The sequence below is a fragment of the Paraburkholderia phenazinium genome, from assembly GCF_900142845.1.
In the GTDB taxonomy this organism is placed as follows: Bacteria; Pseudomonadota; Gammaproteobacteria; order Burkholderiales; family Burkholderiaceae; genus Paraburkholderia; species Paraburkholderia phenazinium_A.
Window position 1 is genome coordinate 287289 of sequence record NZ_FSRU01000002.1, and the last position, 115343, is coordinate 402631.

Consider the following 115343-nt stretch of genomic DNA (forward strand, 5'->3'; position numbering starts at 1 on the left):
CGAGCCGCGCGGCACCAGATGCGTTTCCAGCAGCGCGTAAAGGTCGTTGGGCGGCGGCTGGTCGAGCCATTCCTGGCTGTAGCGGGCGGCGTCCTTCGAATAGGCGTCGAGCGTCGCGGAGTCGTAGCGGGAGGTCATACACCAGGTCCTCGGTAAAGAAAGCGTGTGCGATCGCACGGCAAAACGGGCTGCCGGCTCGCCGTCCGGCGCGGCTCAAGCACCCCGCGTCCCCGCAGTGTAGCGGGGTTTGCCCTGGTCGTGACGGCGAAACCCACGGCAGCGCGCGCCGCGCGGTCTATCGAAAAAGCGACCCGAAACATGCTAAATCGCGGCGCGCAGAGCTGTCGCACGCAGCCCTTACAAACGCATATCACCCGCTAAAACAGGGGTCTCGCGCCGTCAGCCGGCGGAATCGTCCAATGCTGCGTTGCAACACGCCGCCGGTCGCCTGTTTGAGCAAATCATTTTCGCTTGCGAGTATCCGCGCCATGCCTGCCGGATGGCCTGCAACGGTCGCGTGAAGCGTGCGCGGCCCGCCCCCTTGCAAACCTGGATGGAGACAAACGTGTTCCTTTACGGCTTTGGTCCGGTGCTGCTCGCCGGTACGATCCAGACCATCGAGCTGTCGGTGCTGTCGCTAGCGGCCGCGGTCCTGCTCGGGCTGGCCGGTGCGGCGGCGAAGCTCTCGCTGAACCGGCCGCTGCGCATGCTCGGCACGGCCTATACGACGCTGATCCGCTCGGTGCCCGATCTCGTGCTGATGCTGCTGCTGTTCTACAGCATCCAGATCGCGGTCAACAACCTGACCGACGCGCTGAATCTGCCGCAGTTCGACATCGATCCGTTCGTGGCCGGCGTGATCACGCTCGGCTTCATTTACGGCGCGTACTTCACCGAAACGTTTCGCGGCGCTTTCCTCGCGGTGCCGCGCGGCCAGCTCGAAGCGGGCGCCGCCTACGGCATGAGCGGGGCGCGCGTGTTCACCCGCATCCTGTTTCCGCAGATGATGCGTTTCGCGCTGCCGGGCATCGGCAACAACTGGCAGGTGCTGGTGAAGGCTACCGCGCTGGTGTCGATCATCGGTCTCGCCGACGTCGTCAAGGCGGCCCAGGACGCCGGCAAGAGCACCTTCAACATGTTTTTCTTCATCCTGATCGCCGCGCTGATCTACCTCGCCATCACGACGATGTCGAACCTCGTGCTGATCTGGCTGGAGAAGCGCTATTCGATTGGCGTACGGCACGCGGAGCTTTGAGAAGACCATGATCGAAATCCTTTCCCAATTCGGCCGGGCCTTCCTTTACTGGGACGGTCAGCGTCTCTCCGGCCTCGCGGTGACCTTGTGGCTGCTGGTGGCGTCGATCGGCATTGGCTTTGTGTGCGCGATTCCGCTGGCGGTGGCGCGCGTGTCGAAGAAACGCTGGCTGTCGATGCCGGTGCGTTTCTACACCTACGTGTTTCGCGGCACGCCGCTGTACGTGCAATTGCTGCTGATCTATACCGGCATGTACAGCCTCGAGTTCGTGCGCTCGCATCAGGTGCTCGACGCGTTCTTCCGCAGCGGTTTCCATTGCGCTATTCTCGCGTTCGCGCTGAACACCTGCGCCTATACGACCGAGATTTTCGCCGGGGCGATCCGTTCGACCTCGCATGGTGAAGTGGAGGCGGCCCGCGCTTACGGGATGAGCTGGTTCACCATGTATCGCCGCATCATCCTGCCGTCGGCCTTGCGCCGTGCCCTGCCGTTGTACAGTAACGAAGTGATCCTGATGCTGCACGCCACCACCGTGGCCTTCACGGCGACCGTGCCGGACATCCTGAAGGTGGCGCGCGACGCCAATTCGGCCACCTACGACTCGTTCAGCGCGTTCGGCATCGCGGCGCTGATCTATCTTGTTGTATCGTTCGCGCTGGTGGCGCTGTTCCGGCGCGCCGAGCGGCACTGGCTGGCGTATCTGGCCGCGCGGCCGCATTGAGCGGCGCGGTCCTGCTGCGGTTCACCCCGTCGTCCCCGTCACCGTGGCGACACGACGGTCTGCATTCACCTTGGGAGAGCCACTTGCTCCACACGACTCAAACTGAAGCCTGCAAGCTCGCCGTGCAGGACATCCACAAGCGCTATGGCGATAACGAAGTGCTCAAGGGCGTGTCGCTGAACGCCAACAAGGGCGACGTGATCAGCATCATCGGCGCGAGCGGGTCGGGCAAGAGCACGTTCCTGCGCTGCATCAACTTTCTGGAACGGCCGAACGCCGGGCAGATCGTCGTGGATGGCGAAGCGGTGCGCACCAGGGCAGACCGTCAGGGCAACCTCGAAGTGGCCGACCACAAGCAGTTGCAGCGCATTCGCACGAAGCTCGCGATGGTGTTCCAGCACTTCAACTTGTGGGCGCACATGAACGTGATCGAGAACATCGTCGAGGCGCCGATTCATGTGCTCGGCCTGTCGCGCCGCGAAGCCGAAGAGCGGGCCCGCGAATATCTCGAGAAGGTCGGTCTCGCGCCGCGCCTGGAGAAGCAGTATCCGTCGCATCTCTCGGGCGGCCAGCAGCAGCGCGTGGCGATCGCCCGTGCGCTGGCCATGAATCCGGACGTGATGCTGTTCGACGAACCCACCTCGGCGCTCGACCCGGAACTGGTCGGCGAAGTGCTGAAGGTGATGCAGAAGCTCGCCGAGGAAGGCCGCACGATGATCGTCGTCACCCACGAAATGGGTTTCGCGCGCAACGTGTCGAATCATGTGATGTTCCTGCATCAGGGGCGTACCGAGGAAGAGGGCGTGCCCGCCGAGGTGCTCAGCGCGCCGCGCAGCGAACGTCTCAAGCAGTTCCTCTCCGGCAGCCTCAAGTAACGCGTTCGCCGCCGCCCCGCATGGCACGCCACTGATGGCCCGCACGCCCAGTCCGACCCGCACCGCCCAGGTAGCCATCGTCGCATTGCCGCCGGTGTCGATGTCGGGCGTCGGGCCGATTGTCGATGCGCTCAATCTCGCCAATGAGATCGACGGCCGCGCGCTGTACCGCTGGCAGGTGTGCTCGTGGGACGGCCGGCCCGTGCAACTGGCGGGCGGCGCGCAATGGCCCGCGGATGCCGCGTTCGGCGACGCCATTGCGTGCGACTGGCTGATCGTCGTCAGCGAGCGCTTCCAGCAGTTTGCCGACTACCGGCTGTTCCTCGCGAGCCTTTCGCGGGTCGGTCAGCGCACGCCGCTCGTCACCGGCATCCACCATGGGGTCTGGTGGCTCGCGATGGCGGGGCAACTGTCCGGCTATCGCGTGAGCGTCAACTGGGAAACCTACCAGCAGTTCTCCGAGCAGTTCGAACGCTCGATCGTCACCCAGCAGATCTTCGAAATCGACCGCGATCGCGCCACCTGTGCGGGCGGCCAGGCGACCGTCGACTTCATGCTGGCGATGATCGCGCGCGACCACGGTCCAGAACTGGCCGACCGCATCGCCGATACGCTCGGCGTCGGCGTGCTGCGCGCCGGCGAAGAGCGTCAGCGGATTCCGTTCGTCACCGCGCCGGGCGAGCGCCATCCACGCCTGAACGACGCGTTGCTGCTGATGGAAGCGAATATCGAAGACCCGCTGACCAGCGACGAAATCGCCGGTCTGGTCGGCGTGTCGCGGCGCCAGCTCGAGCGGCTGTTTCGCCAGTATCTCGGCTCGATGCCGTCGAAGTACTACCTGGGGCTGCGGCTCTCGAAGGCGCGCACGCAACTGCAGCGCACCAGCAAATCCGTGGTGCAGATCAGTCTGGCGTGCGGGTTCTCGTCGGCGGCGCACTTTTCTAACGCTTATCGCGAGCGTTTTGGTGTGACGCCGCGCGAGGACCGCCGCAACTGGATCGAAAAACAGACCGGCGCGACCGGCGGCGCGGCGAGCGAGCCGCGCCCGGCCGCGTTGATCGAACGCCCCGATGAAACGGAGCGCTAGCCGCCTGCGGCGCCGGCTACGGCCGCCCGCGGCGACAAGCCCGATAGAACCCGTCGCGTATGCGCAAGACGTTTCGCGCGGGGTTTCCTAAACTAACGGTACTACCTGTTACCTGTAACGAGGACTTGCCATGAACGACCACGACCTGACTGTGACACGCCAGACCTTCGACGAAGTGATGGTGCCGGTGTTCTCGCCCGCCGCCTTCGTGCCGGACCGCGGTCTCGGGTCGCGCGTCTGGGATACGCAGGGCCGCGACTATATCGACTTCGCCGGCGGCATCGCCGTCACGGCGCTCGGCCATGCTCACCCCGAACTGCTGAAGGTGCTGGCCGAGCAGGGAGGCAAGCTGTGGCACATCGGTAACGGTTACACCAACGAACCGGTGCTGCGCCTCGCCAAACGCCTCGAAGCGCTGACCTTCGCCGACCGCGCGTTCTTTGCCAACTCCGGCGCCGAAGCCAACGAAGCCGCGCTGAAGCTGGCGCGCCGCGTCGCCTTCGACCGTCATGGCGTCGAGAAGGACGAAATCATCTCGTTCACGCAGTCGTTCCACGGCCGCACGTTCTTTACCGTGAGCGTCGGCGGCCAGCCGAAGTACTCGGAAGGCTTCGGCCCGGTGCCGCAAGGCATCGTGCACCTGCCGTACAACGATATCGAAGCGGCCCGCAAGGCGATCGGCGCGAAAACCTGTGCCGTGATCGTGGAGCCGATCCAGGGCGAAGGCGGCGTGATTCCGGCGGACCCGGCCTTCCTCAAGGCGCTGCGCGAAGCCTGCGACCAGCACGGCGCACTGCTCATTTTTGACGAGGTACAAACGGGTGTGGGCCGCAGCGGCTATTTCTACGCGTACGAGGACACGGGCGTGACGCCGGACATCCTGACTACCGCGAAGGCGCTCGGCAACGGTTTCCCGATCGGCGCCATGCTGACCACCGAGGCGCTCGCGGCGCACTTCAAGGTGGGCGTGCACGGCACCACGTACGGCGGCAATCCGCTCGGCGCCGCCATCGCGGAGAAGGTGGTCGAACTGATCAGCGATCCGAAGCTGCTCGAAGGCGTGCGTTCGCGCAGCGTTGCGCTGAAGGACCATCTTGCGGAGCTCAACGAGCGCTTCGGCATCTTCAAGGAAGTGCGCGGCAAGGGGCTGTTGATCGGCGCGGAGTTGACCGATGCGTTCAAGGGCCGTGCGAAGGATTTCGTCACTGCCGCCGGACAACATGGCGTGATCATGCTGATGGCCGGTCCGGACGTGGTGCGCTTCGTGCCCTCGCTGATCATGCCGCTCGACGATATGAACGAAGGCTTCGCGCGACTCGCGAAGGCGATCGAAGCGGTGGTCGGCGCCACGGCTGACGCGCCGGCACGCTGATGCGCGGCGAGCGGCGTGCTGTGCCCGGCGAACAGCGCGCCGCATCACGCCGCGTAGGTATCAATGCTTGCTTCACCGCTTGAACCCTCACTCACCACTGGAACGACGATGCTCTTCGTACGCCCCGGCCGCCTCGCCGATCTCGATGCGCTCGAACACATGGCGCGCACGGCTCAACCCGTGCTGCACTCGCTGCCGCATGACCGCCGTGCCCTCGAAGCGCGCGTCGCGCTGTCGGAAGATTCGTTTCGCGCGGAAGTCGATTTCCCGGGCGAGGAGTTCTATCTGTTCGTGCTCGAAGACAGCGAGACCGGCAAGTTGCTGGGCACCGCGAGCATCGTCGCGGCCGCCGGTTACTCGGAACCGTTCTACGCGTTTCGCAACGACGCGCTGATTCATGCCTCGCGCGAGCTGCATGTGAACCGCAAGATTCACGCGCTGACCATGTCGCACGAACTCACCGGCAAGAGCCGGCTGGCCGGTTTCTATATCGACCCGTCGCTGCGTGGCGACGCCGCCGCGCATCTGATGTCGCGCGCTCGCATGATGTATATCGCCGCGAATCGCAAGCGCTTCACCTCCGAGGTGTTCTCGCTGCTGCTGGGCGTGACGGACGACGAGGGCGTGTCGCCGTTCTGGGAAGCGGTGGGCCGCAAGTTTTTCGGCCGCAACTTTGCCGACATCGAAATCGAATCGGGCGGCCGCAGCCGCACCTTTATCGCCGAAGTGATGCCGAGCTATCCGGTCTACGTACCGCTGCTGCCGGAGTCGGCGCAGCGCGTGCTGGGCGAGCCGGATGAAAAGGCCTTGCTCGCGTATGAGATCCACCTCGAAGAAGGCTTCGAGACGGACCGCTTCGTCGATATCTTCGATGCGGGTCCGGTGCTGACGGCGCAGATCGACCGCAGCGCCTGTGTCACGCGCAACGAAACGCGTGCGGTGCATGAGGCCGGCGGCGCCCAGCTTGGCGCCACTTATCTGATCGCCAGCAACCGCACGGGCGAGTTCCGCTGCGTGCTGGCCGATCTGCCTGCTGAGAAGAAGGGCGGCGCACCCTTGCCGCACGCCGTGCGCGCGGCGCTCGGCGTGCAGGACGGCGACGCGGTGCGCTGCGTGCCGCTGCATCGGCAGGAAGCACAGCCGGATGACCTTTCGGGAGAAGCACAATGATCGTCGTTCGCGTCGTGCAGACGGGCGATGTGGACGCGCTCGTCGCGCTCGCTCAGGAGACCGGTCCCGGTCTCACCACCTTCAAGCCGGATCGCGATGCGCTCGCGGCGCGCGTCGCGCGCTCGCGCCGCACGATGGAAGACCAGGCCGAGCCGCATGAAGCCGGCTATTTCTTCGTGATGGAAGATACGGCAACCGGCGACGTGGCGGGCGTGTGCGGCATTGAAACCGCGGTGGGCCTGGAGCAGCCGTTCTACAACTATCGCGTGAGCACGGTCGTGCATGCGAGCCAGGACCTCGGCATCTGGACACGGATGCGCGCGCTCAACATTTCGCACGATCTGACCGGCTATGCCGAAGTGTGCTCGCTGTTCCTGAGCCCGCGCTATCGCACGAGCGGGGTGGGCGGTCTGCTGTCGCGCTCGCGTTTCATGTTCCTCGCGCAGTTCCGCGAGCGGTTTCCGCAGCGCCTGTGTGCGGAGTTGCGCGGCCACTTCGATGCCAACGGCACCTCGCCGTTCTGGCGCGCGGTCGGCTCGCATTTCTACCAGATCGATTTCAACGCCGCGGATTATCTGAGCTCGCATGGCCGCAAGGCCTTCCTCGCCGAGCTGATGCCGCGCTATCCGGTCTATGTCGAACTGTTGCCGCAGGAGGCGCAGGACTGCGTGGGCCTCACGCACAACGACACGATTCCCGCGCGCCGCATGCTCGAATCCGAAGGACTGCGCTACGAGAACCACGTCGATATCTTCGATGCGGGTCCGGTGCTGGAATGCCATATCGCCGACTTGCGCACGGTGCGCGAGAGCGTGGTGGTGCCGGTCGAGATCCTCGCGCCGGGCGCCGCGCCCGCGCCGCAGGATGGGCCGAAGTCGCTGGTGTCGAATACTTCGCTGGGCGATTTCCGCGTCGGCGCCGCCGCGGGCGTGCCGCAGGACGGCGTGTTCCGTCTGACGGTCGAAGAAGCCGCGGCACTCGACGTGAAGGCAGGCGACCCGGTGCGGGTGCTGCCGTTGAAACACAAACAAGGATGATCATGACCGAGCTTTTCATCGACGGCGAATGGGCCGCCGGCACAGGACACGTATTCGCCTCGCGCAACCCCGGTACGGGCGCGACGGTATGGGAAGGTCATAGCGCCTCCGCGGACGACGTCGACCGCGCCGTGCGCAGCGCGCGCCGTGCGTTTGCAATGTGGTCGGCGTTGAGCCTCGATGAGCGCTGCGGGATCGTGCGCCGCTTCGCCGCGCTGCTGACCGAGCGCAAGGAAGCGCTGGCCGAAGCGATCGGCCGCGAAACCGGCAAGCCGCTCTGGGAAGCGCGCACGGAAGTCGCGTCGATGGCGGCCAAGGTCGAGATTTCGATTCAGGCCTACAACGAGCGCACCGGCGAAAAGCGTGCGCCGATGGCCGACGGCACGGCGGTATTGCGGCATCGTCCGCATGGTGTGGTGGCCGTGTTCGGGCCGTACAACTTCCCGGGCCATCTGCCGAACGGGCACATCGTGCCGGCGCTGATTGCGGGCAACGCGGTCGTGTTCAAGCCGTCGGAACTGGCGCCCGGCGTGGCGCGTGCGACCGTCGAAGTGTGGCGCGAAGCCGGCTTGCCGGCGGGCGTGCTGAACCTCGTGCAAGGCGAGAAGGACACCGGCATTGCGTTGGCGAATCATCGCCAGATCGACGGTCTGTTCTTCACCGGCAGTTCGGACACCGGCACGCTGCTGCACAAGCAGTTCGGCGGCCGTCCGGAGATCGTGCTGGCGCTGGAGATGGGCGGCAACAATCCGCTCGTCATCGGACCGGTGGCGGATCTCGATGCCGCCGTGCATCACACGATTCAGTCGGCGTTTCTGTCGGCGGGGCAGCGCTGCACCTGCGCACGCCGTATTTTCGTGCCGAACGACGCGTTCGGCGACCGCTTTATTGAGCGCCTCGCGGAGGTGACCTCACGTATCGCGGTGGGCGAATACAACGCCGAACCGCAGCCGTTCATGGGCGCGGTGATCTCGGCGCGTGCCGCGCAACGCCTCGTTCAGGCGCAGGCGCAGTTGCTCGAAGCCGGTGCGAAGTCGCTGTTGACGATGGAGCAGCGCGACCCGCAACTCGGCTTTGTGACGCCGGCCATTCTCGACGTCACCGGCCTGCAGGATCTGCCCGACGAAGAGCACTTCGGGCCGCTGGCGCAGATCGTCCGTTATGCTAACTTTAACGACGCCATCGAGCGCGCCAACGACACCGAATTCGGCCTGTCCGCCGGCCTGCTCGCCGACGACGAAACGCTGTGGACGCATTTCCAGCGCGCGATTCGCGCCGGCATCGTCAACTGGAACCGGCCGACCAACGGCGCGTCGTCCGCGGCGCCGTTCGGCGGCACGGGACGCTCGGGCAACAACCGTCCGAGCGCGTATTACGCAGCCGACTACTGCGCGTATCCGATGGCCTCCGTCGAAAGCGCGCAACTGCAAATGCCCGCGAGCGTGTCGCCGGGCCTTCATTTCTGAGGATCGACGATGCAAGCCACTGAAGCCAATTTCGACGGGCTCGTCGGCCCGACGCACAACTACGCCGGCCTGTCGTTCGGCAACGTCGCGTCGCAGAACAACGAGAAGTCCGTCGCCAATCCGAAGGCCGCTGCGAAGCAGGGGCTGCGCAAGATGAAGCAGCTTGCCGACCTCGGTTTTCATCAGGGCGTGCTGCCGCCGCAGGAGCGGCCGTCGATGCGTCTGTTGCGCGAGCTCGGCTTTTCCGGCGACGACGCCACGGTTATCGCACGGGTCGCGAGGGATGCGCCCGAACTGCTCGCCGCAGCCAGTTCCGCCTCGGCGATGTGGACCGCGAATGCGGCCACGGTCAGCCCCTCCGCCGACACGCACGACGGCCGCGTGCATTTCACGCCAGCCAATCTGTGCAGCAAGCTGCACCGCGCGATCGAACACGAATCGACGCGCGGCACGCTGCGCGCGATCTTCGCGGACCGCGACCGTTTCGCCGTGCATGAAGCGCTGCCCGGCACGCCGGCGCTCGGCGACGAAGGCGCGGCCAATCACACGCGCTTCTGCGCGGAATATGGCGCACGTGGCGTGGAATTCTTCGTTTACGGCCGCAGCGAATATCGTCGCGGACCGGAGCCGAAGCGCTTTCCGGCGCGGCAGACCTTCGAGGCGAGCCGCGCGGTGGCGCAGCGTCATGGTCTTGCTGAAGCAACTACGGTCTACGCGCAGCAAAATCCCGACGTGATCGACGCAGGCGTGTTCCACAACGACGTGATCGCGGTCGGCAATCGCAACACGCTGTTTTGCCATGAACTCGCGTTCGTCGAGCAGAAAGCGGTGTACGACGATCTGCGCGCGAAGCTCACCCAGCTCGATGCGAAGTTCGACGTGATCGAAGTGCCGGACGCGCAAGTGAGCGTGTCGGATGCCGTCACGTCGTATCTGTTCAACAGCCAGTTGCTGACGCGTCCCGACGGCAAGCAGGTGCTGGTGGTGCCGCAGGAATGCCGCGAGAACGCGCGCGTCGCCGCGTATCTGGATAGCCTGACCTCGCGTAGCGGCCCGATCGACGACGTGCTGGTGTTCGATCTGCGCGAGAGCATGAAGAATGGCGGCGGCCCGGCGTGCCTGCGTCTGCGGGTGGTGCTGAGCGAGGCGGAACGCGCCGCGGTGACGCCTGGCGTATGGATCAACGACGCGCTGTTCGGCCACCTCGATGCATGGATCGAAAAGCACTACCGCGATCGTCTCGCGCCAGCCGACCTGACCGATCCGAGCCTGCTGCGCGAATCGCGCACGGCGCTCGACGAACTGACGCAGATTCTCGGCCTGGGTTCGCTCTATGACTTCCAGCGCTGAGGCCGGCATGAGCGCGCTACTGAGCGATTTTCTCGCGTATACGCTGGCCGGCACGCGTCCGGTAGAAGGTGACGCGCACGGCGTCTGCGACAACGGCGTGCGGTGGACGTGGCTGGACGACGGCATCCTGCAACTCGAACCGGCTGCGGCTGCAGCGGCGGACGTGCGCAGCGTGCTCGCTTCGGCCGGCGTGCACGGCGATGAAACCGCGCCGATCGAATTGCTCTCGCGACTGGTGCGCGATATCGCAGCAGGGCAGGCGACGCTGGTCTGCCGTCTGCTGGTGATCCTCGGCAACGTCGAGGCGATGCGCGGCGCGTGCCGCTATCTCGACGACGACCTGAACCGCCTCTTCAGCGGCCGGCATGCCCAGGTGCCGCACAGTCACGAAGCGCCGCGTGCGGTGGCCCTGGAACGCGCGGCGACGCAGTTCTTCGCCGGCAGCTCGTATGCGCCCGGCGCGCGCTGGCATATCGACATGCATACGGCCATCCGTGCGTCGGTGTTCGAGCAGTTCGCGCTGCTGCCGCATACCGGTGCGCCGCTGTCGCGCGCGATGTTCGAATGGTTGCGCGATGCCTCCATTGCCGCCGTGCTGCTGCACACCACGAAAGGCAACACGTATTCGCATTTCACCGCGCATGCGTGTGGCGCTGAGGCCTGCACGCTCGAACTTGGTAAGGTGCGGCCGTTCGGCCAGAACGATCTGACGCGTTTCGCGGGGACGGACAAGGCGCTGCGTCACCTGCTGGCGGGTGTCGAAGGCGATGCGGCGGCGCCGCTGCCGCGCGTGTTCACCGTGATCGACCAGATCACCAAGCAAAGCGACGCCTTCGAAATGCTGATCGCCGCGGACGTGGCGAATTTCACGCCGTACGAGCAGGGCACCTTGCTTGCACGCGATGGCGAGTACCGATATGCCGTGCGTCATGCGCAAGAGCGCATCGTGTTTCCGAATCCCACCGTGAAGCCTGGCTTGCGCGCCGGTTTGCTGGTGGTGGAGACGACCGAGGAAACGCTGGCCGCGCTTGCCTGAGCTTGCCTGAGCGAGCCGCGTCCACCCGCCGACCCTGTACAATCCCGCCCTCGCGGCGGCTGCGCTGCACCACGTCGGCCGCGTGAGTTTGAATCGCAGCTTCGGCGCTGCAGTCATGCAGCGCAGATTCAACTCTGTTTGATTTCATACCAGTAGAAGAGGAAGACACCGAATGAAAATGAATTGGCGAAACATGGCCGCGCTGGCAGTTTTTGCGTCGGCAACCGCAGCAGCAGGCAGCGCATCGGCAGCCGACATCAAGGAAATCCGCTTTGGCGTCGAAGCGTCCTATGCTCCGTTCGAATCGAAGACGCCGGCCGGTGAACTGCAAGGCTTCGACATCGATATCGGCAATGCGGTGTGCGCCAAGCTCAAGGCGAAATGCGTGTGGGTCGAGAACTCGTTCGACGGCCTGATCCCCGCGTTGCAGGCCCGCAAGTTCAACGCGATCAACTCGGACATGACCATCACCGAGCAGCGCCGCGAAGCGATCGACTTCACCGATCCGATTTACACGATCCCCAACCAGATGATCGCGAAGAAGGGCAGCGGCCTGCTGCCGACGCCGGCATCGCTGAAGGGCAAGCACGTGGGCGTGCTGCAAGGCACGATCCAGGAGACCTACGCCAAGGCTATCTGGGCGCCGGCCGGTGTCGACGTCGTGCCGTATCAGACGCAGGACCAGATCTACGCCGACCTGGCCTCGGGTCGTCTGGATGCCGCGTTCCAGGACGCTGAAGCCGCGTCGAAGGGCTTCCTGACCCGTCCGCAAGGTGCGGGCTTCGAATTCGCCGGCCCACCGGTCAGCGACGCGAAGCTGCTGGGCGGCGGCGTCGGCTTTGGTATCCGCAAGGGTGACAAGGCGCTGAAGGACGCGCTCAACGAGGCGCTCAAGGAGCTGAAGGCGGACGGTACGATCGACCGCTTTGCGGCGAAGTACTTCAGCGTCAAGGTCGTGCTGAAGTAACGATGCAGGCATTACGCGTCACGAGGTGACCCGCTTGCAAGGCGGCGCGCGTATGCGCCGCTCACAAGCTGCAGGATGGATCGAAGCCGGCCGCTGATGCGGCCGGTTTCGTTTGCGGCGGCAGCGGATGGGCACGTCGGCCGCTGCTTTTGATGTGTCCGCGTTTTGCGGATTCAGACTACTTCAGATAATCGAACGCGACTTCACCAAGGCCGAGCGTCAAATCCGCGAGCAGGTGGCGGGCTTCGACAATCTCGAGTACCGGCAATTCGGCAACCGGCGCCAGCGCATGGGGCGAAAGTTGCAGCGAGGCGGGGCCGGTCCATGCGCCCTTGAGGTCGATATCCTGCAGGTAATAGCGGACCAGTTCGCAGACGCGCGGCGAACCGTCGACGTGCGGCACGACCTTCAGCAGGAAGTTCGGCGCTTCCAGACGCTTCTTCTGCTGCACGAGATCGAGCTGGCGATGCTTGTAGCCCATCGTGCCGGTGGCGATGCGCACGGGACCGTAGTCGAGCGTGCCGACCAGCGTGTCGGTATGCACTTCGAGTACCGGCTTGGCCAGCTTCTTCGGAAAGCCCCACAGTTCGCGGCCGCCGGCGATGGGCGGATGGTCGTCGAGATACATGGCCAGCGTATAGCTGCCGGCGACACCGTTGTAGGAGACCGGAATCACCTGGCCGCTCTCCGTGTAGTCGCCGAAGCCGGTCGAATCGGGCATGCGGATGAATTCGTAATGCACTAGCGGCTCGCCCACCTGCAGCGGCTCGGGCACAACGGCGCGCAGTTTGTCCGGGTCGGTGCGGTAGGTGATGATCAGAAATTCGCGGTTGATGAACCGGTAGGGGCCGATCGGGAACGCCGGGCTCGTAATCGGCATGGCGAAGGCATTGGACAGCACGCTTTTGACATCCATGGTTTTTCCTTGGTGGTTAAACGCGGGTTGGAACGCTTCTGACTTCTGCACTGCACAAGAGTATCGTCGATTCGCCGCTTGCCGGCAGCGTCGAATTGAGAATTGAATATTTTTGGAAAATGACGGCTTGTCACGCCTGAGCCCAGCGGCCTGCGCTAAAATTGTCAAACGTCGTAAAGCGGCGTCGTACGGCGTTTGCAGCCGTGTTCCGGGTCTAATTTCGGACGCGATCACGCCGCATGCCAGAACAGAAAACAGCAGTGAGCGCAGGGCGCTTATCGGGGGAGTGGAATGACCAGCAACGAAGTCGACGATCCTAACCGGGGCGGCGCGACATCCGGCGGGACGGACGGCGTACCAGTCAAGGCCTGTTTCGCCCGTCAGCCGATTCTCGATCGGGACGGCATGCTGTGCGGCTTCGAACTCAAGCTGCATTGCGTGCCTGAAGCGCCGGCAGGCGAGGGCGCGGCCCATGCGCCGGCCAGGCCTGCGGACGCGAACGCGAATACCGCCGAGGCGCCGCAACCAGGCGCCGCCGTCGTGCTTTCGTTGACGCAGTCGGTGGTCCGCGCACTGCTGAATTCAGGTGTGCGCGGCGCGCTGGCCGGTCACCCCGGTTATCTGGACGTGAGCCGCGAGATGCTGTTCGACGACGCGCTCGAACTCGTGCCGGCCGAGCGCTTCATGTTCGAAATCCAGCCCGATATCGAAGTGGACGATGCCCTGATTGCGCGCATCGTCGTGCTGCACGCGCGGCGTTACCGCTTCGTGCTCGACGCCGTGGTCATCCCCAACGACACCTTCGCCCGTCTGCTGCCGTATGCCGAGGGCGTGAAGATCGATTTCCCGCAGATCTCGCGGGCCTTGCTGCCGAAGCTCGCCACCGTGCTGAAGTCGGCGGGCAAGTTGCTGATTGCGGCGGGCATCGACATCCAAACGGATTTCGAAACCGCGCTCAATCTGGGCTTCGACAAGTTTCAGGGTTATTTCTTTGCCCGTGCTCACACCGCGACGCTGCGGCGCGTGAGTGCGCCGCGTCACGCGTTGCTGAACCTGCTGCAGTTGCTGGCCGGCGACCCGACGGTCGCGCAACTCGAAGCCGAACTGAAGCTGAACCCGGTGCTGGTGATGCACCTGATGAAGCTGGCCAATTCGAGCGGCCTCGCGGTCGGCCACAAGGTGACGACGCTGCGCGAGGCGATCAACGCGACCGGCACGAACCGGATTGCCCGCTGGACGCAACTGCTGCTGTATGCGGACGGCCGCAAGGTCGCGCTGGAAGACGATCCCTTGCTGCAACTGGCCGCCACTCGCGCGCGCTTCATGGAACTGGCCGTGCTGCGCCTGCCGGAAGCCGGCCGCGACGAAGCCGATGCGGCATTCCTGACCGGGGTGTTTTCGTTCGTGGATGCGGTGTTCGGCGGTTCGCTGGAAAACACGCTCAACGTGCTGACCTTGTCGAAGCCGATCCAGGCGGCGATCCTGCACCGCGAAGGTGTGCTGGGCTTGCTGTTGTCCGCCGTGGATGCGCTCGAGCGCGGGGCGTGGACGGAGATCGAAGCCGCATGCGTGCGGCTCGCGCCGTTGACGGTGAGCGAAGTCGCGGAGCTTGGGCTGGCCGCGGCGGCGTGGGCAGGCGTTGCAGATCGCAGCGCCGAGGCAAAAGGCTTGGAGCGTATCGAGGATTAACCCGGGAGGATTAATCTCGGAGGACTGACCCGGAGGATTCGCTCCGGCAGTCCAGCGAAGGGGGCCGCGTCCGGGTTTCGGTGCGCGGCGCTGCAGTCCGGTGGTGACCGGGCTGCTTACCCCTTCACAGCATCTCCATCTCCTGCATCGGCGCGTGGGAAAAAAAACGCCCTAACTCCCGCGCCAGTTCATTCAAGGCCGCCATCTCTCCCTGCGAAATCCGCCGCGCCTCGTCGGCCTGGCACCAGTCGCCATACAGCAGCGCGACGGTCGACTGATTTTCGCCCATCACCGGCAGCAGCACGAACGAACGGGTATCGGCGAAGCTGCGCCGGAACCACTCCGGCAGGCGCGCCACCATCTTCGGGTCGCGGGCATTTTCTATAAAGATGCCCACCGAGTTGGCAATGGCGAGATGAAACACGTCGGGCTCGAACGCCGTATTGAACGACAGACCCGGCAACGCAGCCTCGATCTTCGGACCGAAGCCCATGCGCGCCTTGAACATGCCGCTGCTGTGCCGCACGAACATCACGGTGCGCGCGAAGCCGAGACCCGCATGCACCGTTTCGGACGCGAGCGCGAGCGCGGCCGAGAGCGCACTATCGGATTTCAGCGCGCGCAGATCTTCGACGCCCGCGCTGATGCGCGCCTCGGGGTCGAGCGCTTCGCGGGCGATCGCATCGGCGTTGGCGCGCAGCTCGACAATCTCGCGCATCACGCCTTCGCCGTCTTCTTCGCGGGCGAGCGCGACGCTCATCTCCACCAGCACGTCCGGGTCGGTGTTCAGGGCCCGGCCGTAGCGGAGCGCGAGCTCGGCGATGCGCGCCTCGCGCTGCCAGTCGGGCATGTTCGGCGTGGTCAGGACGCTCGCGACGTCGGTGGAGTAGTTGGTGATGGCGCGCAGCCACAGCACCTGCTTCGGCTCGTCGGTGTCATGCGGGTCGAACTCGCCCATGCCGGCGCGGATCATCTCCGGCAGGCGCCAGCGTACCGCGGCTTCCGCGCCGATCTCGTCGAAGGTGACGCCGAGCACGGCGGCGCAGGCCTCCGCTTCGTCGACATTGGTTTCGATCTGGCGGCGGATCTGATCCCATTCGGTGTCGAGATAGAACACCACCAGCAGCTTGCCGATCTGCCGCATCAGCGTGCAGACCACCGCTTCTTCGCCGGCGCGCAGGTCGCCGCGCTCGGTGAGCTTGCGGGCCACACAGCCCGACAGCAGGGTGCGGTTCAGTTCGAGCTTCGCGTCGATCCGGCGCGGCACGCTGTGATGGAAGTGATCAACGATCTTCAGGCCGACCACGAGGTGACCGACCGCGTCCATGCCGAGCACCATCAGGGCGCGCGACACGGTGGTGATATTGCCGCCGAAGGCCATGTACATCGCCGAGTTGGCGAGGCGCAGCACCTTCTGGGTCAACGCAAAATCCGACAGCACGACCTGCACGAGACCCGAGAAGTCGAGATCGTCGTTGTTCATTGCAGCCATGGTTGTGCGCAGCGATTGCGACAGCATGGGGAAATCGCCGCGCTCGCTCATTCGAGACCAGAGCCTGTCGAGCACCGCTGCCTTTACCATGTGAATCCCGCTAAAGCCATACCTGTTCCAGTGAGTGGCAGACCGGCGCGAAGCCGGTGTGCGATGCGCAAACGCCTGTTCTGCCGGGGCTGCATCAGGCCGCTTCGTGCAGATGCAAGGTGCGCGCCTCGAAGCGCTGCGCCAGTTCCTCGGATGGCAACGCCTTGCAGACGAGCCAGCCCTGAATATGATCGCATCCCATCTCGGTCAGGAGCGTGCGCTGTGCTTCGGTTTCCACGCCTTCCGCGACCAGTTCCAGGTCGAGTGTCTGCGCAAGACCGACGACCGCGCTAACGATTGCCTGATCGTTCCGGGAGGTTAGCAGATTCTCGACAAAACTCCGGTCGATCTTCAGCTTGGCGAGCGGGAATCGTTGCAGGTACGCGAGACTCGAGTAGCCGGTGCCGAAGTCGTCGACCGCAAACCGGATGCCCATGGCGGTCAGGTCTTCGAGCAGCCCCTTGGCATGCGCCGGGTCGTGCATCAGCAGGCTTTCGGTGATCTCGAACACGAGGCGGCGCGGGTCGATCCCGGTCAGCGCGATCGCTTCGTGCACGCTGTCCTTGAAACGCGGGTCGCGGAACTGCTGCGGCGACACGTTGACCGCGACGTACTGGAGCTTGATGCCGCGGGCGTCCCACTGGATCAACTGCATGCAGGCGATCTTGAGCACCCAGTTGCCGAGGTAGTTGATGAGGCCGACGGACTCCGCGAGCGGAATGAACATTGACGGCGGCACCAGTCCATGCACCGGATGCAGCCAGCGGATCAGCGCCTCGACTCCCACCACGCCGTGGCTCTGGCTGCTGGTGATGGGCTGGAAGTGCAGCGAGAACTCGCCGTTGCGCACGCCGTCGTAGAGGTCGGCTTCCAGCTTCAGGCGTTCGGCGTCGGCCGGGTTGTCGTCCGGCACGTAGAACGCCAGCGTGTTGCCGCCGGCCGCCTTGGCCTGCAGCAGGGCATGGTCGGCCCAGCGCAGCAGGTGATTGTCGCGCGCGGCGGTGTCGTTGGCGTGATGCACGTCGGGATAGAGCGCAATGCCGATGCTCGCCGACAGGTGCACCTGCTGGCCCTTGAACACGTACGGTTGCTGGATCGCGGTGAGCAGGCGCCGGGCCAGCGCTTCGGCGGCGGCGACAGCGTCGGTGCGGCTCGCCGCCGCCGGCACCAGGATGGCGAACTCGTCGCTCGCCACCCGGGCGATCTTTTCGCCCTGGGTCGCGGTATTGGACAGCCGGCGCGCCGTGTCGCGCAGCATCTCGTCGCCGGCGTCGTAGCCGAGCGCGCGGTTCACGCGCTGGTAATCGTCGATGTCGAGCAGCAGCAGGGCGGCGGGCGTACCGTGCGCGTCGGCTTGCTGCTGGGCGTCGAGCAGGGCCGGCACCAGCGCGGACTGATTGGCGAGGCCCGTCAGGCGGTCGTGATGCAGCGCGTGCGTGAGGCGCTCTTCGGTGGCGCGCCAGGCGGAGACGTCGAAGCCGGCAATTGCGAAGCCTTCGATGCCGTTATGGCTGCTGCGCACGACGCGCAACTCGACGGTGACCGGGTAGGTCAGCGACTTGATCAGGTCGAGCGTGGTTTTTTCGACGCCGCCGGTGGCCGACGCGCGGGCCAGCAGCGTGTCGAGGCGTTCGATGTCGGCGGGGGCGACCAGGTCGTGCAGGGTGATGGTTTGCAAATATTCGCGGTGGTAGCCGATAAAGCGCAGGCTCGCCTCGGACACGTAGAGGAAGTGCAACTCCCGGTCGACGTGGGCCAGCAGGTCGACCGCACCGACGGCCTGCTCGAGGGGCGAGCGGCTGGCGCTCGGCTGGGGTAAGCCGTCCGCGCGGCGGCCTAACGCACGGACCCGGTCAATGACCGTGCGCAAGGAGCCCCGGCGGGGCGCGGTGATCCTGTTCGCTTCCATGTTTCTCGCTGGCAACCTGTGTTCGTCTGCAGGCGGTACGGCTCACTTCCGCCGGCCCGGCACGGATGGCCGGGAGGTATGAAGCCGCCTATCAGAACGAGATAACGACCTATTTGGCAAAATCTTTAGCGGTTACTGCAAAAGTTACGGTAAAAAAACTCAATGTAATGATTGACGCTTCCGGTGCCCGACCGATGCCTTGCGGATTCAGTTAAAGTGGCGCGGTTGGCTGTCCGTTATTGATAGCAAGCCTGACCTCGAAGCGGCCGTGGCAAACCGCGTCCGTTGAGCAGCCTTTCTGAATTCATGCACCGATGAGCCATGTCTGATCCGTTCTCTGCCCGGTCCAAGCCCGGGCACGTCAAGGTGCTTGCACAATCCGCCCAGGACGCTCAGGTGGCGGCTGAGGCGCCTTTTGTCTATCTGGGACGCCAGCCGATTCTCGACCGCAGCGGCGCGCTGAACGCCTACGAACTGCTGTTCCGCGCCGGTGCGCACAACTATGCCGAAGTCAGCGACGATGCGCAGGCGACCGCTCAGGTGGTGGCGCGCACGATCGGCGGGATCGGCGTTTCGGCGGTGCTTGGCCATCACCGCGGCTATGTGAACATCGGCCGCGACCTGTTGTTCGACGACATCGTGCACCTGATGTCGCCCGAGCGCTTCGTGCTCGAAATTCTCGAGACGGTCAGTTTCGATGCGCAACTCGTGCGGCGGCTCGGCGAGCTGCGCCGTGCCGGCTTCCAGGTGGCGCTCGACGACGTCAGCGAACTGACGGAGGGATTACGCTCCGTGCTGCCGCATACCGATATCGTCAAGATCGATTTTCTGGTGACACCCCGCGAGGCCCTGCCGAAGCTGGCCGCTGCGGTGCGCGCCGAGGGCAAGACGCTGATTGCCGAGAAGGTCGAGACGCGGGAAGACTTTGCGCTGGCGCGCGATCTCGGCTTCCATCTGTTCCAGGGATACTTCTTCGCTCGCCCGCAGGTGCTGACCGCGCCGCGCAACCGCTCGTCGCGCCAGGCGCTGCTGCGCCTGCTGGCGTTGCTTGCCAGCGACGCCGGCATTATCGAGCTCGAGGCGGAGTTGAAGCTCAACCCGAACGTCGTGGTGCAGTTGCTGCGTCTCGTCAATTCGAGCGCGTTCGGTCTCGGGCGCAATATCGCCTCGCTGCGCGAAGCGATTATCGCCACTGGCACGCGGCAGATTGCGCGCTGGGCCCAACTGCTGCTCTATGCGGACGGCGGCGACCTGCCGTGGCGCTCCGATCCGCTCGTGCAACTGGCCGGCACCCGCTCGCGTTTCATGGAACTGGCGGCGCGCTGGCTGCGTCCGTCGGACGAGGACTTTGCGGACGCCGCGTTCATGACCGGGATTTTTTCGCTGGTGCACGTGGTGCTGGGGACGACGCCTGCCGAGGCGCTCGACAAGCTGGGGTTGGCGTCGCAGATCCGCGATGCGATCGTCGAGCATAGTGGGGCGCTGGGCGCGCTGCTGAAGATCGCCTCGGCCGCCGACGAGCGTGCCGACTCGGCGTCGCTTGCTACCGCCATGGAGGCGCCGGACGGTTTCGAGGCACTGACGCCCGAGGTGCTGGCGGAGTTGAACCTGTCCGCGGCGGCGTGGTTCGGCGCGCATGCGGGGATGGAGTAGCGGGCCCCTTACGCGGCCGTGCTCCGGCCGCTTCCCTTGATATGCATTGCATGACGACACGCATGCGCCAGCAGTACGCCATACCGGCGTTCATGCCACTGGCCGGGGCCTGGTTGCGGGATGACCCAGCGTGCTTTGTCGGGACGTGGTCCAATAGCGGATGAGTCATGGCTCGACGTGTCAGCGGGAGGCACGCGGGGGCATGACTTCATTCATTGCACGGACCAACGTGCGTCAACGCCTGGAGGAGCTTGAGATGAAACGAAAGTTTATGCCGGTATTGCTGGCGACCGTATTGTCGGCGGGGTTTGCGCTGCATTCACTGACGGCGTCTGCGACGCTCAAGCCTGGCGACACGGCACCGGATTTTACGACTCAGGCATCGCTCGGCGGCAAGACTTACACCTATACGCTGGCGGACGAATTGAAGAAGGGGCCGGTGGTGCTGTACTTCTACCCGGCGGCCTTCACGAAGGGTTGCACGATCGAGGCTCATGAGTTCGCGGATGCGGTGGACGAATACAAGAAGTACGGCGCGACGGTGATTGGGGTGTCGCACGACAACATTGACACGTTGACGAAGTTTTCGGTTAGCGAATGCCGCAGCAAGTTCCCGGTCGCGGCCGATGCGGATGCCAAGGTGATTGGCGCCTACGACGCGGGGATGCCGATGCACAATTCGATGGCGAACCGGGTGTCGTATGTGATTGCGCCGGACGGCAAGATCATTTACGAGTACACGAGTTTGTCGCCGGACAAGCACGTTGAGAACACGCTGGAGGCGGTGAAGCAGTGGGCGGCCACGCATAAGGCGCAGTGAGGGCGGGGGTGATTGATGCCTTGCGGGCGGCTGGATGGTTGTCTTGCGTTTTTGGTGCTACCGCGCTGGGTGTGCTGGTTACTGGATGATGCAATAGTTTCTTGCTGATGATCCCGCGGACACGCCGTGCTACGCTGATGGCCGGTTTGTTTTGCGGGGTGATTCGAGATGCCTATCGTTGTGGGTCTGGCGGTGCTCGGCGGGCTGATTTATGGCGCGGTGTGGTCGTTTGATGCGTTGTCGGCGCAATTTGGTTTGGGTGTGGCGGTGGTGGCTGCGGTGGTGGTGGCTGCTTTAGTGGCGGCGGCGGTTGTTTATTGGCTGCGGCGCCGGCGCGAGGTGGCGGCGAATATTCATGACGGGGATTGGACGCATGAATTGAAGGCTGAATGGGGTGGGGTCCGGCTGGCTGCCGGGAAGAGGTTGTGTAGCGTGGATGTTCATGGTGTGCGCGGCGATTATATTTTTGCTGATATTCAGGGGGCTGACGTTGAGGCTGCCGATCAGGGGTTTCAGCTTGTTCTGAAGGTTCGGGATGCTAAGTGTCCTGTCTGGATGCTGCCCATGCGGGGTCAAAGCGAAGCCCAGCAGTGGAAGAGGATCTTTGCGTTGGCTGTTGAGCAGAGGCTTTGATGTTTTTTTGCCTGCGGCGCCTTGGTTTTGGCTGTTTTCTTCGGGTGTTGGCCTTTCCTTGCATTCTTATCGGTCTATTAGCTTCGCCCCTGTGCGGGGCGGCACTTACTTTCTTTGCCGCCGCAAAGAAAGTAAGCAAAGAAAGCGGGCTCACACCGCCAGCGTTTAGTGAGCCATCCCGGTCTGCCACCGGGAACGGCCCAAGACGAGACGTGCCGTCGCGCCACGCGCGCTGGTGACAAGGCCGTCATCCGTTCCAGCGTTGCGCTGCGCGCCCCGCCGCGGGGCATAACTCCTTTTGCAGATTGCATAGGCATTCTAACTATTGAGATTTGTTTGCGCACCCGCTTTCCCATGCAGACCCGACCGCGACGCACGTAGTGCGGAGTGGGGTGGATGAGCGCTGTGTCACGAACGGTGGAAACGCGGGGGCAGGTCTCGTCTTGGGCCGTTTCCGGTAGCAGACCGGGATGGCTCACTACTGTCTAGCGGTTGCAGCCCGCTTTCTTTGCCTACTTTCTTTGCGGCGGCAAAGAAAGTAGGTGCCGCCCCGCACAGGGGCGAAGCTAATAGACCACTAAGAATACAAGGAGAGGCCAACACCCGAAGAAAACAGCCAAAAACAAGGCGCCGCAGGCAAAAACCAGCAAGAGCTAAACAGCCAGAAGCCGCCTGCAAGGCAAAAAAAAGCCGTCACCGATTCCCTTGAACCCCACCCCGACCACCGGAGCCCCGCCGCCGCCCCTCCCACCTAACGCGAATACGATCCATATAAAGATAAACAACCGGCGTGGTATAGAGCGTAAGCATTTGACTAACAATGAGCCCACCGACAATGGCGATCCCCAAAGGCGCCCGCAACTCAGCCCCATCCCCATTCCCAAACGCCAACGGCAGCGCCCCAAGCAGCGCAGCACAAGTGGTCATCATGATCGGCCGAAACCGCAACAAACAGGCCTGATGAATCGCATCATAAGAAGACAACCCTTGACGAGAAGCTTCAATAGCAAAATCAATCATCATGATCGCGTTCTTCTTGACGATGCCAATCAGCAAAATCACCGCAATCAACGCAATAATGCTGAACTCCGTCTGAAACAGCAGTAACGCCAGCAACGCCCCCACCCCCGCCGAAGGCAACGTCGACAAAATCGTCAACGGATGGATATAGCTCTCATACAGTATCCCCAGCACGATATACACCGCCGCCAACGCCGCCAGAATCAAGAGCGGCATGTCCGACAAGGACTGCTGGAACGCCTGCGCCGTCCCCTGGAAACTGCCGTGGATCGTCCCCGGCATGCCGATCTCCGCCATCGTGTCGTAGATCGCCTGGGTCGCGTCCGACAACGATTTGCCCGGCGGCAAGTTGAACGAGATCGTCGAGGCCACGAACTGGCTCTGGTGATTCACCGATAACGGCGTACTCCCCGGACCAAAACTCGCAATCGCCGACAACGGAATCATCGTCTCCTTCGACGTCGACACCGCCGCCCCCGACGACGCACTCGATTTGCCGCTCGCCGCAAGCGAATTGATCGCCAGGTTGCGCGCCGAATCCGACGCAATCGCCGCCGCGCTCGATGCCGTCGTGCCCGCCGTGCCGCCGCCCAATGCGCTCGTGCTGCTGGTGTTGGCCACCGGCGCAGTCACCGTGCCCGCCGTCGCGTTGGTGGTCTGCGCGCCGCTCGCGCTGCCCCCCGATGTACTGACGTAGATCTGCTTCAGCATGTCCGGGCTTTGCCAGTACTTCGGCGCCACTTCCATCACCACGTGGTACTGGTTCAGCGGGTTGTAAATCGTCGACACCTGACGCTGGCCGAACGCGTCGTACAGCGTGTTGTCGATCTGCGCCGGCTCGATGTTCAGCCGCGCCGCACTCGCGCGGTCGATCGTCACCATCGATTCGAGGCCGCCTTGCTGTTGGTCGGAATTCACGTCCGCCAGTTCGGGACGCGCCTGCAACGCCTCGGTGAGTTTCGGGCCCCACGTGTACAGGTCGGTCGTCGAATCCGCCAGCAGCGTGAACTGATACTGCGCGTTCGATTGCCGTCCCCCCACGCGGATGTCCTGCACAGCCTGCAGGAAGGTGCGCACGCCCGCCACCTCGGAGAGCGGTCCGCGCAATTGCTGGATCACCTGGTCTGCCGAGACGCGCCGTCCGGGCTTCGGCTTCAACTGCACGAACATGAAGCCGGAGTTGGTCTGCCGTCCGCCGGTGTAGCCCACCGCGCCTTCCACGGCCGGGTTCTCGCCGACGATCTTCATCATCTCGGCGAATTTGCCCTTCATCGCCTGGAAGGAGGTGGACTGGTCCGCCTGAATGCCGCCGACGAGGCGGCCGGTGTCCTGCTGCGGAAAGAAGCCCTTCGGGATGATTACGTAGAGCCACACGTTCAGCCCGATCGTGGCAAGCAGCACCAGCAGGATCAGCAGCGGATGCCGCAGCGACCAGCCGAGTGTGTGTTCGTAGCCGCGCTGCATCGACTGGAAGCCCCGTTCGAGCCAGCGCGCGAAACGTCCTTCTTCTTCACGCTCATGCGGCTCGTTGAGCAGGCGCGAGCACATCATCGGCGTAAGCGTCAGCGACACCAGCAGCGAAACCGCAATCGCGAGCGACAGCGTCAGCGCAAATTCGCGGAACAGCCGCCCGACGATGCCGCCCATCAGCAGAATCGGCAAGAACACCGCCACCAGCGAGATGCTGATCGAGACCACCGTAAAGCCGACTTCGCGCGCGCCGCGAAACGCCGCTTCTCTGCGCGGTACGCCGTTCTCGATATGCCGCGAGATGTTTTCGAGCACCACGATCGCGTCGTCGACCACGAAGCCGGTCGCAATCGTCAGCGCCATCAGCGACAGGTTATCGATCGAAAAACCCATCAGGTACATCGCGCCGAACGTACCGATGATCGAGATCGGTACCGCCACGCTCGGAATCAGCGTCGCTCGCCAGTTGCGCAGGAACAGGAACACCACCATCACGACCAGCGCCACTGCGATCATCAGCGTGTGCTCGGTGTCCTTCAGCGAGGCGCGGATCGTGGTGGAGCGGTCGACCGTCGGCGTCACCTCGACGTCCGCCGGCAGCGAGGCCTTGAGTTGCGGCAGCATCGCCTTGACGCGGTCGATCGTTTCGATGATGTTCGCCCCCGGTTGGCGGGACAGGATCACCAGCACCGAATGCTTGCCGCTGTACAGGCCGAGGTTGCGCAGGTCCTCAACCGAGTCGACCACCTCCGACACATCCGACAGATGCACGGCCGCGCCGTTGCGGTAGGCAATAATCAGGTCCTTGTACTGCGATGCCTTGCTCGCCTGATCGTTGGTGTAGAGCTGCACATGGTTCGGGCCGAATTCGATCGAGCCTTTCGGGCTGTTCGCATTCGCCGCGGCCAGCGCCGCCCGCACGTCTTCGAGTCCGATACCGTAGTGGAACAGCATCTGCGGTTCCAGTTCCACGCGCACCGCCGGATTGGCCGAACCGCTGACGTCCACTTCGCCGATGCCGTCCACCTGCGAGAGCGATTGCTGCAACACGGTGGCGGCGGAGTCGTACAACTGCCCGGCCGTCAGCGTGTTGGAGGTCAAGGCGAGAATCAGGATCGGCGCGTCGGCCGGGTTCACCTTGTGGTACGTCGGATTGCTGCGCAGGCTCGCGGGCAGGTCGGCGCGGGCCGCGTTGATGGCGGCCTGCACGTCGCGCGCGGCGCCGTCGATGTCGCGGTTCAGCCCGAATTGCAACGTGATGCGCGTCGAGCCCACCGAGCTCTGCGAGGTCATTTCGGTGACGTCGGCAATCGAGCCCAGGTGCCGTTCGAGCGGGCTCGCCACGCTGGTGGCGACCGTCTCCGGACTCGCCCCCGGCAGGCTGGCCTGCACCGAGATGGTCGGGAAGTCGACCTGCGGCAGCGGCGCGACCGGCAGCTTCGTGAAGGCGAACACGCCGGACAGCGCAATGCCCACCGCCAGCAGCGTGGTGGCGACCGGCCGGGCAATAAACGGACGCGACAGGTTCATCGCTTAGTTCCCCGCGTCGGTGGCGGGCGGCGGGGCGTTGCGGCCGCCTTCGTCATGCGGGTCGTGATGAAAACGCGCCCGCACGCGCCGCGCCAGCGAGTCGAACGCGAGGTAGATCACCGGCGTGGTGAACAGCGTCAGCAACTGGCTCACGATCAGGCCGCCCGCAATCGCAATGCCGAGCGGCCGGCGCAGTTCCGAACCCGCGCCGGTGCCGAGCATCAGCGGCAGGGCGCCGAGCAGGGCCGCCATGGTGGTCATCAGGATCGGCCGGAAGCGCAGCAGGCACGCCTGGTAAATCGCCTCGCGCGGCGGCTTGCCCTGTTCGCGTTCGGCCTCGAGCGCGAAGTCGATCATCATGATGGCGTTCTTCTTCACGATACCGATCAGCAACACGATGCCGATGATGCCGATGATGTCGAGGTCGTGCCCGGTGATCAGCAACGCGAGCAATGCGCCGACGCCGGCCGAGGGCAGCGTCGAGAGAATCGTGATGGGGTGGATGAAGCTCTCGTAGAGTACGCCGAGCACGATATACATGGTGACGATCGCGGCGAGGATCAGGAACAGTTCGTTCGCGAGCGACGCCTGAAACGCCAGCGCCGCGCCCTGGAAGCGCGTCTGGAACGAGGCCGGCAAGCCGATGTCCTTTTCCGCCTGATTGATCGCCTTGACGGCCGCACCGAGCGACGAACCCGGCGCCAGGTTGAACGACACCGTGGTAGCGGGAAACTGGCTCAGGTGGGTCACCAGCAACGGTGCCGGCTGTTCGACGAACTTCGCGATCGACGACAGCGGCACCTGGCCGCCCGTCGAGGTGGAAGAGGGCAGGTAGATCGCGTTCAACGACTCTGTGTAGTGCTGGACCTGCGGCTGCGCTTCGAGAATCACGCGGTACTGGTTCGACTGCGTGAAGATGGTCGAGACGATGCGTTGGCCGAAGGCGTCGTACAGTGCGTTGTCGACGGTGGCCGGCGTGATGCCGTAGCGCGACGCGCTGGCGCGGTCGATTTCCACATAGACCGACTGGCCGTTCTCCTGCAGATCTGTCGCGACGTCGGCGAGTTCAGGGGCCTGCTTGAGCCGCTCGACCAGCTTCGGCACCCAGGTCGCGAACTCGGCGATGTTCGGATCGGTCAGCATGAACTGATACTGCGTCGGGCTGACCGTCGCGTCGATGGTCAGGTCCTGCACCGGTTGCATGTACAACGAGGCGCCCGGAATGTGCGCCACATCCTTCTGCAACTGGCGGATCACGTCGCTCGCGGTGTGGCTGCGGTCGTCGCGCGGCTTCAGGTTGATCAGCATCCGCCCGCTGTTCAGCGTGATGTTGTTGCCGTCCACGCCGATAAACGAGGTCAGGCTCTCCACATCAGGATTCTTCAGGATCTGCGCGGCCAGTTCCTGCTGGCGCTCCGCCATCGATTCGTACGACACCGACTGCGGCGCCTGGGTGATGGCCTGGATCACGCCGGTGTCCTGCACCGGAAAGAAGCCCTTCGGAATGAACACGTACAGCACGCCGGTCAGCACCAGCGTGAGCACGGCGACAAACAGCGTCGAGCGCTGGCGGTCCAGCACCCAGGTCAGCGCGACGGCGTAGCGCGCGATGATGTAGTCGATGAAGGCGTGCGCTTTGGTCTCGAAGCGATGCGCTTCCTTTGGCGGCGTGTGGCGCAGCAGTTTGGCGCACATCATCGGCACGAGCGTGAGCGACACCACCGCCGAAATCACGATGGTCACGGCCAGCGTGATCGCGAATTCGTGGAACAGGCGGCCCACCACGTCGCCCATGAACAGCAGCGGAATCAGCACGGCGATCAGCGACACCGTCAGCGAGATGATGGTAAAGCCGATCTGTTTCGAGCCCTTGAGCGCCGCTTCGAGCGCCGACTCGCCCTCTTCGACATAGCGCGCGATGTTCTCGATCATCACGATGGCGTCGTCGACCACGAAGCCGGTGGCGATGGTGAGCGCCATCAGCGAGAGGTTGTCGAGCGAAAAGCCGCACAGATACATCACGGCCAGCGTGCCGATCAGCGAGAGCGGCACCGACAGGCTCGGGATGATGGTGGCGTAGACGTTGGCGAGGAACAGGTACATCACCAGCACCACCAGCACCACCGACATCAGCAGTTCGAACTGCACGTCGCGCACCGAGGCGCGGATCGTGGTGGTCCGGTCGGTGACGATCCGCACGTTCAGCGCGGCGGGCAGCGAGGCCTGCAGTTGCGGCAGCAGCGCCTTGATGCTGTCCACCACCTGGATCACGTTCGCCCCCGGCTGGCGCTGCACGTTCAGGATGATGGCCGGTGTTCCGTCGACCCATGCGCCGAGCTTGGTGTTCTCCGCGCCCTGCACGATGGTGGCGACGTCCGTCAGCATCACCGGCCGGCCGTTCTTGTAAGCGATGACCGCGCTCTTGTAGGCGTTGGCGTCGGTCAGCTGATCGTTCGCGTTGATCGTGTAGGCGCGCGTCGGTCCGTCGAAATTGCCTTTCGGCGTATTGACGTTGAGGTTCGAAATGGTGGTGCGCAGGTCGTCGAGATTCAGACCGTACGCCGCCAACGCACGCGGATTAGCCTGAATTCGCACAGCCGGACGCTGGCCGCCTGACAGACTCACCAGACCGACGCCGGCCACCTGCGAAATCTTCTGCGCGAGACGTGTGTCGGCCAGGTCCTGCACCTGTGTCAACGGCATGGTCTGCGAGGTGAGGGCGAGCGTGATGATCGGCGCGTCGGCCGGGTTGACCTTGGCGTAGATCGGCGGCGCGGGCAGATCCGACGGCAGCAGGTTGCCGGCGGCGTTAATCGCGGCCTGGACTTCCTGTTCGGCGATGTCGAGCGGCAGGTCGAGGCTGAACTGCAGCGTGATGATCGACGAGCCCGCCGAGCTTTGCGACGACATCTGGTTCAGCGACGGCATCTGCCCGAACTGCCGTTCGAGCGGCGCCGTGACCGACGAGGTCATCACGTCCGGGCTCGCGCCCGGATAGAAGGTCTGCACCTGGATGGTCGGGTAGTCGACTTCCGGCAGCGCCGAAAGCGGCAGGAAGCGCAGCGCGACCAGCCCGACCAGCATGATTGCCGCCATCAGCAGGGCAGTGCCGACCGGGCGCAGAATAAAGGCGCGGGATGGATTCATGCGGGTTCAGTCAGCCTTTATTCCGAAGCTTGCGCCGGGTGTTTGTGATGATGCGCATGCGCGCCGGACGCGCCCCATGCACCCCACGCGCCCGATGCGCCGTGCGGACCGGAAGCGCCGCGTGCTCCCGAAGCGCCGCGCGGACGGTCCGCCGGAATCGTGATCTTCGCGCCTTCCTTCAGACGGTCGGAGCCGTCGATTACCACCCGCTCGCCAGGCTGCAGGCCGGTGGCGATGCTGGTGCGTTCGCCGTCCACGGGGCCGATCTTGACCGGCCGCACGGTGACCGTGCTGTCGTCCTTCACCACGTACACGAACTGGCCCATCGAGCCGTTCAGCACGGCGGAGGTCGGCACGATCACGGCGTCGTGAATCGTATCCACCAGCAGCCGCGCGTTGACGAACTGGTTGGGGAACAGCAGGCTGTCGTCGTTGTTGAACATGGCGCGCAGCTTGAGCGTGCCGGTGGTGGTGTCGATCTGGTTGTCGAGCGTCTCGAGCGTGCCGCCCGCGAGCGAGGTGGTGTTGCTGCGGTCGTACGCCGTCACCGACAGCTTCGCGCCCGCTTGCACCTGCTTCATGATTTGCGGCAGGCTGTCTTCGGAGACGGTGAAGATCACGCTGATGGGCTGCAATTGCGTGATCACGACAAGCCCGTTGGTCAGGCTGGGCGTGACGTAGTTGCCGGGGTCGACCTGGCGCAGACCCACGCGGCCCGATACGGGCGCGGTGATGCGCGCGTAGATCAGGTCGAGCTTGTAGGTGTCGATGTTGGCCTGATCCGACTTCACGGTGCCGATGTACTGTTGCACCAGCGACGCTTGCGTGTCCACCTGCTGACTCGCGATCGAATCCTGGGCGAGCAGCGTCTGATAACGCTTCAGGTCGAGGCGGGCGGTTTGCAGCAGCGCCTGGTCGCGCGCCAGCGCGCCCTCGGCGTTTTCAAGCGAGATCTGATACGGGCGCGGGTCGATCTGCGCGAGCAGGTCGCCCTTCTTGACCATCTGGCCTTCCTGGAACGCGACCGTTTGCAGCGTGCCGCTCAACTGCGTCTGCACGGTGACGGTGGCAAGCGGCGTGACCGTGCCGAGTGCGGTCAGCACGACCGGCATGTCGCCTTGCGTCGCGGTGGCGACGTGCACCGGCTGCGCCAGGTTGGCGAACGCGCCAGGGCCGCCGCGGCCGTGGCGGCCGCCGCCCTCGCTCTGCGCCGCCGCGCCGCCGGCCGGGCCGCCCCATGGATGCCAGCGCCACACCACAATGCCCGCGACGACCAGCGCGGCGACGATCAGTCCGATAGTGCGCCCCCGATGCCGTTTGCCGCCGCTCTTTGTCTGGCTGGTCCCGGCGGTGGACGGCTGGTGCGCCGGGGCGGGTGTGCGAGAAGTTTCCGAATGCTGTTGTTGTTCGTCCATCGATTCGATCAGGTAACGGGCGTGGAGTTAGGCAGGTGTGCGAAATGCAACACGTTGGACAGCGCGGATCGGCCACAGCAAGCTGGACGAAAGCATGATCGTACGTCCCTGGCTTCCTTACCGTCCAGTGATGTATTTTTCTGTTGGTTACGCGCGTTACACCGCGCGGACCGCTGCGTGCCGCACGTGGCGGCGCGTGCCGGCAGCGGTCCGGCGGGTCCTCGTGGAATGGGCCGCGCAGCCGCTCAATTGTCCAGCCGCCGTCCTGGCGTGCCGCCAATTTCGAGGGCAATGTTGGCGATGCATTCGAGCAGCAGCGGCGCCGCGCGCGTCATCAGCCAGTCGCGTGGGCACTGGTGGGCGGAGCCGCCGCAATTGACCGCATAGCGCTCGCCGGATGGGCCGATGAAACCGGCCGCGATCGCGTTCAGCCCGTCGTGCCACTCGCCGGTGGCAATCGCGAAGCCATGGGCGGCGGTTTCCTGCAGCGCCTGGCCGAGCCGGTTGCTAATTTGCCCCCAGTCGTCGCCTTCGGCAGCCTGCAGCCCAAGCAGCAGTTTTTGACGCTCGGGCTCTGACAGCACGGCCAGATAGGCGCGGCCGACAGCGGTGCGGCTCAGGTTCATCCGCGACCCGATGTCGAGCCGCGACACCAGCACGGCCGAGCGCGGCTTGATGGCGTCGATGACCACCATGTCGAGCCGGTCGCGCACGGCCAGATGCACGGACAGCGAGGTGCGTTCGGCGAGATCGATCAGGAACGGCCGCGAGCGCGCGCGAATATCGAAGTTGCGCAGAAATCCGTTGCTCAATTCCAGCACGGACGAAGTCAGCACGAAACGTTCGCTGTCCGGCAGGCGAAACAGAAACCCGGCGCTGACAAGCGTCGCAGTGATGCGCGACACGGTCGGTTTCGGAATGCCCGTGAGCTCGGTCAGTTCGCGGTTGCTGAGCGGGGAATCGGCTGCCGCGATACAGCGCAGCACGGTCAGGCCGCGCGCGAGCGCCGTAACTTCGTCTCCTGAGCCGTCTTTTTCCTTGACGGGATCGGTGCCGCGGGGGAGCATGGATTCGTGGGTCATCTCATTATTGTGAAACTTTGTTTCATTTTACACATTTGTGCTGTGCCGCCGAACCGGAAGCGGCAGTGCCGAACTTGCACCATAATGACGCATGCTGGCCCTATTTGATATGACGATTCATTGTAATAGAAGGGTGCCGCCGACAGTGCCCGGCTGCATTAGATTTTGCTTGACTTAGTCAGCATAACCGTAAAAAATGGAATCACATTTCGAAAGGTAGGCTTGCGTGTGAGTTCGGCACGGTAGCCTCAGCCTCGCCCGACATGCTCTACAGCCCGGGCCAGCAAGGCGCCAACGGCAATTCACGCGTGTGGCGCTGTCAGGCGACGCTTTCGAATCCCCTCTCTCAGGTTCTAGCACGGCCCTCGGAATGGCTAGAACTTTTTAAGGCGTCACGGTCACGTGACGCCTTTTTTTTCGTCCGTGAACTAGATATTGGCGGATGAGAAGGAGAGGGCGCGCGGCGTGGCGCCGCAATATCTCTTTATTTAATGCGTATTGAATCGACTCGTATTGCGCGATTGCGGCAAGCGGAATGAAACAGGGTGATGCGTCTATCTAGCGTGTCACGAGCGATACGGTCGCGATTCCCAGCACCGTCATCACCAGCGACGTGGACACGTGAATGGCAATTTCGCCGGCGGCCCAACCGAAACGACCTTCCTGCAAGCGCTGGACGACTTCGGCGGAGAAGGTCGAAAAGGTGGACAGGCCGCCCATCAGCCCGGTGATGACGAAGAGCCGCCACTCGGGGGCCAGCTCGGGCAAGCGGGCAAAGAACGCCACGGCGACGCCGATGACATAACCGGCAATCACGTTGGCGGCGAGGGTGCCGAGCGGCAGGGCGGGGAAGACCCCGTTCAGACGGATACCGAGAAACCAGCGGAACAGTGAACCCAGTGCACCGCCGATACCCACTGCGACAATAGATAAATACATGGAAGGACGCCTGGCAAGGTCGACAAACCGGGGTGAGCGCAGACACGGCGTATCCGCAATCATCCGGGCATGCAGGCATCATCAGCCCTGTCTGGGCGGTTAAAGGAGAATGCCATCTCCAGCAGGCGATTTTATCATCACACAAGCATGTGGGGACAGGTGACAGACCGAGCGTACGGGCGCAGTTAATGCGCCGTGCATGGTGCATGTCGTGGCGACCGGCGCGAGCGGCGCGGTCCCATGCCGCCGGGCGGGCGGCCATGCTGACGGCCTTTGTCATCCAGGGCAAACGCCGACATAATGTGCTGTCCCCTGCGCGGCCTGCCGGGCTCCCGAACTCCTTCGCGTACGCATGAGACTGACAACCAAAGGGCTGTTGCTGATCGCGATTCCTGCCGTGTTCGAGCTCGCCCTCCTGTCGGGGCTGGTCAAGGCACAGGTGGATGCCGCGCAGGCCGAGCGCTGGCAGGCCCACAGCGAGGACGTGCTGCGCCAGACCACGGCGATTCTGGAGCCGGTGCTGCTCGACTCGGTGCGTCTGCGCGGCGCGGTGCTCAGCAATAGCGCAGATGTCACGACGCCCGTCGCGCTATGGATGGACATCGACCGGCGCATCGACCAGTTGGCCGATCTCGTGGCCGACAATCCACCGCAGGTGGAGCGCGCGGTGCAGATCCGTCAATCGGTGCAGGCGTACCGGCAATGGTCGGACCGTGTGCAGGACCTGTTGCATTCGGGGCGCCGGCGCGACGTCATCGAACGGTTCAGCGAACTGGCCACGACCGACGTGCTCGACCGTTTCCGCGCCCAGATCACCGCGTTCCAGAACGAGGAGCGGCTCATCGACACCCAGCGTTCGACCGAGGCCGAGGCCGCGCGCGAGCGGCAGCAGGTGCTGGTGGTGGCCGCCGTGTTTGGCTCGCTGCTGTTCGTCGCGCTGGCCGTGTGGCTGTTCACGCGCGGCGTGCGCGGGCGGCTCGCGCTGCTCTCCGACAACGCCGGGCGGCTCGCCAGCAATGAACCGCTCGCGCCGATCGACCACGGCTCGGACGAAATCGCCCGGCTCGATCAGACGCTGCACGAGACGAGCCGGCGCCTGCTCGAGGCGGAGCGCATCCAGGCCCGTTTCCAGGCCGATCTGGCGCGCCGCGCCAATGAATTGACCGCCATCAACGAGACGCTGCGTCAGCAGACCCAGGAAAACGAGATGTTTATCTACAGCGTGTCGCACGATCTGCGCGCGCCGCTCGTCAACCTGCAGGGCTTCTCGAAGGAACTGATTCATGCCTGCGACGACCTGCGCAAAGCGGTCCGGCTGTCGTCGCTGACGCCCGAGCGGCGGCAGCATATCGAGCAACTGGTGGACGAGGATATCGGCGAGGCGCTGCATTACCTGCAGACCGCGGTGCTGCGTGCGTCGCACATCATCGACGCGTTGTTGCGGCTCTCGCGCGTCGGCCGCGTCGAGTACCGGCGTCAGCAGGTGCATGTGCGCGACATCGTCCAGCGTGTGGTCGATGCGATGCAGGTATCGATCCGGGCGCGCCGGGCACGCGTGGTAGTCCACGATCTGCCCTCGGTGTGGGGCGATCCGACCGCGCTCGAACAGGTGTTCGCGAATCTGGTGGGCAATGCGATCAACTACCTCGATGCGTCGCGCGATGGACGCGTCGAAGTCGGGACGACGCCGGCGCCGCCCGGCGTCCACTCGTTACGTATTTTCTATGTGAAAGACAACGGGCTCGGGATTCCGGCTGTCGCCATACCGCGTCTGTTCAACGCGTTTCAGCGCTTGCACGGCAACGTCGCAACCGGCGAGGGGATCGGACTGGCGCTGGTGCGTCGCGTGGTGGAGCGGCATGGCGGCCGCGTGTGGGCGGAGTCGACCGAAGGGGTCGGCACGACCTTCTATTTCACGTTGCCGGAGGCGGAGATTCGTGTGCCGCGCGAAGAGCCCGAGATGCTGGCGCTGGGCGCGCCGGGACTTAGTACGCGGTGAAGATGCGGCGTGGCTTCAGCAGTTTGCTGGCGCGAATCGACCAGTAGCAGCCGAACGCCATCAGGATGGCCGCGCCCAGGATCACGATGTGCGGTGCGGGGCGCATGCCCAGCAGGCCGTCGAGCGCGAACAGTCCGCGTACCAGGATCAGCAGGGCAGCCCAGAGTGAGAACGCAGCCTGCACGAGCAGGCGGGTGCCGGTGAAGCGGCGCGCGCGGTTCTCGAGCGACCAGCGGGCCGGGGCGCGGCCGCAGAAGAAAGCGATCGCCATGAGTGCGATCACGAGGACGACGATCCAGTCTGTCAGTTCCATCGAAAGGGGCTCCAAAGTCAACCGTCGACTATAGGAAGGCCGTTCGCGATGAACTATCGGACTAGTCTCAAATGCAGTTGGGTATGAGCCGGCACATCTCAATGCAATCCGCGCGCAAGGGTGCCGGTTGCAGGCCTTGTTCTCGCGCGGGAAATGCTGCGGAAGGGATGAGGCGTCGGGCGCCTGAGCGGCGACCCGACGTGTGGGGAAATCTCAGAGTTCGATGCGCGTGCCGAGCAGCACGAGGAATTGCCGCAGCCACTCGGGATGGGCCGGCCATGCGGGCGCGGTGACAAAGTTGGCGTCGGTGATGGCCGCGTCGACCGGGATGTCGGCGTACTCGCCGCCCGCGAGCTTCACTTCCGGCGCGCAAGCCGGATAAGCGGAAATGCGCTTGCCGCGGATCACGTCGGCGGCGGCCAGCAGTTGGGCCGCATGGCAGATCGCAGCGATCGGCTTACGCTGTTCCGCGAACTGGCGCACGATGTCGATCACTCTCTGGTTCAGGCGCAGATACTCCGGAGCACGGCCGCCTGCGATCGCCAGCGCATCGTATTGGCCGGGGTCCACGTCGTCGAAGGTGGCGTTCAGGGTGAACTGGTGGCCAGGCTTCTCGGTGTAGGTCTGGTCGCCCTCGAAGTCGTGAATGGCCGTCTTGATGCGCTCGCCGGCCGACTTGCCGGGACACACCGCGTCGACCACATGGCCGATCGCCTGCAGTGCCTGAAACGGCACCATTGTTTCGTAATCCTCGGCGAAATCGCCGGTCAGGAACAGAATCTTCTTTGCTGCCATCGCATGCCTCCAGTTGAACTGCGGAACACATCGAACGTTCAGCGAGTCTACTCCAACGTGTTTGACAGTACAGCGACGAACGGCGCGTCGAGCGCCGGCGTTTGGCCTTGCACGCAGCGTCTCCCGCACGGGCGTCTGCCTGCCCGAAGTGCAGGGTGAGCAGCGCCAGGGCGTATCATGAGTTCGTTGCCGTATAGGGAAGCCGCTTGCTGCGGCTCAGATTCCAAAATGATTTCATTCAACCACCGTCCCCTCGTTCGCCGTGTTGCCTTGGCTGGGGTCCTGCTCGGCGCGCTGGCCGCGTGCCAGAAAAACGACGCCTCCGCGGGCCAGCTGGCCGGCAAGATGGATGACGCTGCGCAACAGGCCGGGCAGTCGCTCAACCAGGCCGCGAGCTATGTCGGCCAGCAGGTCGACGCGGCGAAACAGAACATCGATTCGGCGGCTTCCGCGCCGACCATCACCATCGATCCGTCGGCGCTCGCCTCCAGCGCGCAAGCCAATCTGCAGAGCGCGGCGAGCGAGAGCAGCGCGGAGCTCAACAAGGCGGCGTCGCTGACCGGCGCAGGCCTGCAAAACGCGGGACGCAAGCTGCAGCAGTGGTCCGATACCACGGCGGCTTCGTCGGCATCCGCTGCGTCGAGCGATAGCGACAGCAGCAGCGACGCACAAAAGCAGATGGACAAATGACGCCGCAGGTTCGAGCGGTGGATGTGCATGCGAGGCACGGCGGAGCCGCGGTTGGCTGCGCCGGTTTGACAGCGCGGTTAAATGTAATTACTATGGTTACACATTGTCGTCGCCGGACAGGTGCGTTTTGAATACGAGTAGCCGGTTTGCCTTTGCGGTCCACGTGCTGGCGTTGTTGTCGCTGCAGGATGGCCTGCCGCTTTCGTCGGACATGATTGCAGGCAGCGTGAACACAAATCCCGCGCTGATCCGCCGTCTGCTGACGATGCTCGCGGACGCCGGACTCACTACGTCGCAACTCGGCGCGGGCGGCGGCGCGCTGCTGGCGCGGCCGCCCGACGAGATCACGCTGCTGGAGGTGTACCGCGCCGTCGACGATGCGCAACTGTTCGCGCTGCATCGCGAGGAACCGAATCCGGCTTGCATGGTGGGGCGCAATATCCAGGTCGTGCTGCGCGGCATCATCGATGAGGCGCAGCAGGCCATGGAGGCGTCGCTCGCAGGCCGTACGCTGGCGGATGCCACCGCTGACCTGGTCAAGGCCGAGCGCCAGCGCGAACGCAAGCGGCGGCCGGCGGGATAGGGCGGCGCTGTGCGGCGGCTGGAGGTTCAAGCAGGACAGGCAGGGACGTGCAGATACAAGCGGGGGGCCAAGCCCCTCTTTTTTCGGCGTTATATGTAATCAACGTGGTTACATATAAGCCAATCACAGGAGCATACAGAAATGAGCAAGGCATTGAAGATCGCATTGTTTGGCGCAACGGGCGTAATCGGTTCGCGGATTGCGGCGGAAGCGGCGCGTCGCGGCCATCAGGTGACGGCACTGGCGCGTAATCCCGCGCGCGTGCCGACGGACGTCGCCAACCTCAAGGCAGCGCAGGCCGATCTGCTCGACGCCGCCAGCGTCGCCGCAGCGGTGCGCGGCCATGACGTGGTGGCGAGCGCCTATGCGCCGCCGCGCGACGACGCGGCTGTCGTCGTGACCGCGACCCGCGCGCTGGTGGAGGGTGTGCGTGCGGCGGGCCTGAAGCGTCTCGTGGTGGTGGGTGGGGCGGGCTCGCTGGAAGTGGCACCCGGCAAGCAACTGGTCGACACGGAAGGCTTTCCGGACGCCTATAAGCCGGTGGCGCTGGCCCACCGCGACGCGCTGACGTTTTACCGCACGCTAAACGATCTCGACTGGACGTTTTTCGCCCCTGCGGCGCTGATCGCCCCCGGCGAGCGGACCGGCGTCTTCCGCACGGGCAGCGACACGCTGCTGGCGGACGCCAGCGGCAATAGCCGCATTTCGGCTGAAGACTACGCGATCGCGTTTGTCGACGAGCTGGAGCAGGGCCGTTTCATCCGCAAGATCGCGACGGTCGCTTACTGATCCCAGCCGGCCGCGCAAGCGTCCTAACATTCCGTTACGCATACACCTGCGCGGCCTGTGGCAAGTGCGGCTACACTTGGCGTCTCCCGTTTTGTCACGGATTGCCATGAAGTCATGCCAAAAACGGTGTGAGTCCGGGGCTGCGCCGTTCACCGGCGGGCAACGGGCGTTTCGCACTGCCTTTTATTTTTTCCGTCATCTGTCTTCCGACCCCCGGCGCAGCCGTGCCGCGGGCCTGCGGCCGTCGGCGCAGGCTGCGCCGCTGTGTGCGTGGCTGATCGTGGTGGCCGTGCTGGCGTGCCTTTTCGCGGCGCCGAAGCCCGCCCACGCGGCCGGCGCGACGCCGGTGATTCCGGCATTGCAGAGCCTGATCAACAGCGCGACGGCAACGCCCGCGTCCGATGCCGCCTCGGCGGCCGAAGCGGCCTCCGCGCCGTCGCCGGCGAGCCAGGCCGAGCTTGCGCGCTCGCTCGACAGTGTGATCTCGACGCTCGACAACGATCGCCAGCGCACGGCGCTCGTCGCCCAGCTCAAGAAGCTGCGCGACGTCAGCCGCACGGTCGCGCCGGCGCCGCCTGCGCAGCCGAGTCCCGGTTTGCTGGGTGCGATCGCGTCGGGAATCGCTTCGTTCGAGTCCGGCGTGCATCAGGGTCGCACGCCGCTGCGTTATTGGGCCGGGCGTTTCAACGCGGCCGGCAACGAGTTGTTCACCATCGTCACGAGCCAGGGGCCGCAGAGTTTCGGCAAGATCCTGCTCGACATGGTGGCGATGCTGGCCGGCTGGGGCGCATGCGCATGGGTCTTGATCTATGTGCAGCGCCGGCTGCACGAACGCTACCACGTGGTGTTCGAACTCAAGCCGAATCCGACGAGCGGTGAGCTGCTGATCTTCGCGCTGCGGCGGGCCAGTCCATGGATCGTCGCGTTTCTGGCCGCGCTGGTATTCGCGCGGGCCATGCCCGATGCGCTCGGCCGCACGCTGGGGATGGTGGTCGCCTATGCGATCGTCGCCGGCGCGGTGTTTTCCGCGATCTGTCTCATCATGTTTTCGCTGTTCGGCTCGGGGCATCGGCGCGTCGCGGTGCGCGTGCTGCTCGAACATGCGCGCCGGCTGCTGTTTGCGATCGGCGTGTGCGCCGCGTTGGGCGATGCGGCGGTGAACTACGATGTCGCGCATCAGCTCGGGCCGAATCTGGCCGAACTGGTGTCGACGGCGGCGAATATGGTTGCCGCCGTCCTGACCGCGTATTTCGCGCTGGCGTTTCGCCGGCCCGTGGCGCACCTGATCCGCAACCGGACCTACGACGCGCGCCACGACCATAAGGCCGCAACCGATGCCTTCGACGTGCTCGCCTCGCTCTGGCATGTGCCGGTGCTGCTGCTGGCCAGCGCCTCGGTGATTGCCACGATCGGCGGTTCGGGTTCGAACGAGAACGTGCTGCAGATCTCCGTGGTGACCGCGCTGTTTCTGGTGCTGGCGTTCTTCCTGTCGGCCATCGTGTTGCGCGTGACGCGGCCGCGCGATATCCGCAGGCATCGCCGCTCGCCTTACCTGCGCAGACTGCTGCAATTCGTGGGGACGCTGGCGACGCTGTTCATCTGGCTGGCGTTTTTCGAACTGGCGGCGCGGCTGTGGGGCGTGTCGCTTGCGAGCGTGATCGAGGAGAACGTCGCGGCGCGCGGGATCGCCCATGCGGTCATGGCGATTCTTGCCACCTGGTTCATTGCCTGGCTGCTGTGGATTCTGATCGACACTGCGATCAGGGAAGCGCTCACGCCGAGCGGTTCACGCAGCAAATCGCGTAACGCCAGCACGCGCGCGCGCACCATGTTGCCGCTCGTGCGCAATGCGCTGTTCGTGACGCTGGTGACGGTTGCGGGCATCGTGACCGCGGCGAACCTCGGCATCAACGTGACGCCGCTGCTGGCGGGCGCGGGTGTGATCGGTCTTGCGATCGGCTTCGGCGCGCAGTCGCTCGTCACCGACCTGATCACGGGCCTGTTCATCATCATCGAGGACACCATCTCGGTGGGCGACTGGATCGACGTCGACGGCGGCCATGCGGGCACGGTCGAGCATCTGTCGATTCGCACGGTGCGGCTGCGCGACGGCCAGGGCGCGATCCACGCCATTCCGTTTTCGCAGATCAAGATCGTGAAAAACCTGTCGCGCGATTTTGCCTACGCGGTGTTCGAAGTGCGTATGGGCTTTTCCGCCGACGTCGATCAGGTCACCCAACTGATTCGCGAGGTAGGTGCGGATCTGATGGCCGACTTCCGCTACCGGCGCGAAATGCTGGGCCCGATCGAAGTGTGGGGACTCGACCGCTTCGATCCAAACTGGATGGTCGTGAAAGGGCAGATCAAGACGCGGCCGCTGCAGCAATGGAGCGTGGCGCGTGCGTTTAACCTGCGTCTGAAGCGCAAGATGGACGAAGCCGGTATCGAGATTCCGGTGCCGCAAATGCGCATCTACACCTCGTCGAAGGATAGCGAGGGGCAGCCGCTGCCGGACGATGAATTGCCGATGCATGCGCGTGTCTCGGAGCATGGCGACGTGCCGCATGGCGGGGCTGGCGGCGCTCGCACAGGCGGTTTGGCAATGGCGGCCCGCGACGTTTCTCACGAGCCGCGGCCGGCGCCGCCCTCGACGGGTCCCGCGCCGGTCGCGCCGCAGATTCCTACTGCCGGTGAGGCGGGGAAAAGCTAGGCGCGCAAAAACCAGGCACGCCTCTACGGTCTCAGGCGACGGCCGGTTCCGCGAGGGCCGGTGCGCGATCGACGACGCCGAGCAGGTCGTTCACGTGCGTGGCGATCTGCGAACCTTCGACGCCGTAAATATGGAGCGAGACGGCCGGTGCGTCGCTCGCGTTGCCGAGCCGATGGATGCCGCGACGCCCGGCGCGCACGAACGACACGGCGCCGCTCGCGCGCGGATGCGAGCGTGTCTCGGTCGCAAGCTGCTGCGCCTCGTTCCAGTCATACACCGTTTCCGACAAGGTGCCGTCCAGCACCACGTAGCCGCACCACGTCTGATGGGCGTGTACCGGGCTCGCTTGACCCGGCATCCAGACCAGCGCGGCGATGGCATAGCGGCCGTGCGGATCGGCGGCCAGCAGGTGGCGACGGTACGAGTCTGTTGAGCCCTCGCGTTGCGCCGGTGCGAGGAGCGCCGGATCGGCGGCCGCTGTGGCGAGCGCCGTCCTGATGGCGAGTGCGAAGGCTGCATGTTGCGATGGGTCGACGGTGTCCGCGAATTGGTCGAAGGCGGCGTCCAGCGCGTCGCACAGGCGTGCGATCGGCTGGCTCGCGCACTTTGGCGCGGCCGCTGACGCAGGCGAGGTGTGCACGGCTTCATTTCCGTGCAGCACGGAAGCGTGTGGGGGCGTGGAGCGGTCGGCAGCAGGCTGGGAAATATCGTGGCTCATGAGGGCGGCGCAGGCGCTGGGATTCGGTTATCGGACAGGAATATTTATACCGGTTTGCGTGGAGAAAGAGTTTTCATATAATTCCCCTTGATTGGGCAAAAGTAGAATAATTTTCTGTCTGGGGGTGGATATGGGAATGGATATCATCGACCGCAAGCTGCTGGAACTGCTTCAGGAAGACGCGACCATGCCGATCGCCGAACTCGCGCAGCGGGTCAACCTGTCGCAGACGCCATGCTGGAAGCGCCTGCAGCGGCTCAAGGAAACTGGAGTAATCCGCGCTCAGGTGGCGCTATGCGACCCGCGCAAGCTCGGCGTTGGCACGACGGTGTTCGTCGCGGTGCGGACCAATCAGCATACGGAGGCGTGGGCGGCTACGTTCACGCGTGCCGTGCAGGATATTCCGGAGGTGGTGGAGGTGTATCGGATGAGTGGCGAGACGGATTACCTGCTGCGGGTGGTGGTCTCGGATATCGATGACTACGATCGGGTCTATAAGTTGTTGATCGCTGCCGTGCCGTTGTATGACGTGAGCTCGAGTTTTGCAATGGAGCAGATCAAGTATTCGACGGCGTTGCCGGTACGGTATCAGCGGTAGTTTATTGTTGTATGGGCTTCCGCTGAATCGGCATGCGACCTGCAGAAGTCGACCCACAAGGGTCCCTCAGCTTTCTCGATAACGGGCGTCGCTAATGGGGCGGCTGTCGAAAACACCCTGTTGTAGTCTCAGTGCGTCATGCGCAACCTGCACCGACAGGTAGCGCTAGCGACCACGGCGCGGTACGAACAATCAAAGCGCGTTGTCATAAACTGCGGGTACGTGGCTCGCTTTCAGCTTTTCATAGTGCGTGGTGACAAAATCCGTGAAATAGATGGCACTGTAAATCACTGAAATGGTTTGCCTCGTCATAGTGCTCTTTATATCGTCAATCAGACTCAGTGCATCTTCGATTCTATTGGATATCTTTTTCATTTCCTTGACGATCATTTCGCGATATTTTTCAATGTTTATTTCATTTGCCAGGCGTTTATTTTCCTCGGCTGACTTTTTTTGACTCTCATAATCAGAAAGCATCTCCAGCATGATGCACAGATCCTTTGTTCCCTCAACATCCTCTAACTCTTTGCTCGCCTCAAGGAGTTTTTGTGCCCTGTATTCAGAAACAGCAGTCTCCGAGATGGGCTGCCTTAGTTTTTCCAATTCAAGCTGGAGTTGAGTGATTTCTTGCTCGTTCTGCAAAATGGCCTGTTGCTCTTGCTCACCCAGTAAACACGAAAACTGCACGCTGTCCGTCTTGGTGGGCTGAGGCATCTCAATCGAGATAAAAGGATCTGTTACAAAGCCGACCTTTGCGTCGACGGCGAGCACGCCCAGATCGCGGAAATGCTTGACGACATGAAAAATGTTGAGAACGCCTGGGCGAAAATGCCCGCTGTGCGCGTGTATCAGTTTGACCTTGCCGCCGACGATCATGATTTCACCTGCGCCTTTGGCGAACTTCCCGACAAACGAGGAGTGTGCGACCAGATCGGTCTTGTTCAAGTGGTTGAATAGATAAATCTTGCTTTGCACGGAGATCACAAACGCGGCAATGGCCACCTTGTCGTGTGCACTAAATGTGGTTGTCGATTCCAGAATTTTTCCACCGATAGAAGATTTTATCTGGCCACTGTCGATGACATATTCGCACTGCAGCAAATCCATCGCTGCGAACCTTTTTGTGCCCTGTGCGATGTCGGAGCGCAGGTTGCCACGAGTAATGGCCAGCAGTTGCCCATCTTCGATCGGCCCTTTAAGAGCACGCGCTGCCTTGATAAAAAACTCCTTGCCCATCGCTTGCCTCGCTGATACGCGTTCGTGGTAAAAAATGTAACCCACCGGTCTTAATGCAAGTGATCGAGCGCGCTCTCATCCGCTTACAACCCGATAATGAAATCGCTCTCGCTAAGGTCTTCCATCCTATCCAGTTTGCATGGCAGCGGGATGGCGGGGCGACAATCGGATCGATCGTGGGCACGACGCACAATGGCTTCTGATACACACTGCCGTAGTCAGTGTTGTGATACCTGATCAAACCCAATGCATTGTAGGAGGTATTATTTGTCTTTGGTTGCAATCTCACCCGACGGTCCAGTACGAGATGAGCGTTATCGGCTACGAGTTTTGAGAAGCGCCCCGCATCCTGCTTGAACCATTCCAATTTCAAAAGAGCCGGACTTATGCAAGTACGAAAGCGATGGCTTTCCCGCGCGGGCATGGCTGCCTTGGTGCTGACGCTGACGGGGTGCGGCTGCTGGCCGCTTGAGGAGACTTCGCGTTACGAATCCGAGTGGAAGTCCCAGACCGTCGCGGCGGTGTTCAAGGATGCGGACCGGGAAGCCAACGCGTGCGTCGACGTCCTTTACACGCAACATCTGAAGGACGCCGTTTCGGCTTGCAAAAGCGGAGAGTATGAAAAAATTCGCAACCGCATCACCGGGGAGCCCGTCAAGATCGGACTCGCGAAGGCGTCCTGCGCAGAGGCGCAAGACGAACTGGATCATGGAATTTCCCCCAAAATCGACCAACGGATTTTTAATCTGAATCCGTTCCCGGACGAGATCTCTTCATGCATGACCCAGAAGGGATTCAAACTCGAACAGGTCGAGAAAAAGCAGTGCTACGTCAAAATAATGTGACCTGTCGACAGGTCTGTTGTGTCAGCGCGCCACGCGTTTCGAGCGCGTCGCACGTGTCGATTCGGTTGGCGTTTTCAGGGCGACACTGGTTCGACAGCGGATGGAGAAGGGCGGGCGAGTGCGTCTGGATGCGCCTCGCAGAATCGGCGCGCAATCGGCAGAAGTCGACCCCAAGCAGGCACTCGAACCGGTGATGCCTCGATGTCAGCTTCGGAAATGCAACGGACATCCGAACAGTCGAGCCCTTTGGTAAGAAGTGGCAGCGCTGCCGTTTTCGCCTTTGTGTTGGCGGTGCATGTCTACTCCGGTTCTTGGGCAGGATTTCCTTCGATCTGCGGCAAACCACTGAAACGACTGACAGGATGCACCGTTGGTGGGACCAGTCGGGTCCCAATCTAGCTTTCGCTCCGACCAAAAGCTGAAACGGATAGTAGTTTACTTGCGTTCAAGCTTCGCGAAAAATTGTCGATAACAAAGAATGACAAACTGCGTCTAAGGTCTGACGGCTTTATTTGACTCACTCCTTGGCCTCCCCGTCGGGATTCTGCGCGGGGCGCGGTTCTGAACAAGTCGTTGAAACAACAAATCGAGAGCGCGTTCAAAGCAATGCATAAAAATTATTTCGGTAGCGAGCGAAAGAATCATCTTGAATGGCTGAGCAACGACTGGCGCATCAAGGGTCCCAACGTGTGCTTTTTGGAAGGGTTTCCTGGCGTAGGGAAGTCTGATCTCGTGGCGGAGGTAGTGACGGCTTTCGAATCCACATCCGAATGGACCGTCGTCACGTATGAAATACCCGATCGCCCGTCGATCCTAATAGTCGACGTTTGGCTGGATATCGCAGATCAACTGGCACATCAGAATCGCCCGAAAATGCAGGAAGTGATGCTCGGCGAGGACGAGGGAAATCCGGCGTTTGCCATCGAAAAAGCCTTGAACCGCAATGTGCTGATAGTGCTTGACGAGGCTCAAAGATTATTTGACCCAGATTCGGGCCGACCCGTTGATCAACTGGCCGGCATCTTGGCCTTTTTGAAGACTCGACCAAATCTCCCCGGAAGGCTACTTCTCTTGAGTGATCGCTTGGTGGAGCGCGAGCGCTGGTCAGAGTCATTCGCCATTCGCACGCTGAACGCGCTGCAGCCTTCTGAAGCCGCAGCCCTTCTTGACGACCGGCTTGCTGTCAATGCGGTCGACGACGTTCCAAATGAGCGCAAAAACGACCTGCTTCGCGTTCTGGGATATAACCCCCGCGCAATCGAAACGCTCGTCGCAAGCCTTCTATATGAACCGTTGGACGAAATCGTTGGTAGTGATCCCGGCGTATGGGAAACTCAAGATCGGGATGTATCGCCTGAGTTCTTGGCAAAACTCGAACGCCAGCTATTAGAACGCACACTTGCGCACCTAGACGAACTTCATCTCAAGCGCCTTACGATGTTGGCAGCGCATCGAAGCGGTTTTGACCAAGCGGCATTTGAGGCGGTTTGCGGAGGTACGAGAAAAGAGTGGCGCGAATTACGGAATGCGCTCATCACACGCTTTTTTGTGAGACATACCAAATCCTACTATTCATTGCATCCGGTTGTTCGTGAAATAAGTGTTGCGCGTTTGAAAGACAACCCTGCCGAATTTATACAGGCGCATTCAAAGGCGTCTGACTATCACCTTCGGCATTTCCATGCTCGGTCGATCGTCCTACAAGGTCAGCGTCTGAGCACATCTTATGCGGAGCTACGATACCATCTCTTCCAATCTCAGCGGGAAGGTGAGCTGAGAGACATAGCATTGCGCGTAGCGGATCATATTGGACGAGAGTTTACGCAGGGCTCCCCAATTCCCTCTAACGCAGACGAACTCAATGAACGCATTAGTTTGCTGAAAGCAATACTTAGCTATGGCGGTTCCCATTGGCTGGAGCACTACGTGTCGCGAATGCTTCTAGCAAGGGGTTACCCAGGTGATGTGCAACTCGCCCTCGAGCATGCAGAAAAGTCGCTCGTCATTCGCGCTCCTGCTGAGTATTGGGTTCTGGCCGCTAGGTTACAGGAAACTCAAATCACGCTTGAGAAGGCAATTAAAACTATTCTTCAGGCTAGCGAGGTCGTCGATAGGAATTCAAACAGATCGACGTTGTATCTGTTTGGCGCGGAACTTCTCGTGAAGAATAACGAAATTGATGAGGCGATTAAGTTTTTGCGTCAAGGGTTGTTAGACGTCCCGCCAGAAAAAGCACTTTCTAGTCTATATATTCTTGCAGCCGATATTATCGCGGAGTATCGAGACGTTGATGTGGCTGTAGCTTTACTCCACGAGGGTTTGAGGGTTGTCCCGGCGGACAAGGATCTGTCATCTATATATCACCGATATTGCGAGCTGATTCACCAAACGAAAGACGTTAAAGGTGCGATTGTTGCGTTGGATCAGGGACTCTCGATAGTTCCTGCTGACAAAGGACTATCGTCCCTTTTCTTGCTCAAAGCGGAGTTTCTCGGGGGTTTAGGGAAGCCGGAGATGGCGCTAGACTCCCTTAAGGTTGGGATTGGCAAAATTGCTCCTGGGAAGGGGCTAGATTTGTTGTACGGCCGAGCGTCAGAACTTCTGTGCGAACTTGGTCGCAAGGAGGATGCGGTCGCGATGTTGCGCGAAGCGGTCGAACGCCTTCGCGCGGACCAAGGAGGAGTCGCTTTGAGACAGTCCTTGGCCCGGCTAGAAGCTCTCATGATGGCTACTCCTGTAAGGGCGAACTCTGGTGCTGCACGTATTGAGCCGGACCTATTGGACAGAACTTTGCCAACGGCATTGGTAATGGCGACCGAATGGTTTTCGCTGCACGGAGGAATTTCGACCTTCAACCGTAATTTATGCATCAAACTAGCCCACAACGGCATCAACGTAATTTGCGCGGTCCCGAAGGCGTCCCGAGAAGAAATCGAGGCTGCGGCCCTGGACGGTATTTACCTACTGCAGTCGCCTGCGGCGCAGAGCGCCGATCCTTTAAACGGAATGTACCGGCGACTATCAGTGCCGATCGATCCCGATTTTGTCATTGGTCATGGGAGGATCACCGGACACGTTGCCCAAGCGCAAGTTGAAGATAACTTCCCGTCGGCCGCACGGGTTCACTTCGTTCATATGGCACCTGGCGAGATCGAATGGTTCAAAGGGAAGGCAGACGCCGCTATGGTTGCCGAATCGCGCGAGCGGGAGGAACTGGAGCTGGCTTCCTCGGCGAAAGTCGTTGCGGCTGTCGGACCCAGACTGTTTCGCGAGGTTGGAAATTTACTGGAATCCAAATCGGTTAAGCCTGCCCTTATCGAGTTCAACCCTAGTTGCATAGCACCGGCTGAGCCTCGCACTCGCCCGCCCCACCTCCACTGCCTGTTGCTCGGGCGGGCAGAGGACTTGGAATTGAAAGGGCTGGACATTGCAGCACTCGCCATGGCGCGCGTCGCGTCCGGAGCGACGGTTGCGTTCGAAAGTCGGCCGGAACTGATAGTAAGGGGTGCGCCCGCCGGGACCGGCCAAGTGCTTCAGCAGAGGCTTAAGAGCCTGACCGAAGGGCTAGAGCTTTCGGTTCGCGTTCGCGAATACAGCAGTAGTCAGGACGATATTCAAGCGGATCTGCGACGCGCATCTATCCTTTTGATGCCATCCCGGAGAGAGGGTTTCGGCCTTGTCGCACTCGAAGCGCTTACCCTTGGAACGCCGATCCTTGTTAGTGACCAAAGCGGCATTGCAGAATTGATTACGCGATATGTTTCTCCCGCGGAGGCTAGCGGAATTATTGTGCCGACTCCGGAGGCGGTGTCATCCGCTGCATCCACTTGGGCCCGGGCTATCGAGTTTCAACTTGCGGACCGAGATGCATCGTTTAATCGGGCATGGCGCCTCAGTACACGACTTATGCAAGAAGACGGATGGTCGAAATCAGTTCGTGGTCTGTTGAGTAGACTCGGTGTAGAGGATTGTTCGTTGGTGTGAGCGCGCTGGCGGTGGTGTGCGTCACTGGCGCACACTTATCGTTACCTCGTCGGACCTGAATTTACGGCTCAACAGGAATACGCATAACGGGACTTCTGAACCTTCAACAAGTGCGACCGCATACACGCATTTCGGCGGGGAAGAAAAGCGGCCTTTAGTTGCCTCCCCATCGCCTGCACCTGACCATCGGGAACATGGCCGTATTGCGCGCTAGTACGTCCGTCTGGTTTCGAAGTGATCCGGCCGCTCAAACGGCAAGATTCACCATTCGCCGAACGGCGGGTCGTGGCCGATTGCAGCCAAATGGGGCATCACCCTCGCGAGGTGCCGAGGCGCCATGGAGGTGCCCTATGCGCAGGTCCGATCCCATGAACTTGATCTGAAAGGAAATTCTGGTGGAATCGAGCGGATCAATTATTCGACGGCGTTGCTGGTGCGGTATCAGAGCCAGCCATTGATCTCATGGAGAACGCCTTATCCGGCGGCTATAGGGCCAAACACCCAGGCATCGACAGCATAGCGACCCCACATCGCTTTCCGCGCGACCGCAACCCTCGCGGCAAAACTTCATCGCGCTCCTCGCCCACGCGCCGGGTGCCGCGCCCGCGCCAAGGCGCTCTGAAGCCTGCCAATCCGTTTGCGAACGTCCTGAGCGCCATCGAACAACAGAGGTTCGAGATGATCGCTGAGGAGTTGGGTCAGGCCGTGATACCCGGACACCACCGGAAACGGAGACGCTCTGACCTGGCGTTTCTTGGCCAGTTGATCAATGACCTCAATAACACGGTTGCGTTGCAGTACATAGTAATCCTCAGCGACAGAATGACGGGCGCTCCCAGCCGCACCGTGAAGCACGAAATACTTCATGAGTTCGGGCGACGTCAAGGTCTCGATCGCCCGCCATGCCCGGCGGGCAGCCGCTTCGCCATTCCTCGACGGTATCGTCAGCAAGGCGCCGCCAAGCGGCGATAACGGCACCACGTCGCTCGAGAACGTCGGGTGCAATTGAAGCCCAACGCGCCCCCCCTTTTGCCACAGTGCATGACTGTCGAGCATGCCGTAGCGATTCGACCAGTGATAGCACATCGCAGCCTTTCCCGAGCCGAAGATCTGCGCATTGCGCGTCCAGTGCAAGCTGCGAAGCGGGGCAGGCGACCATGGAACCAGCGCGCGAAGGTACTCGATGACCTGCCTGCCTGCTTCGCTCTCGACCTGCAGAACTCCATCGTCGAAATCGACGCCTCCCTGCGCGCCGAGAATCTGCAGGAACGATTCTGCGAGCGGCAAACCGGGTGCTGCATTCCACGCGATACCTGCGCGGTCCTGACTCGGCCGTTGCAGTCGGGCTGCGCAACGCAGCACATCGTCGAAGCTCCGAGGGGGAGCGAGCCCTTCAGCCTCGAACAGATCTTGCCGGTACCAGAGAAAGTCGACGGTGGGCTGCAGCGGGATGGCGTACAACCGTCCTTCAGACCAACCGGCCTGCCACACCGCATCATAAAAGTCCGAGCCCGAGAAGCTGCTTTCGGCCTGCAAGGTTTGCAGCTCAAGCAAGCGCCCGTTTTCGCACCGTTCTGCGAGCCACGGGAATGGAATCGCCGCGAGCAGCGGTGCCGTGGCTTCGACCGGCGAAGGGTCCGTGAGCACCTTGTCGAGCGCGGTACGGTAGGTGTCCTGAGGAAAGGCCATGATACGCATGCGATGCCCGAGGAATCGTTCGATGTCGGACCGGTTGCGTTTGAGGATGTCGAACACCGGATCTTCATAAGCGACAAGCGTCAACTCGACGGAATCGTTGAAGCCGTCTGTTGCCGGACGTGGCCACGGAATACCCGAATCCCCGGCAAATCTCCCGGCATCGAAGCGGTCAACCGAGTCGTCGCGACTTGCGCCCACAATCATCTTCACCGTCTGTTCGGTGATTCTGTCCAGGCGATCGAGCAACGCTGCAGTCGGGACGACGACAGCCCGATTGCCGGAACCCAATACGCCGCGAAACTCAAGCAAGCCTTTTGCCTTCAGCGCAAACACAATGCGACGCGCGCTGGTGCGCGGCAACCCGGACAGATCGGCAAGCGAGGTGATCGTCATGGGCCGGTCGCGCAGATGATTCTGCAAGAGGGGCGCGAGGACTGGCCAGATGGCCTGCGCTTCGCCGCCGAGTTCGGTGCGCAGTATATCCGCCACCTTGTCGATTGCCGCGATGGCCGCGAGCCGGTCGTACGCAAGCATGTGGGTCTCCTCCTGGCAGGGAATTTTCGTTGTAAATATATGATAACAATGAAAATAACCAGAATGGACATTTCTTTCGCATCCACCCGGAGAGCCTTGTCATAGGATGCAGGCACGGACCCGTTTGCACACGGGCCGACTACATAATCAGATGGCAACCATCTTGAATGGGACTGGAGTCAGCGCCAAAGCGCCAGCGCCGGTCGACACAGGAGACAAGCATGAAAGGAGTGGCACGCCTCATCGCCGTCTTGGCGACAGTCGTATTCAGCTTAAGCGCTGTCGCACAGGGAGTCCGGTTTGTCGTCGTATCCCACGCGCCCGATGCCGATCCGTTCTGGAACGTCGTGAAGAACGGCATCGCCGATGCGCAAACAGACTTCGCCGTCTCGGTCGACTATCGCAACCCGCCGAATGGCGACCTCGCCGACATGGTTCATCTGCTCCAACAGGCCGCTGCCCGCAACTATGACGGCGTGGCCACCACGATCGCCGACATGGATGTCGTGCGTGCCCCTGTCAAGACCATCGTGGCAAAGGGTATCCCCGTCATCACCTACAACTCCGGCACCGCGCAGCAGAGCAAGGAACTGGGCGCGCTGCTGCACGTCGGCCAGCCGGAGTATGTGGCAGGCAAGGAGGCCGGCGAACGCGCCAAAGCCGCCGGGGTCAAGAGCTTCCTGTGCGTGAATAACAACGTGACCAACCCGTCTTCTTTTGACCGCTGCCGCGGTTTCGCCGAAGCCATCGGTGCCGATTTCAAGAAGTCCACGCTCGATTCCGGCAACGACCCCATCCAGGTAGAAAACAAGGTCTTTGCAGCGCTGCACGCGCACCCGGACACGCAGGCCGTGTTGGCGCTGGGCCCGACGTCGGCCGTCCCTGCGCTGAGGGCGGTCGCCAAACTCGGCCTGACGGGCAAGATATTCTTCGCCACCTTCGACCTCACACCGGAGATCAGCAAAGGCATCGAGGCCGGTACGGTAGCGTTCGCCATCGATCAGCAGCCCTACTTGCAGGGCTACATCCCGGTCGCACTGCTGGCGCTCATGAAACAGGACAAAACGTCTGATATTCACAAGGCCATCGCGGCGCTGCAAGGCAACCAGCAGTTTCAGCAGCGTATCAGGACTTATGGCCTCACGCCGCGCTTCGGCCCGAACAGAGTGGACACCGGACCGGGCTTTGTGACGCGGGACAACGTTGCGCTCGTCGAAAAGTACGCCGGACAGTACCGCTGAAGCCGGCCCCGCCGTCGCGCAGGAATTCACGTGAGCTTGCGTAGCACTATCCCAGACATTACCCATCAGAGGTTCACCATGTTTCAACTGGCTGTATGCGCTGAAATGGTTTTTCGCCATCTCCCTTTTACCGAACGCGTGAGAAAGATCGCCGAACTCGGATTCCACGTGGAGATATGGGACTGGACGAAACACGATATCGCGGCGCTACAGGAGACGGGTGCATCGTTCTCCTCGATGACCGGATATATCGAAGGCGATCTGATTACGGAAAGTGGAACTCAGGCGCTGATCCAGACCGCCGGGCAATCCATCGAGGTGGCGAAGCGGCTACGCTGTCCTCGTTTGAACCTGCATGGAACGGGCCTTGACGGCAACGGCATGCCCGTCAGGCCGACCCCTGTTGTGACGGGTGCGATGTGGCTTGCCGCGCAGCGTACGCTAAGGCAGGTAGCGGAACTTGGGCGTCGCGCGGATGTGGCTTTTTGCCTCGAAAACCTCAACGCGGAAGTCGACCATCCTGGTGTCCCTTTCGCAAAAGCGGCCGACACGTTGGCACTGGTGAAGGCGGTCGACAGCCCGCATCTGCGCCTCAATCTCGACCTGTATCACGCCCAGATTGGCGAGGGCAACCTGATCGAACTGGTCCGCAGCGCGCTTCCTTTTGTTGGCGAAATCCAGGTTGCCGATGTTCCGGGGCGCTGCGAACCGGGTACGGGAGAGATCAATTACCCGGCCGTTGCGAGAGCGCTGGCAAAAGCCGGATATCGTGGTGTGGTCGCCATGGAGGCGTGGGCTAGCGGCGACGACGAAGTCGCATTGCACCGCTTCCGGGAGGCTTTCACGATCTAGGCCGCAAAGGCATTCAAGGCTGTCAAAGCGATGGGAATTGAGCTCGAAACAGATTCAGGCGGCTTTTTCCAAATATATCGCAGTCCATATCAACTATGAGCCATCAAGGGCGACTTGATTGCTTATGAAACTTCGTATGAAAGGCGCTCTAACATGTTAAATATTGCCCTTCTGGGTGCAGGCCGGATCGGTCAGGTCCACGCCAGGTCGATCTCTGCCAATCCCGACTGCACGCTGGTGGCCGTGACCGATGTCGCCGCAGAGGCGGCACACAACCTTGCCGCCCGTTTTCAGGCCAAGGTCCGTTCCGTTGACGATATCCTCGCCGACGCTGCGATCGACGCGGTACTGATCGCCACTTCGACGGACACGCATTCCGACCTTATCGAACGCGCAACGGCGGCAGGAAAGGCGGTGCTGTGCGAGAAACCGGTGGATCTCGCGCTCGAGCGCGCGCTGGCATGTCAGGCCAAGGTGGCGAGGACAGGCAAGCCGGTCATGATCGGCTTCAATCGCCGCTTCGACCCAAATTTTGCCGCGCTGAAGGCGGCCGTCGACAGCGGGGAGATTGGTAAAGCCGAGCTGCTGGCCATTACCTCCTTCGATCCGGCGCCTCCCCCCGTTTCCTACATCAAGGTATCGGGCGGCTTGTTCCGCGACATGATGATTCACGACTTCGACATCGCCTGCTGGATCATGGGCGGGGCACCATCGAAGGTAACGGCGACGGCCTCGTCGCTTGTCGACTCTGAGATCGGCGCGGCGGGAGACGTGGACACCGCTGTGGTGACCCTCTCGTGGGCCGACGGTCGCATCGCCGTGGTGAAGAATTCCCGCCGGGCGGGGTATGGGTACGATCAGCGTATCGAGCTTCTCGGCTCCGAAGGTCTTCTTTCGGCGAAGAATGAACTGGAGAACACGATCGAGAAGATTACCCGCGAAGGCACCCGATCCGCGAAACCCGTCTATTTCTTCCTCGAGCGATACATGCGCGCGTACGAGGCGGAATGGGCCGCGTTCGTCCACGCCATCAAGACAAGTACGCCCGTGCCTGTGACGCTTGCAGACGGGATAGCGGCGCTTGCCTGCGCCGAGGCGGCAACACGCTCCGTGCGGACCGGCGAGACGGTGGCGCTCAGGCCTGAAATGCCTGGGGGCCTGTGATGCACGAGGCGGGTTGATCAGCGGAGTGTGCAGACGCGGGCGGCACTGGAATAAACCGGTGTGCGTCGGCGTTTACCCATGATGCAACCACGTCCCGTGGCGGCGAGCCTCTAGTCGGAGGATGCCTGCGGCCAATCATCATGGACAACCTGCTTCGCGCCGGGAGTACCTGCAGCAGCTTGCTCGTGCGTCCCGGCTTCGTTGCGGCCGCGGCCGCTGTGCTCCTGCTGCTGTGCCTGCTCATCTCAAGGGGCGCGCTTGCGCAGTCGGCCACAGCCGGCCCGCTTGCGCCGGCTGTGGCCGATGCCTCGGTGGCATGCACTCACGCCGCCACGCCGGATTCCGCGAGCACGGACATCGAGCAGTTCCGCGGCCTTACGCCTGACCAACAGGCCACGTCATTGCGCATGCGGATCGAAAACCACTCGCTGCTGTCCCTATCCGACGCCCAGATCCTGTCCCTGATGGACGCCATGAAGCCGGAGGCCTTTGTCGAGTACGCACGGTCCGACATGGTGCTCGACAACGCCTATGAGTACGGCATGTTCCGGCAGGAGCGCGTCGCCGGCAGATGGTCCGACCGACCGGATCACATGCTGATCCGCTACCAGGACAATCCGCGCAAGGTCTACGCAAAATGGCTGCCTGACGGACCCCATGCGGGGCAGGAGATTCTGTACGACGAAACCACAGACCCGGACAGCGTCTATGGCCACGTGGGCGGGCTGCTGCGTCTGGTGTCCGGCAAGGTTGCCGTCGACGGCCCGTTCGCGCGCGCCCAGTCGCGCCATAGCGTGCGCGATCTGGGTCTGCAGTTCATCGCGCGTACCGTCGATCATGACGCGAGCAGCTTTCGTGAAGAAGGCCTGACGGCCAGGCCTACCCGTATCGAACTCATCAATGTTCAGGGGGCGCGCTTGCTGGCCTGGACGTGGGTTGCGCCGTCGGGGCCGCCGGCGCACTACGCGCAGCGCGTGCGACTGCTGTTCGATCTTCAGCACCCCTGGCCCGTTGGCGAAGTCGCGTGGGACGAGCGCGGCAGGCTAGTGGAGCGCATCCGTTTCGAAGCGGTCGTGCCGCGCCACTGGAACGGCTCCACCTTCGATCCGCGCAACCCAGACTATGGCTTCCACTGACGCTGACGCTGCCACCCACGCCCACGCGACATGAACCCCGAGGTGATCAAAGCGAACGCTCGATCGCCTGACCAAGCAGTTCCAGCCCCAGGTCGATCTCCTCCTCGCGGACGGTCAACGGCGGGGCGATCCGGAAGACCCCGCCCATCCCCGGCAACTGCACGATGTTCATGCTGAGTCCCAGCTTCATGCACTCGCGGGTGATCTTCGAGCCGAGGCCGTCCGCCGGTTCCTTCGTGCGCCGGTCCTTGACGATCTCCATGCCGAGAAGCAGTCCGCGTCCGCGAATGTCGCCGATGCACTCGAAGCGCTCCATCAGATCGAGCAGGCCGCGTCTAAGCCGTTCGCCCATCACGTTCGCACGCGCCACCAGCCCCTCGCGCTCGACCACATCCAGCACCCGCAGGCCGACGGCGGCGGGCAGCGGATCGGACACGTGGGTCGTATAGAACAGATAACCCAGTTCATGAGCGCGCTCCTCGATCTGCGCGGAGGTGACGACGGCCGCGAGCGGCAGGCCGGCGCCCAGCGTCTTTGAGAGGGTGAGGATATCGGGCGTGACGCCGTCGTGCTGACAGGCGAACATCGTGCCGGTACGCCCGACGCCGGTTTGCGCTTCATCGAGGATCAGCAGCATGCCGCGCTCTTCGCATTTGCGCTTCAGCGCGGCCATGTAGCCTGGCGGCAGTTCGATGATGCCGCCGGAACTGAGGATCGGCTCGGCGATGAACGCCGCGAGATTGCCGCTGGACTGGCGGTCGATGAGATCGAAGGCGTAGTCCAGTTCCGCCAGGTAATCGTAGGTGCCGTTGCGCTCGAACCGCGGCCGGTACAGGAACGGGGCAGGGATCGCGAACGAGCCGACGGCAGCCGGCCCGACGCCCTTGCGGCCGGCGCTATAGGTCGCGGAGGCGGCCGCCCCGGTCATGCCGTGCCAGGACTGCGCAAAACCCACGATTTCGTATTTGCCGGTGACCAGCTTCGCCATGCGTATGGCGGCCTCGTTCGACTCCGCGCCGGTACTGAGCAGCAGCGCCCGGTCGAGCCCGTCGGGCGTGATGTCGGCAAGGCGCGTGGCCAGGTCCACCACGGGGCGCGACAGCATCCCGCTGAAGAGGTGGTCGAGCTTGCCGGCGTATTCGTTGATAACCGCCACGATCTCCGGATGGCTGTGGCCCAGCACCGCGCTCATCTGTCCCGAGGTGAAGTCCAGGATCGCGCGGCCGTCCGCGTCGTAGACGAAGCTGCCTTGGGCACGCTCGATGATCATCGGCTCGAAGGTGCCGCCGTAGCGGATCAGGTGCTGCCTGGCGTTGCGCCAGAAAGTTGCATCGTCGTTCCGGGACATCTTGCTTCTCCTTGGCTGCTAGCGGGAATGACTTGCAGTCTAGAGGGCTCTCTGGTTTCATAGAAACGAATAGTTCTTATGGAAGCTAGAAGCGAGCCTAATACCTTGAGCCTTTCACTCGAAATCGATCTGCTGCGTTCGTTTGTCGTCATTGCCGAAGTCCGGGCGCTGAGCCGGGCGGCCAACCGGATTGGCCGGACCCAGTCGGCGCTGAGTCAGCAGATGAAGCGCCTCGAAGAAATCGTCGATCAGCCGCTGTTCCAGCGCACGGGTCGTGGGGTGGTGCTGACGAATCCCGGCGAACGTCTGCTGATTCACGCGCAACGCATTCTGCGGCTGCACGACGAGGCGATGGCCGATCTGTCCGGTAAAGGCTTGTCGGGGACGATCCGCTTCGGCTGCCCGGACGACTACGCCGCCGTGTTCCTGCCGCAGTTGCTGCGGCAGTTCTCGGGCCAGCACCCGCAAGCGCTGGTGGAAGTGATGTGCGCGCCCACCCCGCGGCTGCTCGAGCAACTGGAGATGCATGCGCTGGATCTGGCGATGATCTCGTTGCCGGAAGACGCCCCGGACGGCGACATCATTCGCCGCGAACCGCTGGTCTGGGTGGGCTATCCGGGACTCGACGCCGCCCACTTCGAGCCGTTGCCACTGGCGCTTTCCGATCCGGACACGCTCGATCACGTAGCCGCATGCGAAGCGCTGCAACGCGCCGGCAGGGCCTACCGCATCGCCTATGCGAGCAGCAGTCTTGCGGGGCTGACGGCGCTGGTCCGCTCGGGGCAGGCGATTGCCGTCATCACGCAGACGGCCGTGGCCCCGGATCTGCACATCCTCAATGGCGATCCGGCGCTGCCGCCGTTGCCGGGCATCGGCATTAGCCTGAAGTTCGAGCGGCAGCGCCCGTCCCATCTGACCGCGGTATTCGCGGAGCACATCAGACTGACGCTGCCCCTGCTGTGATCAGGAAGCTGCCATACCGCTCCAGATCGACATTGCCGCCGCTGACGATCACACCGACCCGCTTGCCCTTCAACTGATCCTTCATGGCGCGGGCCGCCGCGAAGCCGAGACAACCGGTCGGCTCGACGACCATTTTCATTCGTTCTGCGAAGAACTGCATGCAGGCGATCAACTGCGCATCCGTGGCGGTGAGAATGTCGGTGACATCGCGTTGGATGATCGGGAACGTGTGTTGGCCGAGATGCTGGGTCTGCGCGCCGTCGGCGATCGTCTTCGGCGTGTCGATGTGGACGATCGAGCCGGATCGGAACGATTGCTGGCCGTCATTGCCGGCTTCCGGCTCCACACCGTAGATCTTGCAGTCCGGCGCCAGATGGCGCGCCGCGAGCGCCGACCCTGCCAGCAATCCGCCGCCGCCGAGACAGACGAACAAGGCGTCGAGGGTACCGACTTCTTCGATCAGTTCCTTGGCAGCCGTGCCCTGGCCCGCGATCACATCTGGATGGTCGTAGGGCGGAATCAACGTCATGCCGTGCTGTTCGGCGAGATTCCGGCCAATCGCTTCGCGATCTTCCGTATAACGGTCGTAGGTCACGACGTTGCCGCCATATCCTTTGGTGGCGGCGACTTTGGCGGCCGGCGCATCCAGCGGCATGATGATGGTGGCGGGAATGCCGAGCAGTTTCGCCGCCAGCGCAATGGCCTGGGCGTGATTGCCAGAGGAGAACGCCACTACGCCGGCCGCGCGTTGGCGCGCGTCGAATTTCGACAACGCGTTCATCGCGCCGCGAAACTTGAATGCCCCCATACGCTGGTAGTTTTCGCACTTGAAGAACACTTGCGCGCCCATCTCTTCGTTGGCCGTGCGCGAGGTCATGACGGGCGTGCGGTTCGCCGTGGCCGCGATGCGTTCGGCTGCGGCGGCGACGTCGGTGTAAGTCGGAAGATTCAGCATGTGTTGTCCATCAATGGTTGAGTGCGTCGCACGACGCGTTGGGTTCAGGTTCGTCACCAAGGCCATGCGGGCGCGCTGCCGAGGTTCGACTGGCGAGCGCGCTCGAAGAGCATGCGGGCAACGGTCAGGTCCTGAAGCGCGAGCCCCGTCATGTCGAACACGGTGATGTCGTCGCGCTCGCGCCTGAATTGAGCCGGGCTGGTCAGCAGATCGCCGAGTTCGACACACGGTGTATCCGGTGCCCACTGCGTCTCGCCGATCTGGGTTGCTTGCGTGCGATCGTCGACGACAAGACGAACCCGTTGCAGGAGACCGTCGGGCAGCTCGCGTTTTCCTTTGGTATCCGCGCCTACGCAGTTCAGATGCGTGCCTGGCTGCACCGCTTCCGGATCGAATAACGCTGAGGCGCCGGGCGTGGTGGTAATCACCACGTCGCTGTCCGCCACCGCAGCGTTGCGATCATGCGCCGGCGCGATGTCGCAACGGGTGGAGAAGAGCGCCTCGAAAGCCGGATCCGGCTGTCCCGCCGAGCTGACGTAGCGGACCTGTTTCAGCGTGGGCATCAGCCGGAGCGCGAAGCTCAACTGTGCCCTGGCTTGCACGCCGGTACCGAACAGGCAGACGGTTGAACTGTCGGGACGGGCCAGTTGCTGCAGCCCCAAACCACCAGCGGCGCCGGTGCGCATGGTCGTGACCGCGTTGCCGTCGACGATGCAAGTGGGGCGGCCGGTCGCGGGATCGATCAAAACGATGGTGGCCTGATGAGGCTCACCCCCGAGTCCGCGATTGGCAGGCCAGAATCCGGCGGCCTTGAAGCCCAGCAGGTGTTGAGCCGGTACGTCGCCCGACTTGATGCCGAAGATGCCGCCCGTGGCCAGCGCCTCGCGAACGACTGGGAAGACTCGCCCCTGGCGTTGGCTGTGCAGCACGAAGGCTTCGCGTACCGCCTCGAGCACATCGTCGGGAAGCAGCAGGGACTCGACGACGTCTTTGTCGAGCAGTACTAAGCGTGCGTCATTTGGCATCGTTGTACACCGTGGCTCGCGATACGCCCAGATGAAGGGCGACAATTTCCATGGCGCGCCTCACTTCCATGCTGCCGGCTTCGCGCAGCTCGCTCATGAGGGCGCGCCGCTCGGCTGCTTTCAAGGCCCGCGGCGTGGTGGCCAGCCGGGCGGCAAACTGGTCGATGCGCTGCCGGATGCCGTCGGCGCCCGGCGGGTCGAGCGACTCCTTCACGCCGGCGGTGCCGTCGGTACTGACGAACTGGCCGAGCATGGTTTGCAGGGTGCCGAACAGCGTGAGATCGACGTTGAGGCAGAGCGCCGCCACATAGCGGCCGCCCGAGTCCTTGATGCCGATCGACGTGCTTTTGACTTGCCGTCCGTCGGCGAACTGGTTGGGGTAGTTGGCGATGACTTGCGGATACGACTCGTCCGCAATGCGTGCGAGACCCAACTCGGTGGCGGGGTCGCCTTCTTCCCGGCCGGACAGGTTGTTGTGGATCGCGACGATGGCTTGATCGGCGTGCAGCAGATCGTGAACGACCACTTCGCAGAAGGGCGCAAAGGTTTCTGCCAACCCTTTTGCCACCTGCTTCAGTTGCTCGACGAGGATCTGCCGTTCTTTGGATGGATTCGACATTTAGACAGAATATATAGTGTTGGAATTTCTGTCAATTTTTGCCGGCTTGGTCGAGATCGTCGGCGTGCGACGTTCGTTCGGCAGCGACTGCGCACCTCGTTCGACATCAACTCCGAGATCGCCGACAATTCAGGTATCCACGTAGTTCGTCTTCGATCGAATGGGAGCGTTTGATGTTTCAATCTGTAAGGTATGTCGTCGCCGCAGTCGCGGTTGGGTTGTCGGGTGTAGCCATGGCGGCGCAGCAGCCGGCGCCGAGTTACCTGCCTGCGTCGGCTGTCGCGACGCTCCAGAACGCGCCGGCGATCGTCGAGGGCGCTGCGGGCAAAAACGTCAAATCGACGATCTATGTCTTCATGGACCCGAACTGCATTTTCTGTCACTACGCGTGGAAAGCCTTCCAGCCGTACGAGGCTGCCGGGCTGCAGGTGCACTGGATTCCGATGGGCTTTCTCAAGCCGGATTCGCCGGGCAAGGCCGCTGCGTTGCTGCAGGCGCAGGATGGTCCGGCATTGATGCGTGAACTCGAAACGAAGTTCTCCGAGAAGGACGAGTCCGGTGGCATCAAGCCATTGGCGACGGTGCCGCCCGCGACGCAAACCAAGCTGAACGGCAACATCAAGACGTTTCAGGACCTTGGTTTCGACGGCACGCCGACCATCATTTACATGACGAGCGGCGGTCGCTGGGCCGACGTCAGCGGGCTGCCGCCGCTGAGCTCATTGCCGACCATGCTGAACCTGCCGGAACAGGCGATCACGGATCCGTCGCTGCAGAAATTCCGCTAAGTAGAGAAGCACGGATGTGCGCGCTTCGGCGCTCACATTCCGTCGCGCCGGGCCGACGAAGCGCGGGTTGCCGCCCGCAATTCAGCCAGTAGTGCTTCGCCGGACCACGAGGGCCGCACTTCGCTTCGCTCGGCTTCCCGCACGAGTTCGCAGAGCCGTTGATTCACCGGCGCCGTTTGTTCGAGACGCTTGGCGAGGCTCACGACTTCACCGTTGATCCAGTCGATTTCCGTGGGCCGCTTCGCCGCCAGATCGTCGGACATCGACGAGCGCGCTAGCGGATCGATCGTCAGCATCGCGCGGCCCAGCCGCTCGAACAACGCATCGGGCAAGCTGAGAAAATTCGGTATCCAGGTGGCCGGCAGCGGCGTCACCTTGACCGGCCGGATGCCGGCCCGCTTCAGCAGCGCGAGCGCTTCTCTCTGCGCCAGGGCGAGGCAGAGCCGGTAGGCGCGTTGCGAGAGTTCTTCCTTCAAAGGCCGGTTGGCTAGCGCGTTGATCGCGTTGTTGAGATTAAGCAGCAGCTTCGCCCATTGCACCGGCAACATATCGGCGTGCTGGATCAGCGGCAGTCCGGCTTTCCTGAACTCGTCGACGAACGGCTGCATGGCCGGCGTTTGCCTGATCTCCAGTTCGCCCGCCGAGCCCTGGTGAAATCCACCCGGGCCGCGTTCGACGACGTTGAACGGCACCATCCCCTCCAGCACTGTCTGCTGCGGCAGCGCGGCGCGCAGTACGTCGGCATTGCCGACGCCGTTCTGAAAGCTCACGACGATCGTGCCGGGGCGCAGCACGTTCGCCAGTTCGGCGGCAGCGGTGGGCGTCGCAGCGGACTTGACGGTGACGAGCACGAGATCGGCGGCGGCGGCGCTGGCCGCGTCCGTCGATACGTCGGCTCGCTCCGGCGGCACATACCAGCGGCTATCGTCGTGCCGCGACAGCGTGATGCCTTGATCGCGCAACTGGTCGGCGATGCGCGCACGCCCGATGAACGTGACGTCGCTACCGCCGGCAAGCAGCCGTCCGCCGACATAGCAACCAATCGAGCCGGCGCCGTAGATAAAGATCTTTGCCATACAGGTTCTCAGGTGATCTCTCAGCACGTTTCGTCGTACGGAGTGCGAACGGATTGCGTTAGTCGGCGTAGCCGGGATTACGGCGGTCGAGCCGGCGCAGCAGCCCGGGCCACACCAGCGTCCCGGGCGTCGCGCCGCGCGTCACCAGCCGGATCTGTTCCTTGATGCCGTCGAGAATCGGCTGCCCAATGGGCGAGAGCTTTCCGCCCCCCGACTGGGCTCGCACCTGAATCATGCAGGACACTTCGAAGAAGTACATCGCGACGAAGGCGTCCGCCGGTGTGGCGCCGACCGTCAGCAGGCCGTGGTTGCGCAGCATCAGGTAAGTGTTGTTTCCGAGGTCGTCGACGAGACGGGGCTTTTCCGCTTCGTTGAGCGCGATGCCCTCATAGTCGTGATAGCCGAGCGACGCCAGCACCCCGAGCGATTGTTGCGAGAGCGGCAGCAGCCCCGCTTCCTGCGCCGACACCGCCACGCCGTTGACCGAGTGGGTATGCATCACGCAATGCGCGTCTTCGCGCGCCGCATGCACGGCGCTATGGATCGTGAAGCCGGCCGGGTTGACGTCGTACGGCGAGTCGACCACCTTGCGGCCGTCGCGATCGATCTTGACCAGCGACGATGCGGTGATTTCATCGAACATCAGGCCATACGGGTTGATCAGGAAATGATGGTCGGGGCCGGGCACGCGCGCTGAGATATGGGTAAACACCAGGTCGTCCCATCCGAACAGCGCGGTGAGGCGGTAGGCCGCGGCGAGATTGACTCGCGCTTCCCACTCGGCGGGGGATACGTCGTTCTTCAGACTGACATTGGATAAGGCCATGTCGACACTCCTTGTTCGATGAGATTGCGCAGTCGGATGCGAGTCCCCATGATGTTCGCGAACCCGCCTAAAATCTGTCGGGTACCCGACAGCTCGACGCGCCAATGGACTCCAGCCTGCACCGCTACCGGACGCAACTTGAAACGACGCCGTGGTTCCGTGAGTTGCCCGTCGAGTTGCGGGACGATCTGATTCGCCATGCCAGCCTGTTGACGCTGGAGAAGGGCGAGTTCCTGTATCGGCGCGGCGAACGGTCCGATGGACTGTACGCGGTACTGGGCGGCGCGCTCGCTATCGGCACAGTCGGGGTGGATGGCAAAGAGGCCTTGCTAGCAGTGCTTGGATCGACTGCGTGGGTGGGGGAAATCTCGCTGTTCGATGGGCTGCCCCGTCCGAACGACGCCATCGCTGTCAGCCGGACGCTCTTGCTGCACGTGCCCGAGGCCGCGCTGCAAGACCTGCTCGACACCACGCCGCGCTATTGGCGCGATTTTGCGTTGTTGATGGCGCAAAGACTGCGGGTCTCGTTCGAGAACGCCGAGGCGATGACCCTGTTGCCCGCGGCCCAGCGTGTGGCGAACCGTTTGCTGACGATCGCGGGAGGCTATGGCGGTCTCAACGCCGCGCAGAGCAGGATACGGCTCTCGCAGGACAGCCTTGCTTCGATGGTGTCGCTGTCGCGGCAGACCACCAATCAGTTGCTCAAGAACCTCGAGAGTCAAGGGATCGTGACCCTGAAGTCCGGCGAAATCGCGATTCTCGATTTCGACCGGCTGCGCGCGGTGAGTCTCGGCGATCCCAATCCGTGATTGGGGCGCCGTTTCGTTGCGTTATGGATGAGCGCGTCGCCACCTGTGCGCGGCAGATGCCGCGACGCCGCGAGACGGGCGAGATCGAGCGATATCGATGATCCGTATGCCGGGTATGCAAGCCACGTGCAAGCTCGCTGGGCGTAGAATGCCAGCCTTCCAGGACATAACCCGAGAGTCGAGCTGTCTCATGAACAAACCGCGCAAGAAGAACCCGACCTTTGGCATCGCCGTGTTTATCGTGATCGCGGTGTTGCTGGTGATTGCGACGCTGCTTTACAACGCGATCAGTGGAAAGCGCGAGTTCGACCGTGAGAATGCCGCGGCGCCCAGCGTGGCTTCGGCAGCGGCGGCAACGGCGGGCGCGGGCAGCAGCGCGCAGTGATGATGTGCTGAAGCGCTGAGCGTAGCGCGGCAGGGTGCGCTTACGCTTGTGAGTTGCGCACGTGACGCACGTGACGCACGTTGCGTACGTTGCACAGTTCCAGCGCGGTTTCTCGGTGGTTCGTTTCTGCCTCGCCGCTTCATTCGTCGGGCAGGCGGATCACACTGGCATCCTTGCGGATCTGATTGGCTGCCGCGAGCATCTGCTTGCATTGATGCGCGAGCAATTTCAGTTCATGCACGGCGTCCGCCGGATAATCGGCCGACTTCTCGGCTTCGACCACCATCGTATCGAGTTCGCGCGAGAGCTGCTTCGTTTGCTCGGCCTGATCGGCCGGCGCTGCGTTGCCGGCCTCGGCCTCTGTGAGCGTGTCCCGCACGACGCTCAACACGCGTTGCAGCGGTTGCAGCGAGACGTTTTCCTGCTGTTGCGCCGAGGTGCGCAGCAAGGGGGCCGCCGCGGTGATCTGCGAAGCCAGCACATGACTGCGTACCAGCAGGTCGTTGAGCTCGGGGACGAACCTCTGCGCCGCCTTCGGCTCCAGCATCATGCGCTGGAATGCCTGGCCCAGGTTGGCGAACGCCACATGCACGTTCTTGCGCGCGAGCCGGTAGCGATAGTCGCGCTCAAGCGCGACGGCGGCGGCTGTCGCGGCGGGGGTGGTTTTGGCGGCTGTGTCGCCCGCTGGGTCCGCGGGCTTTAGCCTGGCATTTGCGTTGGCATTGACGCTGACGGTGGCGCCCGCACCCGCACCCGCCGATGCCAGCGCCGCTGCGCCAAAATTCGCTCCGCCAAAACCCGCCCCACCGAAACTGCCCGCGGGATCGGCCATCGCCGCGGCGGGCGCACGCGCACCCGCTTCGGTCACGACCGCCGTGGCGACGGCAACCGGCTTGCCGCTCCACCACCAGCTCGCTTCCAGATACTGCCGGGTCGCGCCGATCATGTTGTTGACGAGCTTGCCCATCAGCCGGTACTCCCAGTACGGGAACAGATGGCTCGCAGCAATGGCGATTGCGCAGCCGACCACCGTATCGATAGCCCGCTCGCCGATGATGCGCATGCTGCCCGGCGCGAGCAGGTGAAACATCAGCAGCACATACGCCGACGTGAACACCACGCTCGCCGTGTAGTTGAACAGCAGCAGGCTGTAGCTCATGACCATCGAGGCGAACATCACCACCAGCAGAATGTGCGGTTCCTTGACGAACACCATCAGCGCGATGCTGGCCGCGCAGCCGATCAGCGTGCCGATGATCCGCTGCCCGTTGCGCTGCTTGGTGAGCGAATAGCCGGGCTTCAGGATGATGACCGTGGTCATCACGATCCAGTACGCGTTGGTGAGCGGCAAGAGGCGCCCGAGCCAGAAGCCGACGGCCACCGCGATCGTTACGCGCAACGCATGCCGGAAGCTCGGCGAGGCCATCGTCAGGTTCGAGAAAATCTGTCCGAAGGGCACGCGCCGGCTCGACACGAAGCGCGATAGCGCCTGGTCCAGGCGCAGTTCGGTTTCCGTGGTGCGCGCCTCGCTCGAGAGGCTCTTGCGCATCTTGTCGATCAGCCGCGTCGCGCTCCAGATGCGCCTGAAGGTAGCCGACACCGCCGAATACGCCTCCGGGTTCTTCGCCGGCATGTCGTGCTTGCGCATCAGCTCGATTTCGAATTCGATGGCGCGCAATTCCGCTTTCACATTGATGCGGCTGCGCGGCGGCTGGTTCTGCAGCACGGCAAGACCGATTTCTTCGAGGTCGGCCGCGGCCTTGCGGATCAGGTCGCGATAGAAGGTGAGCATGTCCGAGCCGCCGAAAGTATTGCGCACCATCGGGTAATCGGTATGCGCGCCGACGAACAGCTCGTGCAGGTCGACCGTGTTGATGAACAGGTTGAAGAGCATCGCGCGACGCGGTTCCAGCTTGCCGGTCTTGAGCTTGGGCAGGTTGCGCAGCACGATGTCGCGCGCCGCGTCCTGACGCTCGACCGCGGCGATCTGTTTGGCGACCAGATTGCGGTAGCACTCGTCGAGGTCGTTGTCGAGATCGTAGAAATCGGACCGCGCGAGCAGATAGTCCGCGCAGGCGAACACGCTTTCGGCGAGCGCCTGCTGTTCGATGCGGTGCATCTGCCAGCGGCTCACCAGGGTGGACCAGTAGGTGTACCAGAGCCCGCCCGCGAGGATCCACGCGGCATTGACGAGCGCCTGCATGGGCGTGAAATGCTCTTCAAGCGTCATGATCATCATGAAGAGCGTGGCGAAGCTGATTTGCGGCCAACGGTTGCCGTACACCACGATCAGCGACAGCACGAAGGTCAGCGGCACGACGGTGCACCAGAGCGCCACCGGATTGACGGTGGCGATACCGGTAGCGAGCGCCGACAGGAAGCCGATCACGCTGCACGCCAGCATTTCGTTGTGCTTGTACTTGAGCGGGCCCGGCATGTCGACCACGCACGCGCCGAGCGCGCCGGTGGCGATGGTGAAGCCTAGCTCCTGCTCGTGGAACAGCAGCAGACAAATGACGGCCGGTAACGATACGCCGACTGCGATCCGCAGGCCGCCATAAAAGTACTGGCTATATAGGAATTTTTTGATTTCGACCGAATAACGCATCGACTGCCTGGAGGTTTCGTATCACGACAAAAATGAGACTGCAGGGAAGCCCCAAACCGAGGATGAGTCTAACTGATTTTGGGGCCCATCTGACCTCGTCCGTTTGGCCAGGTTTTGTCGTGTCGATGCCTTTGCTATGCTGTCGTTCGAAGGGCATGGCGGGCGAGTGTAGCGGCTGCTACCCGAGGGGCTCAGCCGGGCATGCCGTCGGTCTGAGCATCGTCACGGGGGCCGTTGCGCAAGGTCTTGCGATACCACAGCGTCCACACGAGCAGCGCGCCGTAGATGCCATAGCCGATGAACGGCGAGACCACCAGGAAGCGCTCCACCGGCCAGCTCCACGCCATCCAGGAGCGCAGGGCGGTTTCGCTGGTGAGGCCCACGCCCCAGACGGCGGTCATCAGGCGCATCGAAGTGGCGAAGGCCGGGCGTTCGTTCCACAGGGCGTCGATGCGCTCGGCGCCGCCCGCCACTTCGCGTGCCACCGTGGCGCGGGCCAGATAGAAGATGAGCGGACGGCGCATGGGCAGCGACAGCAGAAACGCCACGCCAATCGCGCCGGACACCAGCGACTCGCGCAGCAGCAGCATGCGCGGGCTGCCGCCCAACGCCATCGCGCCGATCGACAGCACAATGCCGATCAGCACGATCAGGCTGAGCGCGTCGACGCGCCGGAACCGCGCCAGCTCGACGAGACTCCAGACGACCGGCGGCACGGCCGAGGCGATCAGGCCGCCGGTCTCGCCCCAATGGGGCAGCGCGAGGCGGTAGGCGAGCCACGGCAGCAGCAGGTTGACCGCCAGTTCGAGCAGGAAAGCGGGGCGCAGTTTCATGTTAATTTACGTTGTAAGCGATACGTGCGAGTATCGGCGAGGCGTCGTCGGGCGGCAACCGTTTTTGTGCATCGGCGCGGCTTGCCGATAGCGGGGCGATCGCCGGGACTCCGCTCGTGCGCCGGTGCTGTGTACACTTGCGGTTCGTTGCTTCCCACCACGCCATGACATCCCGTTATCCGATCCCGCCCAATGAAGTTGAACTGACCGCAGTACGCGCGCAAGGAGCGGGCGGGCAGAACGTCAACAAGGTCTCGAGCGCGATTCATCTGCGCTTCGATGTGCGCGCGTCGTCGCTGCCCGACGTTCTGAAGATGCGGCTGCTCGCGCTGTCGGACCGGCGCCTCACCCGTGACGGGGTGGTCATCATCAAGGCGCAGGAGCATCGCACCCAGGAGATGAATCGCGCGTCGGCGCTGGCCCGGCTGGACGAACTGATTCAGAGCGTCAGCGTGACGCGCACGCCACGGGTCGCCACCCGGCCCACGCGCGCCTCGAACCGGCGCCGGCTCGACACCAAGGCGAAGCGCAGCGAGATCAAGTCGGGACGCTCGCGTGTGGACGATTGATGAGGCTGAGGCTGCAGCCGCGCCTCAGCGCTTGCGTACGCCGGGCGTGGCCGGCGGGTTGGGCTCGCCCGGGATGAAGTCGACGCAGAGTATCGTGGTCTTGCCGCCGTGCTCGAGCGTGACGGCGGCGGTGTAGCAGTCCTGGCCGTCAATCAGCGAGTAGTGCGGTCCCATCATCGCCACCCGGCCCGGCGCCGCCAGCGCATGCTTGAAGTAGGCCCGCCGCGACCAGTTGCTGCGGGTGGTCGCCAGCAGCGGCGCGAGCCGCTGCGGAGGCGGCGGCACGGCGGGGGCGCTGATGGACGGCAGGGTTTGTTCGCCCTGCGCATCCGTGACGAACACGCGGCGCGCTTCGGGAATCGGGAACACGAGCCGCGCCGCCTCGGCGAGATCGCCGTTCGCGGCGAAACTGCCGGCAGCCGCCAGCACCGCTTCGGCGAATCCCTCGAAGCCGAGTTGCTTGTGGCGGGCGTACTTGCGTTCGTAGTCGGCGAACTTGCGCCACATCGAATCGATCAAGGCCGGCACGCGTGCACACGCGGCCTGCACGGAGCCCTTCGGTTGACCGAGCCAGAAACCCTGCACGAAGTCCACGTCGGCCTGCATCAGGATCATCAGTTCGTCGTCGGTCTCCACGCCTTCGGCCAGCACCAGCGTGCCCGACTGATGCAGCATGGCGATCAGATGGCCGATCAGCGACTCGTCGCCCTGGCGTTTGCCGGCGCGCGCCACCAGCGAACGGTCGAGTTTGACGATGTCGGGCCTGAAGCGCCACACCCGGTCGAAGTTGGAGAAGCCGGTGCCGAAGTCGTCGATGGCGATCAGGAAGTCGCGCGGCTGCGAGGCGGCCAGCATGCTGGCGACGGCCGATTCGTCGTCGGCCGGTTGCTCGAGCACCTCGATCACGATGCGTTCCTGCGGCAGCCCGAAATGGGCCGACAGTTCGTCGATAAAGGCGCGCTGCGGCCAGCCGGTCTCGAACACCTGCGGCCGCGTATTGAGGAACAGCCAGCCGACTTCGACGTGTTGTTCCATGAAGTTGGCGACGTGCAGGCAGCGCGCGATGCGGTCCAGCTCGCGCGCTTCGCCGGCCGAGCGGGTGCCGGAAAACAGCACGTCGGGCGTGACGGGCAGGCCCACCGGATCGAACGCGCGCAACAGCGCTTCATACCCCACGATGCGTTGATGCGTGATCGACAGCACTGGCTGAAACACGCTATGCAGCGTGAGCGCCCGCCATGTCGCGGTCCAGCCGGCCTCGTCCCGCACCAGGTGGGGCAGAAGGCCGCTGAGCGTCAGTTCTTCGACCGTGGGCATGATGGCGTGGCCTTAGGCGTGCGGTGCGCAATGAGGTCCCGCACCGCACCGGCGCGTGGCCGTGGCGCTGCTAGGGCGAGGACGCTGCCCGAAGAGACGGAGATGAAGCCCGGCCACGCTGGCCCCCCGGCTGATTGGTCGAAAAACAGTCTAGCAGTTCGAAACTGGCGTGAATGTACGGGTTATCACACACGCGCAAAGGCCACCCGCATATAGGAATAACGCTAGCACGCGGGCCTGGAGGGTGCCCGCCAAAGAAGAGAACGTGCGGGCTGGGTCGAACCTGCGGAAATTCGCGCGGTGTCGAAGATTGCGTGAGCTTGCCTCACGCCCGACGGGCCACGCAGGCAGACGGGCAGCGGCATGATGGCCGCGTGCCCATTGCCGGATTGGCGGCGCTTAGTGTGTCGACTGCGGGACGTCGAGGATCAGGATGATGGTCCAGTCCGCATCGCCATCGTGGTGATACTGGCGTTCCGCAACAATAAAGGGCTGCTGCTTGCCGTCCGGGCCGAGAAACAGCACGTCGCCCTCCATCGGCAGACATTCAACCGGCGGCAGCGCAAGGTACGCTTCCTGACCGCCGCGCGGCATCAGTTTTTCGATTTTGCGGGATGCCGCTTCGGTCCATTCGATGTCTAGCTGGATGTTGCTCATTCTGTCCTCCGCACCAGGGTGCGCACGGGTTGGGGGTGGTTCTTCGGTGCGCGACTTTAGCATACCGTCAGTGCGGCCCGGACAACAAAAAGCCGAAGCCGGCAATGCCGGCTTCGGCTGTATTACTTTCGCGATGCGGCCGCGCAGCGTGCCGCGAGTATCGCCGCCAAGGCTTAAGCGCGGCGCCGCGAGGCGCGTTCAGACGCGATTACTGGCTGGCCGCGTCAGGCTTGGCCGCTTTCATGTGATGCGGCGCCTTCTTGTGTTCCATCTTGTGATGCATGGCCGGCATGGATTGCTGGCTTTCCATCGCCTGCTGCTGGGATTGCAACTCTTGCGCACGCTGCTCGACGTCGGCGGCCTTGGCCGGATCGGTGCTCATCGTGACGCCGTTGTCGGTCTGTGCATACGCTGCGCCCGTCAGGGCCGAGAGGGAAACCAGGATCGCCAGGGACACTTTCTTCATCGTTACCTCCGTAGAGTGGTTGTGGCCGAGTAATGCCTGTCCGATCTGAAGGACCAGTGCATTCTAGCGAGCAATATCCGCTCCAACGGACGCTTTGCAACATTTTTGACAGATAGTTACATTTAGTTACGTTTGTGCCGCTTTGCCAGGCACACATGTCCAGCGCAACGGATGTTATTGCCGCGTGGCGCGTCGAAACCTGGGCGTATCGGAAGAAGCTGCGAGGCCGGCGTGCGATTTGCTCGCCATCGCACGTCTTGCGCATCCTCGAGGAGGTCAAAAATAACTCTGCATAACTGATTAATTGACGGAGTGCGGCTGTGTTCTTCGGCCGTCGACCCGCCGCAGATCATCGGCGACTCGCCGCACTCAGAACCATCCCAGCAACCGGTAGACGTGAAACTGCGCAATGCCGATCAGTTCATGGAGCGCAAGATCCGCATTCACGAGATTGTCGTAGTGCGGCAGCATGCCGACGCGCACGTGCCGCGTGTTCGAGATGACCGGGTGAGGTGTGAGCCCGAAACGGTGGAAGTCGAGCAGGGCGCGCGGCATCTGGTACGCGGACGTGACGAGGATCAGCGCGTCGTACGGCGAGCCTTGCAAAAGCGCGGCCACGTTGCGAGCGTTTTCGTACGTGTTGCGGCTGCGGTTTTCCAGCATGACGTCCGTACGCGGCACCTGTTTTTGCAGCAGCCAGGGCAGGTAGGTATCCGCTTCCGAGGCTTCGTGATGCTGCGGATTGCCGCCGCTGATGACAACCTCGCAGCGTGCGCCGGTTCGTTTGCATGCCGAATAGATGTCGGCGCTCGTCGCGATGCGCGCAAAGGCATCGTGCTTGGGCACCAGCTTGTGGTCGTCGTCGTATTCGGTGCCGGTGCCCAGCATGACGATCACCGTGCGCGGGGCGTAAGTCGGCGGCGCAGCGGATTGCGAACCTGCCTGGGCCCAGTCGAGTAATGGCGCGCTTAGCCAGCCTGCCGCGAGCAGCCAGAACAGTGCCAGGGCGGCGAGCGCGAGCGGGGCGCGGGCCCGTCGCGTTAGCACGATTGCTGCAAAAAAAAGCGCCAATAAAGTGAATAGAATCAATTTAAATGGGGTAACGTATGGTTTTTGGGGACATTCACGCTGCCGCTATCGCGCCGCCTCGGTTGCATCACAGGCACGTGGAGAGAACGCTAACACGCGGTTCGAACGGGGACTCCAGAAGCAGGCAATAACAGGTGGCGCCTGGCGGATGACGGTGGCATCGCCCTTGCGATGAGTCTGTCCGCCATGGGTGGGTGCTACGCGCGTCACTGGTGGCGCGGTGACGTGCTGCGCAAAGATGTGTCATGGCTGCACTTTAAGAAAGAAGTGAGATGACCACGTATTCCAACGAAGCAGTTCTTGAGGCGCTGCGGCGGGCGCAATATCGCCAGGTGCCCTGGGCCCGGCGTCCGGGAGTATTCGAATATCTGCGCGCGCTCGGCTTGATGGAGACGGTTCGGCAACGCACCGTCGCGCCCGCTCCGGGTTTTCATGCACCGGTCGATATCGCCGTGCTGACCGATCGGGGCCGGGCCGAGTTCGCCCGCCTCGAACGCGACGAGCGTTCGCTGAACTGGACCGCGCGCAAGATGAACGATTACGTTGCAGCGGAACACCGCACGGCCGATCTGGAAATCCGTCCGTAACGGACCTGTCCAGCTGAAGGTCGAGGCGTAGGCAGGCCGTCTGGCCGTGCCCGGGGCTTGGCGTCGCCGCGATCATCGTCGAAGGCTGCACGCCGCCCCCTCCCCAAAAAAAAGCCCGTATCGCGAGGATACGGGCGTACCGGAATTACTACTGCCACGCTGTGCTGATGGCATTGATGAGACTGGTTCAATCCCTGGTGGTTCCCGCGACTTCCCGCAAGCTTCGCATCGCTATTCAACGCGTCGGCATGGCGCGGTTTCCCACGCCTTTGAGCTTGCGGTTTGCCGCTATTGGGCCGGTGTGACGACGGTCCTCGAAGACCTTCAGCGGCCTTCAGTGGTCTTTAGCGACGACTGGCGACACTAGCGACGACGCTGCGCATCCTCACGCGCCTGCTCCGGCCGCTCGCGTACGTTGCTGGCGATGTCGCCGCGCAGATCGCCCCGCGGCGTGGGCGGCGTGAACTCGCGCGGGCGCTCGCCCTGCTGCCATGTTTCGAGCGTGGCGGGACGGTCAGGCCGCCAGTTCCAGCCTGCGGGCCTTTGCTGCGCGAAAGTCGGTGCGGCGATCAATGAAACAACAATGCCGCACAGAAGCAGGGACATTGGTTTCATGCTGGGCTCCGTTCAAACCCGATGGATCAGGTCTGTGTGCATACTCGTACGGTATGCCCAGGAGCGAAAGCGCGCTGTAAGTAATCGTAAATGGATGTTTCACTTGATGTCGGCGACCCGGCGGTTGGCATGCCGACGCGGCGCTGGCGGGCAGCGTACCGCGCACGTGGGAAGGCCCTGGCCAGCAGACGCGCCTTCGATAGCGCACGCCCGATGCCGGATTCCTTCCGCCGGATACGCACCGGGCGCCCAAAGGCGCCCGGCGGCAGAACAGCAGTGTCAGGCCATCTTGACCGGCGCGCGCCACGATTCCGGATTGGTCCAGAACGCACCGCGCAGGCGGTCGCGGCTCGGCGGTGCAGGCGGCTTGGCAGCCGTTGCGCCGATGCGGCCGCGCAGCGAGATTTCCCGGCCGCTCGTGCCGAGTCGCTTGACTATTTCGGCGAGCGTACCATCCGCTTGCCACTCGTCGAAACGGCGGCGGCAGGTCGGCGGCGAGGGGTAACGGCCGGGAAGCTTGGACCAGCCTTCTCCCGTCGACAGCACCCACAGAACCGCATTGACAACCGCGCGTGCTTCCACGCGTGGCCGACCGCGTCGTTCGCTCCGTGCTGGCTCCGCACAGAACAACGCCTCGACCAGCGCCCACTCGTTGTCTCTCAAATCGTCGAACAGCATCATGTCTCACCTCAGCGAAGCTAACTCCGGTGCGCTGCCCCGCGCCGCGCACTCTCCATGCACTCAATCGCGAGTGCCAGGCGGGGTCGGGCTTGCCACGGTTCTGGTTGTGCAGTCAGGTCCATGGCGCCGACCCAGTGCGCATCCAAATGCACGAAGCGTGCCACCTCTTTAAAAACTTCCTCGAAGCCCCGTAACATCGGGCCAGCGCGGGCGTTAGTCAGGGGCGTATAAGAATCCAAAAAACCCTTCTCGCAAATCGGGACAATCACCAATCTTGTGCAATCAGGCCCGCGCAACGTGCGTTTGCGCCTTATTGCCGCATTGCAGCGAAACGATCCTGGACGTGTGTCGCGCCTAAAGAAACAATACAATGCTCATCAAACGCCACTATTAATGAGAGACTGGGATGAATGTCACGCTGCGCCAGCTAAGGGTTTTCATTGAGGTCGCGCGCCTGCAGAGCTTTAGCCGCGCAGGCGACGAGATTGGGCTGACGCAGTCGGCGGTGAGCCGGTGCGTGCGGGAACTGGAGACGGAAATCGGCCTGAAGCTGATCGACCGGACCACCCGCGAGGTGCAGCTGACCGATGTGGGCGGCAATCTGGTGTCGAGCGTGTCGCGCCTGCTGAGCGACCTCGACGACGCCTTGCGCGAGATTCGCGAGATCGGCGAGCAGCGGCGCGGGCGGGTGGTGGTGGCGGCGAGTCCCACCGTGGCCTGCCGGCTGATGCCGAAGGTGGTCGCGGCGTGCGGGCAGCAGTTTCCGTTCATCACCATGGGACTGCGCGACGATGTGCAGAGCGATGTGGTTCGCAAGGTCAAATCGGGCGAGGTCGATTTCGGCGTCGTCATCGGCCCGTTTTCGGCCGACGATCTGCTGAGCGAGCCGCTGATGACGGACTCGTTCTGCGTGGTGACGCGCGGCGATCATCCGCTGGCGGCCAGGTCGCGGGTGGCGTGGAAGGATCTCGAGGGGCAGCGGCTGGTGATGCTCGATTACGCGTCGGGCAGCCGGCCGATCATCGACGCAGTCATGAGCGAGCACGGCGTGAGCGTCAGCGTGGTGCAGGAGCTCGGGCATTCGGCCACGGTGTTCGGACTGGTGGAGGCGGGTGTGGGCGTGAGCGTGCTGCCTTGGCTCGCCTTGCCGCTGCCGGCGGATACCTCGCTGGTGGCGCGGCCGCTGGTGCCGCGCGCCGAGCGCACGGTCGAACTGGTGCGGCGGCGTGACCGGTCGCTGTCGCCGGCGGCGGAGGCGGTGTGGGGATTGATCCGGCAACTGCCGGGGCGGGCGGAGGATTTGCGGTAGGGGGCGAGGCAGGGAGCAGGGAAGCGAGGGGCGAGGGGCAACGGCAAGGAGTGTGGAGGCAAGGTGCCGGCCGCACGTCCCGAAATCGCCCGGCACGCTAAACTGTCGTTCTGCCTGACACCCCGTCCTTAAGCCCCTAAGGTCCTGACGACCCGAACCAACCTGCCCTGGATGCCTTGATGAGCGAATCCGATCTGCCGACGCCCCGCTTGCCGAACGCGCGCGACGCCGTCCGCGCGCTGCGACCCTCCCAGATTCGCGAAGTGGCGAACGCCGGTTTCGGTGTCGAGAACGTGCTGCCGTTCTGGTTCGGCGAGTCCGATCGCGTGACCCCGGAATTCATCCGCACCGCAGCGAGCGAGGCGCTGGCGCAGGGCGCCACCTTCTACACGCACAACCTCGGGATTGCGCCGCTCCGCGAGGCGCTCGCCGGCTACGTGACGAACCTGCACGGCGCGACCTCGGTCGACCACATCGCCGTCACGAGCGCCGGGGTCAACGCGTTGATGCTGGCCGCGCAACTGGTCGTCGGCGCCGGCGACCGGGTGGTCGCGGTCACGCCGCTCTGGCCGAACCTGGTCGAGATCCCGAAGATTCTCGGTGCGCATGTCGAAACCGTCGCGCTCGGCTACGGTGCACAAGGCTGGACCCTCGACCTCGAACGCCTGTTGAGCGCGCTCACGCCGGACACGAAGCTATTGATGCTCAACTCGCCGAACAATCCGACGGGCTGGGTGATGAGCGCCGAGCAGCAGCGCGCCGTGCTGGAGCACTGCCGCCGCCTCGGTATCTGGATCGTCGCCGACGAGGTCTACGAGCGCCTGTACTACGCAGACGACAAGGCTCGAACCGCACCGTCCTTTCTCGATCTGGCCGGGCGCGACGAGCGGGTCATCTGCGTCAATTCGTTCTCGAAGGCGTGGCTGATGACCGGCTGGCGGCTCGGCTGGATCGTCGCGCCGGCCAGTCTGATGGACGATCTGGGCAAGCTGGTCGAATACAACACGTCGTGCGCGCCGGCGTTCGTGCAGCAGGCGGGCATCGCCGCCGTCCAGCAGGGCGAATCCTTCACCCGGCAACTGGTGGCCGACCTGAAGACCTCGCGCGATCACCTGGTGCGGGCGTTGTCCGCGCTGCCGGGAGTCGACGTGAAGGCGCCGCCCGGTTCGATGTACCTGTTCTTTTCGCTGCCAGGCGCGCAGCAGAGCCTCGCCTTGTGCAAGGCGCTGGTGCGCGAGGTCGGGCTCGGTGTCGCGCCGGGCAGCGCCTTCGGGCCGGAAGGCGAGGGCTTCGTGCGCTGGTGCTACGCCTGCGACACGGCCCGACTCGACGCGGGCGTCGCGCGGCTTCAGACTTTCCTTGCCCGGCACGTTGCCGGCTGAATTCATCCGCCGCGCCGTCTGGTGGCCCGGCTATCCGGATTGTCAGGCGTTGTTTTTTCACCCGTTTTGGACCTGTCAGCCTTTAAACAGTGAAAAGGCATGAAAAGCGGGGAGTCGTCGGGATTTCGTCTTTACGCACTGAATGTTTTTGCGTAATATGGCGTTCAGTCACGCGATTCCCTTCAGGAATATCGCTGCTCCGTCCGGCTGGGTATGGCTCGATTGCCTGTTTCGCCTCCCCCCGGTGCGTGCTCCCATCAATATGACCGATCAGAATCGGGCGAGCGCGTCTTCAGTTCCACATCGTCTGTTTGATCCGGTTCTTTGACCACAGGGTCTGACCTAGCTGCATGAATACCCAAGAGGCGAAGATCGTCCTCGAGACTGCCTTGATCTGCGCGCAGGAGCCTTTAAAGCTCGGTGATCTGCGCAAGCTCTTTGCCGACGGCGTGTCGGCAGATACGGTTCGCACGTTGCTCGAAGACCTGAAGCGGGATTGGTCTGGACGGGGTGTGGAGCTGGTCGGGCTGGCGTCGGGCTGGCGTTTTCAAAGTAAGCCTGCGATGCGTTCGTATCTGGATCGTCTGCATCCCGAGAAGCCGCCGAAATATTCGCGCGCCGTTCTCGAGACGCTGGCGATTATTGCGTATCGGCAGCCCGTCACGCGCGGCGATATCGAAGAGATTCGCGGTGTGACCGTGAACACGCAGGTCGTGAAGCAACTCGAGGATAGGGGCTGGATCGAAGTGATCGGCCATCGCGACGTGCCGGGCCGTCCCGCACTGTATGCGACCACCCGGCAGTTTCTCGACGACCTCGGTCTGAAGGCGCTCGACGAATTGCCGCCGCTGGACGATCCGTCGGCGCAGCTGAACGCCGACCTGCTCGGCCAGCATGCAATCGAGTTTCCTGACGCGGTCGCGCAGGGCGATGGCGAGGAGGCCGTCGCCGCGATTGACGCAGCCGCGAACGATATAGACATCGGGGTGGCTGAAGAAGCGGGGGAAGACGAGGCAATCGCTGCCGACCTCGGCGTCGCGGCCAGCCTTGACGCAGAAGAGACGCCGGCAGCTATGGAGCCGCCGGTAGCAGCGGCTTTGAACAGTGCCCACGACACCGTCGAGCCAACGTTTGTCGAGCCCGCTGATGCCTCTGCCGGTCACGCTGAAGGGCAGACCCCGGCAGGAACGGAGATAGCGGGCGAGTCGGCAGCTGGCGAGTCGGAAACGGTCGACGACATGGCCGCCGACACGACCAGCGAAGCACGCGCAGAACCGCAAGCTGACGCCGCTGCAAGCGCCACAAGCACAGCAAGCACAGCAAGCACAGCAAGCGACGCTCACGCTGCACAAGATCAGGATCCGGTCTCCCAGGCCGGTCCCGCAATACCCGCGCACGATTCGGGCGAGTTCCGCAGTACGGAGCACGCCGTCGAGTCGAACCCGACACGTGTGGCGCACAGCGATCCAGAAGATCGCCGCGATGCTGCACAGGACGCGGGCGTACTGACCGACGACGAAAACGAGTCGCGCAGCGCCTGACGTAACGAACTTTTGCCGCGCCCGCAACGGGCGCGCGCGACCTGACATTTTGAGGTTGTTTTGACTGATACCCACGATACCGATTCGTCCGAATCCGAGCACGCCGTGCAATCCGCGCGCGCCGGCGAAACGCGTACTTCGCAAGCACCGGCGGGCGAATCCGATCGCCCGGCGCACGCTGAAGGCGCAGAGGGCGAAGAACGTCCGCGCCGCGGACTGCGCCGCGGGCCGCGCAGCCTGATCGCACGTCGTCGCGCGGGAGCCAAGAACAAGGGCGCGGAAGGTTCGTCCGAACCGGTCGTGACGGAAGCGCCGCCGGACGGCGAAGTGGTCGCGCAGGTGCGCATGCCGCGCAAGGAACCGGGCTCGAAGGGCCAGGGCCCGCGCCGCAACGCCGGCGCCAGGCGCGAAGGCGCGGCGAACCGCGAGGGTGGCCCCCGCGAGGGCGGCCCCCGCGAAGGCGGCCAGCCGCGTGAAGGTGGCCGGCCGCGTCAGAACCGGCGCGGCGATGCGCCGGCCGCCGCGGCTGCACCGGCCGCGGACGCCAGCCAGGACGATCTGTTTTCGTATGTGACCTCACCCGCGTTCGACGCGGACAACAGCGCCACCGGCGGCGTACGCGCCCCGATGCTGCGCCGTGGCAAGCCGGCTGCGCCCAAGCGCGTGCTGTCGCCGGACGACGACGCCCCCAAGCTGCACAAGGTGCTCGCCGAAGCGGGCATGGGCTCGCGCCGCGATATGGAAGAGTTGATCATCGCGGGCCGCGTCTCGGTCAACGGCGAGCCGGCTCATATCGGCCAGCGCATCATGCCGACCGACCAGGTCCGCATCAACGGCAAGCCGGTCAAGCGCAAGCTGCAGAACAAGCCGCCGCGCGTGCTGCTGTATCACAAGCCGACGGGCGAAATCGTCAGCCACGCGGATCCGGAAGGCCGTCCGTCGGTCTTCGACAAGCTGCCGCCGATGAAAACCGCCAAGTGGCTCGCGGTCGGCCGTCTCGACTTCAACACCGAAGGTCTGCTGATGCTGACCACCTCGGGCGACCTCGCAAACCGTTTCATGCACCCGCGTTACAGCGTCGAGCGCGAGTATGCGGTGCGGGTGGTCGGCGAGCTGGCCGAAGGGATGCGCCAGAAGCTGCTGCACGGCGTCGAACTCGAAGACGGTCCGGCGAATTTCCTGCGCATCCGCGATGGCGGCGGCGAGGGCACGAATCACTGGTATCACGTCGCGCTGGCCGAAGGCCGCAACCGCGAGGTGCGCCGCATGTTCGAAGCAGCCGGCCTGATGGTGAGCCGCCTGATCCGTACCCGTCACGGTCCGATCTCGCTGCCCAAGGGCTTGAAGCGCGGTCGCTGGGAAGAGCTTGAAGACAATCAGGTGCGCAGCCTGATGGCGTCGGTCGGCCTGAAGGCCACCAGCGAAGAGAAGGGTGGTCGCAGCGCGGCCCCCGAGCGCAAGCAGCCCGATCCGATGCAGACCTCGATGGGCTTCATCAATCGTGAGCCGGTGCTGATGTCGCATGGCCGCTTCGACCAGCAGCCGCCGCGTGGCGGCGGTCCGCGGCGCGGTGCGGCGGGCGGCGGGTTCGGCGGCGGCGCGGGTGCGGGCTACGGCCGTGGCGCCGGTCGCGGCGCGAGCACCGGTTTTACCGGCCCGATGAGCAGCGGCAGCGGCGCGAACACGCCGCGCGGCGGTGGCGGCCGTGATGTCGACGGCAATCGCGCGCCTTCGGGCAACGGCAATCGTGCCGCAGGTGGCGGTGCCGGCAAGCGCGCCGGCGCGCCGGGCGGCAACCCCGGCAGCGGTGGCGGGCGCGGTCCGGGCAGCAACCGTGGCGGCGGCCCGAACCGTTCGGGCGGCGGCAATCCGAACGCCGGCGCCAATCGCGGCGGCGGCGCTCCGCGCGGCCGTTCGCGCGGCCGCTAGACGGTGATGGGCTGGTGACTGGCCGGCGCGCGCGTCGCGCTGCCAGTGGCAGATTCACCCAGCATGGCGGTAACGCGTGTCGTGCACGCGAACACGCTATGCTGGATAGGGGCACGATCCTCTCGCGATCGAACCCCTTGAGTCTCGCCGGACAGCTTGCAGGAGGCGCTTCACACCGCCATCCGCATCAAAGATTGCAGTGAAATCAAGCGGAAATGCGTAGTTTGCGCGTGCCGCCGGTTTGCGTTTGTCCCGAAAAATGGCTACAATCGCAGAGTCGCTGGGCGTGCGGCTTTTCATGTGCGGCTCAGATGCGACCACCGGCAATAAGATGATGGGCGTTTCGCCCATTTTTTTTTGCCGCTTCAGTTTGTGGTTCGGCATCTCGGGTAGCAGGAACGTGCGCCGGCTTGGCGCGCGGCCCGCAGGTTGTTTGCAGGTAAAACCGGCAGGCTTGCCGCGCGAACATCTTAGAGGGCACTGTGCAACTGACGGAACTGATTGAAACCACGGTCGTGGGTCTCGGCTACGAGCTCGTCGATCTGGAGCGCACCGGGCGCGGCATGCTGTGTATCTACATCGACCAGCCGGCCGGCATCGCAATTGAAGATTGCGAAAAGGTCACGCGTCAGCTCCAGCACGTTCTGACGGTCGAAAATATCGATTACGAGCGGCTTGAAGTGTCGTCGCCCGGTCTCGACCGCCCGCTGAAGAAACTGGCGGATTTCGAACGCTTCGCAGGCAGCGAAGTGGCAATTACACTGAAAAAGCCATTGGACGGACGGAAATCGTACCGGGGCATCCTGCATGCGCCCGAAGGCGAAACGATCGGTCTGGAATTTGAAGGGAAGGAAGGCGCCGCGATGCTCGATTTCACGCTCGCGGACATCGATAAAGCACGCCTCGTTCCGAAAGTTGACTTTAGGAGCCGCAAACAATGAGTCGCGAAGTGTTGATGCTGGTGGATGCGCTGGCACGCGAGAAGAACGTCGATAAAGACGTGGTATTTGCCGCGCTTGAAGCGGCTCTCGCTTCGGCCTCCAAGAAACTCTTCGAAGAAGATGCGGACATCCGCGTCCATATCGACCGTGAAAGCGGCGAGCACGAAACGTTCCGCCGCTGGCGCGTGGTGCCGGACGAAGCCGGTCTGCAAGAGCCGGATCAGGAAATCCTGCTGTTCGAAGCGCGTGAGCAGAAGCCCGACGCGCAGCTCGACGAGTTCATCGAAGAACCGGTGCCGTCGATCGAATTCGGCCGGATCGGCGCGCAGGCCGCCAAGCAGGTGATCCTGCAGAAGGTGCGCGACGCCGAGCGCGAGCAGATCCTGAACGACTTCCTGGAGCGCGGCGAGAACATCATGACCGGCACGGTCAAGCGCCTCGACAAGGGTAACTTCATCGTCGAGTCGGGCCGTGTCGAAGCGCTGCTGCGCCGCGACCAGCTGATTCCGAAGGAAAACCTGCGCGTGGGCGACCGCGTGCGCGCCTATATCGCCAAGGTCGATCGCACCGCTCGCGGTCCGCAGATCGAACTCTCGCGTACGGCGCCCGAGTTCCTGATGAAGCTGTTCGAGATGGAAGTGCCGGAAATCGAGCAAGGCCTGCTCGAAATCAAGGCCGCCGCGCGTGACCCTGGCGTGCGCGCCAAGATCGGCGTGGTCGCTTATGACAAACGCATCGATCCGATCGGCACCTGCGTCGGTATCCGCGGTTCGCGCGTGCAGGCCGTCCGTAATGAGCTCGGTGGCGAAAACGTCGACATCGTGCTATGGTCGGAAGATCCCGCCCAGTTTGTGATCGGCGCGCTCGCGCCGGCAGCCGTGCAGTCGATCGTCGTCGATGAAGAAAAGCATTCGATGGACGTCGTCGTCGACGAAAACGAACTGGCGGTCGCAATCGGCCGCAGCGGCCAGAACGTGCGTCTTGCCAGCGAACTCACCGGCTGGCAGATCAACATCATGACGCCGGACGAATCTGCGCAAAAGCAGAATCAGGAACGCGGTGTTCTGCGTGACCTGTTCATGGCGCGTCTCGATGTCGACGAAGAAGTGGCTGACATCCTGATCGACGAAGGCTTTACGAGCCTCGAAGAGATCGCTTATGTGCCGCTCAACGAGATGCTCGAGATCGAAGCGTTCGACGAAGACACCGTGCACGAACTGCGCAATCGCTCACGCGATGCGTTGTTGACGATGGCCATCGCAAATGAAGAAAAGGTCGAAAACGTAGCGCTCGACCTGAAGAGCCTGGACGGCATCGACGCCGACCTGCTCGCGAAGCTGGCGGAACACCAGATTCACACGCGTGACGATCTGGCCGAGCTGGCTGTAGATGAATTGGTCGAGTTGACCGGAATGGAAGAGGATGCCGCTAAGGCGTTGATCATGAAAGCACGTGAACATTGGTTCCAGTGAGAAATGACCATGGCGCACTAAATTGAAGCGGCCGTCAGGCCGCATGACAAGATGCTAACCGCAAGGAATCGGTCCTTGCATTAAGAGGAATGAATGGCGAGTAACAACGTAGCCCAATTTGCCGCGGAACTGAAAATGCCTGCAGGCGTGCTCCTTGAGCAGCTTCAGGCAGCAGGCGTCACAAAAGCGAGCGAAGACGACACCCTGTCCGAGACGGACAAGGCGCGTCTGCTCGACCACTTGCGCAAGTCTCACGGCTCGACTGATGCGGACAAGCGCAAGATCACGCTGACGAAACGGCATACGTCGGAGATCAAGCAATCCGACGCGACGGGTAAGGCTCGTACCATTCAGGTCGAGGTGCGCAAGAAGCGCACGTTCGTCCGCCGCGATGAAGCGGGTGGCGAAGGCGGCGATGCATCGAATCATGTGGCCGAGGCCGACACCGATACGGACGAGCTCGAACTTCAACGTCGCGAGGAAGAAGCGCGTCACGAAGCCGAGCTGCTCGAAAAGCAGGCTCAGGAGCTGAAGGCCCGTCAGGAACAGCTCGAGCGCGAAGAGGCAGAGCGCCAGGCGCGTGAGCAGGCGGCCGAAGCCGAGCGTCGTCGTGCGGAAGAGGAAGCGGCGAAGAAGCGTGCCGCCGCTGCAGCGGAAGCTGCCGCGCAGAAGAAGGCCGAGAAGGTCGAACAGGCTGTGCAGGTTGCCCAGCCCGCCGCCGCTGCACCGGTTGCCGCCAGCGAGCAGGACGATGAACGCGCCGCAGCAGAACGTGCCGCGCAACGCGAAGCCGCGAAGAAGGCGGAAGACGCAGCGCGTCAGGCCGCGGAAAAGACGCGCGCGGAGCAGGAAGAAGTCAGCAAGCGCCGCGCCAAGGCAGAAGCCGAAGCACGTGCGATTCGCGAAATGATGAACACGCCGCGCAAGGCCCAGGTCAAGGCGCCGGAACCGGCGCCGGCGGCCAAGCCGGTTGAAGCGCCCAAGGCGGTGGAAGCCAAGGGTACGCTGCACAAGCCGGCCCGTCCGGAAGGCTCAGCGCCGGCACGTCCGGCCGCGAAGAAGCCGGCAGCGGCAGCACCGGCTGCTACGACGGCGCCGTCGGCTGGCGACAAGAAGAAGCCGGGCGCAGGCAAGGGCGGCTGGCAGGACGACGCAGCGAAGCGCCGCGGCATCAAGACGCGTGGCGATACGAGCGGCGGTGTCGATCGCGGCTGGCGCGGCGGCCCGAAGGGTCGCGGCAAGCATCAGGATCAGAACACCACGTTCCAGGCGCCGACCGAACCGATCGTGCGTGAAGTGCATGTGCCGGAAACGATTACGGTTGCCGATCTGGCTCACAAGATGGCCGTGAAGGCGTCGGAAGTCATCAAGTCGATGATGAAGCTCGGCCAGATGGTCACCATCAACCAGATGCTGGACCAGGAAACGGCGATGATCATCGTCGAGGAACTGGGCCACCACGCGGTTGCAGCCAAGCTGGACGATCCGGAAGCGATGCTGGTCGAAGGTGGCGAAACCACCGACGCCGAACTGCTGCCGCGTCCGCCGGTGGTGACCGTGATGGGTCACGTCGACCACGGCAAGACCTCGCTGCTCGACTACATCCGCCGCGCCAAGGTGGCTGCGGGTGAAGCGGGCGGGATTACGCAGCACATCGGCGCCTACCACGTGGAAACGCCGCGCGGCGTGATCACGTTCCTCGACACGCCGGGTCACGAGGCCTTCACGGCCATGCGTGCGCGCGGCGCCAAGGCTACCGACATCGTGATTCTGGTGGTGGCAGCCGACGACGGCGTGATGCCGCAGACGAAGGAAGCGATCGCCCACGCGAAGGCCGGCGGCGTGCCGCTCGTCGTCGCGATCAACAAGATCGACAAGCCGGATGCGAATCTGGAACGCGTCAAGCAGGAACTGGTCGCGGAAGGTGTCGTGCCGGAAGAGTACGGTGGCGATTCGCCGTTCGTGTCGGTGTCGGCCAAGACCGGCGCGGGTATCGACGACCTGCTTGAAAACGTGCTGCTGCAAGCCGAAGTGCTGGAACTGAAGGCACCGGTCGACGCACCGGCCAAGGGTCTGGTTATCGAAGCGAAGCTGGATAAGGGTAAGGGTCCGGTCGCAACGATCCTGGTCCAGTCCGGTACGCTGAACCGCGGCGACGTGGTGCTCGCAGGTAGCGCGTATGGCCGCGTGCGTGCCATGCTCGACGAAACCGGCAAGCCGACCAAGTCGGCCGGTCCGTCGATCCCGGTTGAGATTCAAGGTCTGTCGGAAGTGCCGCAGGCTGGCGAAGAAGTCATCGTCATGCCGGACGACCGCAAGGCGCGTGAAGTCGCACTGTTCCGTCAAGGCAAGTTCCGCGACGTCAAGCTGGCCAAGCAACAGGCCGCCAAGCTCGAGAACATGCTGGAACAGATGGGCGAAGGCGAAGTGCAGTACCTGCCGCTTATCGTCAAGGCCGACGTGCAAGGTTCACAGGAAGCGCTGGTGCAATCGCTGCAAAAGCTGTCTACCGACGAAGTGCGCGTGCAGATCGTGCACGGCGCAGTGGGCGGCATCAGCGAAAACGACGTCAACCTGGCAACGGCCTCGAAGGCGGTCATCATCGGCTTCAACACCCGGGCGGATGCTCAGGCGCGCAAGCTGGCGGAGTCCAACGGTATCGACATTCGCTACTACAACATCATCTATGACGCTGTGGATGAAGTGAAGGCCGCGATGTCGGGCATGCTGGCGCCGGAGAAGCGCGAAGTCGTGACCGGTATGGTCGAAGTGCGTCAGGTCTTCAAGGTACCGAAGATCGGTGCAGTGGCCGGCTGTATGGTCACGGACGGCTTCGTCAAGCGCTCGTCGTCGGTGCGCGTGCTGCGCAACAACGTCGTGATTCACACGGGCGAGCTCGATTCGCTCAAGCGCTTCAAGGACGACGTCAAAGAAGTGCGTCAAGGCTTCGAGTGCGGTATGTCGATCAAGAACTTCAACGACATCGTCGAAGGCGACCAGTTCGAAGTCTTCGAAGTCACCGAAGTCGCGCGTTCGCTGTAATTCAGGCGCGACGCTAAAGGGGCGGGGCGGGCGCTTGGCGCCTTGCGCCGCCCCTTGTTTTTTGCCTGCGCCGTTTGTGTGCGCTCGTGCTTGTGTTTGTGTTTGCTCGCGTTTGTTCGTGATTTCCCGCTGAAGCAGACGCGAACCTCATTGCTATCCGCCAGAGCGGATTACGGATTCACCATGCCTAAGAAACGTTCTTCCCCCAATCGCAACGTGCAGATCGCCGATCAGATCCAGCGCGACCTGTCCGATCTGCTGCGCGAGGTCAAGGACCCGCGCATCGGTATCGTCACGATCCAGAGCGTCGAGCTGACGCCGGACTACGCACATGCCAAGGTCTTCTTCACCACGCTGACGGGCGACCCGCAGCAGACGCTGGAAGCACTGACGCACGCGGCCGGCCATCTGCACAATCAGCTCTTCAAGCGCCTGCATATCCACACGGTGCCCACGCTGCATTTCCATTACGACAAGACCATCGAACAGGCCGTGGAGATGTCGCGCCTGATCGACGAAGCGAACGCGAGCCGCGCGAAAGAAGATTGATCGCTTTCGCGCGAATCTATAGCTGCGTTGCCGACTCTCCGTTCGTCCTCAATTTTCTGACATGACCGCACCTCAACGGCCCCGTGTGCCGCGTCGCGTGCTCGACGGCGTGTTGCTGCTCGACAAGCCCATCGGCCTGTCGAGTAACGACGCGCTGATTCGGGCCAAGCGTCTCTATCTGGCGAAGAAGGCCGGCCATACCGGCACGCTCGACCCGCTCGCTTCCGGTTTGCTGCCGCTGTGTTTCGGCGAGGCGACCAAGTTCTCGCAGGATCTGCTCGAAGCCGATAAGACCTATGAGGCGACGATGCGCCTCGGCATCCGCACGGCCACCGGCGACGCCGAAGGCGAAGCGATCGAGACGCGCGAGGTCACGTGCGACGAGCCGGCGGTCGTGGCGGCAATGGCGCGCTTTCGCGGCGATATCGTGCAGGTGCCGCCGATGTATTCGGCGCTCAAGCGCGACGGCAAGCCCTTGTACGAATACGCACGCGCCGGCCAGGTGGTGGAGCGGGCGGGGCGCCCGGTGACGATTCATGTGCTCGAGATGCTGGCCTGCGCCTTGCCGGACGTCACGTTTCGCGTGACCTGCAGCAAGGGGACGTATGTCCGCACGCTGGCCGAGGATATCGGCGAAGCGCTTGGCTGCGGCGCGCATCTGGTGGCGTTGCGGCGCACCGGCGTCGGTGCGCTGACGCTGGAGAATGCGGTGACGCTCGATGCGCTGTCCGACGCTGCGGAAGGCGAGCGCGATCGATGGCTGCAGCCGGTCGACGCGTTGCTGTCGACGTTCCCGCCAGTGGCGCTCGATGCCGAGGCGACACGCCGGTTTCTGCATGGCCAGCGGCTGCGTCTTGCCGATCTGATTCTGAGCGACGAGGCGGCGAATGCCGAACGCGTGCGAGTCTATGCGGCAGACGGCCGATTGCTGGGCGTCGCGAAACTGGGCGAGGGCGTGTTGGCGCCGGAGCGGTTGGTGGTGACCGCAGAGACCGCGGGGACCTGAATAGCGTCGTTCCACGCGCAGAGACAAAAAAGGCGGTACCGCAGTGATGCGGTACCGCCTTTTTCTTTGCTGCGAGCCTGCCTGCTTCGAAGACGGTGCGTCAAACACTGACTCACGCACCGTCACCTCGTGACTGCTTCCCTCAACTCAGTGCGCCGCCGCCGCTGCCGCGCCGGCGTCGCCACCCGCACGCTCGGGCCGCGTGATCCAGATCAGCGCAATCAGCGCGACGAAGATCCCCGCCGAGATGAAGAACAGATCGTTCACCCCCAACTGCGCCGCCTGTTGCGTCACCATGTTGTTGAAGAGGCCGTACGCTTGCGGCTGACTCAAGCCGGCCGCACCCATCTGACGAATCGACTGATCGAACACCGGGTTGTACGCATTGGCCTGAGCGGTCAACTGCGCGTGATGCATGATGGTGCGGTGATCCCAGGCGGTCTGGAAAATCGACGTGCCGATGCCGCCGCACATGATCCGCACGAAGTTCGACAGCCCCGACGCCGCCGGAATCCGGTTGCCCGGCAGGCCCGACAGCGTGATCGACACCAGCGGAATGAAGAACCCGGCCATGCCGATACCCTGGATCAAGGTGGGCAGCAGCAGCGAATAGGTGTCGACACCGGTCGTATAGCGCGAGCGCATCCAGAAGCACAGCGCGAACACCAGAAACGAGGCCGTGGCGATGTAGCGTGGATCGGTACGCGGCAGGATCTTGCCGGTGATCGGCGAGAGCAGCACCGCGAAAAAGCCCACTGGCGCCATCACGAGACCGGCGTTGGTGGCGGTGTAGCCCAGATCGGTTTGCAGCCACAGCGGCAACAACACCAGATTGCCGAAGTAGAGCCCGTAACCGATCGAGAGCGCCACCGTGCCGCCGGTGAAATTGCGCCTGCTGAAGAGCGACAGGTCGACCACCGGATGCTCCGCGGTCAGTTCCCAGACAATGAAGAACGCGAGCGCAATCACCGCCGTCAGCGCCAGTATCACGACCGTGGTCGAGGCGAACCAGTCGAGGTCCTTACCCTTGTCGAGCATCACTTGCAGCGAGCCCACCCAGATGATCAGCAGGGCGAGTCCCACGCCGTCGATCGGCGCCTTGCGGATCACCGAATCGCGCTTGCGGAAGATCGCCCACGTGGCGATCGCGGCGACCGCGCCGACGGGGATGTTGACGTAGAAAATCCACGGCCACGAGATATTGTCCGAGATCCAGCCGCCCAGAATCGGGCCCGCCACCGGCGCAATCAGCGTGGTCATGGCCCACATCGAGAGCGCCATGGGCGCCTTCGCGCGTGGGTAGCTGGCGAGCAGCAGGGTTTGCGACAGCGGAATCATCGGGCCGGCCACGGCGCCTTGCAGCACGCGCGAGGCGAGCAGGAAGGGCAGCGTGGGCGCGAGGCCGCACATCCACGACGAGATCACGAACAGGACGATCGACGCCATGAACAGGCGCACCTGGCCGATGCGCTCGGTGAGCCAGCCGGTCAGTGGCACGGAGATCGCATTCGCCACCGCGAACGAGGTGATCACCCATGTGCCCTGATCGGACGAGACGCCGAGGTCCCCGGAGATGGACGGAATCGACACGTTCGCAATCGAGGTGTCGAGCACGTTCATGAAAACGGCGAGCGACACCGCGATGGTGCCGATCACCAGTTGCGCACCCTCTAACGGCGGATGAGGGATTTGCGCTTGAGCCTGAGCCATGTATGAGAAACCTTGTTTAAACGTGGCGCAGCTTTACATCGCCTTGGCAGGCGCCTTCGTGTCGTGGTCGGCCGATTTCTGGGCACCACCGTTCGGGCCGGCGTTTTCAGCAATCACGCGGGCGATCTCGGCGTCGGCCTCGTCGCCGTACTTGTCGAACACGTTGGTCTGATACACCGTGTTCTGTGCGTCGCCCAGCTGGCCGCCGCTTTCGTCCTTGATGCTGACGTCGACGTTCATCGACAGGCCGATGCGCAGCGGATGCTTTTCGAGCTCTTGCGGATCAAGCTGGACCCGCACCGGCAGGCGCTGCACGACCTTGATCCAGTTGCCCGTCGCGTTCTGCGCCGGCAGCAGCGAGAACGCCGAGCCGGTGCCGGCCGAGAAGCCGACCACCTTGCCGTGGAACACCACCGACGAACCGTACACGTCGGCGGTCAGTTCGACCGGCTGGCCGATGCGCATGTGCTTCAGTTGCACTTCCTTGAAGTTGGCGTCGACCCACACGCCGTTCAGCGGCACGACCGCCATCAGCGGGTTGCCCGGCGAGACGCGCTGACCCACCTGCACCGAGCGTTTCGCGACGTAGCCGGTGACCGGCGCCGGCAGCGTGTTGCGGGCATTCGCGAGGTACGCGTCGCGCACCTTGGCGGCAGCCGCTTCGACGTTCGGGTGATCGGCGATCGTCGTGTTGGCGGTCAGCGCGCGGTTCGACGCGAGCTGCTGTTTGGCGGCGTCGAGCGCGGCCTGGGCGCTCTTCACGGCGTCGCGGGCGTGGGAGATTTCTTCCTGCGACACGGCGCCGGTCTGAGCCACCGTCATACGGCGGCGCAGGTCGTCCTGGGCGCGCGACAGATCCGCCTCGCGCACTTCAACCTGCGCCTGGTACTGGTTGTCGTCGGCGAACAGTCCGCGCACCTGACGCACGACCTGGCCGAGATTGGCTTCCGACTGTTGCAGCGCGACGCGCGCATCGGCCGGATCCAGCACGACGACCGGATCGCCCGCCTTGACGGTCTGGGTGTCGTCGGCATTGACCGCGATGACCGTGCCGGTGACTTGCGGCGTGATCTGCACCACGTTGCCGTTCACATACGCGTCGTCAGTCGACTCGTGGAAGCGCGCAACGAGGAAGTAGTACAGCCCGTAGGCGATCGCGGCAATCAGGATCACGATGACGAGCAGCGTCATCATGCGCTTGCGTTTGCCGTTGTTCGCCGGTTGTGCGCTGGCAGCGGGTTGCTGGGGGGTGCTCATTGATATGCTCCGTATTCTCTCAATCTGCGTCGTTTATTCGGGTGGGCATTCGGATTCAGTTCGCTGCCGCTGCTTGTGTGGTCTGCGTTGCGGGTGCTGCCTGTGCTGCCGGCGCCGCCTGGCCCGCAGGCACCGCGGACGCGCCGGCCGGTGCATCGGTCGGCACCACGAGACCGGTCTGGGTGGCGTCGAAACCGCCGCCCAGCGCCTTGATCAGGCCGATCTGCAGGTCGCGGCGGCGCATCTTCAGGTTCGTCACCGTCTGTTCGGCGGCAAGGCGATTCTGGTCGGCGGTCAGTACCTGCAATTGCTCCGAGAGGCCGGCCTTGTAGCGGATCACGGCCAGCTGGTAAGCCTTGGTCGACGCGTCGAGTGCGCGCTGCGCGTCGCCCGACTGCTGGTCGATCGAGCGGATCGAGGTGATCTGCGTGGCCACATCCGACAGCGCGTTGATCAGCGTCTGGTTGTAGTTCGCCACGTCGAGGTCGAAGTCGGCGTAGCGGCCCTTCAGCTGCGAGCGCAAGGCGCCGGCGTCGAAGATCGGCAGGTGAATGGCCGGCCCGAGCTGCATGTTACGGCTCGATGCCGTGAGGAATTTGCCCCAGCCGAACGCATCGAAACCGAGACCGGCCGACAGGTTGATGTCCGGGAAAAACTCCGCCTTGGCTTCCTTCACGTCATGCATCTCGGCTTCGACCTGCCAGCGTGCGGCCACGATATCCGGGCGGCGCGACACCAGATCGGCAGGCACGTTGTCCGGCAGCGTGACCACGTTGCCGGCCGTCAGAACCGGCTTGGCGATCTGCAGCCCACGATCGGGCCCCTTGCCGAGCAGCGCGCCGAGCTGGTAGCGCACGGTGGTGATCTGGCCGTCGAGGTCGGTCAGGTTGGACTGGCTCGTGGCAATGTTGCCGTTCGCCGTCTGCCGCTCGACATTGGTGTCGAGGCCGGCGAGAACGCGGCCATTGGTGATCCGGCCGATATCCTGGCGGTTGGCGATTTCGCGCGCGGCGATGTCGCGCAGCGCGTACAACTGCGCGAGCTGGTTATAGGTGCTGGCGACCGACGCCGCGAGCGTCACGCGGGCCTGCTGCATGTCCGCTTCGGCGGCTTTTTCCTGCGACACGGCCTGGCCGAGGCGCTCGCGGTTCTTGCCCCACAGGTCGAGATCCCACGAGGCGCTCGCCAGCACGTTGTTCTCGCTATACCAGGTGCCGCCGTAGGGCGGCGGATAGATCGAGTTGGTCGAGAAGATCTCGCGGTTCCACGAATAGCTGCCGTTGACCTTCGGATAGAGCGCCGAGCGCGAGCTTTCGATGTACGACGAGGCCTTGGCGAGGCGCGCCTGCGCCTGGGCGATCGACGGGCTGCCTTCCAGCGCCTCCGCGATCAGTTGAGGCAGTTGCGGGTCGCCGAACTGGTTGGCCCAGTCGAGCGACGGCCACTGGCCGCCCTGCGCCGGCAGGCTCTGGCTGGATTCGTACTGCGCCGGCGACGACATCTGCTTGTCGCTCTTGATACCGATGTAGTTCGCGCACCCCGTGAGGGCGAGCGCCGCCACCGCTGCGGTGACGGCGGCCCGGCACGACAGCGCGGGCGCGGACAGGGAAAGGGATTTCATCGCTCGACTCTTTGCGTGTGAGTGGAATGTAATGATGGACGCTGCAATCAGTCTATGACGATTTGCCGTCGGGATTTATTGTCGTGTCACGGGTTATGCCCGATAGATCGCAGCCGCTATTGCTCAGGACGCGGCGCAGCATGCTCTTCAGAAAACCGACTTCTTCCGGTGTGAACCCCGACAGCAGGTTGTCGGTCACGCTGTTGAAGATGGCCGGCATACGTACCGCAATGTCCCGGCCTTCCGGTGTCAGCGCGAGCCGTACGACCCGCCGGTCTTCGATGCTGCGCACCCGGGTGAGCAGGCCGCGCTTCTCCAGCCGGTCCACCAGACGGGTCACAGCGCTGGCGTCGATGCCGTATTCACGGGCCAGTTCCGCGGCAAGCAGGCACTTGCCGCTCGCTACCATGAACAGGATGCTGGCCTGCTGGCTGGTGATGCCGAGCTCGGCCATGGTGCGCTGGGTGACGAGGCCCGCCATGGTCGATCTCGTACGTGCAATCAGATAGCCGACGCTTTCGCCTAGCTGATAGGCGCTGATTTCCGGCGGTGACGTAGAGGTCTGATCCGTCATGATTCTCATGCGATTGCAATGGTTGACTAAGCAGGATTATAAGGGCCGGTTAGTTGACGCGGCAAGCGTTATTGCAGCTTAGGTAAGGATCCTTAGTCACTCAAGCTATTAAATAGACGGCATCTTTGTGCGAGACTCGGGCCGGCAGGGCCGTCCGCACGGGCCCTCAGGGCAGGTGGTTGGGGTGAGGAAATGAAAGGCAGTCTGTCAGGCGAGGGGTGTGCCGCGGTGCGGGCAGGCAGGGGTGGCTGACGGCGAGTAAGGGAATACCAGAGAACCTTAATCTGCGCGTGCTACAATATTGGGTTCCCAAAAGTGCGCTTTGGGCTTTGTTGGCTTTGTACACAATGCTGCAGCTGGCGCACTCAACTGTCTTCAGGTTCCTATGACTCGCGCCCTACGCAACATCGCCATTATTGCCCACGTCGACCACGGCAAGACCACACTCGTCGACCAGCTGCTCCGTCAGACTGCCACGTTCCGCGACAACCAGCAGGTTGTCGAGCGCGTGATGGACTCGAACGACATCGAAAAGGAACGTGGCATCACGATCCTGTCGAAGAACTGCGCGGTCGAATACGAAGGTACGCACATCAACATCGTCGACACACCGGGCCACGCCGACTTCGGCGGCGAAGTGGAGCGCGTGCTGTCGATGGTCGACTCGGTGCTGCTGCTGGTCGACGCCGTTGAAGGTCCGATGCCGCAAACGCGCTTCGTGACGAAGAAGGCGCTGGCCCTCGGCCTCAAGCCGATCGTGGTCATCAACAAGGTGGACCGCCCGGGCGCGCGGATCGACTGGGTGATCAACCAGACCTTCGACCTGTTCGACAAGCTGGGCGCAACCGACGAACAACTCGATTTCCCGATCGTCTACGCATCGGGCCTGAACGGCTATGCGGGCTTGACCGCCGACGTGCGCGAAGGCGATATGCGTCCGCTGTTCGAAGCCGTGCTGCAGCACGTGCCGGTCCGCCCGGCGGATCCGGAAGCGCCGCTTCAGCTGCAGATCACCTCGCTGGACTATTCGTCGTACGTCGGCCGTATCGGCGTGGGCCGTATCACGCGTGGCCGTATCAAGCCGGGCATGGCTGTGGCTGTGCGTTCGGGTCCGGACGGCGCGATCCTCAACCGCAAGATCAACCAGGTGCTGTCGTTCAAGGGCCTCGAGCGCGTCCAGGTGGATTCCGCTGAAGCCGGCGACATCGTGCTGATCAACGGTATCGAAGAAATCGGCATTGGCGTGACCATCTGCGCACCGGAACAACCGGAAGCGCTGCCGATGATCACGGTGGACGAGCCGACCCTGACGATGAACTTCCTTGTGAATTCGTCGCCGCTGGCTGGCCGTGAAGGCAAGTTCGTGACGAGCCGCCAGATCCGCGACCGTCTGTTCAAGGAACTGAACCACAACGTCGCGCTGCGCGTGAAGGAAACCGGCGACGAAACCACGTTTGAAGTGGCGGGCCGCGGCGAGCTGCACCTGACCATTCTGGTGGAAAACATGCGCCGCGAAGGTTACGAGCTGGCCGTGTCGCGTCCGCGCGTGGTGATGCAGGAAATCGACGGCGTGAAGCACGAGCCGTACGAAAACCTGACGGTCGACATGGAAGACGGCCACCAGGGTGGCGTGATGGAAGAGCTGGGCCGCCGCAAGGGCGAAATGCTCGACATGGCGTCGGACGGTCGTGGCCGTACGCGTCTCGAGTACCGCATTTCGGCGCGTGGCCTGATCGGCTTCCAGTCGGAATTCCTGACGCTCACGCGCGGCACGGGTCTGATGAGCCACACGTTCGACTCGTACCAGCCGGTGAAGGATGGCGCGGTTGGCGAGCGTCGTAACGGCGTGCTGATTTCGCAGGACGACGGCGCCGCGGTGGCCTACGCACTGTGGAAGCTGCAGGATCGCGGCCGTATGTTCGTGTCGCCGGGTGAGCCGCTGTACGAAGGCATGATCATCGGCATCCACAGCCGCGACAACGACCTGGTCGTGAACCCGATCAAGGGCAAGCAGCTGACCAACGTGCGTTCGTCGGGTACCGACGAAGCGGTGCGCCTCGTGCCGCCGATCCAGATGTCGCTGGAATACGCGGTGGAATTCATCGACGACGACGAGCTGGTCGAAGTCACGCCGCAATCCATCCGTCTGCGCAAGCGCTATCTGAAGGAACACGAGCGTCGTAGCGCGAGCCGTAAGGGCGCAGTGGACTGAGCGTGTGCCGGGCGCGTCGAGGCAGGTTTTTTCTGACTTCAACGCCGCGGTTTGTATGAACAAAAAAGCCGTTCCGGGCATGCCCGGAACGGTTTTTTGTTTAGTGGTTCATGCCGGACTCCTTCGCCCGGTCAGTTATCCTAGTTGGTCGACGACGCTCCTCGCTTGAGCTCAATATGAGGGGGGGCGGAGAGATTAGGCTCGGGAAGCATTCTGTCAGGGGCAGGGACCGTAAGTGTTTGAGGTAGTGCAGCCCAATTGCTCGAATTGGGCGGATTAAAAAATGACACGCTGTCCGGCGCAGCACCGTCGCCGATCTCGGAGAAAGCTGAATCCATATATTGTCGCAAGGCGGTTTCCATTCGGTCCTGATTCTCGTAGGTGAACACACCGTTGTTCGGGTCGAAGATGGCATACCGCGCTGGGGCCGAGCTTCCGTGGGCGCCTGCCTCCTCGGGAAGCCGCTGTACCATCAACGCGTGACCGTTAATCGGTGGCTCCATCGCCTCGGCGGGTTGAATGGACGCGTGTATCAATGCGAGGCCCCCCGGAGGCATATTGCGCATGCTGCTCATAAGGCCATCTATGCGCCCGGTACGCGGCGTTAACCCGTCCGCATTGAAAAACGAGGTAGAGGAAAGGCGGTAATTCGTTAGTCCGAGGTTGGTTGGGCTGTCCTGGAATGACTCGATATTGTGGTAGAACTGTTCTGCGTCCGCTTTGTGGCTACTCTTCATATCGGTGTTCATGCTGCGGACCGCAGTTGGCAAGTCTGCCGTTCCCCCAGTGATGCCATAGTTGCGGTCGATGCGACGCATCGCGTCGCGAACGATGCCTTCGCATAATCCTTTCCCTTCGGTGCCTCGGGTCTCTGCGCGGTCGTTTTGATCGAATTTGACGTACGACGTACTGCCGTCCTTGAGAGCGTCGCCGCCTCGACATTCCCGAAACTCCGATCGCGCGCACGCTCCTAGTACACCGCCGCGCTTTCCCCGGCTCTGCGTGTCGCCTTTGGCCGCGTAGTGTCGCTGGTCATCTCGCCCCGCTGCAAACTGAAGCGGGGTGTCCGATTCTGCGAACATTCTCGGCTGACCCCGCTGCGCTAGCGCGGACTGCAGCCCGTCGGCGCGTGTGTCCTGGGGTAGGGTTCCGACAGAAGTGCTCGTGTATTGGGAAGTGAGTTCCATTTGCTGATCCTTCTAAAGTAAAAAATGCATACAGACCGACTGCACGCAACCCGACAGCGGGGCCGACTGTTCGGCGCCTGTGAGCGCCAATCCCGCAGCCGTGTTGCGTAGAGCTAGTGTGAGCAAATGGCTGCGGGCGAGGTGTTGAATAGATAGGGTGGAGAAGCAGTGGGGCCGATCTGGACGCGAACGCGGGGCCTGCATCCAGACGTAGGTGGATGCAGGCGTACAGCGTTGATTGCTTGGGAAGAAGTTCGCTGGTGCAGCGCAACAGGCGCCGCCCCGGTGCCATTTTGAGATTTGCAGAACAGTATTGCGCGCTTTGTGAAGGTGGCTGAAAGCCTGTTGCGGCGGGCCTTTGCGGCGCTGTGTCTGCTATCTGCACTATCTGTTATGTGATATGCTTCCGCGGATGCAAGTTAAGGTCCTTCCAAGCAAGACTTGATTCGCGCAATCCGCCAAACGGTCAGGCCGTGTCGCGGAAGGTTTCGGTAACCCGCTATTTCTCGAGAAACTCGAAGAAAGGTGAGCGTAAAAATGATGAAGCAATTCCAGTCGAACTCCTATCTGTTCGGCGGCAATGCTCCGTACGTAGAAGAAATGTACGAAGCGTATCTCGATAATCCGGCGTCAGTGCCCGAGAACTGGCGCAGCTATTTCGACGCGTTGCAGAACGTTCCTGCATCGGATGGCAGCAATGCCAACGACGTGGCCCATGGCCCGATCGTCGAATCGTTTGCGCAACGGGCCAAGGCCAACGCCTTCATCCCGCGCACCGCAGCCGGCGGCGAAGATCTCGCTACCGCACGCAAGCAGGTCTACGTACAGTCCCTCATCGGCGCATATCGCTTCCTTGGCACGCAATGGGCCAATCTCGATCCCCTGAAGCGCCGCGAACGTCCCGCCATTCCCGAACTTGAACCCGCGTTCTACGACTTCACCGAAGCCGACATGGACCAGGAGTTCAGCGCGACCAATCTGTATTTCGGTTTCGAGCGCGCCTCGCTGCGGGAAATCGTCAAGGCGCTGCGCGACACGTACTGCGGCACGATCGGTGTCGAGTACATGTACCTCAGCGACCCGGAACAGAAGCGCTGGTGGAAAGAGAAGCTCGAGTCGATCCGTTCGACGCCGAATTTCTCGAACGACAAGAAAAAGCACATCCTGAATCGCCTGACGGCCGCTGAAGGCCTCGAGCGCTTCCTGCACACCAAGTACGTCGGCCAGAAGCGCTTCTCGCTGGAAGGCGGCGAAAGCTTCATCGCCTCGATGGACGAAGTCGTGCGCCACGGCGGCGCTCGCGGCGTTCAGGAAATCGTCATCGGCATGGCTCACCGTGGCCGTCTGAACGTGCTGGTCAATACGCTCGGCAAGATGCCGGCTGACCTGTTTGCCGAATTCGAAGGCAAGCACGTGGACGACCTGCCGGCCGGCGACGTCAAGTACCACAAGGGTTTCTCGTCGGACGTCTCGACCGAAGGCGGCCCGGTTCACCTGTCGCTCGCGTTCAACCCGTCGCACCTTGAAATCGTCAACCCGGTGGTCGAAGGTTCGGCCAAGGCCCGGATGGACCGTCGCGGCGACGACAGCGGCCTGCAAGTGCTGCCGGTGCAGATCCACGGCGACGCGGCTTTCGCGGGCCAGGGCGTCGTGATGGAAACGCTGAACCTCGCGCAAACGCGCGGTTACGGCACGCACGGCACGCTGCACATCGTCATCAACAACCAGATCGGCTTCACCACGTCGGATCCGCGCGACTCGCGCTCGACGCTGTACTGCTCGGACGTCGTCAAGATGATCGAAGCACCGGTGCTGCACGTGAACGGTGACGATCCTGAAGCGGTGGTGCTGGCTACGCAGCTCGCCATCGACTTCCGGATGCAGTTCCACAAGGACGTCGTCGTCGACATCGTCTGCTTCCGCAAGCTGGGCCACAACGAGCAGGACACGCCGGCGGTCACGCAGCCGCTGATGTACAAGACGATTGCGAAGCACCCGGGCACGCGCGCGCTGTACGCTGAAAAGCTGGTGCAGCAAGGCGTGATCACGGCCGCGGAAGGCGACGAATTCGTCAAGGCGTACCGCAAGGCGATGGACGAAGGCCACCACACCGTGGACCCGGTTCTGTCGAACTACAAGAGCAAGTACGCGGTCGACTGGGTGCCGTTCCTGAACCGCAAGTGGACCGACGCTGCGGACACCGCAGTGCCGCTCGCCGAATTGAAGCGCCTTGCCGAGCGCATCACCACGATCCCGGAAAACTTCAAGGTTCACCCGCTGGTCGAGCGCGTCATCAACGACCGTCGCGCGATGGGCCGTGGCGAAGCGAAGCTCGACTGGGGCATGGGCGAGCATCTGGCATTCGCGTCGCTGGTCGCGTCCGGCTATGCCGTGCGCCTGACCGGTCAGGACTCGGGCCGCGGCACGTTCACGCACCGTCACGCGGTGCTGCACGACCAGAACCGCGAACGCTGGAACGACGGCACGTACGTGCCGCTGCAGAACATCTCCGAAGGTCAGGCGAAGTTCACGGTGATCGACTCGGTGCTGTCGGAAGAAGCCGTTCTGGGCTTCGAATACGGCTACTCGACCGCTGAACCGAACACGTTCGTCGCATGGGAAGCGCAGTTCGGCGACTTCGTGAACGGCGCGCAAGTCGTGATCGACCAGTTCATCTCGTCGGGCGAAGTGAAGTGGGGCCGCGTCTCGGGTCTCACGATGCTGCTGCCGCACGGCTACGAAGGCCAGGGTCCGGAGCACTCGTCGGCGCGTATCGAACGTTTCCTGCAACTGTGCGCAGACCACAACATGCAGGTCGTTCAGCCCACTACGCCGGCGCAGATTTTCCACCTGCTGCGCCGTCAGATGATCCGCCTGTTCCGCAAGCCGCTGATCGTCGCCACGCCGAAGTCGCTGCTGCGTCACAAGGAAGCCGTGTCGGACCTGTCCGAACTGGCGAAGGGCGCGTTCCAGCCGATCATCGGTGAAGTGGACGAAGCGGTCGAAGCGAAGAAGGTCAAGCGCGTGGTGGCCTGCTCGGGCCGCGTGTACTACGACCTCGTCGCACATCGCCGCGAAGCGAAGGCCTACGACGTCGCGATCATCCGTATCGAACAGCTCTATCCGTTCGCGCACAAGCAGTTCGAAGCGGAAATGAAGAAGTACGACAACGCAACCGAAGTGGTCTGGGTGCAGGACGAGCCGCAGAATCAGGGCCCGTGGTTCTACATCGAGCATCACCTGAAGGAAGGCATGAAGGACGGCCAGAAGCTGGCCTACAGCGGCCGTCCGGCGTCGGCTTCGCCTGCGGTCGGCTACTACGCGAAGCATTACGAGCAGCAGAAGGCGTTGGTCGAAGGGGCATTCGGCCGTCTCAAGAGCGCATCGATCGCTAAATAACCACCAGAACCGAACCGGGAAAGCGCAGGGCGCTTTCCCGCGCCGCGTCTGAAGGTTCATACACGGTTCGCAGACGGTTCGTAGTCACCAGATACGTATTCAGGAAAATCACAATGGCTATTGTAGAAGTCAAGGTCCCCCAGCTTTCGGAGTCGGTGTCGGAAGCCACCATGCTGCAGTGGAAGAAGAAGCCCGGCGACGCTGTCGCCGTGGACGAAATCCTCATCGAAATCGAGACCGACAAGGTCGTGCTGGAAGTGCCGGCCCCCTCGGCTGGCGTGCTCGCGCAAGTGATCGCCAACGACGGCGACACCGTCACCGCTGACCAGGTGATCGCGAAGATCGACACGGAAGGCACGGCTGGCGCCGCTGCCGTCGAAGCAGAAGTGAAGCCGGCTCCGGTTGCGGCTCCCGCACCGGCAGCAGCGCCTGCTGCTCAAGCTGCATCCGCAACGGGTGCCAGCACGGCCGCTTCGCCGGCCGCCGCCAAGCTGCTGGCGGAAAAGAACCTGACCTCGGGCGACGTCGCCGGCACGGGCCGCGACGGCCGCATCACCAAGGGTGACGTGCTGACCGCCGGCGCCGCTCCGGCACCGGCCGCCAAGGCTGCGCCGGCACCGGTCGCTGCGAAGGCCGCCAAGCCGTCGCTGCCGGACGTGAAGGCGCCGGCTTCCGCCGAAGCCTGGCTGAAGGACCGCCCGGAACAACGCGTGCCGATGTCGCGTCTGCGCGCGCGTATCGCCGAGCGTCTGCTCGAGTCGCAGCAAACCAACGCCATCCTCACGACGTTCAACGAAGTGAACATGGCGCCGGTGATGGACCTGCGCAACAAGTACAAGGACAAGTTCGAGAAGGAACATGGCGTGAAGCTCGGCTTCATGTCGTTCTTCGTCAAGGCGGCGGTTCACGCGCTGAAGAAGTTCCCGCTGGTGAACGCGTCGATCGACGGTAACGACATCGTCTATCACGGCTACTTCGACATCGGTATCGCGGTCGGTTCGCCGCGTGGCCTGGTGGTGCCGATCCTGCGCAATGCCGATCAGCTGAGCCTCGCCGACATCGAAAAGAAGATTGCTGAATTCGGCCAGAAGGCCAAGGACGGCAAGCTGTCGATCGAAGAAATGACGGGTGGCACGTTCTCGATCTCGAACGGCGGTGTGTTCGGCTCGATGCTGTCGACGCCGATTATCAACCCGCCGCAATCCGCGATTCTGGGCGTGCACGCCACCAAGGAACGCGCGGTGGTCGAAAACGGCCAGATCGTGATCCGCCCGATGAACTACCTGGCGCTGTCGTACGACCACCGGATCATCGACGGTCGCGAAGCGGTGCTGTCGCTGGTTGCCATGAAGGACGCGCTGGAAGATCCGGCACGCCTGCTGCTCGACCTGTAAGCGTCGGTACGGCAAAGGCGCCGGCTTGTGATCGCACGAGCCGGCGCCATATAAAGCAAGCCGCAAGCATCTAGCACTCCGTAGTACTGGAACGACGCGCGCCGCGAAGCGTGGCTGCGCGTTGCTCCGTCATCAAAAGGATTGTCATGTCCAAAGAATTTGACGTCGTCGTGATCGGTGCCGGTCCCGGCGGCTACATCGCAGCCATCCGCGCTGCGCAGCTCGGCAAGAGCGTGGCCTGTATCGAGAAGTGGAAGAACCCGGCCGGCGCGCTGAAGCTCGGCGGCACCTGCCTGAACGTGGGTTGCATTCCGTCGAAGGCGCTGCTCGCGTCGTCGGAAGAGTTCGAAAACGCGTCGCATCACCTGGCCGACCACGGCATCAGCGTGGAAAACGTGTCGGTCGACATTGCGAAGATGCTGGCCCGCAAGGAAGGCATCGTCGAGAAGATGACGAAGGGTATCGAATTCCTGTTCCGCAAGAACAAGATCACATGGCTGAAGGGCCATGGCAAGTTCACCGGCAAGACGGACGCCGGCGTGCAGATCGAGGTGAGCGGCGAAGGCGAAACCGAAGTGGTTACGGCGAAGAACGTGATCATCGCCACGGGTTCGAAGGCGCGTCACCTGCCGAACATCCCGGTCGACAACAAGATCGTTGCCGACAACGAAGGCGCGTTGAGCTTCGACTCCGTGCCGAAGAAGCTGGCCGTGATCGGCGCCGGCGTGATCGGTCTGGAACTGGGCTCGGTGTGGCGTCGTCTCGGTGCTGAAGTCACGGTGCTCGAGGCGCTGCCGGAATTCCTCGGCGCGGCTGACCAGGCGCTGGCGAAGGAAGCGGCCAAGCAGTTCAAGAAGCAGGGTCTGGATATTCACGTGGGCGTGAAGGTCGGCGAAGTGACGACGACCGACAACAGCGTCACGCTGAACTACACGGACAAGGACGGCAACGCGCAGAAGCTGGAAGCGGACCGCCTGATCGTGTCGATCGGCCGCGTGCCGAACGCCGACAACCTCGGCCTCGAAGCGATCGGCCTGAAGGCCAACGAACGCGGCTTCATCGACGTGGACGACCACTGCGCAACGGCCGTGCCGAACGTGTACGCGATCGGCGACGTGGTGCGTGGCCCGATGCTTGCGCACAAGGCGGAAGACGAAGGCGTGCTGGTCGCTGAAATCATCGACGGTCAGAAGCCGCATATCGACTACAACTGCATTCCGTGGGTGATCTACACCGAGCCGGAAATCGCATGGGTCGGCAAGACGGAACAGGCGCTGAAGGCCGAAGGCCGCGAGATCAAGACGGGCCAGTTCCCGTTCATGGCCAACGGCCGCGCGCTCGGCATCAACAAGGCGGATGGTTTCGTCAAGATGATCGCCGACGCGAAGACCGACGAACTGCTCGGCGTGCACATCATCTCGGCGAACGCATCGGACCTGATCGCGGAAGCCGTGGTGGCGATGGAATTCAAGGCGGCGTCGGAAGACATCGGCCGGATTTGCCATCCGCACCCGTCGTTGTCCGAAGTCATGCGCGAAGCGGCACTCGCCGTGGACAAGCGCGCGCTGAACATGTAAAACGCGCGCACGCCTGACTGATCGCAGCAGCTTAGCTTTACGACGAAGGCGGGCGGGTTTCATCCCTCCCGCCTTCTTTTTTGCAGCCAGAAAATGAACGTCACCGAATACTACGAAAAAGAACTGCAGACGCGGGGTTATCAATCGGACCCGGCGCAGCGCGCGGCCGTGGACCGTCTGCAGCGGTGCTACGAAGAGTGGAGCGAATACAAATCGCGCCGCTCGAACGCGTTCAAGAAACTCTTGATCCATCCGGACCTGCCGCGCGGCGTCTACATGTGGGGCGGGGTCGGGCGCGGCAAGAGCTTCCTGATGGACAGCTTCTTTACGGTGGTGCCGCTGTATCGCAAGACGCGTCTGCATTTTCACGAGTTCATGCGTGAAGTGCATCGCGAACTCGAAGAGCTGAAAGGCACGGCCGATCCGCTCGACGAACTCGCACGGCGCATTGCCAGGCGTTACCGGCTAATCTGTTTCGACGAATTCCACGTCTCCGACATCGCCGACGCGATGATCCTGTACCGCCTGCTCGACAAGCTGTTCGAGAACGGCGTGCAGTTCGTGATGACGTCCAACTACGATCCGGATCTGCTGTATCCGGACGGCCTGCACCGCGACCGCATGCTGCCGGCAATCGAACTGATCAAGAGCAAGCTCGACGTGGTCAACGTGGATGCGGGCATCGACTACCGGCAGCGCACGCTGGCCCAGGTCGAGGTGTATCACACGCCGCTTGGCGCGGCCTCGGACAAGGCCCTGCGCGACGCTTTCGCGCGCCTCGCCGCGGTGCCCGACGAAAGCCCGATCCTGCACATCGAGAAGCGCGAGCTCAAAGCGCTGCGCAAGGCGGACGGCGTGGTCTGGTTCGACTTCGCCACGCTGTGCGGCGGCCCGCGCTCGCAGAACGACTACCTGGAACTGGCGAGCCGCTTTCACGCGGTGGTGCTGTCGGGCGTGCCGCAGATGAGCGCGCGGATGGCCTCGGAAGCGCGGCGCTTTACGTGGCTGATCGACGTGTTCTACGACCATAAGGTCAAGCTGCTGATGTCCGCCGCCGTGCCGCCCGAGCAGTTGTATACCGACGGCCCGATGGCCAACGAGTTCACCCGGACGGTGTCGCGCATTGTCGAGATGCAATCGAAGGAGTATCTCGACGCGCCGCGCCGGATCGTCGATACGTCGCTGACCTGAGCGTTAGCGCAGAGGGGCGCGAGGGGCGCTCAAGCGCTTCTCGCGACACCGGCTGATCCCGCGGTTCACCCGGAACCGCGTTCTTTTGCGATAGATCAGGGTCTGCGGGCCAATGCCGGGCGGTCGCGGGCGCATTTTCAAGATTCAGATTGATCTTATATTCGGTCCGGGGGCAAGCCGATATCTTCTTAGTCATACATTTTGACGAAGGAGAAGTCCATGACCCCGTACCGCGATATCAATGACGAAGAATGGCAGCGCATTGCACCGCTGCTCCCCGAACTGCGTCCGCGTTCCGAATTGCGTGGCCGGCCGCTCGCCAACACACGCTCCGTGCTCAACGGCGTGCTGTGGGTGATGTACAGCGGCGCCACCTGGTCCGCCATGCCGCGCAAATACCCGTCGTATCAAACCTGTCATCGGCGCTTCAAGGCGTGGCATGAGTCGGGCGTGCTCAAGCGCGTGATGGATCAACTCTTCGGCGAAGCGGGCACAGAACTGTGCGGCATGATGGAAGCGCGCATGCGTATCCACGTCAGCCCGGAAGAGAGGGCCGCGCGCACCGCTGCGGAGCCCGTCGCGCCGACGAGGCCGCCGGTCTTTGGCCCGGGGTCTTCACCGTCGGCGCTGCCCTCGGTATTCAGCCTCGCGGGATCCTTCAAGCACGCTGCATGACGAGTCCAATGAATGGATCCCACCCAGGCATAAAAAACCGGCCGCACGAGAAAATCGTCGGCCGGTTTTTCTATCTGCCTGCGGCGCCGCGCGATGCGCCGCAGGCAGGTGCAGTGACCCGCGCGGTGATCCACGCACAGGCCTTTAAAACTTATTGCTGGCGAATCCAGGTCTGCGAACGGCCCAGCAGCGAAACGCCGATATACCCCCGCACCACCAGTTTCTGACCGCCGTCTTCCAGGTGCATCTTGCACTTGTAGATCTTGCCGTTTTCCGGGTCGAGAATCTGTCCATCGTCCCAGCCGTCGTCCACCTTTTTCATGTCGTTGATGATCGTCATGCCGAGGATCAACTGATCTTTGCGCGCATCCGTGCACGCCGTGCAGCGGCGCTCGGGCTGGTCGTTCGGGCCGAGGCCTTTGATCACCTTGCCGTCCAGCGCGCCGCTGCTGTCCTGGGTGATCTGCACGAGCGCCTTGGGCTGGCCCGTGTGATCGTCGATGGTTTGCCACGTGCCGACCGGGCTATCGGCCTGCGCCATCGCGGTGACGGCACTGGCGAGCAGCACGCCGGCGAGCGCGGCCTGTCTGGCGGTGCGCATCATCATGGCGCGGGTGCGTTGGGTGAATGGTGTCATTGTCTTCCTCCTTGAGAAAAGTCGGCGCGATCATGGTCGCGCGGCGTTATTGGCATGTCGGGCGACGCGGGGTCTCCTCATGCCGGGGTGTTGCCGGGTTGGTCAGCGCAGAATACGTGAAAGTGCCCGGTCCGTTTGATAGTGGACCCTCTAGTCAAACCGGCGGCGCGTGCCTGGTACGCCCAGGCGCAACGCGCCGCACGAACCTCACACGCCGTTCAATTCAGCTGATACGAGAAAGTGGCGTTGATCCGCGGGCTGCGCGAGGCACTTTCAACCGGCGCATCGCCGACCGCCTTGCCCACCGACAGATCGAGCGTGTAGTACTTCGAATCGGAAATGCGGAAACCGAACGAGATCGAAGAAAGCTTCGACGGCGACGGCGTGCCCGCGTGCAGATAGACGCGCGCCATGTCGAACGACACATACGGCGTGACGCTTTGCAGATAGGTGTAGCCCGGCGTGAAGCCGCGATTGATTTCGACCGATGCTCCCCAGCCCGAATCCCCCGACGCCTCACCCGGTTCATAGCCCTGCGCAAAATGCTGCGCGCCGAACGAGATCTGCTCCGAGGTCGGCAGCGAATCCGGGCTGTACTGGCCCGTCATGGCGATGGCGGTGCCGATCTTGAGCGGCCACTCGTTGGTCTGCGAGAAGCTCGCGCCGGTGCGCGTGAAGTTGAGCGAGACGGGATTGGTTTCCACCACGCCAGGGATGTTCGAATCGCCGGACTTCGACGCGCCCAGAATGTTGAAGGCCTGCGCGACGTTGACGCTCGCCTTGCGCACCTGGCCCGTCTGCACGCTGGTGTAGTCGGCCTGCAACTGCAGCACGCGGACTTGCGAGCGCAGCCCGATCTGCGCGCCGTTGATCGTGTTGTGATAGTCGTCTTCGTCGTGCGAGGCGTAGGCCGACACGGTGCCGAGCACGCTCTGGCTGTTGCTCAGGAGCAGAGGATACGACAGCGAGCCGCCGAGCTTGTCGTTGATCACGGTGCGCTCCACGTAGGAGGGCAGGCCGGGGTTGTCCACCGGATTGCCGCGATAGTGCGACGCATCGATCTTCGCCACCAGGCCGTCGCTGCCGATCGGCAGCGCGCCGTGGGCGGCGAGGTAAGTAACGTTGTCGCGGCCTTTGGGCAGCAGCGCCGAGATGCTCAGTTGCTCGCCCAGCGACGTGAGGCCGTTCTCGGTCGCGGTCAGCAGCCCCTGCACGCCGGGCTGGTTGAAGTTGACCCCGGTGCTGACGTTGACGGCCTTGTGCTCGACCTTGAGTTCGAGCGTGGTGGCGCCGTCGGTGTTCTGCGGCGGCGGCACGTTGGCGGCGACCTTGATGCCCGGCAGAATGCCCAGCACGTTGATGTAGCGCTCAAAGGTGGCGCGGCGCAGCGGCCGGTCGTCGCGGATGTGTTCGGCGATCGCGCGAATCTTCTCTTCTTCCTTGCCCGGATTGCCGGTGACCTTGACCTCGGACACATAGCCTTCGACGATCGTCACGCGCACCACGCCGTTCTCGAAGGTCTGCGCCGGCACGAACGCAAACGACAGCGCATAGCCGCGCGCCTGGTACAGCTTGGTGACGCCGTCGGCCACCTGGATCAGGTCGGCGATGGTGATGTCCTTGCCGACGAGCGGGGTGAAGCGTTGCGCGACGTCGTCGAACGGAATCGATTTCACGCCCTCGACCTGAAACTTGGTGGGCGTCACGTGGGTCGCGAGCAGGGCCTGCAATTGCGGCGCCTGCGGCTGGACCTGCAGCGTGACGTTGGGCCCTTTGTCGGGCGCGTTGACTTGCGGGATCGAATCGAGCGGATTGCCCCCCACGGGATTGCCGCCGACCGCCGGACGCGATTGCGCCTGCACTGCGCCCGCGGCCATCGCCGCGAGCAGAAGTGTCCATCTGCCGTACCCGAGTTTCATCGGTATTCCCTCGTATGCCGTTCTTATCGTGCGGACGCGTCGCCCGGCCAGGCTGATCGTGAACGCTTGTGTGTGGCTTCGCGCATACTGCCATGCCTGCGCGTGTTATGCCACGTGCTCCGTGCGTTGCGGAGCACGTGGCTCATGCGAACTGCCTGTGCGAACTGAGATCTCTCACGGCTTGCTCACCCAGTGATGCGGACTACTTATGTTGCGTGGGCAGCAGTCCGCCGAGCAGCGAGGTCACGCCGCTCGTGGCGCTGCTCGACGAACTCGTCGCGTTGGTGAGCGTGCCGGTGACCGTCGCGACGAGACCTGTGACCGGTGTCAGCAGCGAACCGGCCGGCGTGCCGTTGGCCGCGCTGGTGACGGTGCCCAGTACGCCGGTGAGCGCCGAGAGCGGATTGGAACTGCTGGTTGCGCTGCCCAGCGTCGAGGTGACCGAGCCGAGCGGAACGCCGCTGAGCAGACCGGTCACCGACGCGAGCGGCGTGCCGGCGGTGGCCGACGAGAGCGCCGACAACGGCGTGCTGCCGAGCAGCGAGGTCACCGAGGTGAGCGGATTGGCGCCGAGCCCGAGGCTCGTCAGCGTGGCGTTCAGCGGTCCCAGCAGGCCGTTGGCGGAGGCGCCGGTCGGCGGCCCGCCGGCCACGACTGCGGTGGTGCTGCCAAACAGGCTCGTGATCAGACCGGGAATCGGCGCGGCGCCGTTCGGGCCGTTCGGATTGACGAGACCGCCGGCGTTCGTGACCGTGTTGCCGAGCGAGCCGACGAGGTTGCCGACATCGGTGCCGAGCGGATTCTGCGTCGTCGAGGCGATGGTCGAGCCGGCCGAGCCCAGCGCGCCGCCGACTTGCGCCAGCACGCCCGAGACTGGCACGCCGAGGCCGGTCGTGGTGCCGACCGTTTGCGTCAGGATCCCCGCGCTCTGCACGAGCGGCGTGATGGCGGTGCTGACCGGCTGGGTGATCTGTTGCACCGGCGCCGACGACAGCACGTTGCCGAGCGTCGTGCCGCCGAAGCTGAGTGCGCCGGCCGCGGTGCTGAGGGTGCTGGCGAGCGGCGTCGTGAGCGGCGCCAGCGGCGCGAGCGTGCCGGTGCCGAGGCCGCCGACGGTCGTGCTGAGGCCTTGCACCACGCCGCTCGTCGACGCGACCACCGAGCCGAGACCCGCGACCGTCGTGCCGACCGGATTGGCCGTCGAGCCGGTCTGGCCGACGCCGTTGCTGACCGCATTGGCGAGCGCCGTGAGCGTGCCGCTACTGGCCGACACCGTGTTGCCGAGACCTTGCGTCACCTGCGAATTCAGACCGGGCAGCGTCTGCGACGAGATGGTCGTGCCGAGATCGTTGACGGTCTTCGCCGCCGTCGTCACCGTCCCCGCGGTGCCGCTTGCGCTGGTGGTGGTCGTCGTGCTGCCGCCCGAGCCGGTGGTGCTCGTGCCGCCGCCGGAGCCGGTGGTGGTGGTCGTGCCGCCGCTCGAGCCGCTACCGGTGTTTGAGGTGGAGGGCGGCGCGTTGACGCTGCTGCCGCCACAAGCGGCGAGGAGGCACGCGACGGCGAGGGCGGTGAGCGGTACGCGCAGCGACGACAGTGTTGCGCGGGCCGCCTCGTGAACAAAAAAACGTGGGGTGGACATAGGGTGCTCCTCGGTCTCTTGTGAGTCTGACTGGATGGTCTCCACGCGCCGGTGCAACCGTTTCTGAGCGGCGCGGCTCAGTTCAGGTCAGGTCAAGTGGGAAGCCGCGCAGGCGCGGCCGCCCATCTGCCTGGTTACTTTTTCGCAATCCCGCCGAGCAGACCGCCGACCAGCGACGTCACGGGCGACAACAGGCTGCCCACCGCGCCGCCGCCGCTCGTCGACGTCAGGCCGCTGACGAGGCCGGTCGATGCGGTCGTGGTGGTGCTCTTGGTCGCGTTGCTGGCGGTCGTGGTGGCGCTGCCGAGCGTACCGGTGACCGTGGACAGGAGGCCCGTGACCGGAGCGAGCGGGCTGCTGCTGCCGCCGCTGGCGCTGCTGAGCGTGCCGGTCAGGCTCGAGACGAGGCTGGTGACGGGCGCGAGCGGGCTGCCGCTGCCGCCGCTGGCGCCGCTAAGCGTGCTGGTCAGGCTCGAGAGGAGACCGGTGACGGGCGCGAGCGGGTTGCTGCTGGAGGTGCCGCCGGCTACTGAACCGAGGCTGCCGAGCAGGCCGGTCAGCGGGGCGAGCGGGCTGCTGCTGGAGGTGCCGCCGGCCACTGAACCGAGGCTGCCGAGCAGGCCGGTCAACGGGGAGAGCGGGCCGCTGCTGGAGGTGCCGCCGGCCACTGAACCGAGGCTGCCGAGCAGACCGGTCAACGGTGCGAGCGGGTTCGTGCTGCCGCCCGTCAGCAGACCGCCCACCGAGGTCACCGTTGTGCCGGTGCTGGTGACGACACCGCCGAGACCGGTCGTGACCGGGTTGCCGCCGGCCGAGGCGATCGTGCTGCCGACCTTGCCCAGGCCGTTGCCGACGGTCGACAGCAGGCCGCTGAGCGGTGCGCCGAGACCGGTAGCCGTGCCGACGGTTTCGGTTGTGGACGCAACCATCGAGGTGATCGGCGTGATGGCCGTGCTGAGCGTTTGCGTGACCTGCTCGACCGGACCGGTCGAGAGTGCCGTGGTCAGGGTGCTGCCGCCGTTGGTGACGGCGCCGCCGAGTGTGTCGATCACGCCGCCGAGCGGCGACGTCACGGGTGCGAGCGGGGCGAGTGCGCCGCTGCCGAGGCTCGTCACGAGATTGCCGGTGCTGGTGACCGCGCCGCCGACATTGCCGACCACGCCGCCGAGGCTCGATACCGTGGTGCCGATCGCGTTGCCGCCGGTGCCGAGCTGGCCGAGACCTGCAGTGAGACCATTGCCGAGCGTGGAGACGGCTGCGCCCACGTTGTCCACGATGCCGGCAGCCGCTTGAGTGGTTGCCGTGCTGACGCCCGGAAGAGATTGCGAGCCGATCACCGAGCCGATGCCCGAGACCGTCGAGCCAACGTTGCTGACGATATTGCCCGTGTTGCCGGCTACGGTGCCGAGTGCATTTGCGGTTGCAGTGGTGGTCGAACCGCCGCCCGTCGTGGTGGTGCCGCCGCCGGTGTTGCTGCTCGTGGTCGTCCCCGAACCCGAGCCCGAACCCGAACCGTCCGAGCCGCCGGATGTTGCGCCCATGCCACCGCTGGTCGTCGACAGTGCGCCCCCGTCACTGCCGCTACCGCTGCCCCCCGTCCCCGAACTCAAGGTTCCCGAGCCCCCGCAAGCGCTCAACGACAGCATCGCTGCCACCGTTGCCGCGATCAATGTTGCCCGTACCGTGAGATTAGCCGTTTGAATGTTCATGTCGCCCTCGAATCGCATGTGTTGTTGGATAGTGCTGCGTGCCTATCTCTGCAACACCCGTGCCATTTCCACTGGAGAATGCGCAATGAATTCTGTTTGAATGGCGCAAAGCGAGACGCGGTGTGGATTTGCGGCTGATTGATGTAGCGCTTATCGAATCGGAATCAGGCGTGAATGATGGCCATTGAAAACGGTTCCGCGCCGGGCGTAACGTAACGAGCCGGACCGGGCGTTACGGTGGGGTGCGTAACGTGAGGGGACGTGTTGCTTGAAACGGTTTGTTCAAACGGATAATTAGTGGAGCGAATCTAACCTATGGTTAGTCCTATGTGCTGCAACGCACGAACTGCCGTTAATCTACGTAGACAGACGGCTTCAAACAAAATAGCGCCCGCGCAACAGCCGACAATTGCTTAAATACGATTGATACGCTATAAAAGCCGAAAGCATCGAAGATTGACGAGGGAGGTGCGATATCGAACAGACGGCCAAATGTAATTTACCGCTTTGAAGCCGGCTGCGATGAACAAGGTGTGGCAGTGCAAAAGACCCGTGTCGATGAACGAGAGAATCATCGGCCACGGCACTGACGACACCCTCATCACATGCAGCGCAAATACGAATGAATACCGCAAGTTCCGAGGGCGAAAATGAAAAAGTTCACTACAAGATTCCTGAGAGATAACAAAGGGGTGACGGCAATCGAGTACGGTCTGATTGCCGGTTTGATCGCACTTGCGATCGTTGGCACGATCACCACTGTGGGTACCGATCTGAGCGGCTTGTTCAGTACCATCGCCAGCAAGATTCCGACTACGTAATTGGCGGTGGCAGCTCGTTTAGGCGCGAGCGATGGCTATTGGCATGCTTGCCGCTTAGCCCGCGCCTTTTAAGAGCACTGGTCGAATAGAGCGTATGCGGGCTGCTTTGCAGTCCGCAGGTACTCTTGTTGCCGGTCGAGTCCCATATGAACTTGCCAACTGCTCAATTTCTGTTTGCCGCATGGGCCTTGGCGATCGCTGTGTGCGATTGCCGTACTCGCTGCATTCCGAATTCGCTCGTCGCTACCGGATTGGTGGCGGCATTCGCCTGCGCGCTATTTCAATGCAGTCCTTTTGGCGTTTCGCCTGGGGCTGCGGCACTCGGCGCGCTCGTGGGTCTGGTGGCGCTGCTGCCGTTCTTTGCACTCGGGGTGATGGGTGCCGCAGACGTCAAGGTGTTCGCGGTGCTTGGCGCCTGGTGCGGCGTGCATGCGCTGCTTGGCCTATGGGTTGTCGCGAGCCTCGCAGCAGGCGTTCACGCGGTCTGGTTGCTGATCGCTACGCATACCCGGCTCGCGGCGGTTGGACGCCAGGGTGGGCCGACCTTCGAGTTGGGTGCAAGGCGTTCTACGCCGTACGCGGCCTGCCTGACGGTGCCGGCCATCGCGTGGCTGGGGTGGCATGTCTTTGCTGCGGGTATGAAATGAACCGGACTGCTTACCAATCGGCTCCGCGCTCGCATCCGCGGGTTGCGTTGCTGCGCCGGCGCCGCGAGCGTGGCACCGCGGCCGTGGAATTCGCGATGATTTTTCCGCTGTTCTTCATGATCCTGTACGGGATCGTGACCTTCAGCCTGATCTTCGTCGCACAGCAGAACCTGACCCTGGCCGCTGAAGAGGGGGCCCGCGCCGCGCTGAACTACCAGACGGCAACGAGCACGACTAACGCGCTTGCTGCACGCACGACTGCCGCATGCACGGCGGCAAGCAACGTGGTGACCTCGCTGATCAGTAGCGCGACCTGTGTATCGAGTTCGACGACCTGCAGTTACGACGCCACGATGGATTGCATCAAGGTGACCTTGACCTACAAGTACGCCAGCGCACCCCTGGTGCCGACTTTGCCGCTGCTGAATTTCGTCTTGCCCGCCTCGCTGGTGAGCAGTGCGATGGTGCAACTCAACCCGGAAAACATACTGTGACGTACGCATTCGTTTCTCGCTTTCCGGTTGCGCAGGATTCGCCTGAGCGGGTCCGCTGCCGGGCCGCGCTCACACCACAGGGCGACGCATCATGCCGAATCTGACCCGCATCCTTGCCGGCGTCCTGATCGCGCTCGCGCTGCTGCTGGGCGTTTTTGCGTGGACGCTCTCGCGCCGGCCCGCGCCGCATCCGGTCGTGCCGGTGACGCAAGCCACCTTCCCCGTGGTGGTAGCGGCGCGCGTGCTGCCCGCCGGCAAACCGATCACCGTCGATGCGCTGCGCGTGCAGACGCTGCCGATCAATCCGAACGGCGCGTTCGGCGACCCATCGCAACTGGCTGGCCGGGTACCCACCTCGGACATCGGGGCGGATTCGCCGGTGCTCGAAGGCCAGTTGTCGTCGGGCATTGCGGAGCGTGTCGAACCGGGGCAGCGGGCGATCGCGGTCCGCGTCGACGAAAGCAACGCAGTCGGCAACCGGCTGCGGCCGGGCAATCTGGTCGACGTGTTCTTCACGCTAAAACGCGACGGCAACCTGGGCAACGGCGCCGAAGTCGAGCGCAGCCAGGCGCGCCTCCTGATGTCGAAGGTCCGTGTGCTGGCTTTCGGCAACGCCACGCCGGCAGCCGACAGCCCGGGCGATGCGAACGGCATGGTGCGGACCGCCGTGCTTGCCGTACCGGTTGCCGACGTCGACAAGCTCACCCTGGCTGAAACCTCAGGACGGCTTGTCTTCGCCCTGCGCAATCCGAAGGACGACGAAGTGATCGATCCGGCCGCTTTTGCGCCGACGGCGGGCGTCCTCAAGATCGCCGCCAACGCACCGGCGGGCGACGCCGCACAGGACTCGACACGCGCCGCGGCCGGTGTGGCGCTCGATGAACTGTCCGGCAGTACGGGCAATCCAGTGGCGCATCCGCAGGCGGCGCCGCGCATCGCCCGGCCGGTCACGCGGGTCGCGGGTGCGGCGAACGACGGTATTGAAGTGATACGGGGTGGGCGCGCCGAAACGGTCGCTCGATAGCAGTTTCAGGGAACGGGCGGGCGGTTGAGCCCATAAGAATATGAAAAAACGGATCTTTGCTTGCGGGTTGGCCGCGTGGCTGTGCATGGCCTCGCTGGCCGTCGCGCCGGCTAGCGAGGCGGCCGATGCGCCGCAGACTGTCGACATCACGGTGGGCTCGCAGCAGCCGCTGGCGCTCGGCCATACCCTGACGCGGATCGCGATTGGCGACCCGACGGTCGCGGACGTGCTGATCATCCGTGGCGACAAGCGCGGTGGCGTGCTGCTGATCGGCAAATCGCCGGGCAGCACCAATCTGATGCTGTGGGAGCGCAACCATGACACGCCGATGTCCTACACGGTCAACGTGACGAGTACGGCAGCGGGTGCGTTGCTGGGGCCGGGCGCGCCGTCGGTGAAGACGGCGGGCGATACGGCGCTGATCTCCGGGTCGGCCGCGACGATGGAACAGCACCAGCGGGCCGTGGCGGTCGCGCAGGCTGAGGCGCGCGCTCACGCTGCCGCGCTCGGTAGCGGTCTGGATAGCGGCAAGGGTGGCGGCGCGGGCGGCAAGGGCGGCTCCGCGGCGGGTGGCGCGGCGGGCGACACCGACGCGAATGTGGTGGACGCCTCGACCGTGGCGACCCGTTCGGTGGTGCAGGTCGACGTGCGGGTGGTCGAGTTCAGCCGTTCGGTGTTAAAGCAGATCGGGCTGAGCATCCTCAAGCAGAACAACGGCTTCACGTTCGGCTCGTTTGCCCCTTCGGCGCTCAGCTCGGCGACCTTCGGCGCGTCGCCGTCGTTCAACTCGACCATGCCGATCTCATCGGCCTTCAACCTGGTGTTCAACTCGGTCACGCATGGCATCAGCGCCGATCTGAGCCTGATGGAGAGCAACAATCTCGCGCGGGTGCTCGCGGAGCCGACACTCGTCGCCTTGTCGGGACAGAGCGCGAGCTTTCTGGCCGGCGGCGAAATTCCGGTGCCGGTGCCGCAGGCACTCGGCACGGTGTCGATCGAATACAAGCCGTATGGCGTCGGTCTGATGTTGACGCCCACCGTGCTGAGCCCCCAGCGGATCGCGCTCAAGGTCGCGCCCGAGGCGAGCGAACTGGACTTTACCAACGCCATCACGATCAACGGCGTGTCGGTGCCGGCCATTACGACGCGGCGTGCCGATACCACCGTGGAACTGGGCGACGGCGAGAGCTTCCTGATCGGCGGCCTGATCGACCGCGAGACGATTTCGAATGTGTCGAAGGTGCCGTTGCTCGGCGACCTGCCGATCATCGGCGCGTTCTTCAAGCAGGTGAGCTATTCGCAGAACGACAAGGAACTGGTGATCATCGTGACCCCGCATCTGGTTTCGCCGATCGCCAAGGGCGCTGCATTGCCCACGACGCCCGGCGAGCAGTCCGAGCAGCGCGACGGTGCGGTGTGGCGTTCGGTACTGGGCGGCATCGTGTCGCCGGATGCGGCGCCGGGGTTCTCGAAGTGAACGTGGTTCGTCACGCGGCGCGGCCGATGCCGCGCGGCGCGACGAACCGGAAGGGCGGGCAGGACGGCGCATGGGCGCAGGCCAACCGCAGCAGTGCGCAGTACGATTCGGCGGCCGCGAAGTTCAGGCTGCAAAGGGATGTCCACTATGAACGCGAGAACGCATTCATTGACTGAACGGGTGATCACCGACTACTTCGTGTTCGCGTCGCTGGCCGACGAACACGTCCAATGGCTGACCGATACCCTGGTGGCAGCCGGTGCGGTCGAACAGGCGACGCTCGATCCGTCGATGCTGACTCAGCGCATCGCGACGCTCAACCCGTCGCTGGTGTTTGTCGACTTTTCCGGCGGCCGCGCCGCGGCGGCGAGTGCCGCGGCGAGTGCGGCACGGGCCGCTTATCCGGGCCTGCAGATCGTCGCGGTCGGTTCGCTCTCCGAGCCGGAGGGTGCGCTCGCCGCGCTGCGCGTCGGCGTGCGCGATTTCATCGATTTGTCGGCGCCGGCGGAAGACGCGCTGCGCATCACCCGCCAGGTGATCGACAACCTGGTCGAGCCGGTCAGCCGGCACGGCCATGTGGTGGTGCTGCTCGGTGCGCGGGTGGGCATGGGCGTGAGCACGCTGGCCGCCAATCTGTCGGCCATGCTGCACCGGCGCGACGCGTCGCAAGGTCGGCAGACCGCGTTGTTCGACCTGGGCTTGCCGGCCGGCGACGGCTCACTGCTGCTCAACACACGCAGCGAATTCAACTTCGTCGAAGCCGTGCGCAATCTGCGCCGCTTCGACCAGACCTTCGTCCACACCGCGCTGTCGCATCATGCGAGCGGGCTCGCGCTCACGTCGCTGCCGCCGAATCTGGCCGACATGCGCGAGGTGTCCTACTCCAGTTCGATCAGCCTGTTCAACCGGCTGCGGGCGTTCTTCGACCAGCAGATCGTCGATCTGGGCGGCTTCAGCAACAGCGAGTTCATCGCGCATGTCGTGCAGGCCGCGGACGAAACCTGGCTGCTGTGCGATCAGGGCGTGGCGTCGATCGTCTCGGCGGTCGGCGTGCTCGACGCCTTGCGGGAAGAGGGCGTGGACGTGAGCCAGGTGCGCCTGCTGGTCAACAAGTTCGATCCGGATCTGGGTCTTACCGCTGCGCAGATCGCGCAACGCCTCGATATTCCATTGCTCGGCACCTTGCCCGAGCGGCGCGTGCCGCTCGGGCAGGCCGTCAATCAGGGGCAACTGCTGATCGACGCGTCGCCGCGCGACCCGTTCGTTCGTGCGCTCGAGCCGCTGGTCGAGCGGCTCGGCGGAGCGGCGAGCGCTGCGGCGCAGGCGCGCGGCAAGTCCGCGCTCGGTGCGCTCAAGCGCTTCATTCCAACCTCCAACAAGCGGTCATAGACGATGGCTAAAGACATCGAATTTGCCGACGACGCGCCTTCGTTCGCGCATAGCCAGCAGTTCCAGGACATCAAGAACGCGGCGCACGAACATCTGCTCACGCGTATCGAGGAACTCGGCGCGGAGTTCGGCCGCTGGTCGCGCAATGCGATCAACCAGTTCGTCGACCTGGAAATGGACAGCTTCGTGCGGCTGCGCCGGATTCCGATCAACGAGAGCGAGGTGCGGCTGATTGCCGAAGCGCTGACCAAGGAACTGGCGGGCTTCGGCCCGATCGAGGACCTGCTCAACGACGCGGCGGTCGAAGACATCCTGATCAACGGCTACAACGACGTTTACGTCTCGCGCCACGGCATTCTGACCAAGATCCCCGTGCGCTTCGCCGACAACGCGCATCTGCTGCGCATCGTGCGGCGCATTCTCGCGCCGATCGGCCGGCGCCTCGACGAATCGAATCCGATGGTCGACGCGCGGCTGCCGAACGGCGGCCGCGTCAACGTGGTGATCGAGCCGCTCTCGATCGACGGGCCGATCGTCTCGATCCGCAAATTCCGCAAGGACCCGATGCGTCCCGAGGATCTGCTCGGCAACGGCACCTACAACGCGGAGATCGGCGCGCTGCTCGAAGCGGCGGTGGCGGCACGCTGCAACGTGCTGGTGTCGGGCGGCACGAGTTCGGGCAAGACCTCGCTGCTCAATGCGCTGGCATTTCATATTCCCGAGCCCGAGCGGGTCGTGACGATCGAGGATACGGCCGAACTGTCGCTGAACCACCCGCACGTGGTGCGGCTCGAAAGCCGCCCGGGCGGATTCGACGGCGCGGGCGTGGTGACGATCCGCGACCTGCTGCGCAATACCTTGCGGATGCGTCCCGACCGCATCATCGTCGGCGAAGTGCGCGGCGGCGAGGTGCTGGAAATGCTGCAGGCCATGAACACGGGCCACGACGGTTCGATGGGCACGGTGCACGCCAGTTCGCCGCGCGAGTGTCTGTACCGGCTCGAAATGCTGGCGGGTTTCGCGGGCTTTCAGGGCACCGAATCGAGCCTGCGGAGACAGATCGCCAATGCGATCGACTTCATCGTGCAGATCGGCCGTCTCTCGAACGGGCGGCGGCGCATTCTGTCCATCACCGAAGTGACGGGCCTGTCCGACAACATCATCGCCACCCAGGAGCTGTATCGCTACGAGCCGGTGCTTGCTCAGGATGGCGAAGAAATCGACCAATGGGTCTCGCTCGGCATTCACCCGCATTCGCCCAAGCTTTCGCGCTTCAGGCAGGCACTTGGCGGCGCGCCGGAGCAGACCGGCCGGTTCGGCGGTTTTGGCGGTGGCGGGTTCGGCGGGGGCTTCAATGTCTAGTGCGATCGTGCTCAT

Annotated in this window: 93 protein-coding genes, 1 pseudogene and 1 riboswitch (2 of these 95 cut by a window edge); of the genes and pseudogenes, 57 read left to right on the plus strand and 37 right to left on the minus strand. The window is 63.5% G+C overall.

Annotated features, from left to right (window positions below; genetic code table 11):
- Positions 1 to 138 carry the beginning of a class I SAM-dependent methyltransferase gene (locus tag BUS12_RS18400; RefSeq protein WP_074298037.1) on the minus strand. Its footprint begins 474 nt before the window's first position, so the window shows 138 of its 612 coding nt (coding positions 1-138); its start codon is at positions 136 to 138; its stop codon lies off the left edge, out of view.
- Between the two features lie 427 nt (positions 139 to 565).
- Between BUS12_RS18400 and BUS12_RS18405 the strand changes: the two genes are divergently transcribed.
- From BUS12_RS18405 to BUS12_RS18455, 11 genes are all read left to right on the plus strand, one after another.
- A complete protein-coding gene (locus tag BUS12_RS18405) occupies positions 566 to 1255 on the plus strand; it encodes an ABC transporter permease (RefSeq protein ID WP_074301569.1) in 690 nt (229 codons plus the stop codon).
- A gap of 7 nt (positions 1256 to 1262) precedes the next feature.
- On the plus strand, positions 1263 to 1976 hold the full coding sequence (locus tag BUS12_RS18410) for an ABC transporter permease (protein ID WP_074301570.1): 714 nt from the start codon (positions 1263 to 1265) through the stop codon (positions 1974 to 1976).
- Between the two features lie 83 nt (positions 1977 to 2059).
- Positions 2060 to 2851, plus strand: a complete 792-nt coding sequence (locus BUS12_RS18415; RefSeq protein ID WP_074298039.1) for an ABC transporter ATP-binding protein — start codon at positions 2060 to 2062, stop codon at positions 2849 to 2851.
- 34 nt (positions 2852 to 2885) lie between these two features.
- A complete protein-coding gene (locus BUS12_RS18420) occupies positions 2886 to 3938 on the plus strand; it encodes a GlxA family transcriptional regulator (RefSeq protein ID WP_074298041.1) in 1053 nt (350 codons plus the stop codon).
- Positions 3939 to 4068: 130 nt separating this feature from the next.
- Positions 4069 to 5310, plus strand: coding sequence for an aspartate aminotransferase family protein (locus BUS12_RS18425; protein WP_074298042.1), 1242 nt, complete (start codon positions 4069 to 4071; stop codon positions 5308 to 5310).
- Positions 5311 to 5418: 108 nt separating this feature from the next.
- Complete coding sequence (gene aruF / locus BUS12_RS18430; RefSeq protein ID WP_074298044.1) at positions 5419 to 6480, plus strand: arginine/ornithine succinyltransferase subunit alpha; 1062 nt, start codon at positions 5419 to 5421, stop codon at positions 6478 to 6480.
- Positions 6477 to 7517 carry an arginine N-succinyltransferase gene (gene astA / locus BUS12_RS18435; protein ID WP_074298045.1) on the plus strand — a complete coding sequence of 347 codons (1041 nt, stop codon included), beginning with the start codon at positions 6477 to 6479 and terminating at the stop codon, positions 7515 to 7517. Before aruF ends, astA begins: the two co-directional genes overlap by 4 nt.
- A 2-nt stretch (positions 7518 to 7519) precedes the next feature.
- On the plus strand, positions 7520 to 8983 hold the full coding sequence (gene astD, locus BUS12_RS18440; RefSeq protein WP_074301571.1) for a succinylglutamate-semialdehyde dehydrogenase: 1464 nt from the start codon (positions 7520 to 7522) through the stop codon (positions 8981 to 8983).
- Positions 8984 to 8992: 9 nt separating this feature from the next.
- On the plus strand, positions 8993 to 10333 hold the full coding sequence (gene astB, locus BUS12_RS18445) for an N-succinylarginine dihydrolase (RefSeq protein WP_074298047.1): 1341 nt from the start codon (positions 8993 to 8995) through the stop codon (positions 10331 to 10333).
- Positions 10317 to 11369: a succinylglutamate desuccinylase gene (gene astE, locus BUS12_RS18450; protein WP_074298049.1), complete on the plus strand. Its 1053-nt coding sequence runs from the start codon at positions 10317 to 10319 to the stop codon at positions 11367 to 11369. The genes astB and astE overlap by 17 nt, the downstream gene beginning before the upstream one ends.
- A 172-nt stretch (positions 11370 to 11541) precedes the next feature.
- Complete coding sequence (locus tag BUS12_RS18455; protein WP_074298051.1) at positions 11542 to 12336, plus strand: ABC transporter substrate-binding protein; 795 nt, start codon at positions 11542 to 11544, stop codon at positions 12334 to 12336.
- 178 nt (positions 12337 to 12514) lie between these two features.
- Here the strand turns inward: BUS12_RS18455 and BUS12_RS18460 are convergent, their stop codons facing one another.
- Positions 12515 to 13252 carry an acetoacetate decarboxylase gene (locus BUS12_RS18460; protein WP_074298053.1) on the minus strand — a complete coding sequence of 246 codons (738 nt, stop codon included), beginning with the start codon at positions 13250 to 13252 and terminating at the stop codon, positions 12515 to 12517.
- Positions 13253 to 13543: 291 nt separating this feature from the next.
- On the opposite strand from BUS12_RS18460, the gene BUS12_RS18465 reads away from it, so the two are divergent.
- Positions 13544 to 14941, plus strand: a complete 1398-nt coding sequence (locus BUS12_RS18465; protein ID WP_074298055.1) for an EAL and HDOD domain-containing protein — start codon at positions 13544 to 13546, stop codon at positions 14939 to 14941.
- Positions 14942 to 15065: 124 nt separating this feature from the next.
- Here BUS12_RS18465 and BUS12_RS18470 read toward each other — a convergent pair whose 3' ends face one another.
- Both BUS12_RS18470 and BUS12_RS18475 read right to left on the minus strand, forming a co-directional pair.
- Positions 15066 to 16523, minus strand: coding sequence for an HDOD domain-containing protein (locus tag BUS12_RS18470; RefSeq protein ID WP_074298057.1), 1458 nt, complete (start codon positions 16521 to 16523; stop codon positions 15066 to 15068).
- 94 nt (positions 16524 to 16617) lie between these two features.
- Positions 16618 to 18432 (minus strand): putative bifunctional diguanylate cyclase/phosphodiesterase, encoded by a 1815-nt coding sequence (locus BUS12_RS18475; protein WP_074298059.1) that lies wholly within the window; start codon positions 18430 to 18432, stop codon positions 16618 to 16620.
- 321 nt (positions 18433 to 18753) lie between these two features.
- Here BUS12_RS18475 and BUS12_RS18480 point away from each other — a divergent pair, with 321 nt between their 5' ends.
- The 3 genes from BUS12_RS18480 (at position 18754) to BUS12_RS18490 (ending at position 21538) form a co-directional block, all read left to right on the plus strand.
- The gene (locus BUS12_RS18480; RefSeq protein ID WP_074298061.1) at positions 18754 to 20085 is read left to right on the plus strand and encodes an EAL and HDOD domain-containing protein; all 1332 of its coding nucleotides are present in this window, start codon (positions 18754 to 18756) and stop codon (positions 20083 to 20085) included.
- A 256-nt stretch (positions 20086 to 20341) separates the two neighbouring features.
- A complete protein-coding gene (locus BUS12_RS18485; protein ID WP_074298063.1) occupies positions 20342 to 20905 on the plus strand; it encodes a peroxiredoxin in 564 nt (187 codons plus the stop codon).
- Positions 20906 to 21073: 168 nt separating this feature from the next.
- Complete coding sequence (locus BUS12_RS18490; protein ID WP_074298065.1) at positions 21074 to 21538, plus strand: hypothetical protein; 465 nt, start codon at positions 21074 to 21076, stop codon at positions 21536 to 21538.
- Positions 21539 to 22231: 693 nt separating this feature from the next.
- Here BUS12_RS18490 and BUS12_RS18495 read toward each other — a convergent pair.
- The 5 genes from BUS12_RS18495 to crcB all read right to left on the minus strand — a co-directional run bounded on the left by BUS12_RS18495 (position 22232) and on the right by crcB (position 32141).
- A complete protein-coding gene (locus BUS12_RS18495) occupies positions 22232 to 25558 on the minus strand; it encodes an efflux RND transporter permease subunit (protein ID WP_074298067.1) in 3327 nt (1108 codons plus the stop codon).
- A 3-nt stretch (positions 25559 to 25561) separates the two neighbouring features.
- A complete protein-coding gene (locus BUS12_RS18500; protein WP_074298069.1) occupies positions 25562 to 28705 on the minus strand; it encodes an MdtB/MuxB family multidrug efflux RND transporter permease subunit in 3144 nt (1047 codons plus the stop codon).
- Between the two features lie 17 nt (positions 28706 to 28722).
- On the minus strand, positions 28723 to 30120 hold the full coding sequence (locus BUS12_RS18505; RefSeq protein WP_074298071.1) for an MdtA/MuxA family multidrug efflux RND transporter periplasmic adaptor subunit: 1398 nt from the start codon (positions 30118 to 30120) through the stop codon (positions 28723 to 28725).
- Positions 30121 to 30365: 245 nt separating this feature from the next.
- Positions 30366 to 31202, minus strand: a complete 837-nt coding sequence (locus BUS12_RS18510; protein ID WP_074298073.1) for an IclR family transcriptional regulator — start codon at positions 31200 to 31202, stop codon at positions 30366 to 30368.
- Between the two features lie 558 nt (positions 31203 to 31760).
- Positions 31761 to 32141 (minus strand): fluoride efflux transporter CrcB, encoded by a 381-nt coding sequence (gene crcB, locus BUS12_RS18515; protein ID WP_074298075.1) that lies wholly within the window; start codon positions 32139 to 32141, stop codon positions 31761 to 31763.
- Between the two features lie 65 nt (positions 32142 to 32206).
- Positions 32207 to 32270: riboswitch (Fluoride riboswitch) on the minus strand.
- 223 nt (positions 32271 to 32493) lie between these two features.
- On the opposite strand from crcB, the gene BUS12_RS18520 reads away from it, so the two are divergent.
- Entirely contained in the window at positions 32494 to 34140 is a 1647-nt protein-coding gene (locus BUS12_RS18520) for a sensor histidine kinase (RefSeq protein WP_083640512.1), read from the plus strand.
- Here BUS12_RS18520 and BUS12_RS18525 read toward each other — a convergent pair.
- Together BUS12_RS18525 and BUS12_RS18530 are read right to left on the minus strand one after the other, a co-directional pair.
- Positions 34127 to 34453, minus strand: coding sequence for a hypothetical protein (locus BUS12_RS18525; protein ID WP_074298077.1), 327 nt, complete (start codon positions 34451 to 34453; stop codon positions 34127 to 34129). The two genes, BUS12_RS18520 and BUS12_RS18525, sit on opposite strands and share 14 nt — an antisense overlap.
- Before the next feature lie 213 nt (positions 34454 to 34666).
- Entirely contained in the window at positions 34667 to 35248 is a 582-nt protein-coding gene (locus BUS12_RS18530; protein WP_074298081.1) for a DJ-1/PfpI family protein, read from the minus strand.
- Between the two features lie 228 nt (positions 35249 to 35476).
- On the opposite strand from BUS12_RS18530, the gene BUS12_RS18535 reads away from it, so the two are divergent.
- The 4 genes from BUS12_RS18535 (at position 35477) to BUS12_RS18550 (ending at position 40020) form a co-directional block, all read left to right on the plus strand.
- The gene (locus tag BUS12_RS18535) at positions 35477 to 35938 is read left to right on the plus strand and encodes a BCAL1086 family glycoprotein (RefSeq protein ID WP_074298083.1); all 462 of its coding nucleotides are present in this window, start codon (positions 35477 to 35479) and stop codon (positions 35936 to 35938) included.
- A 127-nt stretch (positions 35939 to 36065) separates the two neighbouring features.
- Positions 36066 to 36521 carry an Rrf2 family transcriptional regulator gene (locus BUS12_RS18540; RefSeq protein WP_074298085.1) on the plus strand — a complete coding sequence of 152 codons (456 nt, stop codon included), beginning with the start codon at positions 36066 to 36068 and terminating at the stop codon, positions 36519 to 36521.
- A 141-nt stretch (positions 36522 to 36662) separates the two neighbouring features.
- Positions 36663 to 37310, plus strand: a complete 648-nt coding sequence (locus BUS12_RS18545; protein WP_074298087.1) for an NAD(P)-dependent oxidoreductase — start codon at positions 36663 to 36665, stop codon at positions 37308 to 37310.
- Positions 37311 to 37416: 106 nt separating this feature from the next.
- Complete coding sequence (locus tag BUS12_RS18550; protein WP_074298089.1) at positions 37417 to 40020, plus strand: mechanosensitive ion channel family protein; 2604 nt, start codon at positions 37417 to 37419, stop codon at positions 40018 to 40020.
- A gap of 31 nt (positions 40021 to 40051) precedes the next feature.
- Here the strand turns inward: BUS12_RS18550 and BUS12_RS18555 are convergent, their stop codons facing one another.
- Positions 40052 to 40738: a cysteine dioxygenase family protein gene (locus BUS12_RS18555; protein WP_083640513.1), complete on the minus strand. Its 687-nt coding sequence runs from the start codon at positions 40736 to 40738 to the stop codon at positions 40052 to 40054.
- Between the two features lie 130 nt (positions 40739 to 40868).
- Here BUS12_RS18555 and BUS12_RS18560 point away from each other — a divergent pair, with 130 nt between their 5' ends.
- Positions 40869 to 41336: an Lrp/AsnC family transcriptional regulator gene (locus BUS12_RS18560; RefSeq protein WP_074298093.1), complete on the plus strand. Its 468-nt coding sequence runs from the start codon at positions 40869 to 40871 to the stop codon at positions 41334 to 41336.
- Positions 41337 to 41528: 192 nt separating this feature from the next.
- Here BUS12_RS18560 and BUS12_RS18565 read toward each other — a convergent pair whose 3' ends face one another.
- Complete coding sequence (locus BUS12_RS18565) at positions 41529 to 42572, minus strand: hypothetical protein (protein ID WP_074298095.1); 1044 nt, start codon at positions 42570 to 42572, stop codon at positions 41529 to 41531.
- A gap of 386 nt (positions 42573 to 42958) precedes the next feature.
- Here BUS12_RS18565 and BUS12_RS18570 point away from each other — a divergent pair, with 386 nt between their 5' ends.
- Together BUS12_RS18570 and BUS12_RS18575 are read left to right on the plus strand one after the other, a co-directional pair.
- Complete coding sequence (locus tag BUS12_RS18570) at positions 42959 to 43417, plus strand: hypothetical protein (RefSeq protein WP_074298097.1); 459 nt, start codon at positions 42959 to 42961, stop codon at positions 43415 to 43417.
- 573 nt (positions 43418 to 43990) lie between these two features.
- A complete protein-coding gene (locus BUS12_RS18575) occupies positions 43991 to 47401 on the plus strand; it encodes a glycosyltransferase (RefSeq protein WP_143788398.1) in 3411 nt (1136 codons plus the stop codon).
- A gap of 567 nt (positions 47402 to 47968) precedes the next feature.
- Here BUS12_RS18575 and BUS12_RS18580 read toward each other — a convergent pair.
- Positions 47969 to 49492 carry an extracellular solute-binding protein gene (locus BUS12_RS18580; protein ID WP_171991751.1) on the minus strand — a complete coding sequence of 508 codons (1524 nt, stop codon included), beginning with the start codon at positions 49490 to 49492 and terminating at the stop codon, positions 47969 to 47971.
- Between the two features lie 362 nt (positions 49493 to 49854).
- Here BUS12_RS18580 and BUS12_RS18585 point away from each other — a divergent pair, with 362 nt between their 5' ends.
- From BUS12_RS18585 to BUS12_RS18600, 4 genes are all read left to right on the plus strand, one after another.
- Positions 49855 to 50874, plus strand: a complete 1020-nt coding sequence (locus BUS12_RS18585; protein ID WP_074298103.1) for a sugar ABC transporter substrate-binding protein — start codon at positions 49855 to 49857, stop codon at positions 50872 to 50874.
- A gap of 78 nt (positions 50875 to 50952) precedes the next feature.
- The gene (locus BUS12_RS18590) at positions 50953 to 51726 is read left to right on the plus strand and encodes a TIM barrel protein (RefSeq protein ID WP_074301572.1); all 774 of its coding nucleotides are present in this window, start codon (positions 50953 to 50955) and stop codon (positions 51724 to 51726) included.
- 153 nt (positions 51727 to 51879) lie between these two features.
- Complete coding sequence (gene iolG / locus BUS12_RS18595) at positions 51880 to 52890, plus strand: inositol 2-dehydrogenase (RefSeq protein ID WP_074298105.1); 1011 nt, start codon at positions 51880 to 51882, stop codon at positions 52888 to 52890.
- Positions 52891 to 53030: 140 nt separating this feature from the next.
- Positions 53031 to 54026, plus strand: coding sequence for a DUF1571 domain-containing protein (locus BUS12_RS18600; RefSeq protein ID WP_083640514.1), 996 nt, complete (start codon positions 53031 to 53033; stop codon positions 54024 to 54026).
- A gap of 46 nt (positions 54027 to 54072) precedes the next feature.
- Here the strand turns inward: BUS12_RS18600 and BUS12_RS18605 are convergent, their stop codons facing one another.
- Positions 54073 to 55374, minus strand: coding sequence for an aspartate aminotransferase family protein (locus BUS12_RS18605; protein WP_074298107.1), 1302 nt, complete (start codon positions 55372 to 55374; stop codon positions 54073 to 54075).
- Between the two features lie 78 nt (positions 55375 to 55452).
- Here BUS12_RS18605 and BUS12_RS18610 point away from each other — a divergent pair, with 78 nt between their 5' ends.
- Positions 55453 to 56337, plus strand: coding sequence for a LysR family transcriptional regulator (locus tag BUS12_RS18610; protein WP_074298109.1), 885 nt, complete (start codon positions 55453 to 55455; stop codon positions 56335 to 56337).
- Here BUS12_RS18610 and BUS12_RS18615 read toward each other — a convergent pair.
- The 3 genes from BUS12_RS18615 to BUS12_RS18625 are packed head-to-tail and all read right to left on the minus strand — an operon-like array spanning position 56312 to position 58936.
- Positions 56312 to 57292: a threo-3-hydroxy-L-aspartate ammonia-lyase gene (locus tag BUS12_RS18615; protein WP_074298111.1), complete on the minus strand. Its 981-nt coding sequence runs from the start codon at positions 57290 to 57292 to the stop codon at positions 56312 to 56314. The genes BUS12_RS18610 and BUS12_RS18615 overlap by 26 nt on opposite strands.
- A 53-nt stretch (positions 57293 to 57345) precedes the next feature.
- A complete protein-coding gene (locus tag BUS12_RS18620) occupies positions 57346 to 58317 on the minus strand; it encodes an ornithine cyclodeaminase family protein (RefSeq protein WP_074298113.1) in 972 nt (323 codons plus the stop codon).
- A complete protein-coding gene (locus BUS12_RS18625; RefSeq protein ID WP_074298115.1) occupies positions 58307 to 58936 on the minus strand; it encodes a helix-turn-helix transcriptional regulator in 630 nt (209 codons plus the stop codon). Before BUS12_RS18625 ends, BUS12_RS18620 begins: the two co-directional genes overlap by 11 nt.
- 173 nt (positions 58937 to 59109) lie before the next feature.
- Between BUS12_RS18625 and BUS12_RS18630 the strand changes: the two genes are divergently transcribed.
- Positions 59110 to 59724, plus strand: coding sequence for a thioredoxin fold domain-containing protein (locus BUS12_RS18630; protein WP_083640515.1), 615 nt, complete (start codon positions 59110 to 59112; stop codon positions 59722 to 59724).
- Between the two features lie 32 nt (positions 59725 to 59756).
- Here the strand turns inward: BUS12_RS18630 and BUS12_RS18635 are convergent, their stop codons facing one another.
- Entirely contained in the window at positions 59757 to 60800 is a 1044-nt protein-coding gene (locus tag BUS12_RS18635) for a 2-dehydropantoate 2-reductase (RefSeq protein ID WP_074298118.1), read from the minus strand.
- Positions 60801 to 60858: 58 nt separating this feature from the next.
- Positions 60859 to 61626, minus strand: a complete 768-nt coding sequence (locus BUS12_RS18640; RefSeq protein ID WP_074298120.1) for a class II aldolase/adducin family protein — start codon at positions 61624 to 61626, stop codon at positions 60859 to 60861.
- A gap of 104 nt (positions 61627 to 61730) precedes the next feature.
- Between BUS12_RS18640 and BUS12_RS18645 the strand changes: the two genes are divergently transcribed.
- Together BUS12_RS18645 and BUS12_RS18650 are read left to right on the plus strand one after the other, a co-directional pair.
- Positions 61731 to 62435, plus strand: a complete 705-nt coding sequence (locus BUS12_RS18645) for a Crp/Fnr family transcriptional regulator (protein WP_074298122.1) — start codon at positions 61731 to 61733, stop codon at positions 62433 to 62435.
- A gap of 190 nt (positions 62436 to 62625) precedes the next feature.
- Entirely contained in the window at positions 62626 to 62820 is a 195-nt protein-coding gene (locus BUS12_RS18650) for a hypothetical protein (protein ID WP_074298124.1), read from the plus strand.
- Positions 62821 to 62959: 139 nt separating this feature from the next.
- On the opposite strand, the gene BUS12_RS18655 is transcribed toward BUS12_RS18650, so the two are convergent.
- Positions 62960 to 65428, minus strand: a complete 2469-nt coding sequence (locus tag BUS12_RS18655) for an FUSC family protein (protein WP_074298126.1) — start codon at positions 65426 to 65428, stop codon at positions 62960 to 62962.
- Positions 65429 to 65619: 191 nt separating this feature from the next.
- A complete protein-coding gene (locus tag BUS12_RS18660) occupies positions 65620 to 66261 on the minus strand; it encodes a VC0807 family protein (protein WP_074298128.1) in 642 nt (213 codons plus the stop codon).
- 164 nt (positions 66262 to 66425) lie between these two features.
- Here BUS12_RS18660 and arfB point away from each other — a divergent pair, with 164 nt between their 5' ends.
- Positions 66426 to 66830, plus strand: coding sequence for an alternative ribosome rescue aminoacyl-tRNA hydrolase ArfB (arfB, locus tag BUS12_RS18665; RefSeq protein ID WP_074298130.1), 405 nt, complete (start codon positions 66426 to 66428; stop codon positions 66828 to 66830).
- 24 nt (positions 66831 to 66854) lie between these two features.
- On the opposite strand, the gene BUS12_RS18670 is transcribed toward arfB, so the two are convergent.
- From BUS12_RS18670 to BUS12_RS18685, 4 genes are all read right to left on the minus strand, one after another.
- Positions 66855 to 68147 (minus strand): sensor domain-containing phosphodiesterase, encoded by a 1293-nt coding sequence (locus tag BUS12_RS18670; protein ID WP_074298132.1) that lies wholly within the window; start codon positions 68145 to 68147, stop codon positions 66855 to 66857.
- Between the two features lie 399 nt (positions 68148 to 68546).
- The gene (locus BUS12_RS18675; protein ID WP_074264996.1) at positions 68547 to 68804 is read right to left on the minus strand and encodes a DNA-binding protein; all 258 of its coding nucleotides are present in this window, start codon (positions 68802 to 68804) and stop codon (positions 68547 to 68549) included.
- Between the two features lie 208 nt (positions 68805 to 69012).
- The gene (locus tag BUS12_RS18680; protein WP_074298134.1) at positions 69013 to 69270 is read right to left on the minus strand and encodes a hypothetical protein; all 258 of its coding nucleotides are present in this window, start codon (positions 69268 to 69270) and stop codon (positions 69013 to 69015) included.
- A gap of 369 nt (positions 69271 to 69639) precedes the next feature.
- On the minus strand, positions 69640 to 70359 hold the full coding sequence (locus tag BUS12_RS18685) for a YdcF family protein (protein ID WP_143788399.1): 720 nt from the start codon (positions 70357 to 70359) through the stop codon (positions 69640 to 69642).
- Positions 70360 to 70631: 272 nt separating this feature from the next.
- Here BUS12_RS18685 and BUS12_RS18690 point away from each other — a divergent pair, with 272 nt between their 5' ends.
- Entirely contained in the window at positions 70632 to 70946 is a 315-nt protein-coding gene (locus BUS12_RS18690) for a hypothetical protein (protein ID WP_074298136.1), read from the plus strand.
- A gap of 363 nt (positions 70947 to 71309) precedes the next feature.
- Here BUS12_RS18690 and BUS12_RS18695 read toward each other — a convergent pair whose 3' ends face one another.
- On the minus strand, positions 71310 to 71561 hold the full coding sequence (locus BUS12_RS18695; protein WP_074298138.1) for a hypothetical protein: 252 nt from the start codon (positions 71559 to 71561) through the stop codon (positions 71310 to 71312).
- A gap of 282 nt (positions 71562 to 71843) precedes the next feature.
- Positions 71844 to 72239 (minus strand): annotated as a pseudogene (locus BUS12_RS18700) (transposase); the annotation flags it as partial.
- A 409-nt stretch (positions 72240 to 72648) separates the two neighbouring features.
- Between BUS12_RS18700 and BUS12_RS18705 the strand changes: the two are divergent.
- From BUS12_RS18705 to truB, 9 genes are all read left to right on the plus strand, one after another.
- Positions 72649 to 73551, plus strand: a complete 903-nt coding sequence (locus BUS12_RS18705) for a LysR family transcriptional regulator (protein ID WP_074298140.1) — start codon at positions 72649 to 72651, stop codon at positions 73549 to 73551.
- A gap of 179 nt (positions 73552 to 73730) precedes the next feature.
- Positions 73731 to 74933, plus strand: coding sequence for a pyridoxal phosphate-dependent aminotransferase (locus tag BUS12_RS18710; RefSeq protein WP_074298142.1), 1203 nt, complete (start codon positions 73731 to 73733; stop codon positions 74931 to 74933).
- Between the two features lie 350 nt (positions 74934 to 75283).
- Positions 75284 to 76474: an SMC-Scp complex subunit ScpB gene (scpB, locus tag BUS12_RS18715; RefSeq protein WP_074298144.1), complete on the plus strand. Its 1191-nt coding sequence runs from the start codon at positions 75284 to 75286 to the stop codon at positions 76472 to 76474.
- Between the two features lie 60 nt (positions 76475 to 76534).
- Positions 76535 to 78403, plus strand: a complete 1869-nt coding sequence (gene rluB, locus BUS12_RS18720; protein WP_074298146.1) for a 23S rRNA pseudouridine(2605) synthase RluB — start codon at positions 76535 to 76537, stop codon at positions 78401 to 78403.
- 482 nt (positions 78404 to 78885) lie between these two features.
- A complete protein-coding gene (rimP, locus tag BUS12_RS18725) occupies positions 78886 to 79344 on the plus strand; it encodes a ribosome maturation factor RimP (protein ID WP_074298148.1) in 459 nt (152 codons plus the stop codon).
- The gene (gene nusA, locus BUS12_RS18730; RefSeq protein WP_074298150.1) at positions 79341 to 80816 is read left to right on the plus strand and encodes a transcription termination factor NusA; all 1476 of its coding nucleotides are present in this window, start codon (positions 79341 to 79343) and stop codon (positions 80814 to 80816) included. Before rimP ends, nusA begins: the two co-directional genes overlap by 4 nt.
- A 93-nt stretch (positions 80817 to 80909) precedes the next feature.
- Entirely contained in the window at positions 80910 to 83858 is a 2949-nt protein-coding gene (infB, locus tag BUS12_RS18735; RefSeq protein WP_074298152.1) for a translation initiation factor IF-2, read from the plus strand.
- Positions 83859 to 84041: 183 nt separating this feature from the next.
- Positions 84042 to 84407, plus strand: coding sequence for a 30S ribosome-binding factor RbfA (rbfA, locus tag BUS12_RS18740; protein WP_074298154.1), 366 nt, complete (start codon positions 84042 to 84044; stop codon positions 84405 to 84407).
- Positions 84408 to 84468: 61 nt separating this feature from the next.
- Positions 84469 to 85413, plus strand: a complete 945-nt coding sequence (gene truB / locus BUS12_RS18745; RefSeq protein ID WP_074298156.1) for a tRNA pseudouridine(55) synthase TruB — start codon at positions 84469 to 84471, stop codon at positions 85411 to 85413.
- 147 nt (positions 85414 to 85560) lie between these two features.
- Here the strand turns inward: truB and BUS12_RS18750 are convergent, their stop codons facing one another.
- The 4 genes from BUS12_RS18750 to BUS12_RS18765 are packed head-to-tail and all read right to left on the minus strand — an operon-like array spanning position 85561 to position 90575.
- Positions 85561 to 87123, minus strand: a complete 1563-nt coding sequence (locus BUS12_RS18750) for a DHA2 family efflux MFS transporter permease subunit (protein WP_074298158.1) — start codon at positions 87121 to 87123, stop codon at positions 85561 to 85563.
- Positions 87124 to 87156: 33 nt separating this feature from the next.
- A complete protein-coding gene (locus BUS12_RS18755; protein WP_074298160.1) occupies positions 87157 to 88380 on the minus strand; it encodes an EmrA/EmrK family multidrug efflux transporter periplasmic adaptor subunit in 1224 nt (407 codons plus the stop codon).
- 55 nt (positions 88381 to 88435) lie between these two features.
- On the minus strand, positions 88436 to 90001 hold the full coding sequence (locus BUS12_RS18760; RefSeq protein WP_074298162.1) for an efflux transporter outer membrane subunit: 1566 nt from the start codon (positions 89999 to 90001) through the stop codon (positions 88436 to 88438).
- Positions 90002 to 90053: 52 nt separating this feature from the next.
- A complete protein-coding gene (locus tag BUS12_RS18765; protein ID WP_074298164.1) occupies positions 90054 to 90575 on the minus strand; it encodes a MarR family winged helix-turn-helix transcriptional regulator in 522 nt (173 codons plus the stop codon).
- A gap of 385 nt (positions 90576 to 90960) precedes the next feature.
- On the opposite strand from BUS12_RS18765, the gene typA reads away from it, so the two are divergent.
- Positions 90961 to 92787, plus strand: coding sequence for a translational GTPase TypA (typA, locus tag BUS12_RS18770; RefSeq protein ID WP_074298166.1), 1827 nt, complete (start codon positions 90961 to 90963; stop codon positions 92785 to 92787).
- Between the two features lie 140 nt (positions 92788 to 92927).
- On the opposite strand, the gene BUS12_RS18775 is transcribed toward typA, so the two are convergent.
- Entirely contained in the window at positions 92928 to 93974 is a 1047-nt protein-coding gene (locus tag BUS12_RS18775) for a hypothetical protein (RefSeq protein ID WP_074298168.1), read from the minus strand.
- A gap of 537 nt (positions 93975 to 94511) precedes the next feature.
- On the opposite strand from BUS12_RS18775, the gene BUS12_RS18780 reads away from it, so the two are divergent.
- The 5 genes from BUS12_RS18780 to BUS12_RS18800 all read left to right on the plus strand — a co-directional run bounded on the left by BUS12_RS18780 (position 94512) and on the right by BUS12_RS18800 (position 102210).
- Entirely contained in the window at positions 94512 to 97373 is a 2862-nt protein-coding gene (locus BUS12_RS18780) for a 2-oxoglutarate dehydrogenase E1 component (RefSeq protein ID WP_074298170.1), read from the plus strand.
- Between the two features lie 113 nt (positions 97374 to 97486).
- The gene (gene odhB / locus BUS12_RS18785; protein WP_074298172.1) at positions 97487 to 98767 is read left to right on the plus strand and encodes a 2-oxoglutarate dehydrogenase complex dihydrolipoyllysine-residue succinyltransferase; all 1281 of its coding nucleotides are present in this window, start codon (positions 97487 to 97489) and stop codon (positions 98765 to 98767) included.
- 146 nt (positions 98768 to 98913) lie between these two features.
- Positions 98914 to 100344 carry a dihydrolipoyl dehydrogenase gene (gene lpdA / locus BUS12_RS18790; protein WP_074298174.1) on the plus strand — a complete coding sequence of 477 codons (1431 nt, stop codon included), beginning with the start codon at positions 98914 to 98916 and terminating at the stop codon, positions 100342 to 100344.
- A gap of 93 nt (positions 100345 to 100437) precedes the next feature.
- Positions 100438 to 101535, plus strand: coding sequence for a cell division protein ZapE (gene zapE / locus BUS12_RS18795; RefSeq protein ID WP_074298175.1), 1098 nt, complete (start codon positions 100438 to 100440; stop codon positions 101533 to 101535).
- Positions 101536 to 101754: 219 nt separating this feature from the next.
- Entirely contained in the window at positions 101755 to 102210 is a 456-nt protein-coding gene (locus BUS12_RS18800) for a transposase (RefSeq protein WP_074298177.1), read from the plus strand.
- Positions 102211 to 102361: 151 nt separating this feature from the next.
- On the opposite strand, the gene BUS12_RS18805 is transcribed toward BUS12_RS18800, so the two are convergent.
- From BUS12_RS18805 to BUS12_RS18820, 4 genes are all read right to left on the minus strand, one after another.
- A complete protein-coding gene (locus BUS12_RS18805) occupies positions 102362 to 102847 on the minus strand; it encodes a DUF2147 domain-containing protein (RefSeq protein WP_074298179.1) in 486 nt (161 codons plus the stop codon).
- A gap of 218 nt (positions 102848 to 103065) precedes the next feature.
- Positions 103066 to 104766: a ShlB/FhaC/HecB family hemolysin secretion/activation protein gene (locus BUS12_RS18810; RefSeq protein ID WP_074298180.1), complete on the minus strand. Its 1701-nt coding sequence runs from the start codon at positions 104764 to 104766 to the stop codon at positions 103066 to 103068.
- A 202-nt stretch (positions 104767 to 104968) separates the two neighbouring features.
- Entirely contained in the window at positions 104969 to 106405 is a 1437-nt protein-coding gene (locus BUS12_RS18815; RefSeq protein ID WP_074298182.1) for a collagen-like triple helix repeat-containing protein, read from the minus strand.
- Positions 106406 to 106539: 134 nt separating this feature from the next.
- Positions 106540 to 108114 (minus strand): collagen-like triple helix repeat-containing protein, encoded by a 1575-nt coding sequence (locus BUS12_RS18820; RefSeq protein ID WP_074301575.1) that lies wholly within the window; start codon positions 108112 to 108114, stop codon positions 106540 to 106542.
- Between the two features lie 650 nt (positions 108115 to 108764).
- Here BUS12_RS18820 and BUS12_RS18825 point away from each other — a divergent pair.
- From BUS12_RS18825 to BUS12_RS18860, 9 genes are all read left to right on the plus strand, one after another.
- On the plus strand, positions 108765 to 108935 hold the full coding sequence (locus BUS12_RS18825; protein WP_074298184.1) for a Flp family type IVb pilin: 171 nt from the start codon (positions 108765 to 108767) through the stop codon (positions 108933 to 108935).
- 146 nt (positions 108936 to 109081) lie between these two features.
- Positions 109082 to 109582 carry an A24 family peptidase gene (locus BUS12_RS18830; RefSeq protein ID WP_074298185.1) on the plus strand — a complete coding sequence of 167 codons (501 nt, stop codon included), beginning with the start codon at positions 109082 to 109084 and terminating at the stop codon, positions 109580 to 109582.
- On the plus strand, positions 109579 to 110076 hold the full coding sequence (locus BUS12_RS18835) for a TadE/TadG family type IV pilus assembly protein (RefSeq protein ID WP_083640516.1): 498 nt from the start codon (positions 109579 to 109581) through the stop codon (positions 110074 to 110076). The genes BUS12_RS18830 and BUS12_RS18835 overlap by 4 nt, the downstream gene beginning before the upstream one ends.
- Positions 110077 to 110164: 88 nt before the next feature.
- A complete protein-coding gene (cpaB, locus tag BUS12_RS18840) occupies positions 110165 to 111100 on the plus strand; it encodes a Flp pilus assembly protein CpaB (RefSeq protein WP_253190253.1) in 936 nt (311 codons plus the stop codon).
- A 40-nt stretch (positions 111101 to 111140) separates the two neighbouring features.
- A complete protein-coding gene (locus BUS12_RS18845) occupies positions 111141 to 112577 on the plus strand; it encodes a type II and III secretion system protein family protein (protein ID WP_074298189.1) in 1437 nt (478 codons plus the stop codon).
- The gene (locus BUS12_RS38250) at positions 112574 to 112753 is read left to right on the plus strand and encodes a hypothetical protein (protein WP_143788400.1); all 180 of its coding nucleotides are present in this window, start codon (positions 112574 to 112576) and stop codon (positions 112751 to 112753) included. Before BUS12_RS18845 ends, BUS12_RS38250 begins: the two co-directional genes overlap by 4 nt.
- Complete coding sequence (locus BUS12_RS18850; RefSeq protein WP_074298191.1) at positions 112725 to 113966, plus strand: fimbrial protein; 1242 nt, start codon at positions 112725 to 112727, stop codon at positions 113964 to 113966. Before BUS12_RS38250 ends, BUS12_RS18850 begins: the two co-directional genes overlap by 29 nt.
- 3 nt (positions 113967 to 113969) lie before the next feature.
- The gene (locus BUS12_RS18855; protein ID WP_074298193.1) at positions 113970 to 115328 is read left to right on the plus strand and encodes a TadA family conjugal transfer-associated ATPase; all 1359 of its coding nucleotides are present in this window, start codon (positions 113970 to 113972) and stop codon (positions 115326 to 115328) included.
- Positions 115321 to 115343, plus strand: partial view of a type II secretion system F family protein gene (locus BUS12_RS18860; protein WP_074298195.1) — the beginning only. The gene runs 988 nt beyond the window's last position; the window shows 23 of its 1011 coding nt (coding positions 1-23); it begins with the start codon at positions 115321 to 115323; its stop codon lies beyond the right edge, outside the window. Before BUS12_RS18855 ends, BUS12_RS18860 begins: the two co-directional genes overlap by 8 nt.

Excerpts from the sequence above, each read along its gene's own strand:
- BUS12_RS18425 (WP_074298042.1), top strand. The coding sequence starts at position 4,069 with ATGAACGACCACGACCTGACTGTGACACGCCAGACCTTCGACGAAGTG.
- BUS12_RS18485 (WP_074298063.1), top strand. The coding sequence starts at position 20,342 with ATGAAACGAAAGTTTATGCCGGTATTGCTGGCGACCGTATTGTCGGCG.
- astD (WP_074301571.1), top strand. The coding sequence starts at position 7,520 with ATGACCGAGCTTTTCATCGACGGCGAATGGGCCGCCGGCACAGGACAC.
- BUS12_RS18410 (WP_074301570.1), top strand. The coding sequence starts at position 1,263 with ATGATCGAAATCCTTTCCCAATTCGGCCGGGCCTTCCTTTACTGGGAC.
- BUS12_RS18800 (WP_074298177.1), top strand. The coding sequence starts at position 101,755 with ATGACCCCGTACCGCGATATCAATGACGAAGAATGGCAGCGCATTGCA.
- typA (WP_074298166.1), top strand. The coding sequence starts at position 90,961 with ATGACTCGCGCCCTACGCAACATCGCCATTATTGCCCACGTCGACCAC.
- BUS12_RS18760 (WP_074298162.1), bottom strand. The coding sequence starts at position 90,001 with ATGAAATCCCTTTCCCTGTCCGCGCCCGCGCTGTCGTGCCGGGCCGCC.
- BUS12_RS18805 (WP_074298179.1), bottom strand. The coding sequence starts at position 102,847 with ATGACACCATTCACCCAACGCACCCGCGCCATGATGATGCGCACCGCC.
- BUS12_RS18645 (WP_074298122.1), top strand. The coding sequence starts at position 61,731 with ATGGACTCCAGCCTGCACCGCTACCGGACGCAACTTGAAACGACGCCG.
- BUS12_RS18820 (WP_074301575.1), bottom strand. The coding sequence starts at position 108,114 with ATGAACATTCAAACGGCTAATCTCACGGTACGGGCAACATTGATCGCG.
- BUS12_RS18680 (WP_074298134.1), bottom strand. The coding sequence starts at position 69,270 with ATGAAGAAAGTGTCCCTGGCGATCCTGGTTTCCCTCTCGGCCCTGACG.
- BUS12_RS18480 (WP_074298061.1), top strand. The coding sequence starts at position 18,754 with ATGTCTGATCCGTTCTCTGCCCGGTCCAAGCCCGGGCACGTCAAGGTG.
- BUS12_RS18635 (WP_074298118.1), bottom strand. The coding sequence starts at position 60,800 with ATGGCAAAGATCTTTATCTACGGCGCCGGCTCGATTGGTTGCTATGTC.
- rbfA (WP_074298154.1), top strand. The coding sequence starts at position 84,042 with ATGCCTAAGAAACGTTCTTCCCCCAATCGCAACGTGCAGATCGCCGAT.
- BUS12_RS18510 (WP_074298073.1), bottom strand. The coding sequence starts at position 31,202 with ATGACCCACGAATCCATGCTCCCCCGCGGCACCGATCCCGTCAAGGAA.
- arfB (WP_074298130.1), top strand. The coding sequence starts at position 66,426 with ATGACATCCCGTTATCCGATCCCGCCCAATGAAGTTGAACTGACCGCA.
- BUS12_RS18550 (WP_074298089.1), top strand. The coding sequence starts at position 37,417 with ATGAAGTCATGCCAAAAACGGTGTGAGTCCGGGGCTGCGCCGTTCACC.
- BUS12_RS18495 (WP_074298067.1), bottom strand. The coding sequence starts at position 25,558 with ATGAACCTGTCGCGTCCGTTTATTGCCCGGCCGGTCGCCACCACGCTG.
- BUS12_RS18545 (WP_074298087.1), top strand. The coding sequence starts at position 36,663 with ATGAGCAAGGCATTGAAGATCGCATTGTTTGGCGCAACGGGCGTAATC.
- nusA (WP_074298150.1), top strand. The coding sequence starts at position 79,341 with ATGAGTCGCGAAGTGTTGATGCTGGTGGATGCGCTGGCACGCGAGAAG.
- BUS12_RS18455 (WP_074298051.1), top strand. The coding sequence starts at position 11,542 with ATGAAAATGAATTGGCGAAACATGGCCGCGCTGGCAGTTTTTGCGTCG.
- aruF (WP_074298044.1), top strand. The coding sequence starts at position 5,419 with ATGCTCTTCGTACGCCCCGGCCGCCTCGCCGATCTCGATGCGCTCGAA.
- BUS12_RS18460 (WP_074298053.1), bottom strand. The coding sequence starts at position 13,252 with ATGGATGTCAAAAGCGTGCTGTCCAATGCCTTCGCCATGCCGATTACG.
- astB (WP_074298047.1), top strand. The coding sequence starts at position 8,993 with ATGCAAGCCACTGAAGCCAATTTCGACGGGCTCGTCGGCCCGACGCAC.
- BUS12_RS18825 (WP_074298184.1), top strand. The coding sequence starts at position 108,765 with ATGAAAAAGTTCACTACAAGATTCCTGAGAGATAACAAAGGGGTGACG.
- BUS12_RS18505 (WP_074298071.1), bottom strand. The coding sequence starts at position 30,120 with ATGGACGAACAACAACAGCATTCGGAAACTTCTCGCACACCCGCCCCG.
- truB (WP_074298156.1), top strand. The coding sequence starts at position 84,469 with ATGACCGCACCTCAACGGCCCCGTGTGCCGCGTCGCGTGCTCGACGGC.
- crcB (WP_074298075.1), bottom strand. The coding sequence starts at position 32,141 with ATGTATTTATCTATTGTCGCAGTGGGTATCGGCGGTGCACTGGGTTCA.
- BUS12_RS18490 (WP_074298065.1), top strand. The coding sequence starts at position 21,074 with ATGCCTATCGTTGTGGGTCTGGCGGTGCTCGGCGGGCTGATTTATGGC.
- BUS12_RS18855 (WP_074298193.1), top strand. The coding sequence starts at position 113,970 with ATGGCTAAAGACATCGAATTTGCCGACGACGCGCCTTCGTTCGCGCAT.
- BUS12_RS18695 (WP_074298138.1), bottom strand. The coding sequence starts at position 71,561 with ATGAAACCAATGTCCCTGCTTCTGTGCGGCATTGTTGTTTCATTGATC.
- infB (WP_074298152.1), top strand. The coding sequence starts at position 80,910 with ATGGCGAGTAACAACGTAGCCCAATTTGCCGCGGAACTGAAAATGCCT.
- scpB (WP_074298144.1), top strand. The coding sequence starts at position 75,284 with ATGAATACCCAAGAGGCGAAGATCGTCCTCGAGACTGCCTTGATCTGC.
- BUS12_RS18625 (WP_074298115.1), bottom strand. The coding sequence starts at position 58,936 with ATGTCGAATCCATCCAAAGAACGGCAGATCCTCGTCGAGCAACTGAAG.
- BUS12_RS18655 (WP_074298126.1), bottom strand. The coding sequence starts at position 65,428 with ATGCGTTATTCGGTCGAAATCAAAAAATTCCTATATAGCCAGTACTTT.
- BUS12_RS18690 (WP_074298136.1), top strand. The coding sequence starts at position 70,632 with ATGACCACGTATTCCAACGAAGCAGTTCTTGAGGCGCTGCGGCGGGCG.
- BUS12_RS18580 (WP_171991751.1), bottom strand. The coding sequence starts at position 49,492 with ATGACGATCACCTCGCTTGCCGATCTGTCCGGGTTGCCGCGCACCAGC.
- zapE (WP_074298175.1), top strand. The coding sequence starts at position 100,438 with ATGAACGTCACCGAATACTACGAAAAAGAACTGCAGACGCGGGGTTAT.
- BUS12_RS18565 (WP_074298095.1), bottom strand. The coding sequence starts at position 42,572 with ATGGGCAAGGAGTTTTTTATCAAGGCAGCGCGTGCTCTTAAAGGGCCG.
- BUS12_RS18780 (WP_074298170.1), top strand. The coding sequence starts at position 94,512 with ATGATGAAGCAATTCCAGTCGAACTCCTATCTGTTCGGCGGCAATGCT.
- BUS12_RS18420 (WP_074298041.1), top strand. The coding sequence starts at position 2,886 with ATGGCCCGCACGCCCAGTCCGACCCGCACCGCCCAGGTAGCCATCGTC.
- BUS12_RS18775 (WP_074298168.1), bottom strand. The coding sequence starts at position 93,974 with ATGGAACTCACTTCCCAATACACGAGCACTTCTGTCGGAACCCTACCC.
- BUS12_RS18600 (WP_083640514.1), top strand. The coding sequence starts at position 53,031 with ATGGACAACCTGCTTCGCGCCGGGAGTACCTGCAGCAGCTTGCTCGTG.
- BUS12_RS18615 (WP_074298111.1), bottom strand. The coding sequence starts at position 57,292 with ATGCTGAATCTTCCGACTTACACCGACGTCGCCGCCGCAGCCGAACGC.
- BUS12_RS18555 (WP_083640513.1), bottom strand. The coding sequence starts at position 40,738 with ATGAGCCACGATATTTCCCAGCCTGCTGCCGACCGCTCCACGCCCCCA.
- BUS12_RS18520 (WP_083640512.1), top strand. The coding sequence starts at position 32,494 with ATGAGACTGACAACCAAAGGGCTGTTGCTGATCGCGATTCCTGCCGTG.
- BUS12_RS18705 (WP_074298140.1), top strand. The coding sequence starts at position 72,649 with ATGAATGTCACGCTGCGCCAGCTAAGGGTTTTCATTGAGGTCGCGCGC.
- BUS12_RS18850 (WP_074298191.1), top strand. The coding sequence starts at position 112,725 with ATGAACGCGAGAACGCATTCATTGACTGAACGGGTGATCACCGACTAC.
- BUS12_RS18560 (WP_074298093.1), top strand. The coding sequence starts at position 40,869 with ATGGGAATGGATATCATCGACCGCAAGCTGCTGGAACTGCTTCAGGAA.
- BUS12_RS18675 (WP_074264996.1), bottom strand. The coding sequence starts at position 68,804 with ATGAGCAACATCCAGCTAGACATCGAATGGACCGAAGCGGCATCCCGC.
- BUS12_RS18750 (WP_074298158.1), bottom strand. The coding sequence starts at position 87,123 with ATGGCTCAGGCTCAAGCGCAAATCCCTCATCCGCCGTTAGAGGGTGCG.
- BUS12_RS18810 (WP_074298180.1), bottom strand. The coding sequence starts at position 104,766 with ATGAAACTCGGGTACGGCAGATGGACACTTCTGCTCGCGGCGATGGCC.
- BUS12_RS18845 (WP_074298189.1), top strand. The coding sequence starts at position 111,141 with ATGAAAAAACGGATCTTTGCTTGCGGGTTGGCCGCGTGGCTGTGCATG.
- BUS12_RS18710 (WP_074298142.1), top strand. The coding sequence starts at position 73,731 with ATGAGCGAATCCGATCTGCCGACGCCCCGCTTGCCGAACGCGCGCGAC.
- BUS12_RS18620 (WP_074298113.1), bottom strand. The coding sequence starts at position 58,317 with ATGCCAAATGACGCACGCTTAGTACTGCTCGACAAAGACGTCGTCGAG.
- BUS12_RS18590 (WP_074301572.1), top strand. The coding sequence starts at position 50,953 with ATGTTTCAACTGGCTGTATGCGCTGAAATGGTTTTTCGCCATCTCCCT.
- BUS12_RS18570 (WP_074298097.1), top strand. The coding sequence starts at position 42,959 with ATGCAAGTACGAAAGCGATGGCTTTCCCGCGCGGGCATGGCTGCCTTG.
- BUS12_RS18610 (WP_074298109.1), top strand. The coding sequence starts at position 55,453 with ATGGAAGCTAGAAGCGAGCCTAATACCTTGAGCCTTTCACTCGAAATC.
- BUS12_RS18475 (WP_074298059.1), bottom strand. The coding sequence starts at position 18,432 with ATGGAAGCGAACAGGATCACCGCGCCCCGCCGGGGCTCCTTGCGCACG.
- BUS12_RS18765 (WP_074298164.1), bottom strand. The coding sequence starts at position 90,575 with ATGACGGATCAGACCTCTACGTCACCGCCGGAAATCAGCGCCTATCAG.
- iolG (WP_074298105.1), top strand. The coding sequence starts at position 51,880 with ATGTTAAATATTGCCCTTCTGGGTGCAGGCCGGATCGGTCAGGTCCAC.
- BUS12_RS18465 (WP_074298055.1), top strand. The coding sequence starts at position 13,544 with ATGACCAGCAACGAAGTCGACGATCCTAACCGGGGCGGCGCGACATCC.
- BUS12_RS18605 (WP_074298107.1), bottom strand. The coding sequence starts at position 55,374 with ATGTCCCGGAACGACGATGCAACTTTCTGGCGCAACGCCAGGCAGCAC.
- BUS12_RS18470 (WP_074298057.1), bottom strand. The coding sequence starts at position 16,523 with ATGGTAAAGGCAGCGGTGCTCGACAGGCTCTGGTCTCGAATGAGCGAG.
- BUS12_RS18530 (WP_074298081.1), bottom strand. The coding sequence starts at position 35,248 with ATGGCAGCAAAGAAGATTCTGTTCCTGACCGGCGATTTCGCCGAGGAT.
- BUS12_RS18835 (WP_083640516.1), top strand. The coding sequence starts at position 109,579 with ATGAACCGGACTGCTTACCAATCGGCTCCGCGCTCGCATCCGCGGGTT.
- BUS12_RS18650 (WP_074298124.1), top strand. The coding sequence starts at position 62,626 with ATGAACAAACCGCGCAAGAAGAACCCGACCTTTGGCATCGCCGTGTTT.
- BUS12_RS18535 (WP_074298083.1), top strand. The coding sequence starts at position 35,477 with ATGATTTCATTCAACCACCGTCCCCTCGTTCGCCGTGTTGCCTTGGCT.
- BUS12_RS18630 (WP_083640515.1), top strand. The coding sequence starts at position 59,110 with ATGTTTCAATCTGTAAGGTATGTCGTCGCCGCAGTCGCGGTTGGGTTG.
- odhB (WP_074298172.1), top strand. The coding sequence starts at position 97,487 with ATGGCTATTGTAGAAGTCAAGGTCCCCCAGCTTTCGGAGTCGGTGTCG.
- BUS12_RS18755 (WP_074298160.1), bottom strand. The coding sequence starts at position 88,380 with ATGAGCACCCCCCAGCAACCCGCTGCCAGCGCACAACCGGCGAACAAC.
- BUS12_RS18815 (WP_074298182.1), bottom strand. The coding sequence starts at position 106,405 with ATGTCCACCCCACGTTTTTTTGTTCACGAGGCGGCCCGCGCAACACTG.
- BUS12_RS18500 (WP_074298069.1), bottom strand. The coding sequence starts at position 28,705 with ATGAATCCATCCCGCGCCTTTATTCTGCGCCCGGTCGGCACTGCCCTG.
- BUS12_RS18640 (WP_074298120.1), bottom strand. The coding sequence starts at position 61,626 with ATGGCCTTATCCAATGTCAGTCTGAAGAACGACGTATCCCCCGCCGAG.
- BUS12_RS18525 (WP_074298077.1), bottom strand. The coding sequence starts at position 34,453 with ATGGAACTGACAGACTGGATCGTCGTCCTCGTGATCGCACTCATGGCG.
- lpdA (WP_074298174.1), top strand. The coding sequence starts at position 98,914 with ATGTCCAAAGAATTTGACGTCGTCGTGATCGGTGCCGGTCCCGGCGGC.
- BUS12_RS18830 (WP_074298185.1), top strand. The coding sequence starts at position 109,082 with ATGAACTTGCCAACTGCTCAATTTCTGTTTGCCGCATGGGCCTTGGCG.
- BUS12_RS18585 (WP_074298103.1), top strand. The coding sequence starts at position 49,855 with ATGAAAGGAGTGGCACGCCTCATCGCCGTCTTGGCGACAGTCGTATTC.
- astA (WP_074298045.1), top strand. The coding sequence starts at position 6,477 with ATGATCGTCGTTCGCGTCGTGCAGACGGGCGATGTGGACGCGCTCGTC.
- BUS12_RS18670 (WP_074298132.1), bottom strand. The coding sequence starts at position 68,147 with ATGCCCACGGTCGAAGAACTGACGCTCAGCGGCCTTCTGCCCCACCTG.
- astE (WP_074298049.1), top strand. The coding sequence starts at position 10,317 with ATGACTTCCAGCGCTGAGGCCGGCATGAGCGCGCTACTGAGCGATTTT.
- BUS12_RS18660 (WP_074298128.1), bottom strand. The coding sequence starts at position 66,261 with ATGAAACTGCGCCCCGCTTTCCTGCTCGAACTGGCGGTCAACCTGCTG.